The organism is Streptosporangium sp. NPDC020072 (genome assembly GCF_040631445.1).
Lineage (GTDB): Bacteria > Actinomycetota > Actinomycetes > Streptosporangiales > Streptosporangiaceae > Streptosporangium.
Genome location: NZ_JBEYAB010000001.1, coordinates 561,698 through 677,040, shown reverse-complemented (window position 1 = coordinate 677,040; position 115,343 = coordinate 561,698). Strand labels below are relative to the sequence as shown.

Here is a 115,343-nt window from a genome sequence, read left to right as displayed (position 1 = left end):
AACTGCCGGAGGGGCGGGAGGCGCTGGAGGAGGCGGTGCGCAGGGTCGGCTCGATCGCGATCGTGCACGAGACGCTGTCCCACACACCCGAGGAACAGGTCGACTTCGACGACATCGCCGACCGGGTGATCGCGATGACAGGGGAGGTCGCCGCACCCGAGGCACAGGTGGTGCCGCGCCGGATCGGGACGTTCGGGGTACTGCGCTCGGAGATCGCGACGCCGCTGGCGATGGTTCTCACCGAGCTGCTGCAGAACGCGGTCCAGCACGGTCTCGCCCAGCGTCCCGGGAAGCTTCAGGTGATCGTCGAGCGAGGTGCCGACCGGCTTGACGTGATCGTCTCCGATGACGGCAACGGCCTGCCGGAGAACTTCGACCTGGAGTCGTCGACCAGCCTCGGCCTGCAGATCGTACGGACGCTCGTCGTCGGCGAACTGTCGGGCAGGCTGGCGATCGAACCTCGTCAGGGAGGTGGCACCGAGGTCACGCTGAGCATTCCCCTCCCCGTGGCCTGAGACCGTGGCATGGGGTCACGGTTCGAGCCCGGGGGGAGGGGCGCGCGGGAGTCGTCGCCTGGTTTGCTAAGGTTCTGTCGGATCGCTGAGATTCAGGCGCTGACACGGGTGCGGACGCGTGCCGTGCGACGCTTGAGGGCGCGGCGTTCGTCCTCGCTCATGCCGCCCCAGACACCGGCGTCCTGACCGGACTCCAGCGCCCACTTCAGGCAGGCCTCGCTGACGTTACAGGTGCGGCAGACCTGCTTGGCCTCTTCGATCTGCATCAGGGCGGGGCCGGTGTTGCCGATCGGGAAGAAAAGCTCGGGGTCCACGTCACGGCAGGCGGCTCGGTGGCGCCAGTCCATGCGTCCACTCCTTCGGATGAGGAGCCCTTGCTTCGGCTCCGGCGGTGTACTTTGTGAAGACTTTCACTAACCAGCGCGAACGATCGCCCGAGCCTGGTTCGGTTCGGGGTTGCGTTCACTAGATCGCCGGTGGCCCAAGAGCGATGTCTCCGCTCAAAGGTCCTACGTTCCGACGTCAATGTTGAGATTGTCAGCCACGCTCAGTACATGCAAGAGGTTTGGGAGAAGGTTTTGCCTGATATGCATGTCGGATGCGTCACACGATGACCGGATGTAACTGGTCATACCACCACTTGTAACGCCTTCGGAATGGAGCGGAACGTTACCCGCTCAACCTCTCCCAGATAGTCACCATCAAGCTGAAAGGCCACGGGGCGCAGGGCGCTCACCGTGAACTCCCGTTCGTCATGGAGTTGTACCAGGTGGCGGCCGGTGGGGAGGGTCTCACGCACCCCGATGATCTGGGGCATCAGATGGCACATCGTGACGGGGTCGAGCCGCTGCAACCCCAGCAGGTCCAGGCCGGTCTCGAAACTCGCCCACGGCGTCGGGCAGACCGGACGGGAGCCCACGTAGGTCCAGGGTGAGGTGTTGGAGACGATCGCCATGAAGAGGTCGTCCGCGGGAGGCACCTCGGGCCCCTCGACGCTCATGGGCGCCTGCCGCCTGTCCGTCGACAGATAGTGGTGCAGAGCCGTGTTCACATAGCGGGCGGGCGTGGCCTTGCGCCCCGCGCCCCGCAGCCCCTCGACGGCCCTGATCACCTCGGCGTCGTACCCGAGCCCGCTGCAGAAGGTGAAGTATCTGCGCCGGCCGTTCCAGATGGCCTGGCCCAGTCCGACGGTCCTGCGTCTGTCGTCACGCAGGGCCTCAAGGATCGCGCCGACCGCCTCGACCGGGTCGTTGGGCAGCCCCAGCGCCCGCGCGAAGACGTTGGCGCTGCCGCCGGGGATCGTCAGCAGCGCGGGACGGTTCACCGCGCCCCCGCTCACACCGTCGTCCACGGCACCGTCATCGGACGAATCTTCCCGACGGGCCGTCTCGGCGTCGCCGCCCTCCACGGCTTCCCCGGTGATGTCGGCGATGCCAGGGGCGTCGAGCAGGCCGTTGACGGCCTCGTTGACGGTCCCGTCGCCGCCGAGCACGGCGACCACGTCGAAACCGGAGCCATGGGCCTCGCGGGACAGATGGGCCGCGTGCCCCCGGTACTGGGTCTCCTCGACGGTCAGATCCACCGTCGCGCCCAGCGCCCTGATCAGCACGTCCCGCGTCCGCTGGTTCGTCGTGGTGGCCTTGGGGTTCACCAGGAGCATCGCTCGCATAACGCCAGCGTATCCGCCGCGACCACGGCCACGGCGGCAGAGAAGGGCGAGATGTCCCGGCGATAGGCTTTGGCTGTGTCGAACCCCGTGTCGAACCAGCGCCCGCTCACTCTCACCGTCGCAGCCGTCGTCATGGCGCTCGAAGGCGTCGTCACCGTGCTGCTCGGCGGTTACGTCGGAGTCGAGACGGTCATCGGGCAGCCCTCTGACGTGGTGAGCTCGGCCTTCGTCGCCGGTTTCGGCATCCTGCTCGGGGCCGCGCTGATCTGGGTGGCCCTGGGCATGCTGAGGACCGAGCGATGGTCCAGGAGCCCCGGAGTGCTCGCCCAGATCTTCGCCGTCGTCGTGGGCGTCACGCTGATCCAGTCCGACCAGCGGACGATCGGCATCCCGCTGATCACCGTGGCAGTGATCGGACTGGTCGCGCTGCTGTCACCCCCGACGACCCAGGCGCTCTACGGAGAGCACCGGGACGGCGTCTAGTCCTCCGCCGTCAGCCCCTCGCGGAGCTGAGCCAGGGTCCTGGCCAGCAGCCGGGACACGTGCATCTGGGAGATGCCCAGCTCGGTGGCGATCTGCGACTGCGTCATGTTGCCGAAGAAACGCAGCAGAAGGATGCGCTTCTCGCGGGGCGGCAGCCGTTCGAGAAGGGGCTTGAGCGACTCGCGGTACTCGACGCCCTCAAGGGAGTCGTCCACGATGCCGAGGGAGTCGGCGACCGCGGGCGCGTCGTCGTCACCGGAGTCGGGCGCGTCGAGGGAGACCGTGGAGTAGGCGTTGGCCGACTCAAGCCCCTCAAGCACCTCCTCCTCGGTCATCTTCAGGAACGAGGCCAGCTCTCCGACGGTCGGGGCACGCCCCTCGCGCTGGGACAGCTCGCTGATCGCCTTGGTGAGCGAGAGCTTCAGCTCCTGCAGACGGCGCGGCACACGGACCGCCCAGCCCTTGTCACGGAAGTGACGTTTGATCTCGCCCACGATCGTCGGGGTGGCGTAGGTGGAGAACTCCACCCCACGGGCGAGGTCGAAGCGGTCGATCGACTTGATCAGACCGATGGTCGCGACCTGGGTGAGGTCGTCGAGCCACTCACCCCGGTTGCGGAACCGGCGGGCGAGGTACTCCACGAGAGGCAGGTGGAGCTCGACGAGCTCGTCACGGATGCGCTGGCGCCGTGAGTCGTCGGGGGTCAACTCCGCCAGTTCCGCGAAAAGCAGGCGCGCGCGCACCCGGTCGGGCACCGCGTGGTCGCTGGCGGCCATGGCACGAGTCCTTTCCGTCACGCCGGCCTCGCCGCGCCCCGGCGCTTACGTAGCACGATCGCCATACGGTCGGGGGAGTCGGTCACGGCATCCACGTCGTCGGCAAGCGCGGTGAGCACCATCCAGGCGAAGTCATCACGTTTCGGCGCGGCGCTGCCGACCGTGCTGACCTCGACGCTGACCTGCATCAGCTGCCCGGTCAGCTCGAACTCGGCCGTCAGGTCGGTGCCGGGAACGGCCTGGGTCAGCAGCATCGCGCACGCCTCGTCGACCGCGATCCGAAGGTCCTCGATCTCGTCAAGCGTGAAGTCCAGCCGCGCGGCCAGCCCGGCGGTCGCCGTACGCAGCACGGACAGATAGGCACTCGCGGCCGGCAGCCGGACGCTGACCACGTCACGGATTCCGCCCATGTCGACCGCGGGTGTCTCGGTGTGTTCGGTCACGTTCCTCCTCGCAGAGTCGCTGACTGCAACTTACAGCCCCACGGCGGTGGTTGGCCCGCTTGGACTCGCGATCCGGGTGATTTAGCACCTCAAGAACACTTTAAGACACCGAATGGGCTCTAAGAACAGGTCAGGCCCCGTGTGGTCGCACCCCACACGAGGCCTGGACGTGTCGATCACCGGGCTTTCTGGCTCAGGCGGCCTTGGTCGCCCAGAAGATCTTGGAGATCTCGTCGATCTTGGCCAGGAGCTCGTCCGCCTGGGCCACCTCGACGGTGCCCTTGCCGCCCGCGGCGCCCGCGAGCTTGGTGGCCTCCCAGAACAGCTGGTGCAGCTGGGGGTAGGCCTCCAGGTGCGGGGGCTTGAAGTAGTCGGTCCACAGCACCCACAGGTGGTGCTTGACCAGCTCGGCCCGCTGCTCCTTGATGATCAGTGCGCGAGTGCGGAAGACCGGGTCCTCGTTCGCGTTGTACTTCTCGATGATGGCTTTGACTGACTCGGCCTCGATGCGGGCCTGTGCCGGGTCGTACACGCCGCACGGCAGGTCGCAGTGCGCGGACGCGACGAGCCTGGGCCGCAGAAGTCGTGCAAGCATCGGAAAGTCCTTCCTTGATGCTGAGATCAACATGGTCCGTTACCGACCTTACTCGCCTTCAAATGCCGTATGGGATGGGGTTGAGATCCGTGAGAGTGCGTGTCGAGGGAGATTCCATGCTGCCCGTGCTGCGCCCCGGCGACTGGCTGTGGGTACGGCGTGGCGCTCCCGTCAGCGCCGGGGATCTGGTGGTGGCCAGGCTCCCCTCGGACCCGTCGCTGCTCATCGTCAAACGGGCCGCCTGGCGTGAGGGGGAGGACTGGTGGCTGGAGAGCGAGAACCAGCGCGCCTCGGGCCGCAGGGACAGCTGGGACTTCGGCGCGGTGCCCTCCTCGTCACTGGTCGGCCGGGTGGCGCTGCGCTACTGGCCGCCGCCCTTCCTGCGGGCCCGGTAGGCGGCGACGTTCGCCCTGCTGGCGCAACGCTCGGAGCAGTAACGCCTCGACCGGTTCGAGGAGGTGTCCAGGAAGGCCCGTCTGCAGGGGGCCGCCTGACAGAGGCCGAGCCTGCTCACCCCCAGGTCGGTCACCAGGGTGGCCAGGCCCATCACGGCCCCGGCGGCGTACTGGTCGGCCGCCCGGCCGCCCTCGGTGAGGTGCATGTGCCAGTGCTGGCCGTCGTGCCCGGAGATCTGCGGCTGTACGGGATGCCGGATCAGCAGGGAGTTGAGCCGGTCGACCACGTCGGCCTCGTCACCGGCCTGCGCCGACTCGAAGACGGCGGTCAGCTCCGCGCGCAGGTCCCGCAGGGCGTCGAGGTCGCCGCGGGTGAGGCGGCAGCCGGGCCGGTGACGCCCGCTCTCCTCCAGCAGCGCGCGCAGGCCGTCCAGACCGGCCAGCCGGTCCGGGTTGTTGATCAGTAGTACGGCCAGCTCGGCGTAGGAGGTCAGATCCATCGGACTGTTCCGTCGTGGTGGGTGATGACGACAGTCGTGGTGAGCGACGACGATCGGAGCCGCATCCTACAGGCGTGGCCGGACCGTCACCATGTAACGAAAGAGGCCCCTCGTCATGTAACGAAAGTGAGTGGCCCCTGTCCCCTGGTGGGAGGCCTCCCTATGGCAGAATCGAGCAACGGGTGACCCCCGTACCCCTCCGACGGCCCCACGAGCAGGCCCCGAGCGACTACCGAAGCCGGGCCAGGCCCGCGGCGGCCGTCTACGAAGGACCAATCCGTCTGAGTCTGACTGAACACAGGGGTCGCTGTGGCTGTCACGCCATCTTCCATCTCTCTAGAATCCCTCGATCTCGATCCGGCCTTCGCCCTGCACCGCGGGGGCAAGCTGGAGGTCCGCTCGACCGTCCCCGTCCGCGACGCCGGTGACCTGGCCCTGGCCTACACACCTGGAGTCGCGAAGGTCTGCAGCGCGATCGCCGACGAGCCCGACCTCGTCAACGACTACACCTGGGTCTCCAACGTGGTCGCCGTCGTCTCCGACGGCACCGCCGTGCTCGGCCTCGGAGACATCGGCCCCGCGGCCGCCATGCCGGTCATGGAGGGCAAGGCCCTGCTGTTCAAGCAGTTCGCCGGGGTCGACGCGGTGCCGATCTGCATCAGCTGCACCGGTGTCGACGAGATCGTCGAGACCGTCGCCCGCCTCGCCCCCTCCTTCGGAGGCGTCAACCTGGAGGACATCAGCGCCCCCAGGTGCTTCGAGGTCGAGGACCGGCTGCGCGAACTGCTGGACATCCCCGTCTTCCACGACGACCAGCACGGCACCGCGATCGTCGTGCTCGCGGCGCTGAAGAACGCCGCGCGGCTGACCGGGCGCTCGCTGGGAGACCTGCGGACCGTGGTCGCGGGAGCGGGCGCCTCGGGGATCGCCGTGAGCCGCATCCTCCTCAACGCCGGCATCGGGGACATCGCGGTGGCCGACTCCAAGGGCCTCATCCACGAGGGCCGCGAGGGGCTCAACCCGGTCAAGGAGGCCCTGGCGCGGGACACCAACAGGGCGGGCCTGCGCGGCTCGACCGAGTCCGCGCTGGCCGGGGCCGACGTGTTCGTCGGGCTCTCCGGATCGACCGTCTCCGAGGAGGCCGTCGCCTCGATGGCGAAGGACTCCATCGTCTTCGCGCTGTCCAACCCGACCCCCGAGGTCCACCCGGAGGTCGCCAGGAGGCACGCCCACGTGGTGGCGACCGGCCGCTCCGACTTCCCCAACCAGATCAACAACGTGCTCGCCTTCCCCGGCGTCTTCCGCGGGGCACTCGATGTCCGCGCCACGGCCATCACCGAGAACATGAAGGTGGCCGCCGCCGAGGCGCTGGCCTCCGTCGTCGGTGACGACCTGTCCGCCGACTACGTGATCCCGAGCCCGTTCGACGAGCGGGTCGCCCCCGCGGTCATCGCCGCCGTCTCCGAGCAGGCCCGTCTCGACGGAGTGGCCCGCAGGTAGCGCTTTCCGGTTTCAGGCCCGTTTCGTCCGGGTCAGTCCTTCCATGTCCGTCGGCCGGGGTCTGCACAGGTCACCCCCTTCCAGGTCCACCGGCGGAACACCCTCGTGGGGACGCCTCTCGCCCGATCGGCGAGGGGCGTTTTTTGGTTTGCGAATCCATGAGCGATGTTCACGGAATGTGCTATAAAAATGGCGTTCCGTTACCTGCTCAGGTGAGAGGCATGCGGGGCGGTTGCCGGTGGCCGTCACAGACGGCCGTGTCTCCCATGCTCAGACGGTTCTCACGGTGAGGAGAGCAATGGAACGCGAGCCGAACCGCGCACTTCAGCGGCTCATCATCGAGTCGGGCTTCACCCACAAGGGGCTGGCCCGCAGGCTCAACGACCTCGGGGTGACCCGCGGTCTGTCCGGCCTGAAGTACGACCACAGCTCCGTGCTGCGCTGGATCGGTGGCCAACGACCCAGAGGCCCCGTCCCCATGCTGCTCGCGGAGATCTTCTCCCTCCGGCTTGGCAGGGCGGTCGGCGTCGAAGATCTCGGCCTGCCCGCCGTCTCCACCCCCACAGATCTGGGGCAGGAGTTCACTCACACGTGGCAGGAAGGGATCGCGACCGTGACAGCACTGTGGCGCGGGGACGTAGAAAGACGCAGGTTCCTGCTCGACTCCACCTTCGCGATCGGCGCGGGTTCGACCGGGGCTCTGCGCTGGTTGACCCTGCCCGTCGAGGAGCACCCCACGGCCAACGGTCCCCGCCGGGTCGGCATGGCCGACATCGCCGCGATCAAGGAGGTCACCCGGTCGTTCGGCGAACTCGACAACAGGTTCGGCGGCGGCAGGGTCAGATCGGCGGTCGTGAAATATCTCGACACAGCCGTCGCCCCACTGCTCGGTGAGGGCTCCTACGCCGAGACGACCGGCAGGGCGCTGGCGTCGGCCGCGGCCGAGCTGACCAGGCTCGCCGGGTGGATGGCCTACGACCTGGAGCAGCACGGCCTGGCCCAGCGCTACCTGATCCAGGCGCTGCGGCTGGCCAGGGGGGCCGGTGACCACGGGCTGGGCGGAGAGATCCTCGCGGGAATGAGCCACCAGGCCCTGTACATCGGCCAGCCCGCCCACGCCCTCGACCTGGCCAGGGCCGCCCAGCTCTCGGCCCGCCGCGCCGGGGTCTACGCCCTGCTGGCCGAGGCCCACGTGGTCGAGGCCCACGCCCACGCACTCCTTGAGGACCGCCCGGCGTGTGGGGCCGCCCTGCACGAGGCGGAACTGGCCTTCGACAGGCGTGAGACAGGGGAGCGGCCCGACTGGATCGCCTACTTCGACGAGGCCTACCTGTCGGCCAAGTTCGCCCACTGCTTCCGCGACCTGGGCGACGGCGCGGCGGCCGTACGGCACGCGCGGCGGTCCCTGGACATGGACGGCCGCTATGTCAGGGGGCGGATGTTCAACCTGGCGCTGCTGGCGGCGGGACTGCTGCAGCGCGGGGAACTGGAACACGCCTGCGTCGCGGCGGCCGAGGCACTGGACCTCGCGACGGGGCTGCAGTCGGCACGGACCCGGTCCTACGTGGCCGACCTGCGCCGCAGGCTGGCCCCCTTCGCCGGGAACAGGACGGTCGCCGAACTGGACGTGCGGGCCGGAGATCTCGTCTCCGTCACGTGAGCCGAACCTGACAGGAACCCTGACAGGGTACGGCCGGCGAATTCATGCGGACTTTACAGCGGACATGACAAAGGGGCCCGGTTGCGCACACCGGGCCCCTCTGTGGTGGAGCTGGGTGAGTCAGGGGTTTGGACCCCCTGACTCGGAGACCGTCAGGTCCCTAACGGCTTACTTGTAGATCTCGCCGTTCGGGCCAACGATCTTGCCGGACCAGACAGCGGCGGCCTTCTTGTAGATGTCGGCGGTCTCGCCGTCGAAGTAGGCCGAGGTGATCAGGTCGTAGCGGCCGTTCTTGTCCTGGTCGCCGAACTGGCTGGTGACGCCGTTGACGTAGCCAAGACGCTTGTTGTTGTTGTACTTCAGGACCCAGGGGCCACCGTCGGCGCCGGGGGTGAGAGCACCCTTGACGCCGATGTGCTCCTCGATCTTCTGCGCGGCCGAGACGTACACCTTGCCGGTGGTCTTGCCGTACACCCACTTCGGCGTCACGCCGGTGAAGGGCTTGTCGCCGTCGGGGTGCGGGCCCTCGGGGTAGCCGAAGACGAAGACGGCCTGGCCGGTCTTCTGGTTCCACGCGAAGCCCTGGCCGCCGACGTTGTCACCGAGGCGACCGGCGTCCTTGGACAGCTCGATGAAGTAGCCGTAGTCCTTGATGAAGTACTTGGCGTCAGAGCCGGCGATGACCCACTGCTTCACGTAGTAGCGGGTGATCGTCCACTGGCCGGTCTTGGGGTCCTGAGCCTTCTTGCCGGGACCCGCGTACTTGTCGTACTCCTCCTTGGAGACGATAACGGTCTCCGTGAAGGCCTTGGCGCCCGGCTTGATGGTGGTGACGTCAGCAGCCCCGGCGTAGGTGCCCTCGCTGACCTCCCTGGGGAGGTAGGCGCCACGCTTGTCGTCCGGACCGGTGGTCTGCGGGTCAACCTTGTCGACGACCTCACCGGCGTTGCCGGTGGTGCCAATCCACTTCTCGTACTCTTCCTTGGTGACCTGCTTCTTCTCTTCCTTGGTCCACTTCGAACCAACGAAGGACTTGAACTCGTTCTCGGTGACGCGCTTGACGCCGCCGGAGAAGACGCCGTTGTAGACGGTGACGAACGCGTAGTCGCGGTCGTAGTCCTCGTAGACGTCGAAGTCGTAGTGCGTCCAGGCGGTCTTACCGACGTAGATGCCGTAGGGGGTCTTGCCCTGGTAGTAACCCGGGACGAACACCCAGTTCTTCAGCACGTCAGCGTCGCCGACACCGGCGGTGTCGTAGACGTTGTGAGCGGCGGTGACGACCAGGTTGCGGTACTTCGACTGGATCGAAGCGCCGGAGGCCCAGCGGTTCTTGCCCTGCTTGTCGGTCCAGAAGACCTTACCGATGTTCTTCGGCAGGTTGATGTTCTTGACCTTGGTGGGGACGACCTTCTCCTCGCCCGTCGGCAGCACGGCGCCCGGCTTGCCGTCGGGGGAGTAACCGCCACCGGACTTCCAGGAGGTGGGGGCGGCGTCGTGGTAGTACGCGGTCGCGCTCTTCAGGGCGGCGTTGTTCGACGCGCTCCAGTAGTCAACGACCGAGATCGCGTCGGCGTTGTTGGCGGCCAGCGGGTCGGTCGCCCAGTCCGGGGCGGCCTGGGCGGTGCCGGCCAGACCAGCGGCCAGCAGACCGGAGGCGAGAACGGCGCCACCGGCCGGGAGGAGGATGCGCTTCAAGGGAACTCCTTGGTCTGATGTGGAACGCATCTTGCGTCCCATGCGTCAGTAAAGGGATAGCCAGGAACATACAGTGTCGATCTTGAAGAGCGGAAGCCGGTTGGCGAGGCTGCGAAGCGCCCAAACCTCCCGATATCATTCTGTTACCTTTATGGGGCCATGTCGCTCCCGTGGCGCTTGTAGGTGATCTACGGTGTTTTTGCAGATCAACTTGAATTTGTTGCCGGTGTGACTGAAGTGGCGTGTTCGCCCTAATACTTTCCGTTACCGGACTGATGTGATGCAGATCACATCAGTCTGATGGCACCGAATCCGGGAAATTCACGTCTAACACTTCCGGTCGGCGGCCCGGGGAACGGCTCTCCGGCGGCATCTCGGGCTCGAGATGAGGCTGGAACCATGATCGTGAGCGTTCCCGCTGAGGTTTTCCGGGCATGACAAAGGGGCCCGGTGTGCGCACACCGGGCCCCTCTGTGGTGGAGCTGGGTGAGTCAGGGGTTTGGACCCCCTGACTCGGAGACCGTCAGGTCCCTAACGGCTTACTTGTAGAGCTCGCCGTTCGGGCCAACGATCCTGCCGGACCAAACGTTCGCGGCCTTCTTGTAGATGTCGGCGGTCTCGCCGTCGAAGTAGGCCGAGGTGATCAGGTCGTAGCGGCCGTTGCCGTCCTGGTCGCCGAACTGGCTGGTGACGCCGTTGACGTAGCCAAGACGCTTGTTGTTGTTGTACTTCAGGACCCAGGGGCCACCGTCGGCGCCGGGGGTGAGAGCACCCTTGACGCCGATGTGCTCCTCGATCTTCTGCGCGGCCGAGACGTACACCTTGCCGGAGGTCTTGCCGTACACCCACTTCGGCGTGATGCCGGTGAAGGGCTTGTCACCGTCGGGGTGCGGGCCCTCGGGGTAGCCGAAGATGAAGACGGCCTGGCCGGTCTTCTGGTTCCACGCGAAGCCCTGGCCGCCGACGTTGTCACCGAGGCGACCGGCGTCCTTGGACAGCTCGATGAAGAACTGGTTGTCCTTGATGATGTACTTGGCGTCAGAGCCGGCGATGACCCACTGCTTCACGTAGTAGCGGGTGATGACCCACTGCCCGTTGTCCTTCTTCTCGACGTAGCAGAGGCTGTGCTCCTGGGCGTACTTCTCAGCCTCCTCCTTCGACGCGACGATGGTCTCGGTGAAGGCCTGGGCGCCCGGCTTGACGACGGCGGGGCCGCCGATGCCAGCAGCCTGCAGGTAGGCGTTCCTGCTGACTTCCTTGGGCGCGTAGGTGCCGCGCTTGTCGTCCGGGCCGGTGATCTGCGGGTCGACCTTGGCGATGACCTCACCGGCGTTGCCGGTGGTGCCGACCCACTTCTCGTACTCTTCCTTGGTGACCGAGGCCTTCTTCTCCTCGACCCACTTCGGACCGGTGAAGGACTTGTACTCGTTCTCGGTGACGCGCTTGATGCCGCCGGAGAAGACGCCGTTGTAGACGGTGACGAACGCGTAGTCGCGGTCGTAGTCCTCGTAGACGTCGAAGTCGTAGTGCGTCCAGGCGGTCTTACCGACGTAGATGCCGTAGGGGGTCTTGCCCTGGTAGTAACCCGGGACGAACACCCAGTTCTTCAGCACCTCGGCGTCGCCGACACCGGCGGTGTCGTAGACGTTGTGAGCGGCGGTGACGACCAGGTTGCGGTACTTCGACTGGATCGAAGCGCCGGAGGCCCAGCGGTTGTTGCCCTGCTTGTCGGTCCAGAAGACCTTACCGATGTTCTTCGGCAGGTTGATGTTCTTGACCTTGGTGGGGACGACCTTCTCCTCGCCCGTCGGCAGCACGGCGCCCGGCTTGCCGTCGGGGGAGTAACCGCCACCGGACTTCCAGCCCTTGGCGGAAGCGTCGTGGTAGTAGGCGGTCGCCTTCTTCAGGGCCTCGTTGTCGGACGCGGTCCAGTAGTTGACGACAGAAGTCGCGGCAGCGTTGTTGGCGGCCAGCGGGTCGGTCGCCCAGTCCGGGGCGGCCTGGGCGGTGCCGGCCAGACCGGCGGCCAGCATGCCGGAGGCGAGAACGGCGCCACCGGCCGGGAGGAGGATGCGCTTCAAGGGAACTCCTTGGTCTGATGTGGGACGCATCTTGCGTCCCAAGCGTCAGTAAAGGGATAGCCAGAAACATACAGGGGCGATCTTCGTAAGCGGAAGCCGCTCCGCTAAGTAAAGTCGCCGGTCAACCCGTCAGGGATCGTTCCAAAGAGGGATGGTGGGGGTGGGGTGCCTGTTGCTGCTGTGAGGCATATGAACTGTTTTTGCAGATCAGTGAGATGGCGGTGTGGGTGGTGAAGATCCTTGGTGGACCGATCCCAAGTTGGGGCGCCCCGATCTCATGTGACGCAGATCACATTTTTCGATGGCACCAAATCGGCCTGAACTACGTCTAACGCGCCCATAGTCAATCCGTCGTGGAATCGTCACTCACTGAAATATGGACAAAAAGGACGCGAGGCCCGGCGGGTGCCGGGCCTCGCGTCGTGTGAGGAGAGAAAACCTCGGGTTCTAGCGGTAGAGCTCCCCGTTGGGGCCGACGATCTTGCCAGACCAGACGTTGGAGGCCTTCTTGTAGATGTCGGCGGTCTCACCGTCGAAGTACGGCGAGGTGATCAGGTCGTAACGGTTGTTCTTGTCCTGGTCGCCGAAGAGGCTGGTGACGCCGTTGACGTAGCCGAGACGCTTGGCGTTGCTGTACCTGACGAGCCAGGGGCCACCGTCGGCGCCGGGGGTGAGGGCGGCCTTGAGGCCCACGTGCTCCTCGACCTTCTCGGCGGGCGAGACGTAGACCTTGCCGGTGGTCTTGCCGTACACCCACTTCGGCGTCACGCCGGTGTAGGGCTTGTCGCCGTCGGGGTGCGGGGCCTGGGGGTAGCCGAAGACGTACACGCCCTGGCCGGTCCGCTGGTTCCAGGTGAAGCCCTGGCCGCCGACGTTGTCGCCGAGGCGGCCGGCGTCCCTGGACAGGCCGATGAAGAAGTTGCCGCCCTTGGTCCACTTGGGGCCGGTGAACTTGTCGTACTCGTTCCTGGTGACCTTCTTCTCGCCGTTGGCGAGGACGCCGTTGTAGACGGTGACGAACGCGTAGTCGCGGTCGTAGTCCTCGTAGACGTCGAAGTCGTAGTGCGTCCAGGCGACCTTGCCGACGTAGATGCCCCAGGGAGCCTTGCCCTGGTAGTAGCCCGGGACGAAGACCCACCTGTCGAGGACCTGGGGATCGCCGTTGCCCGCGGTGTCGTAGACGTTGTGGGCGGCGGTGACGACCAGGTTGCGGTACTTCGACTGCACCGAGGTGGCCGACGCCCACTTCGGACGCCCACTGGCGTCGACCCAGAACACCTTGCCGATGGTCCTGGGCAGGTTGATGTTCTTGGCGGTGGCGGGGGTGGCCCGCTCCTCACCGATGGGGAGGACGGAGCCGGGCTTACCGTCGGGAGAGTAGCCGCCGCCGGACTTCCAGGAAGGCGGAGTGCTGTCGTGGTAGTAAGCCGTGGCGTTCTTCAGGGCGGCGTTGTTCGACGCGGTCCAGTAGTCGACGACGGAGACCGCCGCGGCGTTGTTGACAGCCATCGGGTCGGTGGCCCAGTCCGGGGCGGCCTGGGCGGTACCGGCCAGGCCGGCGGCCAGCAGACCGGCGGAGGCGACGGTGCCGACGACGGGAAGGAGGATGCGCTTCAAGACTGCTCCTTGCGCTGCTTGAGTGCAGGCATCGGAATCAGGGGACGACAGAAACCTATGCAGACAGGTAAGAGCAAAGCTTGATATAAGACTGCCTTAAGTCCCTTTTAAGGTAGCCATAAGGTTCCTATAAGGTTCAGAAAGCGCGCTGGCGGTCGGCGTACTCGTAGACGACATAGGTCGACTGAATGAAGTACGGAGAGGAGATGCGGTCGTACTTCTTGTCGGTGTCGGTGTCCCAGGCGAAGCTGTTGACGCCGTTCAGATAGCCGACGCCCTGGTCAGGATCGTAGTAGATCAACCAGGGTCCGCCGCTCGCTCCACCGGTGAACGTGCAGCCCAGCGAGACGCCCATCTCGACCAGACGGGTCGGCGCCTTGGTCTGGTAGGTGCGCCCGTCGCACCACAGCATCCGTTGCCCGTCGTAAGGCCTGCTGCCGTCGATGTTGGGGGCGGCCGGATAGCCGAAGGCGAAGACGGACAGCCCGACACCGCGGTTGACCATCAGGCCCTGGCCGCCGACGTTGTCCTCCAGGCTGCCGACCGACTCCATCTGGTAGGTGTTGGCCGCCTTGCCGGGCTTCCACACGAACCCGTCGTGCACCGTCACGAAGGCGTAGTCGTAGTCGTAGTCACCCTGGGCGGTGAAGTTCTCGTGCAGGTTGAGCGAGTGGCCGACGTAGATGCCGTACGGCGTCTTGCCCTGGTCGTAGCCCGGGATGAAGATCCAGTAGTCGGCGTGCCTGTTCCGCTTGGGGTCGAAGGCGCAGTGTCCGGCCGTGGCGACCAGGTGGCGGTTCTTCGAGGCGACGGCCGAGGCGGAGCACCAGTACTCCTTGTCGCCGATCTTGAAGAAGACCTTGCCCACGGTGCGGGGGAGGTTGCTGCTCGATGACTGCTTCTTCGTCGGCACGGCGGGGCTGACGACCGGAGAGGAGGCCTTGGGGTTGCTGTAGGTGACGGCCTTCACCGCCGTGCCGCCGCTGGCCGTACCGGTGGGGGTCGGGGAGACCGGGGCGGAGGAGGCCTTGCTGCCGTCGCTGGGCTTGACCTCGGGGGTGGCGGGGTTGTTGTTCTGGGCCTGCTTGAGCTTGGCCGGGCTCCAGTACTCCGCGATCCGCTTCACATCCGCGTTGGTCTTGGTCAGCGTGATGGAGGTGATACTGCCCGCCGTCGCCTTCTCGGCCTGGGCGCTCACGGCGCCCGCGCTCCCGGTGAACGCGGACATGACGAGCACGCCGGAGGCCACGAGGGCGCTCAGGGGGGCCGTCAACCGCCTCACGCGGGGGGACATGGCGGGTGTTCCCTTCTGGGATCAAGGGGAAAAGTTGGTCGTAAGGGGTGATTTTTCCAGATCGATTTGGTTTTGGGCAGTTCGGTGGGGTGATCTACTTCGAGGTCTTAGACGTGAGGTTTTGTAGTCCTCCTTGAAAGAGTATGCATCTTCGGACATAAACCCCTTGTCAGACGGGGGGAAGACCCGCCATCGGCGGGTCTTCCCGTTCACGGTGTCTGTCCTCAGACGGGAAGCTTCCCGGTCCAGAGGTTGGCCGCGTACTTGTAGATGCCGTAGGTCTCACCGTTGAAGTACGGGGTGGTGACCCGGTCGTAACGGCCGTTCTTGTCACTGTCGAGCGTCAGGCTCACGACGCCGTTGAGGTAACCGGTCCGCTTGCTGCTCTTGTACTGCAGCAGGAACGGGCCGCCGCTGGCGCCGGGGGTGAAGGCGCACTTGATGGCCTGCTGCTCCTCGGCCTTGAACTGTGCCACGACCGGAGCCGCGCCGGTCGCGCCGTAACACCACTTCATGGTGTGACCGCTGTAGGGCTTGTCACCGTCGAGGTGGGCCGCGGCCGGGTAACCGAACGTGAAGATCTTCTTGCCGGTCCGCTGGTTCCAGCTGAAGCCCTGGCCACCGACGTTGTCGCCGAGGCGGCCCGCGTCGGCGAAGGTCTTGATGTAGAACTTCGTGATGTAGAACTCGGCGTCCTTGCCGGGGATGACCCAGCGCTTCACGTAGGAGTGCTCGATCTTCCACTGCCCCGTCTTGTCGTCGCGGAAGACGCGTCCCGGGTGGGTGGTGTTCGAAGCGGCCTCGTACTCCTTGGCCTCGGCCTCGGAGACGACCTCGATCGTCTGGTAAGCCTGGGCGCCGATCTTGATGGTGGAGGGGCCGCCGATCTTCGCGGCCTCCTTCCACGCCTCGTTGTCGACTTCCTCCGGGGCGTAGAGGCCGCGCTTGTCCTCGGGGCCGGTGATCTGCGCGGCGACGGCGTCCTTGGCGAATCCGACGCCGCCGTAGCGGCCGATCCACTCCTCGTAGGTCTCCTTGGACACCTTGGTGTCCTCGGTGTACTTGAGGCCGGTGTACTTGTCGAACTCCGCCTTCTTGACTTCCCTGGCGCCGGTCTGCTTGACGCCGTTGTAGACGTTGACGAACGCGTAGTCGTAGTCGTAGTCCTCGTAGACGTCGAAGTCGTAGTGGACGTTGACCTTGGAGCCGACGTAGATGCCCCAGGGAGCCTTGCCCTGGTAGTAGCCGGGGATGAACACGAAGTTGTTGTAAGGCTTGTTCGTGTCGGTGTCGTAGACACAGTGACCCGCGGTGGCGACCAGGTTGCGGTACTTCGACTGCACCGAGGTGCCGGAGCACCAACGCTCCTGGCCCTTGTCGTCGAGGAAGAAGACCTTGCCGACGGTGATGGGAAGGTTCAGGTTCTTGGACCTGCCCGCGCTCTTGCCGCTCTCACCGGTGGGGGCGACGTTTCCGGCCTTGCCGTCGGCGGAGGCGCGCGAGGCGCCGGTCTTGAGCTTGGCGGAGACGGTGCCCTCGGAGGTGTACGTCTTGGCCGACTTCAGCTTGGAGGGGGTCCAGTAGCCCGCGATGGCCTTCGCGTTGCCGGAGGCGGCCAGAGTGATCGTCTTGCGGTCCGGAGCGGCCTGAGCTGAGGACGCGAGAGTCGCACTGACCATGGAGGTGGCCACGACGGCACCGCCAAGGGGGAGGATCAGGTGCTTTGCTCGGAAGTTCAATCTAGCTCCTTCTTTGTCATGGGTCACTCGGGACGCAACCCACGCATGCGTAAAGAGACAAGTGCTGACCGTACTAGGCAAAGAACGGTTAAAAGACAACAAAACGGACATCACAGGGTACCGTTATGTTTTCGTTACCAAACGGATGGAACCGAATTCGCAAGATCGGCGTCTGATCTCTCCCGCTTTGAATGTGCCGGAAGTCGGCGTCTGTGCCTGGCTGTGAGCTGCGAAAACGAGAGAGTCGGTCGTTGCCGGGGCGGGACGGGTACGGGAGGCTGAGCCGCACCTGGCGTCACGCGACATTCGGGGGAATCCTTGCGACGTCTCATCGGCCTGGCAGCTGCCGGGTTCCTGGCCCTGCCCTTGTCCGGGTCCCTGTTCGGTACGGCCGCCGCCTCGCCGCCCCATGGGTCCGACCGGGCGGCGAACGCGCCGGTCGGGTCCGGCCCGCCGTACCCGGGAGAGGTGGTGCCGATCGTCCCCGGGCCGGTCAGGCCGGGCGGGGACCGGCCGCCGAACCGGGTCAGGACGTTCCTGCTCACCTTCGCCCGTGGCGAGAGTCCGACGCCGGTCCTCCGGCACGTTCTGCTCATGTGCGACCCGCCGAGGGGCACGCACTCCGATCCGGTGGCGGCGTGCGGTGCACTGGTCGCGGCCAAGGGGGACCCGGGTGCGCTCACGCCCCTGTCCGGCGTGGTCTGTACGACCCGGTACGACCCGGTCACGGTGACCGCCACCGGGACCTGGGATGGAAGGTTTGTCCGATTCGTTAAGACCTACGGCAACGACTGCTCGCTGTACGCCGCGACCGGTGCGGTCTTCTCCTTCGGAGAGCGCTCCAAGTCCTGAACGGGGTCCGGTCTCCACGGCCGGGTCCCGTACGGAAATTCCTGACTCGGAAAAGGCCGTTCCGCTGTCCTGAAAAGAAAAGGGGCGGCCTTACCCGGCGGTTGACGTGGAACGATTCAGCACGGCCGTGCGGTGGGTGGATCCGCAGGTGAGAGGCCTGTCCATCACATCATGGGAAACTCCGGCAACACCGGTTCCCCCTGCTTCTCCGGTGTCCGTGGGAACAATGGGCCGCCGGAATCACGGACCTCCCGGTGTCATGAAGCGGTGACACATCGGTTCCGATTCGTGATCGAGATGATCTAGGCGTGGGCGTCAAACGCCGCCGAAGATGGACGAAAGCCGTAATTTCGTGAAGGCAGTCTGAACGTGGCCGGGGATCCGAACGACGTCATCGAGTCCAAGGGGCCCGCGGGCCCCAGGCGCTGGGTCGGGATCGCGGTGCTGGCCGCGCTCGTGGTCGTCCCGGTCGTCAGCCTGCTGGCCAGCAGGGATCCCGGGCTTCCGCCCGTCCCCGACACGGGGGCCACCACCTCGGGCGCCGTCTCGGCACCGGTGGCCGCGTCGGCCCCCACCAACGTGCTCCACCCCAAGCCACGCCGCAAGGGCGGCAAGGAGATCCTGGACGTCGTCTTCCCCGACGGCACGAAGGCCGAGATCGGCTATCCCGCGGAGCTCGGCCTGGCCGAACTGGGTGTACGGCCCGCCCTCGGCGGCTGGCTCGACGGCTACTTCAGCCTGTACCGGGAGCTGACCGTTCCCCCGGGAGGGCGCGACGAGATCGCCCAGGGCGGCCCCATGATCCGTGAGCTGGCCGGCCAGAGCACCCTCTGGCAGCCGGCGAGCCCCACCGAGGGGCAGATCATGCTGTTCGACTTCACTCCCTGGTACGTCACCTTGCGCGACCAGAGGAACGGGATGACCTTCGAACAGCGGCAGCTCTGGGCCAAGAACCTGCGCGGTGAGGTGACGAAGGACGGCTACCTCGTGCTGAAGGCCTCCTCCCCCGTACGGCTGGGCAAGTCCGGGCAGATCTTCAGAGGCGGACTCGCCGGGCCGCGGCTGTGGTTCGGCGGATTCGGCGGGCCACTGGTCGTGGTCGCGCCCATGCCGGGCTGCGACACCGCCGGGATCGGCCCGATCGAAGCGGGGCAGGGCGTCTCGGAGAGCGTCTGTAAGAACGGGATATACGTCGCGGCCTCCGGGGAACGCGACATCGTGGAGCGGGTGATCGCCGGAGTCAGGGGCAAACCGGTTCGGTAGGGTGCGGCCATGTTCGCCGTAACCGCCACCCGGATCGACCCGGAGGACCCGCTCGCCGGGCTCACACTCGGGCAGCGCCCCGACCCCGAGACGCCGGACGGCTGGACCGTCGTCACGGTGCGGGCCGCCGCGCTCAACCACCACGACCTGTGGACGCTCAAAGGCGTGGGAATCCGTCAGGAGAGGCTGCCGATCGTCCTCGGCTGCGACGCCGCGGGTGTCGACGAGGACGGCAACGAGGTCATCGTGCACGCGGTGATCGGCGAGGGAGCCGACGAGACACTCGACCCAGGAAGGTCGCTGCTCTCCGAGGTCCACGACGGCACCTTCGCCGAGCGGGTGGCCGTACCCCGGCGGAACCTGGTGCCCAAACCCGCCGCGCTCAGCTTCGAGGAGGCCGCCTGCCTGCCGACCGCGTGGCTGACCGCCTACCGGATGCTGTTCGAGAAGGCGGGGCTGGAACCCGGTTCGACGGTGCTGGTCCAGGGGGCCGGCGGCGGTGTCGCGACCGCACTGATCGTCCTGGGCCGGGCGGGCGGCTACCGGGTCTGGGCCACCAGCCGGTCGGAGAAGAAGCGGCTGCACGCCCTGGCTCTCGGCGCCGACCAGGTCTTCGACAGCGGCGCCCGGCTGCCGGAGCGGGTGGACGCGGTGATGGAGACCGTCGGTCAGGCCACCTGGGCGCACTCGCTCAAGGCGCTGCGCCCGGGTGGCCGGATCGTCGTCTCGGGGGCCACCAGCGGAGCCGTACCGCCCGCCGACCTCAACCGGGTCTTCTTCCTGCAGCTTTCCGTGGTCGGTTCCACCATGGGCACCCGTGACCAGTTGGGCAGGCTGGCCCGCCTCCTGGAGCAGACCGGTGTCCGGCCGACGATCGACCGGGTGCTCCCGATGACCGAGGCCCGCGCGGGGTTCGCGGCCCTGCGGGACGGCGACGTCTTCGGAAAGATCGTCTTCACCCTGCCGGGCTGAAGCCCGCTCAGGCCGAATCCCGCCCGGCTGAGCCGTACCCGGTCGGGCCGCGCGGGTCAGCGCAGGGCGTCGCGGATACGACGGGCCGCGTCGTAGAGCGCGTCCTGCGCGGTGGCCAGTGTCTCCTCGGTCACCCGTCCCGCCGCCGTGTCCTGACGGACCTCCTGGACGAACTCGGCAAGCATCTGCCCGAGCTGGTCGTCGGCCTCGGCGGGGCCGTGGCCGGTGAAGCTCTCCGCCCAGTGCCGCTTCCACTCGTGTTTCCACTCGTGGGCCTGGCGCTTCCACTCATGCTTCTGCCGTCGCCACTCGGCCTTCTGCTCCCGCCAGGACTCGCGCTGCTCCTGCCTGACCTGCTGCTCCTCGTGCCTGACCCCCTGACGCACCTCGCGCGCCATCTGGGTCAGCTCGTCGCGCAGTGACCTGACCGTGTCGCGCACGTCCTCCTTGACCTCGCGGGCGATGTCACGGACCGACTCGGAGATCTCCTGCTCAAGGTCGGCGAGCTCGTCGCCCCTGGCCTTCAGTTCCTCCTGGCCCTGCTCGGTGAGGGTGAAGACCTTCTTGCCGTTCACCACCTCGTGGGTGACCAGACCCTCCTCCTCCAGACGGGCCAGGCGGGGGTAGATCGTGCCGGGGGAGGGCGAGTAGACGCCGAGGAAGCGGTCCTGGAGCAGCCTGATCACCTCGTAACCGTGGCGCGGGCTCTCCTGGAGCAGCTTGAGGAGGTAGAGACGCAGCCGCCCGTGGCCGAAGACCGGGCTCATGCCAGTGCTCCCTTCAGCAGGGTGACGTCCGCGGAGAGGGTGGTCGCGGCCAGCGAGGCCATGCCCCCGCCGATGCGGCCGCTCAGCGTCTTCGCACCCGGCTGGCTGGTGTGGCGCAGCTCGGCGAAGGCGGTGTTGATCCTGCCCGAGGTCGAACGGATGGTGACGTCGGTCTCGACCGTGGACGGAAGCCTGAGCACGATCTCGCCGGAGACGCTGTTCAGCGTCACATGACCGGTCGGCGGAAGCTCCAGGTCGGCGGTGATCCGGCCGGAGACGGTGGTCGCGCTCAACCGGCGGGGTGTGCCCTGGGCCACGGTCAGCTCACCCGAGACACTCTTGAAGGACAGGTCGCCGACCAGGCCACGGCTCTCCACGGTCCCGGAGACGGTGTCGGCGGTGATCTCGCCGCTCACCCCGTCGAGCACGATCTCGCCGTTCACGCTCTTGACCGAGGTCCGGTTCTCGAAACCGGCGACGACGGCCGAGGCGGAGACCACTCCCGCGCTGACCGGGCAGTCCTTCGGCACGGTCAGGGTCAGGGTGGCCTCCCTGCGCCCCGGCTGCAGCCAGCCGAGCACACCCTCCCACGTCAGATCCTTGTAGGTGACGACGAGCGTGCCGTCGTCGTCGTGGGTGACGATCAACGGCGGGGTGCCGATGTCGGTGACCTCAAGGGTGGGCGGCCCCTCGCTGGCCAGCACCGCCAGCCTCCCCGCCACTATCCGCACGTTGAGCTTGCGCACGGTGTCAAAGGTGAGCTGCTCGGGTTTCTCGATCGTCCACTGCCGCATGTTCGTGACCTCCTTATGGAGACACGATATGTCGCGTTATCGGCAATGGTCAAGATATATCGTGTTTTACTCCTCGTCCTCGTCGTCCAGCCGGGCCAGCCAGGTCGCCAGCCGCTCGACCGGGGTCTCGAACTCGGGGTTCAGGTCGACGAACTCGCGCAGCCGCTCGGCGAGCCAGGTCAGGCTGACCTCCTCCTCGCCGCGGCGCGTGACGAGCTCCTCGATGCCACGGTCGGTGAAGTACATCGTCGTCCTCTCTCAACAGGTCTCTCGGCAGGTCTCAAAGGGGAAAGTCCCCCACAGGATCGCCTGTGGGGGACTTCCTCGGTGTGCGTCGTGCCCGGTCTAGCCGAAGACCTCGTCCAGGATCTGCTGCAGCTCCGTCTCGTGCGCGGAGTGCGAGCCGGTCGCGGGGGAGGAGTTCGCCTTGCGGGAGATCCTCCTGAGCCTGCGGCCGCCGAACGCGTCGGGGTGCTCGACCATCTTCAGCGTCAGGAACGGCCACGGGCCCATGTTGGCGGGCTCGTCCTGCGCCCAGACCACCTCGACGTCGTCGCCGTAGCGGGCCAGCTCGGCCTGCAGCGGGTTCGCCGGGAACGGGTAGAGCCGCTCCAGACGGACGATCGCCACGTCGTTCCTGCCCTGCTTCTCCCTGGCCGCGGCCAGGTCGTAGTAGATCTTGCCGGAGCACAGGACGACCCTGCGGACCTGCGCCGGGTTGACCGTGGCGTCGCCGAGCACGGGCCTGAACGACCCCGAGGTGAACTCGCTGACCGCCGAGACCGCGGCCTTGTGCCGTAGCAGCGACTTGGGCGTGAACACCACCAGCGGACGGCGCCGGTTCGACATCGTCTGCCAGCGCAGCAGGTGGAAGTAGTTGGCCGGCAGCGTCGGCTGGGCCACCGTCATGTTGTCCTGGGCGCACATCTGCAGGAAGCGCTCGATGCGGGCCGAGGAGTGGTCGGGACCCTGACCCTCGTAGCCGTGCGGCAGCAGCAGGGTGACGCTGGAACGCTGACCCCACTTCTGCTCGCCCGCGGTGATGTACTCGTCGATGACGGACTGGGCGCCGTTGACGAAGTCACCGAACTGGGCCTCCCAGGCGACCAGGGCCTCGGGGCGCTCCACGCTGTAGCCGTACTCGAAGCCGAGCGCGGCGTACTCGCTGAGCAGCGAGTCGTAGATGTAGAGCTTCGTGGTGCCCTGGTTGAACGCCTTCAGCGGGGTGTGCTCGGCGCCGGTGACCCGGTCGACCAGCACGGCGTGCCGCTGGGTGAAGGTGCCACGCCGGGAGTCCTGGCCGACGAGACGGACCGGGTGGCCGTCGATCAGCAGCGAGCCGAAGGCCAGGGTCTCGCCCGTGCTCCAGTCGATGCGGTCCTCGGCGACCATCTGGCCCCGGCGCTGGAGCACCGGCAGCAGACGCGGGTGGACGGTGAAGCCCTCCGGCAGGTTGAGCTGCGTTTCGATGATCCGCTTGACCGTCTCCTCGGAGATGCCCGTCGGGGTGTCCTCGTGGGACCAGGGAATGGTCTCCATGGTGTCGGGACGGGCGAACTCACCGGTCGGCTGCTTGACCGCCTCGCGGGTCTCGGCGAAGGCGTTCTCCAGCTTGGCCTGGTAGTCGCGCAGCGCGCTCTCGGCCTCCTCGACCGTGATGTCGCCCCGGCCGATCAGCGCCTCGGTGTAGAGCTTGCGGGTCGAGCGCTTGGCGTCGATCAGGTCGTACATCAGCGGCTGGGTGAAGCCCGGGTTGTCGGACTCGTTGTGGCCGCGGCGGCGGTAGCAGATCAGGTCGATCACGACGTCCTTGCGGAACGTCTGGCGGTACTCGAAGGCCAGCTTGCCGACCCGGACCACGGCCTCGGGGTCGTCGCCGTTGACGTGGAAGATCGGCGCCTGGATCATCCGGGCCACGTCGGTCGCGTACACGCTGGAACGCGAGCTGGCCGGGCTCGTGGTGAAGCCGACCTGGTTGTTGACCACGATGTGCACGGTGCCGCCGGTGCGGTAGCCGCGCAGCTGCGACAGGTTCAGCGTCTCCGCGACCACGCCCTGACCCGCGAAGGCCGCGTCGCCGTGGACGAGCACGGGCAGGACGCTGAAGCCCTCCTCGCCGCGTTCGAGCAGGTCCTGCTTGGCGCGGACCACGCCCTCAAGGACCGGGTCGACCGTCTCCAGGTGGGAGGGGTTGGCCACGACGGAGGCCTTGAGCTTGGAGCCGTCGGGCGAGACGAAGTCACCGCTGGCGCCCAGGTGGTACTTCACGTCGCCGGAGCCGTGGGCGCTGCGCGGGTCGATGTTGCCCTCGAACTCGCCGAAGATCTGGCCGTAGGACTTGCCGACGATGTTGGCCAGCACGTTCAGCCGGCCGCGGTGGGCCATACCGATGACGGCCTCGTCGAGGTCCTCCTCGGCGGCGGCAGACAGCACCGAGTCGAGCAGCGGGATCAGGGACTCGCCGCCCTCCAGCGAGAAGCGCTTCTGGCCGACGAACTTCGTCTGCAGGAACGTCTCGAACGCCTCGGCGGTGTTGAGCCGCTCCAGGATGCGCAGCTGCTCGGTGCGGTCGGGCTTGGCGTGCGGACGCTCGACCCGCGCCTGGATCCAGGCGCGCTCCTCGGGGTTCTGCATGTGCATGTACTCCACGCCGATGGTGCGGCAGTAGGAGTCACGCAGCACGCCGAGGATCTCGCGCAGCTTCATCAGGGGACGGCCGCCGAAGCCGCCGGTGGCGAACTCGCGCTCCAGGTCCCACAGGGTCAGCCCGTGCGACTTGATGTCGAGGTCGGGGTGCTTGCGCTGCTTGTACTCAAGCGGGTCGGTGTCGGCCATCAGGTGACCGCGGACCCGGAAGGCGTGGATCAGCTCTATGACACGGGCCGACTTGGCGACGTCGTCGTCGTGGGTGGCCGAGATGTCCTGGACCCAGCGGATCGGCTCGTACGGAATCCGCAGGGCCTCGAAGATCTCGTCGTAGAAGCCGTCCTCGCCGAGGAGCAGCCGGTGGATCTGGCGCAGGAAGTCACCCGACTGGGCGCCCTGGATGATCCGGTGGTCGTAGGTGCTGGTGAGCGTCATGACCTTGCTCACCGCCAGGCGGGAGAGCGTCTCCGGGGAGGCGCCCTGGTACTCGGCGGGGTACTCCATCGCGCCGACACCGATGATCGTGCCCTGGCCGGGCATCAGGCGCGGCACCGAGTGGACGGTGCCGATCGTGCCCGGGTTGGTCAGCGAGATCGTGGTGCCCGCGAAGTCCTCCACGCCCAGCTTGCCGGACCTGGCCTTGCGCACGATGTCCTCGTAGGCGACCCAGAACTGGCGGAAGTCCATGGACTCGGACGCCTTGATCGAGGGCACCAGGAGCTGGCGGGTGCCGTCGCTCTTGGCGACGTCGATGGCCAGGCCCAGGTTGACGTGCTCGGGCTTGACCAGCACCGGCTTGCCGTCCACCTCCGTGTAGGAGTGGTTCATCTCCGGCAGGACCTTGAGGGCCTTGATGACCGCGTAACCGATCAGGTGCGTGAACGACACCTTGCCGCCGCGACCCCGCGACAGGTGGTTGTTGATCACGATGCGGTTGTCGATCAGCAGCTTCGCCGGTACGGCGCGCACGCTGGTCGCCGTCGGCACTTCGAGGCTGGCCTCCATGTTGGCGGCCGTACGGGCGGCCGCGCCACGGAGTCTGACTTCCTCGGTACCGGCGGGCAACGGGGTCTCCTGCTTGGATCGGGCAGCCGGCGCCGAGGTTGGCTTCGGCGCGGGGGGTGCCGGAGTGGCCGCCGGGGTCACCGGCGCCGCAGCGGAGGTCGGGGGAACGGGAGCGGCCTGGGCCGTCCCGGGGGGCGCGGCTCTGCCCGCCCCGGAGTCAGGGCTGTAATCAGCGAAGAAGTTCCACCAGGCACGGTCCACGGACTCGGGATCCTGGAGGTACTTCTGATATAGCTCGTCGACCAGCCATTCGTTTTGACCAAAGGCTGCCAGCGGGTTTGTCCGCGACGACTCAGACGACACGGCGGAAATCGCCCTCTTCCGCAGATCGGCGTTGATGATAGAGAACCTGTCCAAGGCTACTCGCCCGGACCCGGACCTGCGCCAGTCTGACCGCAGCTCTCCGCCTGATCCTCTCAGGACAGCTCAAAACGGTCATCCCCGGGGGGTCCATCTGGGTGGTACCGGTCTGGTCATTCATGCTCGACGAGCCTGGACTCGATCTTGACGCCCGGCGTCACGGCCTCAAGCAGGGCCTTCAGTTCCTCGCCCGCGGCGTGCAGTTCGTCGAGGGACATGGGGGCCAGGCGCTCCAGCAGGAACAGCGCGTCGGTCGTCTCCTCGGTGATCCGGGTCCGCACGCACTGCCGCCAGTTCCACCGCCTGCAGGTGACACCCAGGTCGTCGCGCCAGACCACCTCGCCGATCTCGGGGGTGTCGATCACGGTCTCGCCCTTGTCGATCACTTCGAACGGCTCGTCGCCCACGGCCCTGACCAGCCTGGCCGCCCCGGCGTAACGGCCGAGGTCCTCTCCGCCGATGGGGAGCCCGTGCCTGACGCTGACCGTGTTGTAGGCGTCGACCACCAGGTTGATCTCCGGCAGCGGCATGCGCCTGACCAACGCGTCGACGGACGGCCTGGTCCGCTGGGGTTTGGCGCCGAATGCCCGGTAGGCCTCCCGCCAGGCCTCGACCTTCGGGTCGTCCGCGGAGACGGCCTCCTGGGCCGCCGTCGCCAGCCAGGCCCTCGACCTGTCGTCGGTCGGGCCGTTGCGCAGGCCGTACACGGCCATGGCCAGGACGGCGAAGTCCGGCCGCAGCGCGCTGACGGCGGGGTCGACCCGGATGTCCTCAATCACGGACCTCAGTCTAGGTCGTCCCCTGTCACATACTTCTCACCTACGATTTCATGCAAAACAAGTAGGAAATATTGACTAAGCGTGGAGTCGTGCGTAGCTTCTCCGGTATGGGCCTCTATCTGACCCGGTGTGCACATGTCGACTTCTGTCGCGTGTTCAGTGCTCTGTGTCCGTGATCACGAACCGACCTCCGTCCCCCCTTCCTTCATCCCTCAGGAAACGTTCGTGATCAAGTTCAGAAACGTCCCGTTCCTTGTGCTGCTCGCTCTCGGCCTCGCGGGCTGTGGCGCGGAGGCCGCGGCCAAACCCGGTGCGCCGGAGACCCTGGAGCTGCGCTACCAGGGCAACGTCGGCGCCGTGACCTTCCCCGAGCTCGCCGAGGACCTCGGCTACCTCGCCCCTGTGAAGCTCAAGTGGATCGGCAACACGATCTCGGGGCCGCAGGACATCCAGGCCGCCGCGACCGGGCAGACCGACTTCGGCGGCGCGTTCAACGGCGCCATCATCAAACTGGCCACCGCCAAGGCTCCCATCAAGGCGGTCGTCGGCTACTACGGCAGTGACGCCGACAGCTACGTCGGCTACTTCGTCCCCGACGGCTCGCCGATCAAGGGTCCCCGCGACCTGATCGGCAAGAAGATCGGCGTCAACACCCTCGGGGCGCACCTGGAGGCCGTGCTCAAGGAGTACCTCAAGCGTGGCGGCCTGACCCCCGAGGAGATCAAGCAGGTCGAGCTGGTCGTCGTGCCTCCGATCAGCACCGAGCAGGCGCTGCGCCAGGGCCAGATCGACGTGGCCGCGCTGAACGGCGTCCTGCGCGACACGGCCCTGCAACGCGGCGGCATCCGCGCCCTGTTCAAGGACATCGACCTGTTCGGCCCCTTCACCGCGGGCAGCTACGTGCTCACCGACAGGTTCATCGCCCGCAACCCCAACACCACGAAGAAGTTCGTCGAGGCGGTCGCCAGGGCCGTCGAGTGGACCCAGACCCACTCCCGGCAGGAGTACGTCGCCAGGGCGGAGGCGATCATCGCCAAACGGCACCGCAACGAGGACACCGCCGCCATCAAGCTCTGGAAGAGCAGCGGGGTCGCGGGCAAGGGCGGCGTGATCGACCCCAGGGAGTTCCAGATCTGGATCGACTGGCTGCAGCGCGCCGGTGAGATCAAGCCCGGCCAGGTCAAGACCGAGGACCTCTTCACCAACGCCTACAACCCGTTCGGAGGCAAGGGATGAAGCTCCAGATCCAGGGCGTCGGCAAGGAGTTCGCCGTCCGCGGCGCCGACCGGCCCTTCACCGCCCTCGACGACGTCGACCTGGACGTGCGGGAGGGGGAGTTCCTCACCCTGGTCGGGCCGAGCGGCTGCGGCAAGTCCACCCTCCTCGACCTGCTCGCCGGACTGGCCGTGCCGAGCAGGGGTCGCATCCTCCTCGACGGGACCCCGGTCGAGGGGCCGGGTCTCGACCGGGGAGTCGTCTTCCAGCAGTACGCGCTCTTCCCCTGGCGCACGGCGCTGTCGAACGTCGAGTTCGGGCTTGAGGCCAAGGCCGTACCGAAGCGGGAGCGCGCCGAACGGGCCAGGGCGCACCTGGAGCTGGTCGGGCTGCGCGGGTTCGAGGAACGCTACCCGCACGAGCTCTCCGGGGGCATGCGCCAGCGGGTGGCCATCGCCAGGAGCCTCGCCTTCGACCCGGAGGTGCTGCTGATGGACGAGCCGTTCGCCGCGCTGGACGCCCAGACCCGCGAGTCGCTCCAGGAGGAGCTGCTACGGATCTGGCAGCGGACCGGCAAGACGGTGGTCTTCATCACCCACGGCATCGACGAGGCCGTCTACCTCGGCCAGCGGGTCGCGGTCATGACCCCCCGCCCCGGCCGGATCAAGCGGATCCTCGACATCGAGTTCGACAGCCGCGAGGGCGACCTGCGGGCCGACGCCCGCTTCGGCGCCTACCGCCACGAGGTGTGGACGCTGCTGCGCGAGGAGGCCGCCGAGGCCGCCAGGATCGAGACGAGGGCCGAGGAGGTGGTCCCCGTTGGCTAGCGTCTCGACCAGGACGGTCTCCACCGAGGTCACCACGCGGGGTCTCGCCAGGGAGGCGCTCCAGGAGGCGTCCCGTACGGCGGGCGCCGTCCCGGGAGCCGGTACCCGCCTGCTGCGCGGTACGGCGCGCGCCGCCGTCGCGGTGGGCAGGCGCACGGCCGCCATCGCCGTGCTGGCCGTGATCTGGGAGGTCCTGCCCCGCCTCGACGTGGTCGACCCCACCTTCCTGCCGCCGCTCTCGCAGGTCCTCACGGCGTGGTGGGACCTGCTCGTCTCGGGTGAGCTGCTCGACCACACCCAGGCCAGCCTGGTCAGGTCACTGGCGGGATGCGTCCTGGCCATCGTGGTGGCCATCCCGCTCGGCCTGCTGATCGGCTGGTACCGGCCGGTCGCCGAGTTCCTCAACCCGCTGCTCGAACTGTTCCGCAACACCGCGGCGCTGGCCGTGCTCCCGGTGTTCGTGCTGATCCTGGGGCTCGGCGAGACGTCCAAGATCTCGATCATCCTGTACGCCTGCGCCTGGCCGATCCTGCTCAACACGATCGCGGCGGTGCGCGGGGTCGATCCGCTGCTGGTCAAGTCGGCCAGGTCGATGGGACTCGGGCCGTTCCGGCTGTTCCAGAAGGTGATCCTCCCCGCGGCGGTACCGACGATCTTCACCGGCATCAGGCTGGCGGGGGCCTACTCGATCCTCGTGCTGATCGCCGCGGAGATGGTCGGCGCCAAGGCCGGCCTCGGCTACCTGATCAACTACGCGCAGTTCAACTTCCGGGTGCCGGAGATGTACGCGGGCATCCTCACCATCTCGGTGCTCGGACTGCTCATCAACCAGCTCCTCGTTCGTCTGGAGCGCCGTTTCTCGACGTGGAGGACCTCCTGATGACCGAACGCAGGCTCCATCTCAACGCGTTCCTGATGGGCGTCGGCCACCACGAGGCGGCCTGGCGGCACCCGGAAACCGACCCCGGCCTGATCGCCGACGTACGGCACTACCAGGAGCTGGCCAGGATCGCAGAACGGGGCAGGCTCGACTCGGTCTTCCTGGCCGACGGGCTGGCCCTGTGGGGAAACGTCCGGCACAACGCCCTCGGCGGCCTGGAACCGCTCACGCTGCTGGCCGCGCTGGCCGCGGTCACCGAGCACGTCGGCCTGATCGCGACCGTCTCGACCACCTACAACGAGCCGTTCCACGTGGCGCGCAAGTTCGCCTCGCTCGACCACATCAGCGGCGGCAGGGCGGGGTGGAACATCGTCACCTCCGCGACCGAGGCGGAGGCGCACAACTTCGGAATCGAACGCCCCTCCCACGGCGACCGCTACGCCCGCGCCACGGAGTTCCTTGAGGTCGTCACCAAACTCTGGGACAGCTGGGAGGACGGGGCGATCCTCAACGACCGCGCCGCGGGCCGCTACGCCGACACCGGCAGGATCCACGCCCTCGACCACGTCGGGACCCACTTCAGGGTCAGGGGCCCGCTGAACACCTCCCGTCCCCCGCAGGGCCATCCCCTGCTGGTGCAGGCGGGCTCCTCGGAGGACGGCAAGGAGTTCGCCGCCCGGTTCGCCGAGGCCGTGTTCACCGCCCAGCAGACCCTCGCCGAGGGGCAGGCGTTCTACACCGACCTCAAGTCCCGCCTCGCCCGGTACGGCAGGCGCCCCGGCGAGCTGCTGGTCCTGCCCGGCATCTCACCGATCATCGGCTCGACCCAGGAGGAGGCACTCCGGCTGGAACGGGAGCTCCAGGACCTGATCATCCCCGAGTACGGCGTGCAGCAGCTGTCCACCATGCTCGGCGCCGACCTGTCCGGCCACCCGCTGGACGAGCCGCTGCCCGAACTGCCCGAGCCGAGTGACGGTCAGCAGAGCAGGTTCAAACTCGTCACCGACCTCGCCAGGCGTGAGCGGCTGACCCTGCGTCAGCTGATCGGCAGGCTCGCGGGAGGCAGGGGACACCGGGTGGTCGCCGGTACCCCGGAACTGATCGCCGACCAGATCCAGGAGTGGTTCACCAGCGGCGCGGCGGACGGCTTCAACATCATGCCGCCTGTCCTGCCGAGCGGCCTGGCGGACTTCGTCGATCACGTCGTACCCGAGCTGCAGGCCCGTGGCCTGTTCAGAACCGAGTACGAAGGCCGCACCCTGCGCCAGAACTACGGGTTGGCGCGACCGGTGTCCAGTTTTGAGCAGTTCGAGCAGAAGGTGTCGGTGGCCTCATGAGCATCGTGACAGTGGTGGGCAACCCGCGGACCGGGTCGCGCACGTACGCAGTGGCCGTCCAGGCGGCGCGGGCCGTGGCCGGGCGGCTCGGCGACGAGTGGTCCGGGCGGGAAGCCGAGGAGGAGGTCGTCGACCTGTCGGTCCTGGCCCCCTGGCTGCTCTCCCCCCAGGCCTCACCCGAGGTGGAGGCGGCCCTCGACCTGGTACGGCGGGCCGACGTGCTGGTGGTCGCGAGCCCGACCTACAAGGGGACCTACACCGGCCTGCTCAAGGTCTTCCTGGACCGTCTTCCCGGGGGCGCGCTCGCCTCGGTCGTCGCGCTCCCGCTGCTGGTGCTGGGTGACGCCAGGCACGCCCTGGCCGTGGAGGTCCACCTGCGTCCTCTCCTGGTCGAGCTGGGCGCGAGCGTGCCGACCCCCGGGCTGGCGGTGGTCGAGTCGCAGATCCCCGCCCTGGACGAGGTCCTCGGTCCCTGGGCCGACAGGGTCGCCCCTCAGGTCAGGGCGGCGCTCACGGCGAAGGGCTCGGTGGACGCGGTGACCCGGGCGTGAACGCGGCAAGGAGGGAGTCCCCGATGAGATCGGGAAGAGAAGGCGTTATGAATAGGTTGCGAATCATAAGCGTGGTTTACGCCCTGGAGGAGGAGAAGTGACCGAGCGGAACGACGCAACCGGTTCCGAGATCCTCTCCGGCGTTTCCGGTGTGGAACGGCTCGCGGGGGAGGACTCGTGACCGAGACCCTCCCCGGCCGAGCCGTGAACGCCGACCGTTTCCGGCAGGCGCTGGCCGTACACGCGGCCGGCGTCGTGGTGATCACCGCGCAGGCGCGGGGGGTTCCCGTCGGCCTGACGGCCACGTCGTTCTCCTCGGTCAGCCTCACACCCCCGCTGGTCTCCTTCTACGTCGACCAGTCCTCGACCACCTGGCCCTCGCTCAGGCTCGCGGAGCACTTCGCGGTGAACGTCCTGGCCAGCGACCAGGCGGAACTGGCCTCAAGGTTCGCCCGCAAAGGCGTCGACCGCTTCGCCGCCCCGACCGAGTGGTGGCCGGGCCCCCAGGGGGTCCCGATCCTCGGGGGCGTCTCCGCCCAGCTGGTGTGCGTCCCCCACTCGACCGTCGACATCGGCGACCACGTCCTCGTCGTCGGCCTGGTCACCGAGACCAACCTCGTCTCCGACGACCGCCCCCTGCTCTACCACCGGGGCAGGTTCGGCCGCTTCACCCCGCACACCTGATCGTCCGGCGGGGACGCCCGAAGGACGTCCCCGCCGGTCAGGCCAGTCGTACGGTGCCCCGCCCGGTGGGAGGCGGCAGGTCGAGGAGGGTGCGGATGCCGGGCGGCGCCGCGCACAGGGCGGCCACCGAGTTGACCGCGTGGGCCGCGGCCCCGGCCAGGCCGTGGGAGATCGCGTCGAGGGAGACCGTCATCTGCGGCACACCCTCGATGTGGACGACGAAACCGGGGGCGGACCAGCGGTCGACCCTGTTGGCGTCCGCCTTGTAGACGCACTCGACGGTCATGAAGGGACGGCCTCTGACCAGCCCGCTGAACGTCCAGCGGGACGCGCAGACCGTGCCCTTCCTGACCAGGCCCGCGGCGATCTCGAACTCCTCCGACGCCAGGTCGAACTCGTCGCTCTCGTCGACCTCGTCGAGGGCCACGCCGAGGGTGCTCGCCACGAGCTGGACACTCTCGGCGAACAGGCCGCGCTGGTACGCACGGAACGGGCGCACCGCGGTCGCGTAGTCCTTGGCCGAGCGGGTGAAGCCGAACAGGTCGACCACGAGCCTGCGGGACGGATGCCCCTTGAAGTCGGAGCACTCACGGACGTAGACGTGGTCGATCCTGCCGGACAGGCCGCTCAGCGCGATAGGGAGCATGTCGCTCACGAAGCCCGGGTTGATGCCGGTGCCGTGCAGGGAGGAGCCGCCCGTCGCGCAGGCGGCCTCGATCCGCCCGACGACCGCCGGGCCGTAACACCACGGGTAGACGAACCCCGTCGTGGTCACGACGTTCTTGCCCGAGGCGAGCAGGGCGCAGAACGTCTCCACGTCGGGTGTCGGATCCCCGTCGAAGGCGGCCGAGGGCAACGGCATGTGCAGCACGCAGTCGGCGTCGAGAGCGAGGATGCGCTCGACGTCGTCGGTGCACAGGACGCCGGTCTCCGGCAGTCCGACGAGCGGACCGGCGTCGAGACCGACTTTGCCGGGGTCGTAGACGAACACTCCGGCGAGTTCGAATTCGGGACGGCGGATCAGATTGCGCAGGGAGTATCTGCCAACGGCGCCCGTGGCCCACTGGACCACGCGGAGGGGCGGCGGTGGGGGCATGGGGGCCTCCAGCCCGGGGTCTTTGGGCAGGGCCGTACTGGGAGGAGTTGCATTGATTACCCTCGCCCGGTAAGTGCAGAAACTTTAGCAGAAATTCACACGCTCGATCACTATCCGCGACGGTCTGACACCCTGTCGTTTTCCTCCGTGCTTCGGGAGGGCGCGGATGTGAACATCATGGCTCACCGGGCGCCCGGGAAGGCATCTCGGAAGGCAGAAGTATGTTCTGTGAAGGCGTATGTGATGTCCGGCAAAACATCCCTGTTGCGACATTTGCGACAAACGCCACGCTTGACAGCGGCCTTGACAAAAGGTCTGTCAGGCCGTTTTGGAACGGTCCGAAGTCATGGTCGGTGAACGCCGGAGTTATGGCGGAGAAGGCGAGGCCGGGCCGCCGCTCCGCCTGGCTACGGGATAGGCGGAACGACGGCCCGGCCGGTCCAAGGAGGCCGTCAGGAGATCAGGCGGTCCGTCAGGGGACGTTGAGCACGAACTCGTAGGAGGCGGCGCGCCCACCGGGCACGGACTGCACGGTCATGAGAAGACGCCGGTCGTAGATCGTGTCGGTCTGGTTGCGCGGCTCACCCGGGAAGTAGAGCTGCGTGGTCAGGATCGGCCTGTTGGGCGCCTGCAGCTTGACGTGGATGTGCCGGGTCCGCCCCGGGTAGAGGCCCGGGACGATCGTGGTCAGGGAGAAGGCGCCGTTGGCGTCGGTGAACTGGTGGCCGCGGAACCTGAAGCCGTAGTTGTCGTAGTTGCCGGCGTTGTCCGCCTGCCAGAAGTCCAGCAGCACATTCGCCAGCGGCTTGCACGAACGGCTGTAAACACGGCCGGTCACCGTCAGCTTGGTGCCGCCCGCTCCCGCCGGGACGATGTTGGCGGTCAGCGGGGAGTTGGGCTTGAAGTACGGCCCCTCCGTCTGTGCGATGGTGGTCGAGCCGCCGGGGGTGCAGGCCAGAGGCAGGTCCTGCCCCTGAAGTGCGGAGGCAGGGCCCGCGATCGCGCCCGCGACCACCGGGGCCGCGATCGCGCCCAGGCCCACCGCCGCGACGAACTGCTTGCGGCTCAGGCCGGACTCCATTTCCTCTTCTGGGGTGAGAGGAATCTCGGACATCGAGGTTCTCCTTCAGCGAGGTGGTGGCCGTGCTGGGGGTGCGCACGGCTCCAGATGTGTATATCCATTCATCTGACTTGCAAGGTTGACTCTAAGTGCCAGTCTGTTGTCAGGGCGTGCCGGGCATAACGCGATGTTGGATCTGAATGGGATTGCCGCCGAGTAGAAACCAGGGGTGAAGCTAGGGTCATCGCCTCATTAACGCCGAGGAGAGCGTCATGCCCACACTCGTCAGTACGGCCGGCCTGCCCCCGAGGGAGCAGGTCGAGTTCTGGCGTAATGTCGTGTCGGACGCCTTCGGCCCGCTACAGCTGCGGGCCGGGGACACCGGGGGGTTCGCCGGCCGCATCGCGAGCCGTACCCTCGGCCCCGTCCAGGTCAGCGACGTACGCGCCCCCGCGCACGTGGTCAGCCGTGCCGCCCGGCACATGACCACCAGGGGAGGCAGGGAGAACTACAAGTTCTGCCTGCTGCTGCGGGGCTCCGGAGTCATCGAGCAGGCGGGGCGCCGCGTCGTGGCGAGCGCCGGAGACCTGGTCTTCTACGACCTCAGCCGTCCGATGGAACTCGTCCTCGACGCCCACCACCTGCTCGCCCTCACGGTGCCGCGCTCGGCCATCCCGCTGCCCGCGGCCCACGTGGCCGACCTGGCGGGCACCCTGCTGGCCAGCAGGCAGGGACCGGGGAGACTGACCGTCTCCTTCCTGACCTCCCTGGCCGCCGAGGGAGACGCCGTCGACGGGCCACACGGCCAGTATCTCGGGGAGGCCATCGTCAACATGGTGACCTCCGCCCTGAGCGAGCGGCTCAGCGGCGAATCGCCGGTACCCGGCGCGGGCGCCGAGCTGCTGCAGTGCATCACCGACTGGATCGAGCGCAACCTGCACCGCCCGGACCTGTCGCCCGCCGTCATCGCGCACGCCCACCACGTCTCGGTGCGCCAGCTTCACCGGATCTTCCACGCGGCCGGCATGACCGTCGCCGCCCACGTGCGGACCCGCAGAATGGACCGCTGCCGCAGGGAACTGTCCACGGCCCACCTGCGCGCCGACCGGGTCAGCTCCATCGCGGCGCGCTGGGGCTTCTCCGACGCCGCCTCCTTCAGCCGGGCCTTCCGGCGGATCTACGGCTGCGCGCCCAGCGACTACCGCGCCGCCCTCGCCGACGAGGACGTCGAGGACGGTACGGCACAGCGACAGCCCGCCTGACCGGCGGCACGGCCACTCGGGAACCGGCGTCCCCGCCCACAAGGCGGGCGGCCGGTGGCCCGAGAACCCGCATCCACCCGGTGGGGGGCGGATGCGACGGCACGGCCTGCGTTCACTTGAGAGTGAACGCAGGCCGTGTCCTGCCTTTTTGCTCCGCCTGGCGGCGTCGCGGGGGCTTGGGCGCTTCGGGTCGGTGCTTTCCCTCGTCTCTCCGTCGCTGCGCTCCTGCGTTCCTCAGTCCAAGCACCGACGCGCCCAAGCCGAAACTCCTCACACTTGGCGCCGGTACGGCACAGGCCAAACCCTTCACGGGCAACGCCGGGGGGCCGGGGGGAGGCGGGGCTGAGAGTCAGTCCATGAGGATGATCTGGCGGAGGGGTTCGCCGGTTTTCAGGGCGGTTATCGCCTCGTTCAGGTCGGCCAGGGGGATTCGGGAGCTGATCAGGCCTTCCAGGTGGAGTTTGCCTGCCTTGTGGAGCTCGGCGAGGAAGGGGAAGTCCCTGCGGACGTCCGCGCCGCCGTACAGGGAGCTGAGGATGTTCTTGCCCTCGAACAACAGGTTGAAGGCGCTCAACGGGACGAGGTCGTCGGAGGCGCCCGCGCCGACCACGATGACGTCGCCGCCGCGGCGGGTCGCCTTCCAGGCGGTCATGATGGTCGCGGAGCCGCCCACGGCCTCGAAGCCGTAGTCGAAGCCCCGTCCACCGGTGATCGTGCGGACGGCGTCGGAGAGCCGGTCGGGGGTGACGGCGTGGGTGGCGCCGAGCTTGAGGGCCAGTTCGTGCTTGGACTCCAGGGGGTCGATCGCCAGGATCGTCGTGGCCCCGCAGACACGGGCGCCCTGCACCACGGACAGGCCGACGCCGCCGCAACCGACCACGGCCACGGTCGAGCCGGGCCTGACGCGGGCGGTGTTGAGCGCCGCGCCGACACCGGTCGTGACGCCGCAGCCGATCAGCGCCGCGATCTCGAAGGGCAGCTCAGGGTCTATCCTGACCGCGCCCTGCCAGGGGACGACGATCTCCTCCGCCCAGGTACCGCATCCGGCCATGCCGTACGCCGGGGTCCCGCCGTCGTAGCGGAAGCGGGCGTTGACGAAGGCGTCCTTCATGTACGTCATGCACAGGAAGGGCTGGCCCGCCAGGCAGTTCGAGCAGGTGTCGCAGGCCGGGGTCCAGTTGACGACCACGTGGTCGCCGGGGGAGACCAAGGTCACGCGCTCCCCGGTCTCGACGACCACGCCCGCGCCCTCGTGCCCCAGCACGACCGGCAGCGGCATGGGCAGCACTCCGCTGATCACCGAGAGGTCGGAGTGGCAGACGCCGGTCGCCCTGATCCTGACACGGACGTCGGCGGGCCCGACGGGGGCGAGGGCGAGGTCGTCCCGGATGTCGAGACGGTCGTCGCCGACGGCGTGCAGCAACGCACCACGCATGGGGAAGCCTTCCTAGTTGCCCTCGATGGAGAGGGCGGCCTTCGGGCAGGACCGTACGGCGTGCCGGACACGGTCCTGTGCCTCCGGCGGCGGTTCGGGCAGCAGCACGTGGAGCTGGTCGTCGTCGTCGAGTTCGAAGACCTCGGGGGCGAGTCCGGTGCAGACGGCGTTGGCCTCGCACACCATGTGGTCGACTTTGACCTTCATGTGAACCTCCTACGCGGGGGACAGGTCAGATGAGGGAACCCGCCCCTGGATCAGACCGTAGGGCACGGACGTCGCGTGTGGTCTGTCACGGGGGGTTCTTCGCGGCCCGCTCCGGGGCCTGACGGCGGGCGCGCTGGTTCACGGTGGAAAGTAGAACATGTTGCATAACGGTGGGCAAGGGCCGTGTGGAACGCCGATCGGTCCCCGGTAGCCTGCTGCGGTGAGCGACGTGACCATGCCCGAGGACCTGCTGGACGCCGCGCTCGGCGCCAAGGGGTTCATGCCGCACGCCGAGGGCCTCGCCCTCTTCGAGACGGCCGTCGAGTACGGCCCGCGCGGTCCGATCTGCGAGATCGGCACCTACTGCGGGAAGTCGGCCGTCTACCTCGGGGCGGGGGCAAGGCTGGCCGGTTCCGTGGTCGTCACCGTCGACCACCACCGGGGCTCGGAGGAGATCCAGCCAGGCTGGGAGCACCACGACCCCACGCTGATGGACCCGCGCTTCGGCAGGATGGACTCCCTGCCGACCTTCCGCCACACGATCGCCGCCGCGGGCCTCGAAGAGGAGGTCGTCGCCGTCGTCGGCCGCTCCGAGCGGGTGGCCGCGCTCTGGAGCACCCCGCTGGCGATGCTCTTCATCGACGGCGGCCACTCGCGGGAGCCGGTGACCGGTGACTACGAGGGGTGGGCCCCGCACGTCCTCCAGGGCGGGGCACTGGTCTTCCACGACATCTACCCCGACCCGGCCGAGGGCGGGCAGGAGCCCCACCGCGTCTATCTGCGCGCCCTGGCCTCCGGGGCGTTCAGGGAGGTCAGACGGGAGGGCTCGTTGCGGGTCCTGGAGCGTGTCGGCCCCGGCATCGGCTGACCCCGCCGCCCCAGCACGGCCAGACAGGCCCCCCGCAGCGCGCAGACCGCCAGCAGCGCCGCCATGGGCCCGGGGCCGGGCAGCGCCAGGTACAGCACGGCGGCGGACAGGCCGAACACGACCTGCTCACGTGGCCGGGACGGCGTCGTGCGCGCCTCGGGCAGCACGAAGCAGGTGTGCAGGACGAACGCCGCGTCCGTCACCGCCAGGAGGCCGTGACCCAAACCGTGACCCAAACCGGGACCCGCGACCAGCCCGGCCAGGGCCACGCCCCCGGCCCAGGCCAGCACCAGCGGCAACCGCCCGGAAGACCGTACGAACGTCATGCCGAGGGCCAGGAGCACCAGCGGCACGAACGACTGCAGGGCCTCCGGCACCCACGCGGTGAACTGGTACGGCGGCGCCATCTCGACTCCGGGGCGCAGCGCCGCGACGGTCACCCCCAGGGCGACCGGATTCACGAAGGGCGTCCCCGGCCGCCCGGCCCGCAGGACGTGCCTGCTCGCGACCCCCACCAGGGCGGCCAGCGCGATCCCGGCCAGGTGGGCCTGGCCGTACAGGAGCATCGCGCACAGCAGGCTCTCGGCGTAGGACGGCAGCAGGAAGGCGCGGTCGGTCAGGTAGCGGGGTCTGTCGCGGGATGTCCAGGCCCGCACGGTCTCCAGCGCCAGTTCGGCGGTCACGCCGGTGAGGACTCCGACGACCGGTGCCAGGTAGGCCTGCTCGAACCCGAGCAGGAGGTGCCCGGCGAGGGTGACGACGGTCACCGAGACCGCCAGCCGGCGCGAAACGGGCACCCTTGTAGGAGCTGTCATGGGTTCCTCAGTTCCGTCACGCCCTGGGGGGTCAGCAGGAGGTCGTGCCAGCCGGGGTCGAGGGAGACGGTGGCGGTGCGCGGGACGCCGCACTCGTCACGCCAGGACAGGGCGACGGGCAGGGCCGCCTCACCCGTGTCGGTCTCGCCGAGGCCGAGGAGCAACTCGGGGGCGGAGGCGGCGGGGTAGAGCTGCCCGGCGAGTGTGCCGCCGTCCGGCAGCCTCAGTCTGGCCTCCGCCCCGATCGCCGGGCGCGTCACGCCTGCCGCGCCGTGCGCCGCGCCGCATGGACCGGCGGGCAGGCGGGGACGCAGGCCGACGAAGGGGGCGGTGACACCGTGGTTGCGGTACAGCGTGGCCGGGGTCAGGGGACCGGAGACCGCGACGTCGAGACGGCCGTCGTCGTCCACGTCGCCGACCGCCAGGGCCGTCGCGTCGCCCCCGGGAGGCACCGGTCCGGCCACGTTCGTGTGACGGCCGTCCGCGCCCGGCGTGAAGAGGGCGACGCCCCCGGGCGCCGCGACCGCGTACATGATCTCGTCGTGGCCGTCGTTGTCGAGGTCGGCGGTCTCGACGTCCCACACCCGTCCGGTACGGCCGAGCCCCAGTTCCCCGGCCCGGTCCTCGTACGGCGCCTCGCCCTCGTGCAGGTGCTCCCGCAGTCCGGGCAGGACCGTGGAGACGAAGACGGGCCCGATCTCGTCGGGGCCCCGCCCGATGAGGATGTCCTGCGCGCCGTCGGCGTCGAGGTCGGTGAAGGCGACCGCCCCGCTGTCCGAGGAGTCCCGGCCCAGGACGGACGACCTCGGCGTGGTTAGGTCCCGGGTGCCTGACGCCACCCGGAAGGCGGCCCTGCCCGGTGCCGACTCGTTGACGAGCAGCGTGTCGGGTCCGAGGCCGTTGGCGAGGTACAGCTCCGGCAGCCCGTCGCCGTCCAGGTCCCGGGTGCCGAGCGCGAGCGTCCCGCCCGTCCGCCCGGCCTCGCCGAACGCCTGCGGCGCCTCGGTGAACGTGCCCGTCCCCGTCCCGAGGTACAGCCGCGCCCCGCCGTCGTGGACGTCCGGCGACGAGCCGCCCGAGGTCGTCCCGGCGGCGAGGACCAGGTCGAGGTGGCCGTCGCCGTCGAAGTCGCCGACGGTCGCGGCGGCCGTGTTCCACGGCCCGGGCCGTACGGCGGGCTCACGGTGGGCGAAGGCGGTGGCGGAGGGGCGGGTCCCGGGAAGGCGGACGAACAGGGAGGGGGAACGGTCCCGGTAGAGGACGACCAGGTCCTGCGCGCCGTCCTCGTCGAGGTCGGCGGGCAGGCATCCGACGGGCACCCCGCGCGGGCCGGGGGCGGTCAGCCTGAACGGCCGGTAGCCGCCGTGGGTGCCCGGCACGGGAGCCACGGTCACCCCGCCGTGACGGGGGTCGGCCAGGCAGACGTCGTCGGAGACGATCTCGCCGTCGAGGTCGAAGAGCGCCACTCCCGTCGCGGAACCACCGAGCCGGTCGGCGGCGAAGGAGAAGACCGGGGTGGTGGGGGAGGGGGCGGGGGGCTCCGCCGTACCGGTCAGCGCCCACCCGACGGCGACGGCCGCCAGCGCCACCAGGGCGGCCGGACGGACCGGGGGCACGGCATCGGCCGTGTCCCTGGACGTCGCGCCTGGCCGTACTTCGGTCACGAGCCGCGGTTGCGCCTCGCCCAGGCCTTCCTGACCCCGGCCCGCCATGCCTGGTAGTGGTCGCCGGTGTGCGCGTTGTGCCCGAGGGCGACGAGCGCGGTGTCCGTCCAGCCGCCCGCCTCCTCGACGCCGACCTCGCACAGGGCGAGGACGGCCTCGGCGGTGTGCTCGGGCACGGTCCTTGAGATCAGGTGGGCCGAGCAGGCGAAGGCGGCGCCCTGCACGAGGTGGGCGCGGAAGCCGTCCTCGGCCGCCGCGGCGCTGAGCCGTTCCAGCTCGCAGGCCCGCGCGCCGCCCGCGTAGGCGGCGGCGAGCCCGATCCCGCTCCACAGGTCGGCGCGGCGGCCGAGGGGGAACTCGGCCAACCGGAGGACGACGTCCTCGACGCCCGCGCACTCGTGGAACCAGAGCATCCGGCCGACCCCCTGGTCGAAGATCGCCCGCCTGGTCCGGTCGAGCAGGCCCGCCGTACGCTGACGCCCGACCGTCCGGTCGGCGGCGTAGAAGCCCTGGTGGAAGCCGAAGCCGTCGAAGGCCAGCCAGCGCAGCAGGGGGTGGACGGAGTGGATGCCCCACATCGGGCGCATCCGCAGCCGGGCGTATCCCCGGCCGGCACCCAGGTGGATCATGTGCGGGTAGCGCACGCCCTGGCCGCTGAGCAGGTTCCTGAGCCGCTTGCCGCCGGACGCGGTGAGCACGTCGAGGGACGCGCAGGCCATGCCCGCCCCCTCGTAGGCGAAGCCGCGCAGTTCCTCACGCAGGCCGTCGATCCGTTCGGGCTCGCCCGCGATCACCGCGTTGTGCCCGGCGACGCACGCCCGCCCGGCGTTCTCCAGGTGCTCCCTGGCCGGGCCGAGCCGGAAACGCCGCACCCCGAACCCGGTCCGATCGGGGTCCTGCCAGAACAACCCGGGCAGGCCACGCGGCCTGCCCGGTGCCGGATCGCCGGGTGGCAGGGCGGGCGACGGGGCACGGGGCGCAGGGCAGGGAGAGCGGACGGGGACGGTGCGCTCGCCCTTCTCCGGCTCCGGTGCCCCGGGACCGGGCACACCTGGATGGGGTGCGGCGACCGTCGTCACGCCGCCGTCGCCCCCCGCGATCTCTCCGTCGCCCCCCGCGATCTCTCCGTCGCCCTCCGTGTCGCTCACGTGCCCGAACGTAGTGAGCCGTCCCCGAGCCTTCAAGCACCGCCTCGGATTCGGGCGAAGAGATTCAGGCGAAGAGATTCGGGGGAGGGGATTCGGACGCGGGGTCGTCAGGCGGGTGAACCGGCGTGGCTGCAGCCGCAGTCCTGGGCCGGGCGGTCGGCGGCCCGGTCTTCCGTGGAGCCGGGCATGGCGCCGCGCACGTCCCTGAACAGCCCGGAGGCCGGGGTGAGGCCGTACAGGGCGTCGGCGGCGAGAACCACGGCGGCGGCGGTGTAGGCGGAACGCTCGTGCGGGAACCACTTCTGGTTGGCGAACTGCCAGCCGGTCCAGTAGGAACCGTCCTCGTGCCTGAGGTGCTGCATGTCGGTGAAGATCCGCAGCGCCTCGTCCCGGTCGCCGAGGGCGTCCAGGGTGAGCACCAGCTCGCACGACTCGGCGCCGGTCACCCACGGCTGGTCGGAGACGCAGCGCACGCCGAGGCCGGGTTCGACGAAGACGGCCCACTCGGCGGCGAGCCGCGCCCGCGCGGCGGGACCCCGCACCGCGCCGCCGAGGACCGGGTAGTACCAGTCCATCGAGAAGCGGCTCTTGTCGGCGAACGCCTCGGGGTGGTCGGACAGCACGTGGGCGAGCCGGTCGGCGGCCAGCTCCCAGTCGGGCTGCGGGTCGCCGAGACGTTCGCCGAGCAGCACGCCGCAGCGCAGCCCCTGGTGGATGGAGGCGCAGCCGGTCAGCAGGGCGTAGCCCGCGGGCTCGCCGTCGGCGGCGCGTTCCCAGACGACCTCGCCCCGGGCGGTCTGCAGCCCGACCACGAAGTCCAGCGCGGACCTGACGACGGGCCACATCTCGCGGGCGAAGCCGTCGTCCCCGGTGACCAGCAGCTCGTGCCAGACGCCGACCGCGACGTAGGCGGCGTGGTTGGACTCCCCGCCCCGCTCGACGGCCAGGCCGCCGACCAGCTTCATCGGCCACGAGCCGTCCGCGCGCTGGTTGCGCACCAGCCAGTCGTAACCCCTGCGCACGGGACCGCTCAGCCCGGCGACGCCCATGGCCATCAGGCACTCGACGTGGTTCCAGGCGTCCACGTGCCCCTCGGGCCAGGGGACGCCGCCGTCGGTCTCCTGCACGGCCGCGATGCTCAGGGCGGTCTCGACGACCAGTTCCCGCCTCATCGGCCGCTCCGGTCGTCTCGGGGCGCGGGGCCGTACCGGGTCACGCGGGCTTCCGCACGTAGAGCACCACGCTCTTGCCGATGAACGGGTTCAGCAGCGTCTCGGCGATCCGGGTGACGGCGGGGCGTTTCATGATGTCCCACACCAGCAGCTCGTGGTAGGCCTTGGCCAGCGGGTGGTCGTCGTTGCCGACACCGACCGCGCACTTGATCCACCAGTACGGCGCGTGCAGTCCGTGGGCGTGGTGGTGGGAGCCGATCTCCATGCCGACGGCCTTCAGCTTCGCGCTCAGCTCGGCGAGGGTGTAGATGCGCACGTGCCCGCCGGGGGCCGTGTGGTAGGCCTCGTCGAGCGCCCAGCAGATCCGTTCCGGCAGGAAACTCGGCACCGTGATCGCGGCGCGGCCGCCGGGCTTGAGCACCCGGAAGATCTCCCGCATGGCGCTCATGTCGTCGGGGATGTGTTCGAGCACCTCGGCGGCGATCACCCGGTCGAAGGTGGCGTCCTCGAAGGGCATCTTCAGCGCGTCGCCGGTCACGGTCTCACCGACCGCGCCCTCGGGCACCTCGCCCTCCTTCGCCATCGCGGCGAACATGCCCGCGACGCCTTCGAGCTCCTCGGCGTCCATGTCGAAGGCCACCACGTCCGCGCCCCTGCGCAGCACCTCGAAGGCGTGCCGTCCCGCCCCGCAGCCCAGGTCGAGGACACGCAGGCCGGGTCCGACGGGCAGCCGGTCGAAGTCGACGGTCAGCACTTGCCGCTCCTTGTGAAGTGGTCGGTCACCGGGCGTTGTGCGCGGCGATGGCCTCGCGGTAGGCGTCCACGGTGCGCTGGGCGACGACGCGCCAGGTGTAGCGCTCCATGACCCGGTCGTAGCCCCTGCGCCCGACCTCGGCCCGCTCCTCGGGGGAGTCGAGCAGGCGCCGCAGTACGGTGGCCAGCTCCTCGGGGTCTCCGGGGGCGACCTGGACGGCGGCGTCGCCGACGACCTCGGGCAGCGCCCCCGTCCGTGAGGCGACGAGCGGGGTGCCGCAGGCCATGTGCTCGACGGCGGGCAGGGAGAAGCCCTCGTAGAGGGAGGGCACGACCGAGACCTCCGAGGTGGCGATCAGTTCGCCCAGCTCGGTGTCGGAGATGCCGTGCACGAACCTCACCCGCTCCCGCAGGGAGAGTTCGGCGACCAGCTTCTCCGTCGGTCCGCCGGGGGTCGGTTTGCTCACCACGGTGAGGTTCACCTCGCGCTCGGTGGCGAGCTTGGCGACCGCCCGCAGCAGGGTGGCGACACCCTTCATGGGGGAGTCGGCGCTGGCGACCGCGACGATCGAGCCAGGCCGTTTGGGCATCTCGGGGCGCGGGTGGAAGTAGCGGGTGTCGACCCCGAGCGGGATGAGCCGCATGTTGGCCTGCGGCACGTTGAAGTCGCGGTGGATGTCGGCCAGTGAGGACTCGCTGACGGTCAGGATCGGGTTCAGCCTGGGGGCGACCCTGGCCTGCATCCTGACGAAGCCGTACCACCTTCTGAGCGTGAGGCGCTTGCGCAGCGGGGCCTCGCTCAGCTCGATCCTGCGGTCGACGCTGATCGGGTGATGGATGGTGCCGACCACGGGGAACAGCTTCTGGATGTCCAGCAGGCCGTAGCCGAGCGTCTGGTTGTCCTGCACCACGTCGAAGTCCCCGACGCGTTTGGCCAGCTCGCGGCGGGCCCGCAGGGTGAAGGTCAGCGGCTCGGGGAACCCGGCGGTCCACATGGTCCCGACTTCGAGAAGGTCGATCCAGTCGCGGTACTCGCCCAGCTTGGGGGTGCGGAAGGGGTCCTCGTCACGGTAGAGGTCCAGGCTGGGGACCTTGTTGAGAACGACCCCTTCGTCCAGTTCGGGGTACGGCTGGCCGGAGAAGACCTCGACGTGGTGCCCGAGGGCGACCAGTTCACGGCTGAGGTGACGCAGGTAAACGCCCTGCCCGCCACAGGTCGGCTTGCTCCGGTACGACAGCAGCGCGACCCGCAGGGAGTCCGCGTCAGGCACGGCAACCCCTTCCTCAGCCTGTCCGGAAGGGGACAGGTACCGTGAAAGATGACCTCAGTATTCGGATCTTACCATTCGGTATCTCTCTTCCACCTAATGTGGAAACGGTGCTAAAGCCACTTCTGTCGCGCGCCAACTGCGGCATCACGCCAACCGAACGACGTTCGGTGGAACGTGTTCTAGGGTACTGGGGCCCTGAGTCGTGCCCGGCGACGGGAGGGGCGATACATTCGCCGTCACACGGCACTCAGCCGAGCGGAAGTCCCACTTCACGAGCTTCACAAGCGAGGAGGACGCCTTGGCCAGGCGCGCGCTGATCACCGGTATCACCGGGCAGGACGGTTCCTATCTGGCCGAGTGCCTGCTCGATCGGGGTTACGAGGTCTGGGGACTCGTCAGGGGACAGGCCAACCCCCGTGTCTCCCGGGTGCGCAGGCTGCTGCGGGACGTCCGCCTCGTCCGGGGCGACCTCCTCGACCAGGGTTCGCTGATCTCCGCCGTTGAGAAGGTCCAGCCCGACGAGGTCTACAACCTGGGTGCCATCTCGTTCGTGCCGATGTCGTGGGAACAGGCCGAGCTGACCGGCGAGGTCACCGGGATGGGCGTGCTGCGCATGCTTGAGGCCATCAGGGTCTGCTCGGGTGTCTCCTCCTCACGCACCCCCGCGGAATCCGGCCAGATCAGGTTCTACCAGGCGTCGTCCTCGGAGATGTTCGGCCAGGTCAGGGAGACTCCGCAGACCGAGATCACCCCCTTCCACCCCCGCTCGCCGTACGGCGTCGCCAAGGCCTACGGCCACTTCCTCACCCAGAACTACCGTGAGTCGTACGGGATGTTCGCGGTCTCGGGGATCCTGTTCAACCACGAGTCCCCGCGTCGGGGCGCCGAGTTCGTGACCCGCAAGGTCTCCCTCGGGGTCGCCCGCATCAAGCTCGGGCTCGCCGACCGGCTCCGCCTGGGCAACCTGGAGGCCCGCCGCGACTGGGGATACGCGGGCGACTACGTGCGGGCGATGCACCTGATGCTGCAGGCGGGCCCGCCGGAGGACTACGTGATCGGCACCGGCCGTACGCACACGGTTCGTGAGCTGGTCGAGGCGGCCTTCGCCGCCGCCGGGCTCGACTGGGAGCGGTACGTGGTCACCGACCGTTCCCTGCACCGCCCGGCCGAGGTCGACCTCCTGTGCGCCGACCCGAAGAAGGCCCGTGAACAGCTCGGCTGGGAGCCCTCGGTCTCGTTCGAGGAACTGGTCACGATGATGGTCGAGTCCGACCTGAAACTGCTGTCCGAGGGCGGCGACCCCGAGCAGGACTCCTCATGGCCCTGAGCGAGGAGGCCGGGCGGCGGGCCGTCCTGTTGGTCACGGGCATCCAGGCGGCGGGCAAGTCAACGGTGGCGCAGCGGCTGGCCGAGCGGCTGCCCCGCTCGGCGCACGTGCGCGGCGACGTGTTCCGCCGCATGGTGGTCGGCGGCAGGGCCGAGATGACTCCCGAACCCTCCGCCGAGGCGCTGGCGCAACTGCGTCTGCGGCACCGGCTGACCGCGGCCACCTGCGACGAGTACTTCGCGGCCGGGTTCACCGTGGTGGCCCAGGACGTCGTGCTGGGCGAGCATCTCGTGGAGATGACCCGGCTTGTCCGCGCCCGCCCCCTGCTGGTGGTCGTGCTCGCCCCGAGGGCCGAGGTCGTCGAGGCGCGTGAGGCCGCGCGGGCCAAGGACGCCTACGTCCACTGGAAGGCCGGTCCGCTCGACGCCGTTCTGCGCGAGCGGACCCCGCGTCTCGGCCTCTGGCTCGACACCTCGGAACAGACCCCCGAGGAGACCGTCGAGGAGATCCTCGCCCGTGCGTGGACCGAGGCCCGCGTCGGCGGCTGAGCTGACCGCCTTCGACGGGCCCCGGTCGCCGGGGCCGGGTCAGCCGTTCTCGTGGCGGCGCTGGCACTGCATGCAGAAGCGCGCCAGCGGACGGGCCTTGAGCCGCTCGAACGGGATGCCGGAGCCGCAGCCGTCGCAGCGGCCGTAGGTCAGCTCGGCGATCTCGCCCAGCGTGGCGCGCAGGACGGAGGCGCTGCGCTCGGCGGAGACGATGTCGGCCAGCAGGGCCGACTTCTCCGAGACCTCGACCGAGTCGTCGCCGACCGCGGCCTCCAGCTCGGAGAGCTGCCTGGTCCACCGCAGGAGCTGGCCTTCGAGCTCCTCACGGATGCTGTCGAGCTGGACGCTGCTGAGGTGGACGTCGGAGATCATGGTGTTCTGGTCCTTTCTGAGGGTCGGGAAGCTCGCCAGGGCCGGCCCCGAGGGGCGGGCGCGCGGGGTGTCGCAGTCGTCGCAGTGCCGGGTGTGCGGCACCTGCCGCAGCCGTCGCAGCGCGATGAAGGCCCCGCAGTGCTCGCAGGTGCCGTAGACCCCGAAGTCGAGCCGCTCGATCGCGGCCTCGATCTCCACGACGGTCCGCGCCGCACGGGCGGCACGCCTGGCGGACAGGGAGACGGGCTCCCCCGGGTCCTCCGGGGACGCCGGCTCGCTCCCGGGTTCGGTCTCGTTCTCGGTCATGGCGTCCCGCGCGGCGCCGAGCCGTTCGTGCAGGAGCGCGCGCAGTTCCTCCAGATGCGTCGTGTGACGCTGGTAGTCCTCAAGCAGCCTGCTTGTCGACCTGATGTCGCCCATGGGACATCGACTCCTTGGATGACTCACGGCGGTCGTGGCCGGTCACGGCTGGACACGGTCTCCGCCGGGAAAGCCGGAACTCGAAAGGCAGGGCGGCGCGAAAGCACCGCACGACTGTGGGACCCCGGCCGGTCACCGCTCGACGCGGTCCCCGTCGGGGCAGGAAAGAAGAGAAAAGGGGCAGCGGGGCCCCCTCAGGCCGTCGTCGTTGACGCGATCATGGACGTGGACTGCCCGGGGACGGGCCTTCCACGCGTCGTCTCGCCTACGGAGAGCCGGTGGCCTTCAAGAGGGCGCCGTCAGGCGGCCGGCGGGCTGCGCGAGGTGACGGCGCGCTGGACGTCGTGTCTGGGCGCGGCGGCGGGGCCGGTCGGGCGCCAGGTGGAGGGCGGCGGCCCGGGGGTCGCGACCGTGGCGCCGACGGCGAGGAGGGAGCGGAGCTGTCCCGGCGTCGGCAGGTGCTCGGTCCCACCGGCGAGCAGTCTCGGCGCGGTGGAGTGACCGGCGGTGTCGGTGCCGGGGACCCAGAAGCCGGTGCCCGCGTCCGCAGGCCTCCAGCCGCCGGACCACGGGGAGGGGGAGACGGCGGCCAGCAGAAGAACGAGAAGCAGACCCACCGCCGTGACCGCGGTGGGCCTGGGTGTGCCCCACCGCGGTTCCCTCATCACCTCGACCATAGTCGACGTTCCGCGAAAGGGCACTTTAGATATGGGGTGGAATGTCCTATCTCACCGCCGGGTCAGGCGAAGACGTCCTGCTGGTACCGGCCCTGGGCCTCCAGCTCGCGCAGCCACGCCTCGCCGTCGCCTCCGGTCCTGTCGTGGTGGATCTCCGCCAGGGCACGCCGTACGGCGGGAGCCATGCGGAGGCCGTCCCCGCAGACGTAGACGTGGGCACCCTGTTCGAGCAGCTCCCACACCCGGTCCGCCTCGGCGGCGACCGCGTCCTGGACGTACTTGAAGGGGTGTCCGTCGAGCGCGGAGAAGGCCGTGTGCACCCGGGCGATCCCGGCCTCCTGCCAGCCGAGCAGTTCGGCGCGGTAGAGCCAGTCGTGCTCGGGGTGACGGCAGCCGTAGAAGACCTCGGCGGGTCCGGACGCCCCGGTCAGGGCCCGCTCCTCAAGGAAGCCGCGCAGCGGGGCGAAACCGGTGCCGGGGCCGACGAGGATCACCGGCGTCGCCGGGTCGTCCGGCAGCCGGAACGGCGGGCTGGGAACCCGTACGTATCCGTAGAAGACGTCGCCGGGCTCCAGGCCCGCCAGGTAGGCCGAGCACATGCCCCGGTAGGAACCGCCGCCCGACCAGGAGGGCCCCTCGACCAGGCCGACGGTGATCCTGATCCGCCGGGGGTCGGCCAGCGGCGAGGAGGAGACGGAGTAGTAGCGCGGCCTGATCGGCCCGGCCATCTCCAGGAAGGCCGGCAGCGGCAGGGTGATCGCCGGGAGGCGTTCGAGCAGCGTGAGCACCGAGACCCGCTTGGCGAGGATCTCGTCGGCGTAGGAGGCCTCAAGCTCGGCGAGCTGGCCCCTGGTCCAGGGGCACCGGGTGTGCTCGGCCAGGGTCGCCAGGTCGGAGCGGGTGGCCACCTCCTGGAGCTCGGCGAACTCGGTCAGCAGCAGCCCCGCGGTCACCGGGGTGTCGACGGGCAGGTGGGTCGTCCCCCTGGCGCGCAGCCGTACGACCTGGTCGCGGGGGACGTGGAGCTGACGCAGCGCCCACTCGACGAGTTCGGGGGCGTTCTTGGCGAAGACGGCGATGTGGTCGCCCGCCGTGTAGGACGTCCCCTCGGGCAGTTCGGCCACGATCGAGCGCACCCCGGGCCTGGGCAGCTCGCGGGAGAAGTCCCACAGGCCGGTGGGGTCGCCGGTCAGCTCCTCGGCCGAGACCACGGTCAGCGGGACCGCCTGCGGGGAGACGACCGCGGGCCGCACGTCGGCCTCGGTGAGGACGTCCATCTCGTAGCGGGGACCGGCCTTGGCCGCCGACGTGCCGTACTCGGCAGCCAGCGCCGCCCAGAGCCCTGAGGTCCACGCCGAGACGTCGCCGTCGAAGTCGCCGTCGGCGTCCGCCTCACCCCGTTCGACGAGCGGTACGGCTCCCGCCGCGGTGAGCTTGTCGAAGACGCGCCTGGGGAAGGCCTGGTAGGTGGGCCACTGGGTGTTGCCGCAGCCGAGCAGCGCGAAGCGCACCCCGTCCATGGCGGGCAGCCCCTCCAGGGCGTCGAACCGCTGGGCGTTGTCGGGGGCCTTGCCGTTGTAGGTCGAGGTGATCACCACGAGCAGCCCCTCGGAGGGCGGTTCGAGCTCGTCCAGGGTGGTCAGCGTGGTCGCGAAGCCGGAGCGCCCCGCGACCTCGGCCAGCCGTTCCGCGACGTCGGCGGCGGTGCCGAGGTTGGAACCGTACGCCACGGTGAGGCCGACTCCCGTGACGGCCACCTCCACCGGCTGTTCCCGGACGGTCTCCGCCGCCTCCACCGTCTCCGCGGTGCCCCGCTCGTGGGCCCTGCGCTCCCTGACCCGGATGGTGAAGTCCTCGGGCTTGAGGGTGAGCATCTGCTTGATCTTCATCCGGTAGGCGTCCGGGTCGGAGATCGCGAAGCGCTGCAGCACCATGGCCAGGGCCAGCCTGGCCTCGGTCAGCGCGAACTGGCGGCCGATGCAGGCCCGCTCGCCGTTGCCGAAGGGCTTGTAGGCGGCCGGGTGGTGGCCCTTCCTGTTCTCGGGGAGCCAGCGGTCGATGTCGAACTCCTCGGGACGCTCCCACACCCCGGGGTGCTTGTGCAGCTGACCGAGCAGGACGACGGCGACATGGTCCTTGGTGATCGGATAGCCGCCGAGCTCGGTGTCCTCGAAGGGCTTGACGGCGAACGCCGGGATCGGGGACCACAGGCGCAGCGTCTCCTCCAGGACGCGCGGGATCACGTCGAGCTTCATGATCGTGTCGTAGGTCGGGACGGTGTCGCCGGGCAGCAGTCTGTCGACCTCGGCGTAGGCCCTGGCCAGCACGTGCGGGTTGCGCAGCAGGTTGTACAGCGCGAACGACAGCAGGCCGCTGGTGGTCTCGTGCCCGGCGATGAGGAAGGTCAGGACCTGGTTGCGGATGTTCTCGTCGGAGAGCCGCTCGCCGCTCCGCGGGTCGGCGGCCTTGAGCATCAGGCCGAGCAGGTCCTTGGTGTCGCCCCTGCCGGTGCTCCTGCGCTGCCTGATGACGTCGTCGACCAGGTCCTGCATGACCTGGATGTCGGACCGGTAGGCCGTGTCCTGCCGCTTCTTGAGCTTGGTGACCAGGGGGAGCTGCCGGTTGCGGAGCATCGCCTCGGTCAGCGAGCGGCCCATCGCCTGCAGGAACGGGTGCAGCTCCGGCGACTGGAAGGAGTTGAACCGGTAGTCGAACCCGGTGAGGGAGATCGTGTCCAGGGCCAGCCTGGTCATGTCGTCGGGCACGTTGACCTCGTCGGAGATCGCCCACTTGCCGACCAGGTTCTGCGCGATCTCCAGCATCTGCGGGAAGTAGGCCTTCATCGAGCGCTGGCTGAAGGCGGGCATCAGGATGCGGTGCGCGTGGCCCCAGACCGGCTCGTCGTGGCGGGCGGTGAACAGCCCGTCGCCGCCGAAGTCGCGGACGATGGACAGCGGCGGGTCGATGCCCTTGTAGAAGCGTGTCTCGTCGCACAGCTCGGCGACCATGTCGGGGTCGTAGACGAACAGGACCTTGCGGCCGAGCAGTTCGAGCTGGAAGAGGCCTTCCTCGGCGTATTCGGCGGCGAGTTTCCTGAAGTGCTCGTCGGGCGAGTGCGAGGGGATCTGGAGCGTGTTGCCGAGCAGAGGGAGCCCCTGGGGGGAGGGGATGGAACGGGTCACCGACATGGAACTCCTCCTTTACCGGGCGGCCTCCCGGAACCGCCAGCCATACACTGTATGTCTCAAGCTACCATACGGTGTATGGCAGTGAGTGCGCGAAGGGGACAACCCCTGACAACCCAGGAGATATACGCGGCCGTTCTGCGGCTGGTCGACGAAGGCGGGGTCGAGGGCCTGTCCATGCGGAAGCTGGCGGCCGAACTCGACGTCAACCCCATGTCGCTCTACCACCACGTGGAGAACAAGGACGCGCTGCTGCGCGGAGCCTGTACGGCCGTCGCCCTCGGGCTGCGCCTGCCCCCCGACGACGGAACCCCGTGGCGGGAGCAGCTGCGCGCGCTGGCCCACGCCTACCGCTCCATCGCGCTCTCGCACCCGGCCCTGTGGTCCTACGTCAACGCCCACCCCGACCTCGTCGAGCACGAGGGCGGCATGTGGGAGGTCTTCAACCGGGTCCTGGCCGCCGCCGGGGTCCCCGCCGGGGAGCTGGTGCGCGTCCGCACGGTGCTCTACACCTTCGTCTCCGGCCTGCTGACCGCGGAGACCAGTGGCCTGCTCGCCGGGCTGGACCCGGAAGGGAACGCCGAGACCACCTTCGACGCCGCGATCGACCTCATCCTGGACGCGCTGGAGTCCCGCGCCACCTGAGACTTGTCGCAGTCGCCCGCTAGTGTCCTGGAGAAGGGGTGCCGCACACGATTCCCGGGAGCGCACGGTGACCGTGCTCGCCACAGCGCGCGCGACGGAGCTCGAAGCCTCCGTCGAGCAGCTGGTCTACGTCCGCGACGACGAGTACACCGTCGCGCGGATGAGCGCGGACGACCAGGAGGGCGCCCCGGCGGCCTTCGTCGCCTCGGGGCGCGCCCTGGCCGGCGTGCAGCCGGGCGAGACGCTCAGGCTGACCGGTGAGTGGGACGAGCACCCCCGTCACGGCAGCCGCCTGCTGGTCAGGCGGTGTGAGCGGGTCGTCCCCTCGACCGTGCGCGCGATCAGGCTCTATCTCGGCTCCGGCCTGGTCCGCGGCATCGGGCCCCGCCTGGCCCACGCCATCGTCAGCCACTTCGGCGAGCGGACGCTCACGGTCATCGACACCGAGCCGGAACGCCTCACCGAGGTCGTCAACATCGGCGCGACCCGGCAGGCGCAGATCGTCCAGGCGTGGGCCGAGCAGAAGGCGGTCGCCGAGCTGATGGTCGTCCTGCAGGGCTTCGGGATCAGCCCGCTGCTCGCGGCCAAGATCTACCAGGTCTACGGAAACGACGCCCGCGAGATCCTCACCCGTGATCCGTACCGGCTGATCGGCCAGGTCAGAGGCATCGCCTTCCACACCGCCGACCGGATCGCGCTGCGCTCGGGGGTGCCGGAGAACAGCCCGCGCCGCCTCCAGGCCGCGGTGCTCGACCGCCTGGAGACGGCCGCGGCCCGCGACGGGCACTGCTACCTGCCGCTGACCGTCCTGCTCCCCTCGGCCGCCGCCCTCGTCGAGCAGGAGGAGGAGTCCGTACGGCGGGCCGTCGACGAGCTGGCCGCCGAGCGTGCGGTCGTCGTCGAGGAGTCACCCGCGGGGCCCGGCCTCGTGGTCTACGCCAAGGAGCAGCACGGCCGCGAGGTCGCCTTCGCCACGCACCTGACCAGGCTGCTGCGGGCCGCCTCGACGCTTCCGTTGCGGCCCTTCCCCGACGACGAGAGCCTGCACGAGGACCAGCGGGCCGCGGTGAACCTCGCGCTGACCAGCACCGTCTCGGTCATCACCGGAGGTCCCGGCTGCGGCAAGAGCCACACGGTGCGGGTGATCGCGGCGACCGTGCGGGCGATGGGCGGCGGGGTGACCCTGACCGCGCCGACCGGCAAGGCGGCCAAGCGCCTGTCCGAGCTGACCGGCCTGCCCGCGATGACCGTGCACCGGATGCTCGCCCAGCGGGCGGACCCCGAGGAGGGGACGCTCTTCCAGCGGCTGCCGACGGAGGCCGACCTCATCGTGGTCGACGAGGCGTCGATGCTCGACCTGCAGCTGGCCACCCGCCTGGTGGCGGCCATCCCCTCGGGCGGCCACCTGCTGCTGGTCGGTGACGGGGACCAGCTGCCCAGCATCGGGCCGGGCAACGTGCTGGCCGATCTGCTCGGGGTCGAGGAGATCCCACGCGTCCGGCTGACCCACGTCTTCCGGCAGGCCCAGGACAGCGGCATCGTCAGGGCGGCCCACCGGATCAGGTCGGGCCGGCTGCCCGACCTGCCCGGCGGGGGCGGCTTCTGGTTCGAGGAGCTGGACGACCCTGAGCTGGTCGCCGACCGGGTGGTCCACCTGGCCACCGAGGCCATCCCCCGCAAGCAGGGCGTCGGCGGCGACCAGGTCCAGGTGCTGTGCCCGATGCGCAAGGGCGCGACCGGTACGGCCGAGCTGGGCCGGAGCCTTCAGGAGCGGCTCAACCCCGCACGCGAGGGTACGGCCGAGCACTGGTCGGGCCCGTCGGTCTTCCGGGTCGGCGACCGGGTCATGCCGATCCGCAACAACTACGACAAGGGCGTCTTCAACGGGGAGACCGCGACCGTCACGGCGGTGCTCCCGCAGGACCGGGTGCTGGAGCTGCGCACCGGCGACGGGGAGACCGTCCGCTACACCTTCGACGAGCTCGACGAGCTGACCCACTCCTACGCGATCAGCGTGCACCGCTCCCAGGGCAGCGAGTACCCCTTCGTGGTCGCGCCCGTCGTGGCCGAGGCCGGGGGAGTGATGCTGCGCAGGGGCCTGCTCTACACCCTGGTCACCCGGGCGAAGGCGTGGGTGGTGCTGGTCGGTCAGCGCGAGGCGCTCGAACTGGCCGTGCGCCGTCTCGGCCTGCGCCGCAACACCGGCCTGACCCTGCGGCTCACGCTGGGCCTGCGCGCCTGAAGGCCCGCGGCGGACCGGTGGGCGGCCGCCGCAGGCGCGGGAGCGGGTCAGGAGAGGGTGACCGGCAGCTCCTTGATGCCGTTGATGAAGTTGGAGCGCAGCCGCCGGGCGGGACCCGCCTGGGCCAGGCCGGGGAAACGCTCGGCGAGGACCTCGAAGAGCACCCGGAGCTCCATCCTGGCCAGATGGTTGCCGAGGCAGAAGTGGGCACCACCCCCGCCGAAACCGATCTGCGGGTTGGGGGAACGGCCGATGTCGAAGACGTCGGGATCGGCGAAGACCTCCTCGTCCCGGTTCGCGGAGCCGTAGAACACCACGACCTTGTCGTTCTCCTTGATCTCCTGGTCGCCGATCACCGTGTCGGCGGTGGCCGTACGGCGGAAGAGGTTGACGGGGGAGACCCAGCGGACGATCTCGTCGGCGGCCGGGGCGGCGAGCGCGCGGTCGGCCACCAGCCGCCGCCACTGCTCGGGGTGCTCGAAGAGGGCCAGCATCCCGCCGGAGGCCGCGTTGCGGGTGGTCTCGTTGCCGGCGACGACCAGCAGCAGCACGAAGAGGTCGAACTCGTTCTCGTCGAGGGTCTCCCCGGTGACATCCGGCAGGAGCAGCTTGGTCGCGATGTCCTCGCGGGGCCGTTCGCGCCGTTCCGCCGCCAGCGCGTTGGCGTAGGCGTACACCTCGGCCGCCGCCGCCTGACCGGCGGAGGGGCCGGAGGAGTACTCGGGGTCGTCGGCCCCGATCATCTGGTTGGACCAGTTGAAGATCTTGTCACGGTCCTCGACGGGGGCGCCGAGCAGCTCGCAGATCACGTAGAGCGGCAGCGGGGCCGCGATGTCACGCACGAAGTCCACCGCCGGGAGCCCGGTGACCTCGTCGAGAAGCTGGTGACAGATGTCGCGGATGTGCTGCTCAAGGGCGTTGATCATGCGCGGGGTGAAGCCCCGGTTGACCAGGGAACGCCGCCGGGTGTGCTCGGGCGGGTCCTGGTTGAGCATCATGAGCCGCTGGAGCTCGCGCTGCTCCTCGGGCATCTCGTCGAAGAGCGCGAGTCTCCTGCTCGACGAGAACAGGTCGGAGCGCCGCGACACGTGCACCACGTCGGCGTGCCTGGTCACCGCCCAGAACGGCGGCCAGTCCCGCTTGGGCTCGCCCTCGTGCAGGTAGACGGGGGCGTTGGCGCGCAGCCAGCGGAACTGGTCGTGGGGTGCGCCGTCGCGCGCGTAGACGTCCTTGTCCACAAGATTGATGTCCATTTGAGTCCCTCCTAGGGCGAACCGTATGCGCATCTTCCCTGCGGCGCGCGTGCCTTCCGGTCTGCGAGAACCGGTGCCCCCGCACCGGCCTGAGGGACCCGGGTCAGCCGATCGGGCCCGCCCAGCGGTCGGCGACGCCGTCCCGCTTGATGATGAAGCCGCGTTTCAGCGGCAGGAGGGTCATCGTCGTCTCGATCGCCCTGATCCCGGTCAGTCCGCCGATCTCCCTGAGGATCTCGTAGAGCTCGGAGCGGCCGGGGACGGCCACGTGGGCCACGAGCTGGTGGTCGCCCGCCACCGCCAGGACGTATCTCACCTTCGGCAGTCTGGCCAGGGCGTGGCCGACCGTCTCGACCTCCCGCTCCGCGACCCGCAGCCAGAGCGCGGCCTCGATCGGCAGGCCCAGGTAGGCGGGCTCGATCTCCGCGCGGATGCGCAGGATGCCCCTGCGGAGCAGGGAGTCCAGCCTGCGGCGGGCGGTCGACTCGCTGATCCCGGTGGCCGCCGCGATCTCCGCGTGGGTGGCCCGGCCGTCCGCGGCGACCGCGGCGATGATCCGCTCGTCCTCGGCGGAGGGGGTGTCACCGGCGCGCTGGAAGCGCTCGGGCAGCGGCGTCCACTGTTCGAGGAGTCCCTCGATCTCCTGCGGGGTGAGCACGTCCACGTGCCACTCCTGGGGGGTCTTGAAGTAACGCAGCGCCGGGTAGGTGGTGCTCTCGACCACCCCGTCGATCGAGGGGATGTCCCGGAAGATCAGATCGACCAGGGCGTCGTCGGCCACGCACAGCTCCGCGGTGCAGTCGGCGGAGCCGGAGACCAGCGAGACGAACCGGGTCTGGGGCAGCTCGGCCAGCGCGGCGCCGACGTCGATCACCGAACCGGGCCGGCAGCGCAGCCGCAGGATCGCCGAGCCGATCCGGCGGTCGTCGACCACTCCGACGACGGACAGGACGCCCGCCTCCGTCAGCCGGGTGGCCCGTCTGGCCACGTTGCGGGTCGACTCGTCCAGCACTCTTCCGATGCGGTCCCAGGTGGCGCGTCCGTTCACCTGAAGGGCGGCCACCACCCGTAAGTCGGCTCCATCGAGTGGCTGCATGGGGGGCATCCTCGTCGTCGGGGAATCGTTCCGCCCCAAGAGTACGGCTTTGTGATCTTTTATGATGCGATATCCGCTCAGGCGAGCACGCTACGAAGCCACTCCTCGACTCCGGCGACATGGACCGTGGCCCAGGCGCGTGCGACCTCGGGCTGCCGGGCGGCGATGGCCTCGTAGATCGCGGTGTGCTGCTCACGCGTCCTGGTCAGGGCGTTCTCCCTGGTCAGGGCCCGCCAGAGCCTGGCCCGTGTGGTCGGTCCCGAGAGGCTCTCGATGAGGGAGCACAGCACCGAGTTCCCCGAACCCGCCGCGATGCGCCGGTGGAACTCCAGGTCGTTGGCGGTCAGCTGCTCGACGCTCGGGTTCTCGGGCAGCCGGGTGAGGATCTCGTGCAGCTCGGCTATCTCGGCCTCGGTCATCCGGGTGGCGGCCATCGCGGTCGCCTCGGGCTCCAGGATCCGGCGGACCTGGAAGAACTCAAGCGCCGTGTCGTCCTGGTGGAAGTCGACCACGAACGCCATCGCGTCCAGCAGCAGGCGAGGCTCCAGGCTGGTCACGTAGGTGCCGTCGCCCTGCCGTACGTCCAGCACGTTGATCAGCGCCAGGGCGCGGACGGCCTCGCGCAGGGAGTTGCGCGACAGGCCGAGCCGTTCGGCCAGGTCGGCCTCCTTCGGCAGCCTGCCGCCAGGGGGGATCTCGCCCTCCAGGATCATCTGCTTGATCCTGTCGATAGCGGTGTCGGTGACCGCCACGCTTCGTCCTCCCTGGTCACGCTCAGACATCGGATGTCTATGAGTGTACGGTGAAGCGCACCATATCTTCCTTGGGGTCCCCCTCGGCGGTACGGCGGACCCGGCCCCGCACCTCAAGGGCGCGCAGGTGGGCGGCGGCCTCGGCGGCGGCCATGCCGCGCAGCATGGAGGGCAGGTCGTCCCAGGAGCGCTTCCAGGTCATCCGTGAGGCGATCTCCCAGATGGTGAGCGGCTCGCCCGCCTCGGCCAGCAGGGCCACCAGGGAGGTGAGTTTCTCCTCGTGATGCGCGCCGATCGCCCGCGCCCGCTCCGCCGTGTCCTGAAATATCCACTCATGGGCGGGCAGGGCTTCGAGCGGTCCCAGCTCCGCCACCTTCTCCAGCGAGGCCAGGAAGTCCCCGAGCGGGTCCATGTCGGTCCGGTCGTAGGGGTAGACGCCGATGTGCGGGGTGATGCCCGGCAGCACGTGGTCCCCGGTGAAGAGCCGGTCGGCGTCCTCCAGGTGCAGGCAGACGTGACCCGGGGTGTGACCGGGGGTCCAGACGGTGCGGAGCCTGCGCCCGGGAATGTCGATCATGTCGCCGTCGCGCAGCGTCCTGTCCGGTGCGGCGGGGGGCTCAGGACGGTAGGCGGTGGTCACCGCCTCGATCTCGGCCGCGCCGGCTCCCGCCCGGCGCAGCATCCCGGCCCGCTCGGTGCGCTGGGCGTCCTCCTCGGCCTCGCGCATGGTCCCGACCAGCTCGGCGTCGGCCTCGTGCATGGCGATCCAGGCCCCGGACTCCTGCCGCACCTGGCCGGCGAGTCCGGCGTGGTCGGCGTGGAAGTGGGTGACGACGACCCCCCTGACCTCGCGGATGTCCATGCCGGTGGCGGCCAGTCCGTCCCGCAGGGCCAGCCAGGCGTCGGGGTGGTTCCAGCCCGCGTCGACCAGCACCGGCCCGGCGGGGGACTCGATCGCGTAGATCAACGTGTATCCGAGGGGGTTGCCGGGGATCGGCACGGGCACGCTCCACACCCCGCCACCGATGTCGGTCGGACGCTGTTCGCTGTAGGGCCTGCGGAGGGATTTCAACGGCGGCGCTCCCTGTCTGTCGGCGTCGTCCCGGCGGTTCCACGGTCCAGGGGGTTCCCGGCGCGTCGCTCTAGAACGTTAGTCTGTTCGCCTCGCCGACAGTAACGCGTGCCGGCCTTCAGGGTGAAGGCGGGGCGGGGAAATCGGCGAGCAGCCGGGTGGCGGTGATCTCCAGATGACGCTGGACCTGGTCGTAGGTCCGCTGCCCCCTGAGCATCGCCAGCAGTTCGTGCACCCAGACACTCGTCAGCGAACCCGCGAGGACGCGCTGCTCCTCGGCCACCGTCCGCGCGTCGGGCTCGTGCCCGGAGACACGCAGCAGCAGGCCGGTCACCCGCTCGGCGAACGGGGTGTCGATCTCCGCCATGATCAGCGAACGGACGAGGGCGTCGGCCAGCTCGGGCTCGCGCATCAGGCCCCGGGTCGCGCGCATCAGCACGTCCACGGCACGGCCCGAGGGGGTGGTCGTGGCCGGGGGCCTGCGCTCGACGCTGCCCTCGATCAGGTCGATCTCGTCACTGACGACCGCGACGACCAGGTCCATCTTCGAGGGGAAGTAGCGGTAGAGCGTGCCGAGGGCGACCCCCGCGCGCTCGGCGACGGTGCGCATCTGCATGGCCTCGACGCCGCCGAGGGAGGCCAGGGCCGCGGCGGCCTGGACGATGCGCCTGCGGCGCTGGTGCTGGCTTCTCGCGCGGACACCGCTCGGGTGCGGTTCGCTCTGCATGCCGGATGCCCCCTCGATCGTGGCCGGTCCGGCGCCGCCGGTGGCCGGGGCTCCGCCGGGGCGCGGGGCGACCGGGAGACCCACGGCCGCACGCGGGGTACGCATGAGAACACGTTATCTGACCTTCGCCCGCTCCGGTGGGTTATCTGCCAGTTACAGGGGATCTCTGTCTCCACATGTCACGCGTGTTATGGAGCCCTGTCGTCATCATGGGGCAGGTATGGGGCGGGGTGAAAAATGTAATTGGTTCTACTCCACTGCGCGGAAGTCCTCGGGTACTGGATTTTCGCCCTGGGGAGGGAAAAACCAGCCCGACACATGCGAGCCGTACCCTCCGGAAGGCAGGGGGAAAGGCGGGACCGCCTTCTTCTGGAAGGGTGTGCCGGGGGCGGGACGCGTCGGGTGCGGTCCTTCCCCCACCGACCGGGCCGCCGGGCCGTACGGCGTGGCACGTCGCGGGAGCGCGGTTGTCACGGCGAGGACCCGCGGCCTCGCCGTGCGCCGTGACCCCCGGCGCCGGGAGGACGGTGGTGGTAACTGCCGGAAGGTGTGTGGGCGGTGGCGGCGTCGTGGGCCGCCCACCTGGAGAAGTGGGTATCGGTATGCCGTCGTGTGTGACGTACCGCCAGCAGGATGACGAGTCGGCTCGCAGGTGCGGGCCTCCCGGGAAGGAGGCGGCGTTCGTCGAGGTCGGAACCCTTCTGCCCACCGCCACGATCACGCTGACCTCGACCGCGGGCCTCGCCCCGCCGCACCGTGACCGCCCTGAGGGCGGCCTCCTCGACATCCTGACCACGATGGGCCTCGTCGAGCGGTACGTCACCGACTGGGCGGGGCCGGAGGCGCTGGTCCGCGGGATCAACGTCAAGCTCGGCCTTCCCGCCCACGCCGGGGAGACGCTGGCCCTCACCGGGACCGTCATGTCCCGTGAGGGCGAGAGGCTCACGGTGCGGGTCCTGGGACAGATCGGCCTCGGAACACACGTCTCGGGCACCGTCCGTCTCGCCTTCCCCGACCACTGAGGGTGCCGGGCCGGGCGTCAGGGCGTCAGCGGGGTGGGCATCGCGAAGAAGACGAGCATCGCGATCGCCACGCAGACCACGCAGATGACGAAGCCGAACAGCTCCCACGCCCAGTCGTGGCGCTGCCCGCCCCGCCTGGCCTGCCCGCGCCTGCGGCGTGCCCTCCCGCCCAGCCGCGACAGGCGTGTGGCGGGGGCCTTCTCCGAGACGCCGGCGGTCTCGGGTTCGGCGGGGATCTCCCGAGGGGAGTCCGGTACGCCGGAAAGGTCTTCGGGAAGGCCCTCGGGGAGGGGCGCGGGGGCCGGGGCGTCGTCGCCGGGCTGCTCCGCGTGCGCGCCGCGGTGCGCGCCCGTTCTCCTGGCGGTCCGGCCCGGCCTCCTCGCGTGCCTGGCACGGTCCCCGGAGTCCGTGAAGTCCCCGGAGTCCACAGAGGCCTCCACAGAGGTCTCCACGGTGCCCAGCTCGTCGGTCCGCAGCGGCCAGCCGGCCGGGGCGGGCCGTACGGCCTCCGGCTCGGGGAGGACCGGGGCGGCGGCGTCCAGTTCCTCGGCCCGTAGCGGCCAGCCGGGCAGCGGCGTCACGACCCCGGAGGCCTCGAAGGCGGCGAAGTCCTCGGGGGCCGTCTCCCTGGGAGCGGCGGCGACCAGTTTGTCGGAGTGCTGCCTGGGCCTCGGCTCGGGGGTGAACGGCTGGAACAGGTCCTCGGCGGCGCCCTCATGGCGGGTTGCGGGCGTGTCGTCGAGCACGTCCCCCGGGATCGGGGCCGGCAGCGGCTTCGCCCCGCGCGGCTTGGGCCGCTGGAGCCTGCGCCGGGGAGTGCGCGGGACGATCTCGTCGAGCGCGCTCAGCACCGAGTCCTTGAGCTTGGGCATCGGCTCGGTCGTCGCCTCGTGCGCGGAGACGACGTCGGGGTCCGGCGGGGAGAAGGGGTCGGGGAAGTTGTCCCGCGCGGGCGCGGCGGGGAAGAAGTCCGCGGGGGAGAAGGGCGGCGGCAGCTCCGGCGTGGCGAAGACGCTGGTGCTGGTCAGGGCGTCGGTGTCGGCCAGCGGCAGCGGCCAGGCGGGCGGCGTCGGCCACAGGGGCCTGAGCGAGACCGGCAGCGCCGGGGTCCGCGTGGGGGAGGCCGGAGGGAGCGCCGGCGCGCCGGGGAGCCCCAGAACGGCCGCGCGCAGTCCGGCGGGCGGGACGGCCCACGGGGCGCGGACGAGCACGTCCCTGATCGGGGCCACACCGAGCGCGCCGAAGGCGTCGGCCAGGTGGGCCGGGACCCTGGCAGAGACCAGGGCGAGCTGGAGGGACTGGGCGAAGCGGCGGCAGGCGCTCACGGTCAGCTCGTCGGCCGTGTCGGCGGCCACGTCGAGCACCCAGGACAGCTCGGCGGTGTCCATCTCGCACACGCCGGACAGGTACAGCACCTCGCGCTGGTGCGGGCGCAGGTCGTGCAGCACCCGGTCGACGAAGAGGGAGACCGGGTCGGCGCCGGGCAGCGGGGCGGCGTGGACGACGTCCCGCTGGTGGATCTCGCGGCGGGCGAGCGCGTACAGCGCGGCGCGCGGCGGCCGTGCGTCGGAGACGGCGCCCGAGGAAGCATGAATGGAGGCGCCAGAGGAGGCGCCAGAGGAGGCGACGGTGGCGAAGACGGCCGCCAGCGCCGTGCCCGCGGCCCCCGGATCGCCCAGCTGGTCGTGGCAGTAGGCGAACAGCCCGGCGGCGTGTGTGTCATAGAGCTCGGTAATCAGTTCGCCGCGCGAGCGCTGACCGAGGATCGGTTGGTTCACGAGACCGGTTCCTCTGGGGTCGTGGTGAGAAGCGAGGGCGAAAAGCCCGTGGTACGTGTGACTGGAGGGGTCGATGTCCACGATATGGGTAATCGTGGTGAGACGCCGAGATTCTGGGCACTATTGAGTGCTCTTTTGCTCGATATCTCACGATCCCGGATGACTTGGCCGGGGGGACGGGGTCGAATGTCGGAGGGCCACCGTAGGCTGTCGGTCGGACAGATCATGGGGCGGTTGTGGCAGGGGGGCCGCGGCCCTGCCGAGAAGCATGGGGTTGCGCATGATCACATTTGACGGGGTCACCAAACGCTACGCCGACGGGACCGTGGCCGTCGACCGTCTCAGCCTTGAGGCGCCGACGGGCGAGATCACGGTCTTCGTGGGCCCCTCAGGATGCGGCAAGACCACCTCACTCCGCATGATCAACAGGATGATCGACCCGTCGGAGGGCCGTGTCCTCCTCGACGGCGTCGACGTCACGACCATCGACCCACCGGCCCTGCGCCGGGGCATCGGCTACGTCATCCAGCAGGCGGGCCTCTTCCCGCACCGCAAGATCGTCGACAACGTCGCGACGGTGCCCCACCTGCTCGGCTGGAACAGGAAGAAGGCCCGCGACCGCGCGATGGAGCTGCTCGAACGGGTCGGGCTCGACCTCGGGCTCGCCGAGCGCTACCCCTTCCAGCTCTCCGGCGGGCAGCAGCAGCGTGTCGGCGTCGCCCGCGCGCTGGCGGCCGACCCGCCGGTGCTGCTGATGGACGAGCCGTTCAGCGCGGTCGATCCCGTCGTGCGCACCAGCCTGCAGGAGGAACTGCTGCGGCTGCAGGCCGAGCTGAACAAGACCATCGTCTTCGTCACCCACGACATCGACGAGGCCGTCAAACTCGGCGACCGGGTGGCCGTGCTGCGCGTCGGCGGCCACCTCGCCCAGCTCGACGACCCCGCGACCCTCCTGTCCAGGCCCGCCGACGACTTCGTCCGCGAGTTCCTCGGCCGCGACCGGGGCATCAGGCGCCTGTCGTTCGTCCCCGGCCAGGAGGTACGGCTGCGCACCGACCTCACCGCGCCCGTCTCCGCCGAGGTCGCCGGTCTGCGCGCCGCGGTCGATCCCTGGCTGGCGGTGCTCGACGAGGACGGCAGGCCGCTCGGCTGGGTCAGGGTCGCCGACCTGCCCGCCTCGGGCACGCTCGCCGACGTGCGGCCCGCGCCGTACGGGACGTTCGTCAGGGGGCGCGACTCGCTGCGCGCGGCGCTCGACGCGACACTGCTGTCCCCGTCGGGGTGCGCGATCGCGGTCGACGACGCCGGGCGGGCCGAGGGCGTGGTCACCCGCGAGGCGCTGAACGAGGCGCTCGACCGGGTCGCCGGGGGCGCCCATGCGTGAGGAGCCGCTGGTCCGCTGGGACTGGATCGGGCGTAACTGGCCCTCCATCCAGTCCCTGCTCGAAGATCACGTCGTCATGTCGCTGGTGCCGATCGTCGTCGGGCTGCTCGTCGCGCTCCCGCTCGGGCTGGCCTGCGTCCGCTGGCGCGGGATCTACCAGCCGACCATGAGCGTCATGAACGTGACCTACTCGCTTCCCTCGCTGGCCGTCTTCGTCATGCTCATCCCGGTCACGGGCCTGGCCACCAGGGCGACGGTCATCGTCCCGCTCGCCTTCTACTCGCTGGCGGTGCTCATCCCGGCGGTGGTCGACGGGCTCGGCTCGGTTCCCGACCACGTGCGCCAGTCCGCGGTCGCCATGGGCTTCACCCCGCTGCGCAGGCTGTTGCTGGTCGAGCTGCCGATCGCGGTCCCGGTGGTGCTGGCCGGGCTGCGCGTGGCCGCGGTCTCCAGCATCAGCCTGGTCAGCGTGGGGGCGCTGGTGGGCAGGGGCGGTCTCGGCTACCTGTTCATCGACGGCTGGCAGCGGCAGTTCTACACCCCGATCATCGTGGGCGTGGTGCTGGTCGTGCTGCTGGCCGCGATCGCCGACGCGCTGCTCGTGCTGGCCCAGCGGCTGCTCACCCCGTGGTCACGGGCGAGGGGGACGACATGAACTGGCTGGTCGACTTCTTCGGAGACCCGGCCAACTGGTCGGGCCCCGACGGCATCCCGGTACGGCTGGCCGAGCACCTGCAGTTCTCCGCGGTCGCGTTGCTGCTGGCCATGCTGGTGGCGCTGCCACTGGGGCTGTGGATCGGGCACACCGGCAGGGGGGCGCTGCTGGTCGTGCTGAGCGCCAACGCCGCCCGCGCCCTGCCCACGCTCGGCCTGCTGGTGCTGGTCGTGCTGCTGGCAGGCCTGGGCACCGACCTGCCGGTGCTGATCCCGCTGGTCGCGCTGGCCGTGCCGCCCATCCTCGTCAACACCTACGAGGGCGTCAGGGGTGTCGACCCCGACCTGAGGGACGCCGCGTACGGCATGGGCCTGCGCGGCGGCCAGGTCCTGGGGCGGGTGCTGGTGCCGGTCGCGCTGCCGCTGATCCTGCTGGGCCTGCGGCTCGCGGCGATCCAGGTGGTGGCGACCGCGACCGTGGCCGCCTTCGTCGGACTGGGAGGCCTGGGGCGCTACGTCGTCGACGGGTTCGCCACCAACGACTACCCCCGCACCCTCGCCGGGGCGGTGCTCGTCGCGCTGCTCGCCCTGCTCGTCCAACTCGTCTTCGTCCTGGTCCAGAGACTGGTGGTCTCACCGGGGGTGAGGCGGCGTAACGCCGTACGGTAATGTCACCTTTACCTCCCGCCTTAGAAGGGAAAAGCACGATGAAGCGCCTTTTCAGCACCGTGGTGGTCACCCTCGCCGCGGCGCTCACACTCAGCGCGTGCGGTGGCGGTGATCCGCTCACCAACACCTCCCCGACCCCGGCAGACTCCGGGGCCGCGCCGGCGACCGGGGGTGGCGGGGGCAAGGTCGTCGTCGGCTCGGCGAACTTCCCGGAGAACGTCCTGCTCGCCGAGATCTACTCCCAGGCCCTTGAGGCCAAGGGCGTCCAGGTCGAGAAGAAGCTCAACATCGGCAGCCGTGAGGTCCTCTACGGGCAGGTCAAGAGCGGTGGCCTGACCATCCTGCCGGAGTACGTCGGCTCGCTGCTCGCCTTCGTCGACAAGTCGGCGACCGCCAAGAGCAAGGAGGACATCCTCGCCGCGCTCAAGGAGAAGCTCCCCGCCGAGCTTGAGGTCCTCGAACCCGCCGCGGCCGAGGACAACAACTCGCTGACCGTGACCAGGGAGCTCTCCCAGAAGGTCGGCCTGGTCACGATCGAGGACCTGGCCAAGGTCGCCAAGAACTACACCGTCGGCGGCCCGCCGGAGTTCCAGGCCCGCCAGGAGAAGAACTTCAAGGACGTCTACGGCCTGGAGTTCAAGGAGTGGAAGAAGACCGGTGACGCGACCGCCGACGCCATCAAGGACGGCACCATCGAGGTCGGCAACGTCTTCACCACCGACCCCAAGGTGATCATCAACGGCCTGGTCTCGCTGCAGGACACCAAGCACGCCTTCGGCGCCGACAACGTCGCGCCCCTGGTCAACAAGGCCGGGGTGAACGAGACCGTCACCGGCACGCTGAACGCGGTCTCCGCCAAGCTCGACACCGCCGGGCTGCTCACGCTGATGAAGCGCGTCTCGATCGACAAGGCCGACGCCGCCACGGTGGCCAAGGACTGGCTGACCCAGAACGGTCTCGCCTGACCCCCGCCGGTCCTCCAGCACGGCCCGTGCCGCCCCGCGGCGCGGGCCGTGCGCCGTTTTCGCCATGATTGACCAATGAACGAGTTCGTCGAGGCCATGGGACAGGTGCCGACCGCCGTGACGGTCGTCACGGTGAAGGACGAGCGCGACGACGTGGGGGCGACCGTCGGCACCTTCACCTCGGTCTCGCTCGATCCGCAGCTGGTCATGGTGAGCATGGACAGCGGCGGCTACCTCAACGAACTGCTGCTGCGCCGCGACCGCTGGGCCGCCAGTGTGCTGTCCGGCGGGCAGAAGGCGATCGCCAGCCGGTTCGCCACCGCGGGCCGTCCCGGCGCCCGGCTCCTGCTGGCCGGAACGCCGCACCACCGGGGCGAGCTGAGTGAGGCACTCGTCGTGGACGGCGGCGTGACCGCCCTGGAGGCCGAGACGATCAAGGTCGTCCCCGCCGGGGACCACACGCTCTTCGTCGCCAGGGTGCTGGCCGTCGACTACGTCACCCCCGGCCTGACCCCTCTCGTACGGCTACGCGCCCGCTACCGCCCGGCCGGCGGCTGAGCCCGCCGTACCGGGGGCGCGTTCAGGGGGCCGTCATGTCGCGCAGGCCCGCCTCCATGACCTTGACCAGCTGGGTGAGCCCCTCGATGATCTGGGCTCGCTGCTGGGCGGTCATGCCGCTGAGGAGGCGCACCTCGACGGCGAGCTGCTGCGGGAACAGCGTGTTCACGACCTCGCTGCCCTCGTCGGTGAGGTGGACCAGGGCGGCCCTGCGGTCGGCGGGGTTGGCGGTGCGGCTGATGTAGCCACGCCGTTCCAGCTTGGCCAGGGTCTTGCTCAGCGCGGCGGGGGAGCGGCTCATCTGCCTGGCGAGCTGCCTGGCGATCGTCGGCTGTTCGGCGTACCGCAGCCGGAGCAGCACGTCCAGCTCGGGGGAGGTCACCGAGGCGCCGGCGAAGAGCGGCTCGATGGCCAGGTCGAGCAGCGCCTGAACCCGTTTCAGCGGGCCGACGACCTCCATCGAGGAGGTGTCGAGGCCTGGATACATCTGCCGCAACCGCTCGTACACCTGCTGGGCGGGGGCTTGCATGAGCCCTCCAATTCGTTAACCTATAAACTACTTATATCCGTTAACTAGTTAACTACCTGTTGCCGATGCCGCCCATCGTAGCGGCGTCACGTTCGCCCGGTGGCGAGAAAGCAGTTCGTGCCATGCCCAAGGACCCCCCTCTCGCCGCCCCCACAGTGACAGACACAGTGACAGACGCAGCGACCGGTGAACGGCCGCCGGAACACGTCGGACGGCTGCTTGTCGTGCTCGCCGCCCTCGGCGCCGTCGCCCCGCTGGCCACGGACATGTACGTCCCCGGCTTCCCCGGGCTGGTCCGGTCTCTCGGCACGACCGAGTCGTCGGTCCAGCTGTCCATGACGGCCTTCCTCATCGGCCTGGCCGTCGGGCAGATCCTGCTCGGCCCGGTCAGCGACGCCGTCGGCCGCCGTAAGGTCCTGCTCGGCGGTGCGACGCTGTTCACGGTGTTCTCGCTGGTCTGCGCGCTGGCCCCGAACGTCGACGTGCTCAACGTCGCCCGCCTGCTCGAAGGCGTCGCGGGGGCGGCGGGCATGGTCGTCGGCCGCGCCGTCCTCACCGACCGCTTCCACGGTACTCCCGAGGCCCCGCGTCACTTCGCGACCCTGTCGGTGATCGTGTCCTTCGCCCCGATCGCCGCCCCGGTGCTCGGCGGAGCCATCCTCGGCGTCGCCTCCTGGCGGGTCGTCTTCGCGGCGCTCGCGGGCTTCGGCGTCCTGCTGGTGCTGGGCGTCCTGGCCTGGGCGCCGGAGAGCCTGCCCGCCTCCCGCAGGCACTCGGGCGGGGTCGGCACCACCTTCAGGGCCATCGCCGGGCTGTTCGGCAGGCGCGCCCTCATGGGGTACGTCCTCACCTCCTCCTTCTGCGGCGCGGCCCTGTTCACCTACATCGCGGGCTCGGCGTTCGTGTTCCAGGACGTCTACGGCGTCTCACCCACCCAGTACAGCCTCATCTTCGCCGTCAACGCCCTCGGCATGCTGGTCGGCGGGATCGTCTTCGGGCGGGTCGCCTCCCGGGTCAGGATCAACGCCCTGCTGACCGTGGGCCTGGGCACCGCCCTGGCGGCGACGGCCGTACTGCTCGTGGTGCTCCTCACCACGGGCGGCGGGCTCGTCGTCACCTGGGTCTGCTTCTTCCTGGTCATCGTCGGCTTCGGCCTCGTCCTGCCCGCGAGCACGACCATCGTCCAGGCCCTCGGTCACGACGCCCCGGGAGCCACCTCCGGCCTCCTCGGCGGCACCCAGTTCGTGCTGGGCGCCGCCGCCTCCCCGCTGGCGGGCCTGTTCGGGACGGACAGCCCGACGCCGACGGCCGCGGTCATGCTGGTCGCCCTCGCGCTGGCCGCCCTGGCCCTGGCGTTCGCCCGTCCGTGGCAGGGCCACGGAGAGCCGGTACGGCTCAGCGGATCGTCCACGACCCGGGAAGCATGAGCGGCCCGTAGGACGGCAGGCCGAGCTCGGCGGCCAGGTGGGCCAGCGGCCCCCACGACTCAAGGCGCAGCCGCGTCATGGCGGCGGCCTTGTCCTCGCTGGAGTCCGCCGGGCGCAGGCGCTCGATCGGGTTGAGCCTGGGGTAGGCGCGCACCGGGGCGTCCTCGGCCAGACCGCCCTTGCGCCGGGCCAGGGCGAGGGCGTCCTCAAGGCCGCCGAGCACGTCGACGAGCCCGCCCTCGTGGGCGTCGGCGCCCGTCCAGACCCGGCCCCTGGCCAGCTCGTGGACGCGCTCCCGTGACAGGCCGCGCCCCTCGGCCACCTTGTTGACGAAGTCGTCGTAGACCCGGTCGAGCCAGACGTTGATCCGCTCCCACTGGGCCTCGGAGAAGGCGTGCGTCGAGGAGAACATCCCGGCGTTGGCGCCCTCCCCGACCGACTCGGTGGAGACGCCGATCTTGTCCAGCAGACCGCCGATGACGGCCTTGCCGCCGAACACGCCGATGGAGCCGGTGAGCGTGCCCGGCTGGGCCACGATCGCGTCGGCGGACATCGAGACCATGTAGCCGCCGGAGGCCGCGACGTCGCCCATCGAGACGACCACGGGTTTGCCCGCCCTGCGGGTGAGCACGACCTCACGCCAGATGGCGTCGGAGGCCACGTAGGACCCGCCGGGGCTGTCCACCCGGAAGACGACGGCCTTGACGTGCTCGTCGCGCCGGGCGGCGCGCAGCGCGGCGCAGACGGTGTCGGACCCCATCGCCTCGCCGCCGCCCAGGGGGCTGCGCCCGCTGCGGCCCAGCCGGATCGGGCCGCTGCCGTGCACCAGGGCGACCGTCTGGCCGCCCGGCTGCGGGAGCTTGCCCGCGATCGGCCCCTTGGCGTAACGGCCGACGTAGAGCAGCAGGGACTCCTCGCCCGCGGCCCTGCGCACCTCGTCGTAGACCTCGTCGCGGTAGGCGAGCCGGTCGACGAGCCCGGCCTCGACCGCCTCGGCGCCGATGAACGGCCCCCGGTCGATCAGCTCCCTGACCTTGGCGGGTTCGAGGCCGCGGCCCTCGGAGACACCCGCGACGACCTGCTCGACGACCGACTCGGTGATGCGGCCCAGCGACTCACGGTGGGCGTCGGTCATGTGGTCCTGGGTGAAGGTGTTGGCGGCCGTCTTGTACTCGTGCCGCTGGCCGATCTGGTACTCGACGCCGAGCTTGCCGAGCGCGCCCCGCAGGAAGCGCTGTTCGAGGGAGACGCCGGTCAGCCCGACGTCGCCGGAGGGCTGCAGGTAGACCTTCTCGAAGGCGGTGGCCAGGTAGTAGGGGACGGTGCCCGCGCCGAACTCCCCGAAGGTCTCGGAGAAGGCCACCGTCAGCTTGCCCGCCTCCCTGAGCCGGGTCACCGACCGACGTAGCTCCTGAACCGTCGCCAGGCCGAGGGGCCGGGTGCCGACCTTGACGATCAGCGCCCTGACCCTGGGGTCCTTCGCCGCGCGCCGCAGACCGGAGAGCACGTCGGCCAGCCGCGTCTTGCGCATGGACAGGATCGCGCCCAGAGGGTCGGCGGGAGGCCCCTCGAAGAGCCCCTCGGTGAGGTCGAGCTCAAGGACAAGCGGAGCGGTCCGCCGCTGCCTGAACCGGTCGACGGTGTCGATGATCACCTTGGTCGCATCCATGCTTGACACCCTAAGCGACGTCTCCGCGACAGGGTCCTGTGGCGGCGAACCTCTCCGAACCGGCGCCGGGGGCGTCAGGTACGGCGGGCGTTGACGTGCCTGCCCAGCAGTGAGGCCGACGCCGAGGGGAACGACCCCCGCAGCCGCCTGGCCTCCGCCGTGGTGAGGGCGTCCCCGACCGACGTGGTCTCGTTCACCCTGGCGGTGAGGTTGACGGAGCCGCTGGCCCAGTTCAGCCAGGCCGCCAGCAGTTCGCTCTCGAACACCGTCCGCTTCGTCCGCTTGGCGGGCTTGAGCACCCGGCGGGCGGCGGCCGGGGTCGAGGCCCCGCCCAACTCGGGGAAGACCCTGCTGGCCTTGCCCACCATGCCGAGATAGCACCGGAGCGTCGCGTCCGTCAGCGTGCCCTTGCCCGTGCCGAACTCGGCGGCCCACTTCGCCGCGCTCAGCGTCTTCTTCGATGTCCCGCGCACGCACATCGTGGGCCTGACAGGCGCCGCGACGGCGGGCGGATCGACCGGGTCGGCGGTCACGGTCACGGTGACGGTCACCGTCGGCAGTGGGATCGGGACGGGTGCCTGGGTCGGCCCGACGGGCGGGGTGCCGGGTTCGGGGCTCGGGTCGTCGCCGGGCTCCTCGGGAACGTCGGGGTCTCCCGGGTCTCCCGGGTCTCCGGGGCCGGGGTCACCCGGGTCGCCGGGGTTCTGGGTCACCCCGGGGGAGGGGGCGGCGCCGGTGAGCGCGCCGTACAGGTCGAGGCGGGGGACGGCGACCCCGTCGTAGACGATCGGGCGGCCCGCGGCGGTGAGCCTGCCGGTGAGCGCGCCCGCCGAGGCGTCCGCGCCCGTCTCCGCGGCCCGCTGCGCCAGTACGGCCAGCGCCCCGGTGACGTGCGGGGTGGACATCGAGGTCCCGCTGTAGATCTCGGTCCTGCCGCCGGGGACCGAGGAGTCGACGTCGACGCCGGGGGCGAACAGGTCGAGGACGGAGCCGTGGTTCGACCAGTCGGGGACGCGGTCGGCGTCGTCGGTGGCGCCCACGGTCACCGCGCCGGACAGGCAGCCGGGCACCCCGGCGCCGGGGGAGCCCTCGTTCCCGGCCGCGGCCACGGTCGCGACGCCCTTCGCGAGCAGCGCGCCGAGGCGTCCCCTCATCTCCTGGACCTCGGGCTCGCCGTCGCAGGAGGCGCCGTAGAGACCGCCGCCGAGGCTCATGTTGACCGCGACGAGGCCGGGGACGGTGTCCTTCAGCCGCGTGAGGTATTCGAGGGCGAGCAGGAGCGAGGACTCGTAGGCCGTGACGCAGGGCTCACCGGCCCCGCAGTCGTCGACACGGCTGAAGACCTGGAGCGCCACGATGTCCGCCCCCGGAGCGACGGCGTGGGCGATGCCCGCGACGTGGGTGCCGTGCTCGCACAGGTTGACCTGGCCGTCCAGGCAGGCGGGTGTGGCGGCGTCGGCGGCGCGCTCGGAGGTGTCGGACTCCTGCCCGTTCGGGCACAGGGAGCGCACGCCCTCGTCGACGACCGAGAAGCAGGCCTGCCGTACGACCTTGCTCCCCAGGGCGGGGTGGGCGGCGTCGATCCCGGTGTCGACGATCGCGATCGTCGTGCCGCGTCCGTCGGCTCCCTCAGCGTGGGCGCGGTCGGCCCCGACGAGCGTCAGGCCGGAGGCGAGCGAGCTGGGGGAGTAGGTGCGGTCCCTGCGGATGGAGACCACCCGGGGGTCCTTGGCCAGCTCGGCCAGCGACTCACCGGTGCCCTGCACGACGATGAAGGAGGTGTCCTGGGGCTGGAGCACGACGTCGGTCTCCGGCAGCAGCCGTGCCTCGCCCGCGACCTGTTCGGCCTGCGCGGGGACGGCGAGCTCGACGATGGCGCGGGCGCCGTCCTCGTCGGAGACGAGCCCGGCCTCAAGCTTCTCCGGCTCCGGTGTCGTCTGGACCGTTTCCGCCGGTGACTCCTCGGCGAGGGCCGGTACCGCGGGGGTCCCACAGAAAACGACGCAGAAAACGGCGCCGAGCACGATCACCTGGGCCACGAGGGCTCGAAGTCGCACACGTCCTCCGGGGGGTAAGGACAGCTCCGGCTGCTGATCATGCGATACGGAGTTTAAATACTGCTTTGTCGCCAGTGAATAGCACGTACCGGATTTGAAGGATCTTCTCAGCCCGAGTTCATCTCGGGGCCGGACATGGCTCGGCCCCCCGCGGCGTGTCGCGCACGGAGGGCCGAGTGTCCGAAATATTACTTGAGGCCGTTGGAGAGCGCGGTGATCAGCTCACCGTTGGGGGTGTCTCCGCTGGTCTCCCAGAAGAACGCGCCACCGAGGCCCTGGCTCTTGGCCCAGGCCATCTTGCTGGTGATGGTGGCGGGGGTGTCGTAGCTCCACCACTGGCCGTTGCAGAAGGCGTAGGCCGTACCGGCGATGGTGCCGTTGGAGGGGCACTTGGTCTTGATGACCTTGTAGTCCTCGATGCCGGCCTCGTAGGTGCCGGGAGCGGCACCGGTGGCGGTGCCACCCGGGGTCGACTGGGTCACGCCGGTCCAGCCACGGCCGTAGAAGCCGATGCCGATGAGCAGCTTGCTGGCGGGGATGCCCTTGCCCTTCAGCTTCTGGATGGCGGCGTCGGTGTTGAAGCCCTCCTTCGGAATGCCCTGGTAGGAGGTCAGGGGCGAGTGCGGAGCCGTCGGGCCCTTGGCGTCCCAGGCACCGAAGAAGTCGTAGGTCATCGGCATGAACCAGTCGAGGTACTGGGTCGCACCGGCGTAGTCGGCGAGGTCGATCTTGCCGCCGTCGGCGCCGTCAGCGGTGATCGCCGCGGTGACCAGGGCGCTGGAGCCGAACTTGGCGCGCAGCGCGGAGACGACCTTCTTGAAGGCGTCGGGGCCGCTGGTGTCGCAGGTCAGGCCACAGGCGTTCGGGTACTCCCAGTCGACGTCGATGCCGTCGAAGACGTCAGCCCAACGCGGGTCCTTGACGACGTTGTAGCAGGAGTCGGCGAAGGCCTGCGGGTTGGCGGCGGCCTGGGTGAAGCCACCGGACCAGGTCCAGCCACCGAAGGAGTAGATGATCTTGAGGTTCGGGTAAGCCTTCTTCAGCTTGCGGAGCTGGTTGAAGTTGCCGCGCAGCGGCTGGTCCCAGGTGTCCCCGACGCCGTCGACGCTCAGGTCGGCGCCGTAGGACTTGTCGTAGTCGGCGTAGGCGTCGCCGATCGCGCAGCGGCCACCGGCGGTGTTGCCGAAGGCGTAGAGCAGGTGGGTCAGCTTCGGCGCGGTGCCGCTGGTGACCAGGTTCTTGACGTGGTAGTTACGGCCGTAGACGCCCCACTCGGTGAAGTAGCCGACGACCTTCTTGTTCCCGGCGGGGCCGGTGGGCGTGATGGTCGGGGTCACGGTGGGGGTGACCGTGGGCGTCACGGTCGGGGTCACGGTCGGCGTGACCGTGGGCGTCACGGTCGGCGTCACGGTGGGGGTGACGGTCGGCGTCACCGTGGGCGTCGGGGTGGCGTCCCCGCCCTCACAAGGCGCACCGTTCAACTTACAGTTCGTCACACCGGAGACTCCGCCGGGGGATCCGGTGAAGCCGAAACTCACCGTGGCACCCGCGGCCAGCGCACCGTTCCACGACTTGTTCGCGAAGGTGTAGTGGCTGCCGCTCTTGGTCATGTCGGCGTCCCACGCGGACGCGATCGACTTGCCGGCGGGGAGGTCGAACTCGACCTTCCAGCTGGTCAGGGCGGTCGAGCCCGCCTTCACCGTCACGTTGCCCTGGAAGCCGGTGCCCCAGTCGGAGGTGGTGGTGTAGACGGCGGTGGCGGAGGTGGCGGCCGTGGCGCTGCCCATCCCGATCCCCACCGGGACTATCAGCGCTGTGGCTGCGATCAAGGAGCCGATGGTCATTCGTCGCAAGGGTCGCTCCAGGTCAAAGAGTTCCTAGCCCCCGAATTCATAGGAAAGTTTCCTATTAGTTTCCAGAGCGTAGGTTCTCCTTCGTGGGCGGTCAATGGCTCGCTGACCGATATAAGGCGGATTTAAGGTTCACAGAAGCCTTGGCGAACCCGGCCTGAACGGAAAAGGGCCGGTCACACGCTGCGTGACCGGCCAGGCCCGACCGAAAAAATCTTCCTGTGACGTTGACCCGGCGGTTGTCCCGTCGGTCAAGGAACCCTCAGCGGCGGGCGGTCCTCCCGGTGCCCTTCCTCCCGGAGGTCTTCTTCACGGCCTCCCCGGCCGCCTCCGCGACGGGGCTCTCCGCGGCGGGACTCTCCGACGGCGCGTCGTGCCGGAGCCAGACGGCGCCCAGCGGCGGCACGCGCAGCCGCGCCGAGTACGGCAGCCCGTGCCGCTCCTCCTCGACCGCCTCGACCGCGCCCATGTTGCCCACCCCGCTGCCCGCGTAGTCGTAGGCGTCGGTGTTGAGCGCCTCCTCCCAGGTGCCGGGAAGGGGCAACCCCAGCCGGTAGTCCTCGTGCGGCGCGCCGGAGAGGTTGACCACGCAGGCCAGCACCGAGCCGTCGGAGGCCAGACGCAGGAAGGAGAGAACGTTCCCCTGGGCGTCGTCGGCGTCGATCCAGCGGAAACCGTCCGGGGTGTCGTCCCGGGTCCACAGCGCGGGCGTCTCCCGGTAGATCCGGTTGAGGTCGCGCACCAGCCGCTGCACCCCCTTGTGGCCGTCGAAGTCGAGCACCCACCAGTCGAGACCTCGGACCTCCGACCATTCGGACCCCTGCCCGAACTCACCGCCCATGAACAGCAGCTGCTTTCCTGGATGGGCCCACATGAAGGCGAAGAGCGCGCGCAGGTTCGCGAACCGCTGCCACTCGTCGCCGGGCATCTTGCCGAGCAACGACCCCTTGCCGTGCACCACCTCGTCGTGCGACAGCGGCAGCACGAAGTTCTCCGAGAAGGCGTACATCAGGGAGAAGGTCATCTGGTGGTGGTGGTACTGCCGGAAGACCGGCTCGTGCGCCAGATAGGCCAGGGTGTCGTGCATCCAGCCCATGTTCCACTTGAACCCGAAGCCGAGACCGCCCAGGTGCACGGGCCGGGAGACCCCGGGCCACGCGGTCGACTCCTCGGCCACGGTGACGATGCCCGGCTGGTCCCGGTAGACCAGCGAGTTCATCTCCTGCAGGAAGGCCACCGCGTCGAGGTTCTCCCGCCCGCCGTACTCGTTGGGCCGCCACTCGCCCTCGCGCCGCGAGTAGTCCAGGTAGAGCATCGAGGCGACCGCGTCCACCCGCAGCCCGTCCACGTGGAACTCGCGCAGCCAGTACAGCGCGTTGGCGACCAGGAAGTTGCGCACCTCCCTGCGGCCGAAGTCGAAGACGTAGGTGCCCCAGTCGGGGTGCTCGCCCCTGGTCGGGTCGGCGTGCTCGTAGAGCGCGGTGCCGTCGAACCTGGCCAGCGCCCAGTCGTCCATCGGGAAGTGTGCGGGCACCCAGTCGACCAGCACCCCGACGCCCGCCGCGTGCAGGCTGTCCACCAGGTACCGGAAGTCGTCCGGGCCGCCGAAGCGGGACGTGGGCGCGTAGTAGGAGGTCACCTGGTAACCCCACGAGCCGCCGAACGGATGCTCGGCGACCGGCAGGAACTCCACGTGTGTGAACCCCATGTCCACCACGTACTCGACCAGTTCGACGGCCAGGTCCCGGTAGGACAGGCCAGGCCGCCACGAGCCGAGGTGCACCTCGTAGACGCTCATCGGCTCCTTCAGCGCGTCCGCCGCCGCGCGCCCGCGCAGCCACTCCTCGTCGTGCCACTCGTAGGAGGAGCGCTCGACGACCGAGGCCGTGGCGGGCGGGACCTCGGTGCGCCTGGCCATCGGGTCGGCCTTGGCCCGCCACACGCTGTCGGCGCCGAGCACGTTGAACTTGTAGCGCTCGCCCTCGCCGAGGCCGGGGACGAACACCTCCCAGACCCCGGACCTGCCCAGCGAGCGCATCGGGTGGGCGGTGCCGTCCCAGTGGTTGAAGTCGCCGATCACCTGGACGCCCCGCGCGTTCGGCGCCCAGACGGCGAAGGCCGTACCCTCGACGTCCTCGTGCCGCATGACCCGTGCGCCGAGCACCTCCCACAGCCGCTCGTGGCGCCCCTCGCCGATCAGGTGCAGGTCCACCTCGCCCAGCGTCGGCCAGTGCCGGTAGGGATCGGCCATCTCGTACGGCTCCGCGCCCGGATAGGTGACCAGGAACCGGTAGTCGGGGATCTTGTCAAGACCGGGAATCGTCACCGCGAAGACACCGTGGGCCAGGTGCTCCATGTCATGGGTGTGATCGTCCACGACGACCTGGACCTTCTCCGCCAGCGGCCGCAGCGTCCTGACGGTCACGCCACCGGCCCCCGGGTGCGCGCCGAGGATCGAGTGCGGATCGTGGTGCGCTCCGCCCGCGAGCCGCTCCAGGTCCAAGTCCGCGTTCATGGATCACTCCCGTAGATCGGTATCCCCTAACCCTGCCCTACTCGGGCGTTACGACCCATGCCCTTGTCCGCTATCACCATGCGTGTCGCGAAAATGTGCGGATATGCGATGAGGAAAATCCTGTATGTCGCCATCACGTGGTGCGGAATACTGGCCGTCGGTTCCGTTGATCACCTGGAGGGCGGCGATGCGCGGTGACACGGCCGGGGCACCCGTTCCCGCACGCCCTCATCACTGGCCGCTGCCCGCGGAGACGGCCTTCCCTCCGCCGCCCCGCCCGCTGCGGCCGGTCAGAGGGCTCGCGACGGCCGTACTGACCCTGCTCGGCCTCGACACCCTCGTGGGGGCCGCCTGGGCGGTGGCGGCCGACCCCCTGGCCACCGTCGTCGAGGTCGTGGGTGAGGGCGCCCTCCCGCTGCTGTCGAACTCCGCGTTCCTGGTCGCCCTGACGGCCTCCAGAGCCTTGGTCAGGGCAGGTCTGGTCGTCGTCTTCCTGGTCTGGCTGGTACGGGCGCGCCTGAACGCCGAGTCCCTCACCCGGGTCCCGCACCGCTGGTTCAAGATCTTCATCGTGCTCGGCTGGGCGCTGCCGGTCGTCGGGTGGTGGATCCCCAAACAGATCGTGGACGACGTCTGGGCCGCCTCCCGTCCCGGCGGCGTGCGGGGGGAGAGCATCGGCAGGCAGCCGCACTCCTGGCTGGTGTGGGCCTGGTGGATCGCGTGGCTGCTGGCCTTCTGGGTGGTCCCGCTGTCGTCCGTCGCGCTGCTGAGCCTCGCCGGGCGCCCGCCCGAGGAGGTGGGCGCGCTCGTCGGGTTCGGCCTCGACCCGTTCACCTGGATCCCCACACTGCTGGCCGCCGCCCTGCTGGCCATCGTCGTGGTACGGATCACCCGCTTCCAGGAGGCACGGGTCGCGGCCGGAGGCTGACGGGCTCAGTGACCGCCGGTCCCACGGGCCGGCGGGGCGGGGCTCTGACAGGACCCCCGGATGAAGGCCTCGCCGTCGGCGAACTCCGCCCCCGGCTCCGGGTTTCCTGGGCCCGTCGCGTACGGCCTCGCGGGTTCCCCCGAGGTCGCCAGGCGGCGGGTCAGCCACTGCGCGAACCGCCCGTGGGCGGTGACCACCGCCGCGAAGGCCACCGCCAGCGCCGCGAGCACCGGCAGTTGCTCCTCTTCGGCCAGCAGGATGGACTTGGCGTCGGCGAACCCGGTCCTGGCCGAGGTCCAGCCGGTGACCAGCACGGTCACCCACCTGCCGCCGCGCCTGATGCCCGGACGCGCGGTCGCGGTGATCGCGGCCGGTACGGCGAGCACGACGAAGACGACAGTGATCATCACCGTCGCCACCAGGGTGAAGGAGGTGTCCACGCCCACGGCGACCGCGACCCCGCGCATCAGCAGCCGGGCCGCGAGGCCCCCCAGAACTCCCGCGGCCAGCGCCCCCACCGCCGCCGCTAACACCACACGACCTCGAACTACATCCCCATATCGCATTTAAATGGATTTAGAGGGATTTTCCCGGCAGGGCAATCCCGAAAACGAATCCGGAACCTCCTTGTGACCCACCTGTTTGGAACGGTTCACAATCCCCGGCGCCGAAGACGTGTCAACCGCCCGGCGTGCCGATCGCAGCCGGTGGGCGGGCCGTCGAGGCGGCGAACATATGGCTGCGATCCATGAGAAATTGACACGATCGAGTAACCATGGACAATCAACACCGTTTTGCTCATCGGTAAAGATCAACTGTGGAAGCCGGGGAGAGAGATGGCGCGAAGGAAGACGCCCCTGGAAGGCGACGGGCCGACCATGCGTTTCGCCGTCAGGCTGAGGGAGGCCCGCGAGAGGTCGGGACTCACGCTGCGCCGGTTGGCGGAGATCTCGGGGTACTCGCACAGCACTCTGTCCATCGCGGAGAGCGGCAGACGGCTGCCGACATGGGAGGTGGCCGCCGCGTTCGTCCAGGCGTGCGGCTCCCAGGACCTCGAACGGTGGCGCGGCTGGTGGGACGCCGCCTTCGAACACGAGGCGGCCCAGCCGGCTCCCGTCCCGGACGCCACGGCGAGCGCCGGGCCGGAACCCGTCACCGGCTTTCCGCCGTCGCCCGCATCGGACCCGGCCGGGACGGACGACCCGCTCGGCCCCGCGTCGTCGGCTTCCGCCGTACCCGACGCCCCCGTGGCCCCGGCCTCCCAACGACCGGGCCGGGGCGGGCCGCGCTGGTGGCACCTGCTGGTGGCGAGCGTGGCCTCCTCACTTCTGACGGCCACGGGCTTCCTGCTCTTCCCGGTGCTCTTTCCCGGCCACTCCCCGGTACGCGGTCCGGCGACGGTCGTCCAGCCTCCGGCGAACCAGTCCGGGCCGACCTTCCCCCCGGGCCCCGACCCCACCCCGGTGGCGGCGTGCGGCGGTGCCACGCCGGGCTATGGGTGTCACAAGAAGGATCCCGACGCCTCGGGGTGCTGGAAGACCGCGCAACTGGCCGCGGCCTCCACCTTCTCCTACAAGGGCAAGGCGGTGGGCAAGTTGGAGAACTGGTACTCGGCGGAGTGCGGCACCAACTGGGCGGCACTGCGGATGCCCAAGGGTTGGCGGGGCCGGGTCGAGATCGTCACGAAGACGACGCGAGACTGCTACCCCCTGGACTGCGTGAGCTTCTACGACAAGACCCCGCCCCTCTGGTCGAACATGTTGTTCGGCATGAACCGGTCCACCACCGCCCTCGGCTACGTGCGGTTTCCAAACGGGGAGACGAAGGAGTTCGAGGCGGCCACCCCGGGACCCTGACCCGGAGGCGTCGGCCGTACGGCCCGCGCCTGTTCGGTGTGGTTCCCGGTGGAAGCCCGTGTTCTCCTCCGGCGTGTTTACACGCCGTTGAGCTGCGACGACACACCGGTTGTTCGTTGCTGTTCATGGATGTCCACCCCGCTGTCCGACCTCTTCCCGCGCCGTCGGCCCGGACGGTACGACAGGGCCAGGCCGGTGCGACCGACCTCCCGGCTTACCACTGCTCGCCTGCTCAGGCGGCACCGTGGCGGCACCGTGAGGCTGTTCCACAGCACCGGCGTCCCTGCAAAAGGATCCCGGTCAGCCGGTGAACGGAACCGGCGGCCGGATCAGGATCGGCATCGGAAGGACTTTCACATGCGTTTCCGACTACTGCGCGTCGCGGTGCCCACCGCCGTCGTGGCGCTCACCCTCGCCACCACCAGCGGGGTCGCCCACGCGGCGACGTCCCACCAGGTCGTCTACCACGCCGACGGCAACTGGGCGGGGGAGGTGTGGTTCAACGCCGGCACGCACAACATGGCCAAGGGCCGCAACTCCTTCACGGTGAAGGACACCTTCTGCGGCGACGGATGGAAAGTGGGAGTGCACTACGAGATCCCCGCGCTCAACATCTACCGCACGTTCATGCTCAACGGTGACTGCTCCGGGGAGAGCAGCTTCTCCGTCGTTTCCTACGACGTGGCGCCCTCCGCGATCCACTGGTGGGGCCTGAAGACGAGCACAACCGAGAACCTGACCACGTACGAGTCGCAGGTGAACGACTACGTCGACTGACGACCACGCCAGGGCCGTGACGGTGCGGGCGGCCGTCGCGGCCGGAGAAGGAGCGGGTGACCCCGGAGTGCCCGAGGTGGCCTGACCCAATCGGTGACGGGGGACACGGCCGTGGAGGGACCACCTCCACGGCCGTTCCGCTCATCCGGCCGGGGGCCGGGGACGGGCGGCCAGACGCCAGCGGGCTCAGCCGGTCTTGCCCGGAGGGTCGGGCAGGGGCGTGACGCCGGAGGCGTCGGTGAGGGCGTCCACGATGCTCAGCCCCCTGCCGTGTACGGCCTCGACCCCCAGGTCCAGGTGGCGGGGCCGGTCGGGGCCGTGACGTCCGGACCGGCCGAGACGGCTCCCGGGAGGCTTGCCGGGACGCCGGCGCGGTGCGGTGCGGTCTGTTCGGCGGCGCGCATCAGGCGGCACAGTTCGTCCGCCGAACCGGCGCACACGACCAGGAACTCCAGAGTCGGCCAGACGGCGGCGGCGTAGAAGCACCGGGTGGCCACGCCGTACCAGACGGCCCGGGCGGGCTCGATCTGGTCCGGCTGCTCGGCGCCGGCCCGGTTGGCGGGGTCCCACCTGCGGACCCGGGGCTGGGAGAAGGGCTCACCACGCCGGTGCCGCCCACCGAGCCGCACCCACGTCTCCCCCCAGATCACGCCCCCTCCCTCGGGCACGGCACGCTCGCGCGCCTCCGGGGAAGGCCGTCTCCCCGGGGGAGACGACTCCGGGAAGCGGAGCGTTTCCGAGGGCGACGGTCCTGGGAATCGGAGTGCTCGTGGGAGAGGCGGTCCTGGGGAACGGGGCGTTCTCGGGGGAGAGCGTGGTCGCGTCCTCGGAGAATGTCGAGGACCGGAAAGCCGTCTCCTCATTTCCCTTTACGCGGAAGTGACATCCCCCTGCCCGGCGAACACCCGTCCGCTCCGTCCCGGCAATGCGTTTTTCGACCTACGACGTGCATTTTTCACCCCTTTGATCCGGACATATCCCGAGGTTTCTATGGTGGTGGTGTGAGGGGGTGTACTACATGCATGACAAGGTCTCTCATAGGAGCTTCTTCGCGTCCCCGCCCGCTTCGCAGAGTGCCCCTGACCGGCTACGTTGAGCACGAAAAGCCCAACCACATCGTGGCCACAGTTTGTACTGCGCTGTGCTGAAACTGTGCTGGTGTGCTGACGCTGTAACAATCCCCCTGGCGGACGGAGGAGAAATGTCCGTGATATCCAAGGCCGATCCTTCGGCCAAGCCTCTGGTCATCCGGGGCGAGCCCGGCGTCACCGAGGAGCAGGTGGACAAGGCCGTCGCCGCCCGACTGCGGACCTGAGCGACGAGCTGAAGACCGCGGCTTGACGCAGGGCCACCAAGAGCGGCTCCGGCCAGGGGAACTGTCTTGAGGTGGCTCCGTTGTCGGGTGGCCGGGTGGGGATCCGTGACACCGAGGTGCCCGATCAGGCACCGTTCGTGGTGAGTGTGAGTGTGTGGGACGCCGTCGTCGACGGCGCCAAGAAGGGTGAGTTCGACTTCTGACGGTGAGCCTGAGTGAGGCCGCCACCATCCGTGTGACCTCTGAGAAGTCAGCCCGCGGGCAGCGCGGACCCGCTCCGGCCGATCATGTCGAGCAGGAGCTTCGCGGCCCGCTCCGCCCCGTCGGTACGGACCGTCCCGGCCACGGCGGCCACGCGGGCACCGGTCTGGGGGGCCAGGGCGATCCTGAGCGCGGCCGACAGCGAATCGGCGGTCGGCGTCGGACCGTCGTGTTCCGCGCCGATGCCCAGTTCGGTCACCCGGCTCGCCCAGTACGGCTGGTCCGCGACCTGGGGCACGATCACCTGCGGCGCTCCGGCACGGGCCGCCGTCGTCGTGGTGCCCGCGCCGCCGTGGTGCACGACGGCGGCCACCCGGCTGAACAGCGCCTGCTGGTTGACCTCGCCGACGACGAAGCAGTCGTCCCGGTCGTCGATCGCGGTCAGGTCGGCCCAGCCGCTCCCGAGCAGGACACGGCGACCCCGCGTCCGAACCGCCTCGATGACGGCCCGCGAGATCTCCTGGGCGCTCGCGCCCCGCATCGGCATACTGCCGAAGCCCACGTACACCGGCTTGTCCCCGGCGGCCAGGAACGCCTCCAGGCCGGCAGGAAGCGGGCGCTCGTCCGGCCTGATCCACGCGCCGGTCTGCGTCACGTCGAGCTCCGGCGTCTCCTGCCAGGGACCCAGGACCGGGTCGGTCGCCAGGAACGGGCGGCCGGTGAAGACATGGTCGCGGATGCCGTCCACCGGGGGCAGGCCGACCGACGCCCGATGGTTGTTGATCGTCTCGCCGAACAACGCGTCCTTGTGCTCGGCGTTGAGGGCCCACAGTTCCCGGTTGCCGGTCACCCCCTCGGGGACCACCTGGCCCGGCCAGGGACGAGGCGCGTGATGCGGCGACGGCAGGTAGGAGGGGGAGAGGGAGGCGAACACATAGGGCACGCCCAGCTTCTCGGCCGCCGCCCGCGCACCGGCCACGGCGGGGAAGGAACCGGTGGCAACCACCGCGGCGCGGTCGCCGGCCGCCTCGACGACCGTTTCGTAGGCCATGGCGGTCAGCTCGGCGGCGATACCGGACAGGCCCGCCTTCGCCTTGTCGGGGATCGCCCCCGTCGCCAGCGCGCGGATCGGCCAGCCGAGAGGACTCAGCGGCACGCCGACATCGTCCAGCAACTCCGCGAAGTCCGGCGGCGCGCACACCCGCACCTCGGCGCCGAGCGCCCGTAGCCGCACCGCCAGCCCCGTCATCGGCTCGACGTCCCCGCGCGACCCGTAGGTCACCAACACAACGCGCATTCCACGGCCCCCGATGTCCGTACGTTCCGGTGTCGAAGGAGGATTGTGCGGCACAACCGGGGCCTTGTGGCAAGTCCCCCCATGCGCTATAGCTTGGTAGTGGCAGGAGGTGTATATCCCTCTTGCCCTTTTAGTCGTTTCGCCGTCCGGCAGGTGACCTCCCCGCCTCGGGAGACGACTTCGACATCCGCGGCCCGGCAGCCCATGGACGACCTGGAACCGTCCACGTCAAGGCGGTGCTCGCACCGGAGGGGACATCGCGCCACCGGGAGACCAGCTCTCAACCACCGGTCCTTTCCGGCTTACCTGGTCTGTCCCCTGGACAAGGTCACTCGCCGACGGCGCCGTCGAGGCGTTCGCGGAGCAGGTCGGCGTGGCCGTTGTGGCGGGCGTACTCCTCGATCATGTGGACGAGGATCCAGCGGTGCGAGACGTCCTGGCCGTGACGCTGCTGCCTGCCGACGGCGTCGAGCGGCACCCGGGCCGAGATCTCGCGCGCCACCTCGATCTCGGCCCGCCAGATGGCGAAGGCCTCCTCCACGGAGGCGGTGTCCACGTCGTTGAAGTCGGAGTCGGGGTCCTCAGCCTTGCTGTAGAGAAGCGGGACGTCCTCGCCGTCCAGCACCCGGCGGAACCAGACGCGTTCCACATGGGCCATGTGACGAACCAGGCCGAGCAACGACAGGGACGACGGCGGCACGGAACGCTCACGGAGTCGCTCCTCGGGCAGACCGGCGCACTTGACGGCCAGAGTCTCGCGGTGCCAGTCGAGCCAGCTGTCCAGCATGGCGCGTTCGTCGGCGATGAAAGCGGGGGAAACGCGGTCGTCGGTCATGACTCGTGGTCCTCTTTATCTTGATCGGCCCTGATCACCGTCGCCCAGCCTCTCACGGAGGTCCGACAACCTCTCAACACCTTTTCGTACGGCGGGGCCCGCCGTACGAAAAGGGCCCCGCCGTACGGCAGGGTCAGCGGAGGCGGGTGACCGGCAGGGGAGGGATGGCCTTCAGACAGGAGCGGTCACCGGTCGAGCCGGTGCGGATGAAGGCCGTCGCCAGTCTGGCCGCGCAACCGGTCTCCTCCCAGGTCGGGACATGTCCCGAGGAGGGAACCTCCACGAAGGTGCTCACCGGGAACTGCTCCGCGGCCAGGCGCCCCTGGGAGACGGGGGTGTTGGTGTCGAGTTCACCGGAGAGCACGAGCACCGGGACGCGGGGCGCGGTGCCGTGGCCCGCGGGCCGGTCGGTACGGGGCCATTTGAGGCACAGGTCGGCGCCGTCCATCACGGCCTCGGTCCAGCCACGCGCGCTGAACGGCCCGAACCGTCCCTCGGCCCGTCGCAGCGCCCCGGCGAAGACGGCGGTACGGTCCGCGACGGTGGCCCGCCGGTCCCACACGGTCGGATAGTCGTTGCAGACGATCGACAGGGCCTGGGCCCTGGTGGCCCGCTTCTCCGGCGGCTGGGAGGCGAGTCCCTCGGCGAGCTGCCCGGCCAGGGCGACGAGCGGGGCCGTGTCACCGGAGACCGCCCGCGAGACCATGGCCGGCAGCTCGGACCAGACTCGCGGGGTGCCGTTGCTGCTCGCCACGTAGAAGTGGATCAGGGCGAGCATGTGCTCGTCGAGCAGCAGGGTACGGCGACGCCCTGAGACCTCGATCTCGAAGGGAACGGGGCGTTCCCGCAGGCGGGCGGCCAGCCGTTCGAGGTTGGCGACCGCCTTCTCACCCTGGCAGGCGCCGTCGCTGCGCGCGCACAGCCGCAGCAGGGCCCGTTCGACCGCCCGCGCGTTCGGACGGCCCAGCGGGTCGAAGCGCAGGGGATAGGCCCCGGACAGGACGACGCTGCGGGTGTGCTCCGGGTGCCGGAAGGCGTAGACGGTGCTCAGATAGGTGCCGTAGGACACGCCGTACAGATCGACCCTGTCGACGCCGAGGTGTGAGCGGACGGCGTCCAGGTCGTCGGCCAGTTCCGCCGAGGTGTAGGCCCGTGCCCGCTCTCCGAGCCGTCGTCCGCACGCCTCGACCTCGTCGATCTGCCGCTCTCGGGGGAGCAGGTCGTAGTCCGCGGGGACACCGCAGTCGACCGGCTCCGATCCGCCGGTGCCGCGCGGGTCGACCAGGAGCAGGTCGTGGTCGTCGCGCAGGGCGGTCATGTCCTCGGCGAAGCGTTCCGCGTAGGCGATCGCCGGTTCGCCGGGACCGCCGCTGACCACCATGACCGTTCCCGCCGGGGGACGGCCGACGTCGGTGCGCGGCAGCAGCGCGTAGGCGATCCGGTTCGTGCCCGCTGAGGGGTCGGCGCGGACCAGCGGCACCGTGATCTCTCCGCAGCGGGCCGCCGTTCCCTTCACGACCGGGCAGGGGACGTCGGAGACCGCCACGGCCGTGGGGCGTGATCCGCCCGCCAGGGCCGGCAGCACGGGTGTCACGGCGGCCAGGGCGGCGCCGATCATGAGGGCGATGGGGATATGTCGTTTCGCCACGGGCCTCTCCTGTTTCTGGACGGTGGAAGAGCCCGTCGATCCTCACGGCGACGCCGTACCCGGCGACATCCCACCAGCGCCTCTCTTCTCGTGGTGCTGGCTGTACTCGGGATGACGGCGCCCGCGAGTGCCGGAAGCGGCTTTTCGGAGGCCGATATCTCGGGCGTGCCGTTCTTGGTGTCTTCGGCGTCCGGTGTCTGCCGGAAACGGCGCCCAAAGGGGGTGACGTCGGAATACGAGGCCATGATCGTTTGTGGGAAAAAGGCTTTCTGCGGAGACAATCCCCAGGTCAGGGGTGTCCATGGCCTCTCGGCTGGGTTGGGTGATTGCCGGTTATTGGTCTGCTTTCATCCTGTTTAGGGCTAGCCGTTTGTTTTTTGGGTGATGTTCGGCGGCGAAGGCGAACTTTCCATTGTTCCGGGAGGCCGTCTCGCATATGCTCCGTGCAAGTCACACGTACGGCCAAGCCGACTGGGAGGCAGGCATGGCTCGTTCCTGGGAGGCTGACCCGTCCGCGTTGTTCCAACGGCGCCTGGGGAAGTCGGCCAAGGAGCTTGACCGTTCCGACGGTCGAGACGAGTGCCCCGACATCTGGCAGCTGGACAACGGTGACATCGCGGTGATCGGCAGAGATCTCACCGCCGTCTACGAGCCGCGTCTGCCGGAAGGCGTCTCCCTCGCTCCGGACGAGCGACTGGTCGTCATCCCCGGCATCATGCTCAGCGTCGCGAAACCGGACATCGCCGATGTCTGACCTCCGCGCTCCCCATCTCATCCCCGCCCAGGGCGAAAGGCTCGTCAGAGAGGCCTACCGGCGCGACTTCCGGCAGCGGGAGGCGGTCCTCCGCAACCGTGACTCCTGGAAGCTCGAACGGCGCCAGCACTTCGAGGAGCAGGCCGTTCCCAGCTACGACGCCTTCCGCCGGGGTGACTGGGACGAGTCGATGCGGCTGCTCGAAGAGCGCACGGACAGCCTGCTCGCCATGACGCGTGAGGACGAGCTCCGCAACTCCTTCTTCCACCGGGTGCGGGTCGTCGAGGCGCCGCTCACGCCGTACATGCGTTGGGAGCTGCGCTCGCTGCGGATGCGCGCGGAGTGCGGCGAGCGGATCCGGGTGGTCGGCGCCGAGGCGGTCGCGGCCTTCGAACGCGGCGGCCCGCTTCCTGAGGTGGTCGTCCTCGGCGGCCGAACTCTCTACCGTGTCCTCTACACCGAGGGCGGTGTCCCCGACGGTGCGTTCCGCTACACCACTCCCCACCTCGTCAGGGGTTGGGAGGACTACATCAGAGGCCTCTACGAGACGGGCGAGGACGTCAGGTCCTATGTCGACCGGGAGCTCACCTCCCTCTCCTCGTCCACGGTCGGGTCGAAAACGGAGTAGCCGTCAAAAAGCACAGAGAAGATGAAGAACACCCCGGCGGTTCGTACTCCGAACTGTCGGGGTCCTCACGTGACGTCGTGCAGGCCAGGAACGTCAGCGGGGGAGTGCACTTCCACGACCACGGCGGCAGGAACAGGGGCGCCTCCCCGGCTCCGGTGCCGCGCCAGCTTCCCGCGGATGTGCGAGGGTTCGTCAACCGCGTCGAGGAGTTCGAACGGCTGAACGCGGTCCTGACCGGTGAGGACGGCGACCCCAGGGTCATCTCGGTGTGCGTGATCGCCGGGACGGCCGGTGTCGGCAAGACCTCGCTCGCGTTGCGCTGGGCCCACCAGATCCAGGAGCGCTTCCCCGACGGGCAGCTCTACGTCAACCTGCGCGGCTACGACCCCGGAGAGCCGGTAACCGCCTACGACGCGCTGCACCGGTTCCTGGTCGCCCTCGGCGTCCGCGCCCACTCGGTGCCGCAGGACCTCGACGCCGCCGCCGCGCTCTACCGCTCACTGCTGGCCGGCCGCAGGATGCTGATCGTCCTCGACAACGCGGCCATGGTGAGCCAGGTCCGCCCCCTGCTGCCCGGCAGCGCGGGCTGCCTGGTCGTCGTCACCAGCCGCAGCCGTCTGTCGATCCTCGCCGTACGCGACGGGGCGCACCGCCTGACGCTGGGCACGCTCCCCGAGCCGGAGGCGGTCGCCCTGCTGCGGGCCGTCACCGCCGGATACCGTCCTGAGGACGACGAGAGCAAGCTCACCGAGCTGGCCAGACTGTGCGCCCGGCTGCCGCTGGCCCTGCGGATCGCCGCGGAACGAGCCGTCAGCTACCCCCACATGCGGCTGGACGACCTGATCGCCGACCTGCGTGACGAGTCCGCCCTGTGGGACGCGCTGAGCACCGGGGACGACGAGGAGGCCGGGGCCGTACGGACGGTGTTCGCGTGGTCCTACCGCGCGCTGCCCGACCAGGTCGCCCGGCTCTTCCGGTTGCTCGGTCTGCACCCGGGCCCCGAGTTCGGGCTGCACGCCGCCGCCGCGCTCGGCGGGCTGACCCCGAGCAGGACACGGCAGCTGCTGGACTCCCTGGTCGGCGCCCACCTGCTCGAACAGACGACGCCGGGCCGCTACCAGTTCCACGACCTGCTGCGCGCCTACGCCGCCGACCAGGCGCAGCGGGACGGCTCCTACGACGACCGGCAGGCCGCGCTCCGCCGCGTCCTGGAGTGGTACCTGCACACCGCCGACGCCGCCCAGAACTGGATCGGCCCCGCCGAGAACCGGATACGGCTCACACCTCCCATGGAGGGTGTGCGACCGCTGACCTTCGCCGACTACGACACGGCCGTCGACTGGTCGGAACGCGAGCACGCCAACCTCCTGCAGGTCGCCAGGACCGCTATCTCCGCCGGATACGACGAGCTGACCTGGCAGCTGGCGGTCGTGCTGGCCAACAGCCAGCCGCCCTCGGCGCCGGTCGCCGACTGGCTGGAGGTCGGCAGGCTCGGCCTGGCCGCGACGGAACGGCTCGGTGACCTGCCCGCCCGGGCACGGCTGCTCACCGAGTTCGGCATCGGCTACGTCCGGATCAACCGCCTGGACGACAGCCTGGAGAGCCACCGCCAGGCGCTGGCGATCTGGACCGAGGTGGACGACCGGCTCGGCCAGGCCCACTCGCTCAACCTCATCGGGCTGGTCAACCTCCGCAGGAGGCGGTTGGACGAGGCGGCGCAGCACTTCGAGCGGGCCGTCGCCGCCTTCAGGGAGCAGGGTTCGGCGCACTGGGAGGCCACCACCCTGGCCAACCTCGCCAGCACCCACTACCACGCCGGACGGCTCGCCGAGGCGGAGCAGGCCGTACGGCGCGCACTGGAGATGCACCGCTTCCTTGAGAGCAAACGCGGCGAGGGCAACGCGCTGCGCCTGTTCAGTGACGTCCTGCGTGAACGGGGCGAGGTCGAACAGGCGCTGGCCACGGCGAACGAGGCGGTCGAGATCGCCCTCGTGCTCAGGAACAACCGGCTTGAGGGCTTCTGGCTCATCGCCCTGGGCAACGCCCAGCGGGCGGCCGGGCAGTTCGTCGACGCGCTGGCCTCCTTCCAGCGCTCGGCCACGCTCCACCGGCGCCTCGGAGACCGCAGCCGGGAGGCACTGGCCTGGTACGGCACCGGCGAGACCTTCTACGCGCTCGACCGGCACGGGGAGGCGGCCGACTTCCACCGTCAGGCCGCCTCGATCCACCACATGCTCGGCGACACCTGGCACGAGGCCCTGGACCTCGACGCCCTCGGCGCGTCCCTGGTGGAGGAGGACCCCGAGGCGGCCAGACGGCACTGGACGAAGGCGCTCGGCCTGCTCGCCGACTACGACGACCCCCGCGCGGCCGGGATCCGTCACCGGATCGAGCGACGGATCACCTCGGACGACTGAACGGCTCCCGCCGTGTCCCGGCGGGAGCCGCCTCAAGCGTCAAGGTCGAAGGCCGGGGTCAGGCGCAGGTGAGGCCGGACTTGGGCTTGGGGCCGCACGGACCCCGGTTGCCGCCGCCGTCCGTCACCGAGCCGGGCCTGGCCCAGATGAGGAAGCCGCCGTTGGCCAGGCCGCCGTTGCGCGCCACGGTGAGGGCGGCCTGCGTGACGGTGCCGGTGAACAGGTGCAGGCCACCGCGGACGGTGTTGCCGCCCAGGTCGGTGAGCTTGCGGGGGGTCATGCCGTTGGCGAAGAAGATGTTGTCGGCCACCGGGTCGGGGTTGACCCCGGCGAGGTTCTGGTTGACCAGCAGGCCGACCGTCTTGTTGCTGTGGAAGACGTTGTTCTTCACGGTCGTGAGGGCGAAGCCGCCGGTGCTCAGCAGTCCGACGGAGTTGTTCATGAAGACGTTGCCGTCGAAGGTGGTCCGCTGCCCGCCCTTGACCTCAAGGGCGGTGTCGGCGTTCCTGAAGAGGTTGTCCTGGAAGACGTCCTCACCCGCGTCGGCGGCGACGGTCACCGGGAAGTTGTCGAAGACCGTCCCGTTGTAGACGCCGCCGGACCTGGCGGTCGTCAGCCTCCCCTCGCTCAGCGTGCTCGACGCCACCGTGACCTCGGGGGAGTCCTGGACGCTGACCTCCCCGTGCACGACGCACTGCTCGACCGTCGCCGTGGACTTCAGCACCGTCAGGCCCGTCAGGAGGCACAGGGCCGGGTTGCTGCCCGCCACGGTCAGGGTCGCGTCCTGCACCCGGGTCGCCCCCGCGGTGACCTGCACGTCGGAGAGCGTCGCCTCCACGGTGCCGCCGGTGGTGCCCGGCTGCACGGTCACCGCCTCCCCGCCCGTTCCCACGATCTTGCCGTTCTTCACGGTCACGCCCGAGGCCCGCAGGGTGAGGCCGGTCGCGGTGAGGACGTGCCCGCCCAGGTCGAGGGTCACGCCGTCGGTCGCGATGGTCAGCCCGCCGCCGGCGCACACCAGGTCGGCGGTCAGGGCGGCGTCCGCGGTCAGTGTGTCGCCGCAGTTCACCGCGGCCGCGCTCGCCTGCGCCGGTACGGCCCCGACTCCGGCGACCAGCAGGGCGCACGCCAGCAGCGTCCCCGATCCGGATAAGATTCCCTTTGTTTTCCTTCCGTGATCCATGTTCGATTCTCCAGACTCCCGATGAGTTTTCCCGTGTTTTTCCCGAGCCGATGAGAAGGTTTTTTCGGCCGGAAGGATCACCGACAAGATTGCCCCTCCCGCGGCGATCACGGAAGTCAGTGAATTGGTCCGTCAGGGTTTGTGGATTCAATCCGTTCCGGGAGTGGCGCGCGTGGCGTGTGTTATGTCACGAGGACTATGGGGCAGCCGAAACACCTGGTGCGTCGCGGGGCCGTACGGGTGGTGAGGGTGTGACCGGATTCATGCCCTGAGGTGGGCGGTGTATGCCCGTCCACTGGTTCGCGACGGCGACAAGGGCCTGTCCTGGTAATTTCCGCGAACCCGTCAGGCGATTGTGAAAAGCTATGGGAAAGCCTTATGTCCGCTCTTTCCTAAGCTCTTTCCGGCTTACGGCACCCTTTTCCTCGCCTCCTTCCGGAGGCGGAAGCGGTCGTACGGCACCGCCGTACCCCGAAGGCGCGTGGGAAATGTCGGTCGGGGATGGCAGGGTTGGGGTGACGCCATACCGGTGGGTGGGAGCCCTGAGCGTGGAGGCACGACGATGACAACCTCTCCGTTGCGAGCCGGGTTCGACCGGGTGCGCCAGGCGATGGCCGCGCGTGTCGAGAAAGGCGAGTTGCCCGGCATGGTGCTTCTCGTCGCCCAGGGGGACGAGACGCTCGTCGAGCCGATCGGGGCGACGGCCCTGGGCGGTGACGAGCCGATGCGGCGCGACACGATCTTCCGCGTCGGGTCGATGACGAAGGCGGTCCTGGCCGCGGCGACCATGACCCTGGTCGAGGACGGCACGCTGAGACTGGAGGAACCGGTCGACCGGCTGCTTCCCGAGCTGGCCGGGCGCAGGGTGCTCAGGCGCCTCGACGGCCCGCTCGACGACACCGTCCCCGCCGGACGCCCGATCACGGTGGAGGACCTGCTGACCTTCCGGATGGGATACGGCCTGGTCTTCGGGGTCACGCCGGACTCGCCGTACCCCACGATCGACCTGCCCTATCCCGTCATCGAGGCGGCCCGGGAGCTCGAACTCGTCACCGGCCCGCCCGACCCCCGCACGCCGCACGATCCCGACGAGTGGATGCGCCGCTTCGGCACGCTGCCGCTGATGTGCCAGCCGGGGGAGCGCTGGCAGTACAACACCGCCTCCCTCGTGCTGGGTGTGCTGGTCGCCCGCGCCACGGGCATGTCGCTCGACGACCTGTTCAGGACGCGTCTGTTCGAGCCGCTGGACATGGCCGAGACCGGCTTCCACCTGCCCGCCGAACACCTCGGCAGGCTGCCGGTCCACTACATGACCGGCCCGACCGGCGAGCTGACGCCGCAGACGCACACCGCCGACGAAGCCTGGACCAGGCCGCCCGCCTTCCCCTCGGGAGCGGCCGGTCTGGTCTCCACCGTGGACGACTACCTGGCCTTCGCCCGCATGCTGCTGGCCGGGGGCGTCCACCGGGGGCGCCGGGTGCTGTCCGAGCGGTCCGTCGGGCTGATCACGACCGACCACCTGACGGCCGGGCAGCGGGCGGCGGGCGACATCGTGCTCGCCGGTCACGGCTGGGGGTACGGCGTGGCCGTCGTCACCGAGCCGGACGAGATCTCCTTGGTCCCCGGCCGTTACGGCTGGGATGGCGGTTACGGCACCTCGTGGTTCAACCACCCCGCCCGCGACCTCGTGGTCATGGCCATGACCCAGACCTCCGACTTCCTGTTCAACGGCTCCCTGGCCGACCTGGGCCGGCTGGAGTGAGAAACCCTCAGCGGTCCGTTTCGAAGGCGGCCATGGGGATGGGCAGCCAGGTGGGGCGGTTACGGGCCTCGTAGACGACCTCGTAGACGGCCTTGCTCAGTTCGAGGGCGCGCAGCAGGACGGTGTCCTGGGGGTGCAGCCTGCCGCCGCCCGCCGCGTAGCCGTCGAGGAAGGACGCGCGGTTCAGCGCGGCCCACTCGGCCGCCCTGGGGCGCAGTGCCTCGGCGTCCGGATTGTCGGCGAGCAGGTGGCGGGCCGCGTACTCGAAGGAGCGCAGCATCCCGGCCACGTCGCGCAGCGGGGATGACAGCGCGCGGCGTTCGGCCAGCGGCTGACCGGGCTCGCCCTCGAAGTCGAGGACGACCCAGTCGGTCGTCGTGCGCATCACCTGGCCGAGGTGGTAGTCGCCGTGGACGCGCTGGACGGGCATCTCGGAGACCACGTCGGCCATCCGCTGGTAGGCGTCCTCGACCACCCGCGCGTGCGCGGCCAGCGCGGGCACCTCGGTGATCGCCTGGGCCAGGCGGCGGCGCTGGTCCTCGACCAGTTGCTTGACGTCCTGGGACTCCAGCACTCCGGTGGGGAAGGCGACGGCCAGCTCACGGTGGACCTCGGCGGTCGCCACGCCCAGCCGGTAGGCCTCGGAGCTGAAGTCGCCCCCCGCGTCCTCCGCCGAGGGGTCGAGTGAGGCGTACAGGTCACGGACACTGGCCAGGGCCAGCGACCAGCCGTCGTTCGCGGTCGCGAGGAACTCCTGGGTCATCGCCAGCGTGGTCGTCTCCCCGTCGAGGTCGGTCTCGATCCACCCGTACGGCCGTGCGATGTGCCCGGCGCCGTGGCGGGCCAGGGCGGTGACGATCTCAAGCTCGGGGTTGACCCCGGGGATGAGGCGGCGGAACAGCTTGCAGATGTAGGTCTCGCCGTACACCAGGGAGGTGTTGGACTGCTCGGCGCTCAGCACCAGACTGCGCAGGGAGGTGTCGATCGAGGCGCCCTCCAGATGGCGGAAGCGCAGGGGGCCCAGGTCGCGGCCCTCGGCCATCCCGGTGAGCAGGGGCCCGGTGAGGTCGGGGTTGTAGACGGCGTCGTAGTAGTCGCCGCCGATCCTGGCGTGGCTGTAGCGGCCTGAGGCGTCGCCGTCCGTGCCGAGCAGGAGCTGGTAGCGGTCGTGGTCCCCGGCCTGGCGCACCGAGATGATCAGATGGCGCAGACCGGGGCTCAGCTCGACGTCGGAGTCGACGCCGAGTTCGTCGATCGGGCGCCCCTTACCGGCGAACCATCGCTGATGGGTGATCCAGCCGGAAAGGAGCTCCGTCAACACGGTCTCACGCCTCCTGGGATGTGGGCGGCAGGGTGAACCAGTAGAACCCATGCCCAGGAAGCGTCAAAAGATACGGAAGTTCGCCAATCGGTGGGAACGGAACTCCACCCATCGTCTCCACCGGCACCGATCCCTCGAAACGGCGCAGGTCGAGCTCGACCGGCTGCGGGAACCGCGACAGGTTGTTCACACACAGGATCCGGTCGTCGCCCAGCTCACGCACGTAGGCCAGGACGCTCGGGTTGGAGGAGTTCAGCTCGGTGTAGGCGCCCAGGCCGAAGACCGGGTGGCGCTTGCGGATGTCGATCATGCGCTTGGTCCAGTGCAGGAGGGAGCCGGAGCTCTTCTGCTGGGCCTCGACGTTGATCGCCTGGTAGCCGTAGATGGGGTCCATGATGATCGGCAGGTACAGCCTGCCGGGGTCGCAGCTGGAGAAGCCGGCGTTGCGGTCGGGACTCCACTGCATCGGGGTGCGCACCCCGTCGCGGTCGCCGAGCCAGATGTTGTCGCCCATGCCGATCTCGTCGCCGTAGTAGAGCACCGGCGAGCCGGGCAGCGACAGCAGCAACGCGGTGAACAGCTCGATCTGGTTGCGGTCGTTGTCCAGCAGCGGCGCCAGGCGGCGCCGGATGCCGACGTTGGCCCGCATCCGGGGGTCCTTGGCGTACTCGGCGTACATGTAGTCACGCTCGTCGTCGGTGACCATCTCCAGCGTCAGCTCGTCGTGGTTGCGCAGGAAGATGCCCCACTGGCAGTTCTCCGGGATCTTCGGCGTCTGGGCCAGGATCTCCGAGATGGGGTAGCGCGACTCGCGCCGCACGGCCATGAAGATGCGCGGCATGAGCGGGAAGTGGAAGGCCATGTGGCACTCGTCGCCACCGGTCGCGGGGTCGCCGAAGTACTCGACCACGTCCGCGGGCCACTGGTTGGCCTCGGCCAGCAGCACCCGGTCCGGGTAGAGCCGGTCGACCTCGGCCCTGATCCGCTTGAGGTAGGAGTGGGTCCTGGGCAGGTTCTCGCAGTTGGTGCCGTCCTGCTCGAACAGGTACGGCACCGCGTCGAGCCGGAAGCCGTCGATACCGAGGTCGAGCCAGAACCGCAGCACTTCGAGCATCGCGTCCTGCACGTCCGGGTTCTCGTAGTTGAGGTCCGGCTGGTGGGAGAAGAAGCGGTGCCAGTAGTACTGCTGCCGGACCGGGTCGTAGGTCCAGTTCGAGGTCTCGGTGTCGACGAAGATGATCCGGGCGTCCTTGTAGAGTTCGTCGTCGTCGTTCCAGACGTAGAAGTCGCCGAAGGGGCCCTGCGGGTCGTGCCGGGACGCCTGGAACCAGGGGTGGGCGTCACTGGTGTGGTTCATCACCAGGTCGGCGACGACCCGCATGCCGCGCTTGTGGGCCTCGTCCACGAGCTTCACGAAGTCTCCCAGGTCCCCGAACTCGGGCAGGATCTTCATGAAGTCCGCGATGTCGTAGCCGCCGTCGCGCAGCGGGGACTCGTACAGGGGCAGCAGCCACAGGCAGTCGACGCCGAGCCACTGGAGATAGTCCAGCCGTTCGATCAGCCCTCGGATGTCTCCGGTGCCGTCTCCGTTGGAGTCGGCGAATCCCCGGATGAGCACCTCGTAGAAGACGGCGCGCTTGAACCAGTACGGGTCACGCGGCTTCTCCTCGTCGAAGGTGTTCGGAATTGGCTCAGGTACCTGACTCACCAGTGGACTCCCCGCTGTTTGCCGGTATGCGTACCCGGCCGGCTCACCGCTGGTTCGCCGTGGCACGCAGAGTGAAGATGTGTGCTGAGTGGATATAAGGGTCGAGGCGCACGTAGTTGGACTGCCGCCAGTTGTACGACTCGCCGGAGAGTTCGTCGTCGACGACGAACTCGGCGTTCCAGCCGAGACCCAGGGCGGGCATGTCCAGCGAAACCGTCGCCTCGTGGGTGCGGTGCGGATCGAGGTTGACGACAGTCAGGACCACGTCGCCCATGCCGTGCCGTCGTGTGGCCGTATCGTGGGCGCCGGGCAGCCGCTTGGAGAAGCAGACCACGTCCGGATTGTCGACGCTATGGAACCGTAGGTTACGCAATTCCTGGAGCGCCGGGTGTGCTCTGCGCACCAGATTAAGTTGCGTGATCAGTGGAGCCAGGCTACGGCCCTCTCGCTCGGCACTGGCCCAATCGCGAGGTCTGTACTGATATTTCTCACTATCTAGGTATTCTTCACTACCAGGGCGAACCGGGACATTTTCCGCAAGTTCATAACCCGAGTACACGCCCCACGTTGGCATGGCCATCGCAGCGATGATGGCTCTAATGCGGAATGCCGCGACTCCCCCGTGTTGCAGGTATTCATGGAGAATGTCCGGAGTATTGACGAACAGGTTGGGCCGCATGAAGCTCGACGACCCGTGCGAGAGTTCGGTGAGATACTCCTCAAGCTCCTGCCGGGAGTTGCGCCAGGTGAAGTACGTGTAGGACTGGTGGAAGCCCACCTTGCCCAGGGCGTGCATCATCGGCGGCCTGGTGAAGGCCTCGGCGAGGAACAGCACGTCCGGGTCGGTCGAGCCGATGTCGGCGATCAGCCGCTCCCAGAACGCGACCGGCTTGGTGTGCGGGTTGTCCACCCGGAAGATCCGTACGCCGTGGTCCATCCACAGCCGGACCACCCGCTTGACCTCGGCGTAGAGGCCCTCGGGGTCCTTGTCGAAGTTCAGCGGATAGATGTCCTGGTACTTCTTCGGCGGGTTCTCCGCGTACGCGATCGAGCCGTCGGCGCGGACGTTGAACCACTCCGGGTGCTCCCTGACCCACGGATGGTCGGGGGCGCACTGCAGGGCCAGGTCGAGCGCGATCTCCATGCCCAGCTCACGGGCCTTGGCCACGAAGGCGTCGAAGTCCTCGAAGGTGCCCAGGTCGGGATGGATGGCGTCGTGGCCGCCCTCCTCGGAGCCGATCGCCCACGGCGAGCCCGGGTCGTACGGCTCCGGCGTCAGGGTGTTGTTGCGGCCCTTGCGGAAGCTGTGCCCGATGGGGTGGATCGGGGGCAGGTAGACGACGTCGAAGCCCATCTTCGCGACGGCGGGCAGCCGGTTCGCAGCGGTCTTGAAATTTCCGGACTTAGGGGCTGCGTCCGGTTCGACGATCGCCCCTTCCGAACGCGGGAAGAACTCATACCACGAGCCGTAGAGCGCCCTGCGGCGATCGACCCTGACGAGCCGCCGCTGGGAGCGGGTCACCAGCTCACGCAGCGGATGCGCCCGCAGCAGCTCCGCCGTCTCCGGCAACTGGGCGACCGCGAAACGGGCCCTGGGGTCGAGCGCCGTGTCACGCAGCTTGGCCGCGACCGCCTGCAACGCGGCCCGGTGCCCGCACACGTGGGCCGACGCGGTCTTCTTCCCGGTCTTGCCCGACTTCTTCTTCGGCTCCTGGCCCGCCGGCGCGCAGTCCGCGGGCCGTACGGCCTTGGCGGCGCGGTCGAAGAGCCGGGCGCCCTCCTCGCACATCAGCTCGGCGTCCAGGTCACGGGGGATCTTGATGCCCGCGTCGTGCAGCCAGGTCGCCATCGGGTCGCCCCACGCCTCGACGCGGAAACTCCACTCACCCTCCGCGGGCAGCGTCACCTCGACGCCCCAGCGGTCGGTGCCCGGCGCGAGCTCGCGCATCGGCAGCAACGGTCCACGCGCGCCGTCGGGGCTCGTCAGCACGACGCCCGCGGCGACCGCGTCGTGGCCCTCACGGAACACGACGGCGGTGATCTCGAAGGTCTCACCCGCGGCCGCCTTGGCGGGGTAGTTCCCGCACTCGACCGTGGGCTGGATGTCCTGGATGGGAATTCGTCCGATCATCGCGTCTCAAGGTAGCGACGGCACACCCGGTGCCGCCGAAAAAGTCGGCAAGAATAGATCTTCGATTCTCTAAAAGCCCCTGGTCACCGGCTTTGATGCAGGACAATACCCTGCCGTTGCATCGACGGTCGGCCCCCCGGGGGTGGGGCGTCGCGACCCACAGATGCGTGCCCCAATAGTCCATCTTCATGCGCCTAGGTGGAAGAGTGCGGGACCTCTTACTGTTCGGCGAGTTGTTCCCAGGGTGTGGTCTCCCGGTCGATCGACTGCCCTTGGATGTGTTTGGAGCGGATTGATAGTGGTGAGGGGGAGACGCGTGAGTGTCCGGGTCGCCGTCATGGCGCTGAGTAACTAGGGTCTGGCAGCGTGAGAGCAATCCGTAGGTTCACTGTCCGCACCGTCCTTCCCCCGGAGCTGGCCCCCCTCGGCGAGCTTGTCCACAATCTGCGCTGGTCGTGGCACCCCGAAACACTCGATCTGTTCGCCGAGGTCGATCCGGCGACCTGGGAACGCGTCGGTCACGACCCGGTCGCGCTGCTCGGCGCCGTCGAGGCGAGCCGCCTGCGTGAGCTGGCCGCCGACCGCCGCTTCCTCCGGCGGGTCGCCGACGCCGCCGACGACCTCCACGAGTACATGACCGCGCCCCGGTGGTACCAGACCCTCGCCGAGGCACCGCGGGCCATCGCCTACTTCTCCCCCGAGTACGGCATCGCCGCCGCGCTGCCGCAGTACTCGGGCGGTCTGGGCATCCTCGCGGGCGACCACCTCAAGGCGGCCAGCGACCTCGGGGTGCCGATCCTGGCCGTCGGCCTGCTGTACCGCCACGGCTACTTCACCCAGTCGCTCTCCCCCGAGGGGTGGCAGCTGGAGCACTACCCCTCGCTCGACCCGGGCGGCCTGCCGCTGACCCTGCTCAAGGAGCGGGACGGCACCCCGGTCCGGATCACGGTCAGCCTGCCGGAACAGCGTCCTCTGCACGCCCAGGTGTGGGTGGCCCAGGTCGGCCGGGTCCCGCTGCTGCTGCTCGACTCCGACGTCGCGGAGAACGACAACGCCGCCCGCGACGTCACCGACCGCCTGTACGGCGGCGGCACCGACCACCGCCTGCTCCAGGAACTGCTGCTGGGCATCGGCGGCGTGCGCGCGATCCGGGCCTACTGCCGGGTCGGCGACCACCCCGAGCCCGAGGTCTTCCACACCAACGAGGGGCACGCGGGCTTCCTCGGCCTTGAGCGCATCCGCGAGCTGACCGAGGCCAGGCTCTCCTTCGACGAGGCCCTGGAGGCCGTCAGGGCGGGCACGGTCTTCACCACCCACACCCCGGTCCCCGCCGGGATCGACCGCTTCCCGGCCGAGATGATCGCCCGCCAGTTCGGCGGCGACAACGCCTGGCCAACGGTCCCCGTCGAGCGCATCCTCGAACTCGGTGCCGAGGACGAACCGGGCAAGTTCAACATGGCCGCGATGGGCATGCGCCTGGCCCAGCGGGTCAACGGCGTGTCCGAGCTGCACGGCGAGGTCAGCCGGGAGATGTTCCGCGGCCTGTGGCCCGGCTTCGACGCCGACGACATCCCGATCGGGTCCATCACCAACGGTGTGCACGCGCCCACCTGGGTCGGCCGCGAGATCATGGAACTCGCGGGCAGGGAACTGCCCACCCTGGTCGAGCGCGCCCAGGGCTGGGAGGGTGTCAACAAGATCTCCGACGTGGACGTCTGGGGGATCAGGAACAGGCTCAGGGCCCGCCTGGTCAACGCGGCCAGGGAACGGCTGCGCAGGTCCTGGCTGGCCAGGGGCGCCTCCCGGGCCGAACTCGGCTGGATCGAGGACGCCCTCGACCCCAACGTGCTGACCATCGGCTTCGCGCGCAGGGTGCCCTCGTACAAGCGGCTCACCCTGATGCTGAACGACCAGGAACGCCTGCGCGAACTGCTGCTCAACCCGGAGAAGCCGGTCCAGATCGTGATCGCGGGCAAGGCCCATCCGGCGGACGAGGGCGGCAAGAAACTCATCCAGCAGATCGTGCGCTTCGCCGACAGCGAGGACGTACGGCACCGCATCGTCTTCCTGCCCGACTACGACATGGCCCTGGGCCAGCTCCTCGTGCAGGGCTGTGACGTGTGGATGAACAACCCGCTGCGTCCTCTTGAGGCCTGCGGGACCTCCGGGATGAAGGCCGCGCTGAACGGCGGGCTCAACCTGTCCATCCGCGACGGCTGGTGGGACGAGTGGTTCGACGGCACGAACGGCTGGGCCGTGCCCACCGCGGACGGGGTCGCCGACCCCGACCGCCGCGACGAGCTTGAGGCGCACGCGCTCTACGACCTGATCGACCACGAGGTGGCCGACCGGTTCTACGACAGGGCCTCCGACGGCCTGCCGCTGCGCTGGCTGGAGATGGTCAGGCACACCCTGACCTCGCTCGGGCCCAAGGTCCTGGCGGGCCGGATGCTCCGCGACTACGTGATCGGCCTGTACGCCCCGGCGGCCGGGTCGGCCCGCGCCCTGTCCGCGGACGGCTACGAGCCCGCCAGGCACTTCGCCGCCTGGAAGCTCCGGGTCCACCAGGCCTGGCCGGGGGTCCGGGTCGAGCACGTCGAGGCGACCAACCTGGGGGACACCCCCGAGGTAGGCGCCTCCCTGGAACTGCGGGCGGCCATCGCCCTCGGTGAGCTGCAGCCGTCCGACATCCGGGTCCAGGCCGCCTACGGGCTGGTCGGCCAGCACGACGAGATGGTCGGCCCGTCCTACGCCGACCTGACCCTGGAGACGGAGGCCGACGACGGCAAGGCCGTCTACAGCGGCACGATCCCGCTCGACCGCACCGGCTCCTTCGGATACACCGTCCGGGTCGTGCCGGACCACCCGCTGGTGGCCACGCCCGCCGAACTCGGCCTGATCGCCGTCCCCGAGGAACCGGTCGGCATGACCAACGGCACCCTGCGCTGACCCCGGCGTAACGCCGTCCCCGGCTGTCCCCGACCGGCCTCGTCCGGCCGGGGATCGCCGAAGTCCGGAAATCCGTCTTTCCCTCCGCAACGCCGCAGCCTGCTGCTTTACTGGCATTACCGGTGTTCGTGGCCCACCGGGCCGCCGCCCGCTCCGGCGGGCGCGGCCGGGCGGGCCCGCGCACCGCTGTGGTTCAGGTCGACTCCGGCCAAGATCTCTCACTGTCGAGACCCTCTCGGAGCACGGGGCCTGCGCAGGGCGCGCCGGCCGTCGGAACACCTCGGCGATGAGCGATCGGTCGTCCCCGCCTTGCTCGCGGGCTCGGTCAGGCCGGTGTTCTCGGTGGTTCTGTACCGCATGCGTTCGACCGGCGGGAGTCAGGCGCGCGGCCAGGTCACGGTGGTACGGGCACGGGCCGGTGAGGAGCCCGTGCCCATCGGCCACAGGGCGGGCGAGGGGACGCTCATCAGGTGTCTCCATGGTGTCTCCGCGTCCGGCCTCCGGCGGAGGGGCGAACGATGACGGAACGGGACGTCGCACGACAGGAAGACACACGGGCACCTGACAGGGCGGACGGGTTCGGGGGGTTCCACCGCCTGACGTTCGCGGGTGTGCCCACCGGAGGCCTCCTCCCGCGCGGGGCGTGGGAGCGGCTGAGGAAGAAGGGGACCTGCCTCGACCGGGTCCGCCATGCCATCGGGACGGCGGCCGACCGGGGAAGGGGGCTGCCGTGATCGCGGTGCGCGCGTTGCTGGCGCTCGGACTGCTCGCGGGCCCCTGCCTGCTGGGCCTGGTCCTCGTCCTGCTCGACGCGGGCGTCCTCGTCCTGTTCGTGTGGGACGCGCCCGCGCTGGGCAGGCCGTCGCGGGCGGGGACGGTGACGGCGGCGCTCACCGCGATCCCGGCGCTGTGGATCCTGCGCCGCCTGTTCGTCACCGGGGCCGGGGTGCGGCCCGCCCCCGATGGCGTCCCGGTCACCCCCGGCCAGGCGCCCGAGCTGTGGGCCGTGGTCACGGAACTGGCCGGGCGGCTCGGCACCCGCCCGCCCGCGACCCTGCGGCTGACCGCGGAGGTGGACGCCGAGCTGACGGAGGAGACGAGGCTGCTCGGCCTCGTCGGGGGCAGACGGCACCTGCGCCTCGGACTGCCGCTGCTGGCCGGGCTGACGGCCGACGAACTGCGCGCGGCGCTCTGCCACGAACTGGGTCACCACGCCCCCACCGGGCTCGGCGCGGTCGTCTACCGAGGGCACCTGGCGCTGCGTGCCGTCCTCGACCGGCTCGAACGCCCCCGCACCCCGGACCCCGCCGCGCGCGGCGTCCCGGTCTCCTGGATCCGGTGGCCGCTTTCCGGCTACGCGAGGCTGTACCTCTGGGTCTCCTCCGCCGTCAACCGGCGGCAGGAACTCCAGGCGGACGCGGCCGCGGCGAGGGCCGTCGAGGCCACGGGAGCCGCAGGAGGCACGGGAGCCACAGGAGGCACAGGGGGCACGGTCGCGGCGGAGGCGCTGTGGCGGACCCTGGTGGTGTTGCCGGTGGCGTGGGGCGAGTTCCGTGACCGGTATCTCGACCCCATGTACGTCAGGGGCTACCTGCCCGACGACCCGCCGGCGGTGTTCGCCGCCATGCTCGCCTCGTCCGGCTACCGGGCCGCGATCGAGGGGATGGAACACGCGACGCCGTCCCGGCGGACCTCGCGTCACGACCCCCATCCCAGCGTGGAACGGCGCATGCGGGCCCTGGGCGGGCGCCGGGAACCCGCGGGCCGGGGCCGTACAACCGCCCTGGAGGCCGGGTTCGAGGTGAGGCCGGGGGCCGTACGGCACTGCCTGTTCCCCGGGGAGCGGGAGAGGCGGGCCGTACTGCCCTGGCAGGAGTGGGTCGGGCTGACCATGGAGACCCTGGCGACGGAGCCGGTGCGGGGCCTGGTCCGGGCCGCCCGCAGGGTCGGCGGCACCGCGCGGCCCGCGCTGGAGACCGTCCTCGACCTGCTGGCCGACGGCCGGGCGGGACGGCTGGCCGCCTGCCTCGGCCCTCAGGAGGAGCGGAGCGGGAAGGAGACGGCCGGGAGCCTGGCCCGGCTGGAGACCGCGCTGTTCGCGCTGGTCGGCCAGGCCCTGGTGGTGCGGGGGCGGGCCAACTGGGAGACGACATGGACCGGGCCGAGCCGCCTGGCCTGGAGCGAACGGGGCCGGGCGGTCGCGGCGGGCGTCACCGTCGGGGAGATCCACTCCCTGGTGGCGGCGGCCGTCCTCGGCGGCGCCCCCGAGGTGAGGCGGCTGCGGCTGCGGCTTGCCGCGCTCGGGGTCGACCCCGGGACCTGGCTCGGCCACGACGCCGAGGGGACACCCCAGGCGGAGGAGCCCGTCGCGACGGCGGGCGCCCCGGTGGCCGTGGGCGTGGAGAGGGCGCGCAGGAGCCGCAGGAGGTTCACGCTCCGTCTGGCGGGCGCCGCGCTGATCGGCATCCTGTTCCTGGTGACCGCCGTGTCGTCGGTTTCGGACACCCCGGAGGAGCCGGAGGACTCCGAACCCGCGGGGGTGTTCGTCACGCCGTGGCGGGAGATCACCCCCGCTCAGCCGTCGCTGTCCCCCCACGTCCCGCCGGAGACGCCGCGCCCGAGCCCCGGCCCCGGCATGGTCCGGCGCCTGCACGAACTCCTGGAGCAGGAGTTCGCCAGGCGTCACGAAGACGGCACCAAACGGTAGTCCATCTCCCGGCGACACGCCTGTGAACAGGCAAGACACGCCATGGAAGCGTTCTTTCCCCCGGGGAGGAGGGAATGGGGCAGGAAACGAGGACGTGGACCCCGGAGAGTGCATTGAACGCCTGGACGTTCGAAGGACAGCCCGGAGCACTGGGCGACACCACGGTGACCCTTGTCGAGGGGGGCTCCTTCTGCGTGTGCTCGCGGAGCGGGGACATCATCCAGGGAGGGCCGCAGGGGGTCTACCACGCCGACACCCGGCTGCTGTCCCGCTGGGAGCTGCGGGTGGACGAGTCGCCCGTCGAGCCGCTCAGGGTGCTGGCGGGCGAGCCGTACCACGCGACGTTCGTGGGCAGGGCGGCGCCGCGTCCCGGACGGGTCGAGAGCAGTCTGCTGGTGATCAGGGACCGCTACGTCGGCGGCGGCCTGCGGGAGGACCTGATCCTGCGCAACCTGTCCGACGAACCCGCCGGGTGCGTGCTCGACGTGCACGTCTCCTCCGACGTGGCCGACCTGTTCGAGGTGAAGGCGGGCCGGATCAGGCACGTGACGGACGTGGAGATGACGGCGGACAGGTCGGGGCTGCTGATCTTCTCGGCCACCAGGTCGCGCGGGACGCGGGTGGTCACCGACCCTCCGCCGTTCGCCGTGCCCGGCGTGCTCATCTTCAGGGTCGTCGTGCCCGCGCGCGGCGAGTGGAAGGCGACGTTCCAGGTCAACCCGATCCTGGAGGGGGAGGAGTCACCGGCCTGGTTCTCCACCCACCACCCGCTCGAACACGCCGAGCCCGCCAGGCGCCGCGCCGACTGGGAGCGGCTCAGCCCCTCCTTCACCACGAGCAACCGCGCCCTGGCCCACGTGATCCACCGTTCGCGGGAGGACCTGGGGGCGCTGCGGCTCTTCGAACCGGACCGGCCGGAGGAGCCGCCGACGATCGCGGCGGGCGCGCCCTGGTTCATGACGCTGTTCGGCCGCGACTCGCTGCTGACCTCGTGGATGGCGTTGCCGCTCGACCAGTCGCTCGCGCTGGGCACCCTGCGCCGCCTGGCCAGGCTCCAGGGCAAGGTGGACGACCCGCTCACCGAGGAGGAACCGGGCAAGATCCTGCACGAGCTGCGGTTCGGCGTGCAGACCGGCGCCTCGCCGCACGGCGGTCACGCCTACTACGGCTCGGTCGACTCCACCCCGCTCTTCGTGATGCTCCTGGGCGAACTGCGCAGGTGGGGGGTGCACCAGCAGGCCGTCGAGGAGCTCATGCCGTACGCGGACGACGCCCTCGACTGGATCGTCAGGTGCGCCGACCCGTTCCTCTCCTACCAGCGCAAGACCGACCACGGCCTGGTCAACCAGGGCTGGAAGGACTCCTTCGACGGCGTCAACTTCGCCGACGGCACCCTGGCCCGCGCCCCCATCGCCCTGGCCGAGGTGCAGGGCTACGTCTACGCCGCCTACATCGCCCGCGCCCACTTCGCCCACGAGGTGGGTGACATCGAGCTGGAGAAGGAGTGGAACGCCCGCGCGACCCGGATCAGGGACGCCTTCAACGAGCGTTTCTGGCTGGCCGACCGGGGCTACTACGCCATCGGGCTCGACCACGCGGGACGGCCCATCGACAGCCTCGCCTCCAACATGGGGCACTGCCTGTGGACGGGCATCATCGACGAGGACCGGGCCGCCTCTGTGGCCGAGCACCTGCTCTCCCCGGAGATGTTCACCGGGTACGGCGTGCGCACCCTGGCCTCCAACATGGGCGCCTACAACCCGATGAGCTACCACAACGGCTCCGTGTGGCCGCACGACAACGCCCTGATCGCGGCCGGTCTGATGCGCTACGGCTTCGCCGAGGAGGCCAAGCGGATCACCTTCGGCCTTCTCGACGCGGCCGAGGTCTTCGGCTGGCGGCTGCCCGAGCTGTTCTGCGGCTTCGGCCGCTCCGAATTCTCCTGGCCGGTGCCGTACCCCACCTCCTGCTCGCCGCAGGCGTGGGCGGCGGCGGCCCCCATCCACCTGGTGCGCACCCTGATGCGCCTGGACCCGTGGATCCCCCGGGGCCGGGTGTGGGTCGACCCGGTCGGGCTGGGCAAGCTGCGGATCACCGGGCTCCCCCTGGACGACTCCCGTGTCACCGTCGACGTCGACGGCTCGGAGGTGTCCGTCACCGGCCTCTCCGAAGGCGTCACCCTGATCAACGAGCCGCGCCGCCCGACGGCGGCCGCCCTGCGCTACGCCCCCTGAGGTTCCACTCAAGTCGGATTCCGGCGGGCCGGACGGCCGTAGGTGAGGTTGAGAATGATCGCCACAACCGCTGTTTCCCGACGACGCGACGCGATGCGCGTCGTCATGGTCGCGCCCCCCTGGTACGACGTCCCGCCCCTGGGCTACGGGGGCATCGAGGCGATGCTCGCCGAGCTGGTCTCCGGGCTGTCCCGCAGGGGGCACGACGTCACCCTGATCGGGGCGGGCAGGGCGCGGACGGGGGCCAGGTTCCTGCCCACCTACGACCCGGCGCCCTCGGAGCGGATCGGCGAGCCGATGCCCGAGGTGCTGCACGCGGCCAAGGCGTACGCGCTGGCCCTGGACATCGACGCCGACATCGTCCACGACCACTCGCTGGCCGGGCCGCTGAGCGCGGCGGCCAGGGCGGTGCCGACGCTGGTCACCTGCCACGGGGAGATCGAGGGCGAGCTGGGCGAGTACTACCGGGTGCTCGGCCCGGCCGTGTCGATGGTCGCGATCTCCGAGGCGCAACGGCGGCTGGCCCCCGACCTCAACTGGGCCGGGGTGGTCCACAACGCCGTCGAGACGGCCTCCTTCCCCTTCCGGGAGCGCAAGGAGGACTGGGTGCTGTGGCTGGGCAGGCTCAACGCGGACAAGGGGGCGCACATCGCCATCGACGTGGCCAGGGAGGCGGGCCGCAGGATCGTGCTGGCGGGCAAGCTCACCGAGCCCGCGGAACACGACTACTTCGAGCGGGAGATCAAGCCGAGACTCGGCCCCGACGCCGAGTACGTCGGGCAGGCCGACGCCGCCCGCAAGCGGGAACTGCTGGCCGCGGCCCGCTGCCTGCTCTTCCCCATCCTGTGGGAGGAGCCGTTCGGCATGGTCATGATCGAGTCCATGGCCTGCGGCACCCCCGTCGTCGCCCTGAAACGGGGGGCGGTTCCCGAGGTGGTCGCCGACGGCGTCACCGGATTCGTCAGGGAGGAGGCCGAGGAACTCGCCGAGGCCGTCGAGGCGGCCGGCGGGCTGGACCCGCACGCCTGCCGGGCCCACGTCGCGGGCAACTTCGACGTCGAGGTCATGACCGCCGGGTACGAGCGGATCTACCGGCAGGTCATCGCCGCCCCGGGGGAACCCGCCGGAGGAACCAGGGATCTGGCGCTGCCCGTCACCTGAAGCGTCGAAGAGCGTCCTGGTAGATCGTGTTTTGCCGGTATCGTGCCGGGTTATGGTGCGCTTAAGGAAGCGCGCGCTGCTGCCCGCATGGCTGCGGCGCGCGGTGCTCGGCTGGTTCGACGCGCGGTACATCTCCAGGGCCGACCACCGGCAGGACATCAAGGACGCGCTCTGGGAGGTCCAGACGCTGGGCCGGGAGGTCACCGCGCTGCGGGCCGAGGTCGACAGGCTCAGGGCACAGGTGGCCAAGGCCACCCCGGAACAGGCGCAGGTGCGGCGCTGGGACGACGCGCACCGGCTGGCGCAGGAGACCGCGGCCGCCATGGAGCACGTCCTGCAGAACGAGGTCCTGCTCTGGCAGGCCGCCGACCAGGCGCTGGGCCGCCGTGGGGCGGGTGCTCCATGAGGGTGACCTGGACCACCGAGGGCGACGTCATGCGCCTGGCCTTCCGGCTGGACGCCGAGGACGAGATCACGGGCCTCTGCGCCGACGGCCAGCCGTTGAGGATGGCCACGAACTCCTGCCGGGTCGAGCTGCCGCGCACTCCCGGCGAGGTCCATCCCGACCTGCGGGCGCTGGCGGCCTGGACGATCGTCGCGCCGTGGACGCGCCGTACGGTCACCTTCGACGAGCCGATCTCACCGGTTCTGGCCGAGGCCCTCGCCGACGGCTGGGGGGTCGAGGCGGGGCCGGTCGGCGGGACGCCGCGCTCGGGGAGCAGGCTCGCGGTCTCCTACAGCGGAGGCGCGGACTCGGTCGCCGTGGCCGCGATGCTGCCCGAGGCGCCGTTCGTGCACTTCCAGCGGGTCTCCCACCCGCGCGTGCCCAACCGCTGGACCCACTACCGCTCCGACGTCCTGGCCCGCCTCGCCGAGAAGACGGGCAGGGAGCTGACCGTGGTCCGCTCCGACCTGGAGTTCACCCTCGCCGAGCCCCGCCCCGGTTATCCCGAGCACCACGCGGTGGCCGCCGGGGCGCTGCTGCTGGCCGACGAACTCGACCTGGGCGGTCTCGCCTTCGGTTACGAGCTGGGGTCGCGCTGGCTCGGGGGGGACCGCTACCTGCTCAGATACACCCCCGACAACCCGATGTGGGCGCCGCACGGCGCCTGGGGCAGGGCGTTCGCCGCCGCCGGGGTGCACATTGTGCTCCCGGTCGGCGGGGTGAGCGAGGCGGTCACCATGCGCCTGGCCCTGAACTCCTCCCTGCGCGAGCAGGTCCGCTGGTGCCTTCGGGGCGTCGAGGGACCCTGCGGGACCTGCGGGAAGTGCCTCTACAAGGAGCTCATCCAGGCCGCCGTGGAACGCCGCCCGCTGCGCACCGCGGTCGGCCCCAAGCGCCCCGTCGCCCGCAAGTGGCAGGAGCCCCCGCCGTACGGCGGGCAGGAGATGATCGAGTACGGCTGCGCCAGGGTCCCCGGCGTCGAGGGCACCGTCTTCGGCAGGGCCGCCGGGTTCCTCGGCGCGACCGAGGCCTCGACCGCCTGGCTCGACCGCTGCTACCCCCCGGCCGTCGAGGAGATCCCCGAGCCGTGGCGCAAACAGGTCCACGACTTCATGGCGGCCGAGGTGGGCTTCATGAGTGAGGACGAGGCACGCCGCGTCGAGAGCTGGGGGACGACCCGGGGGACGGCTCAGGGAACACGATGAGCGATCGGGAGGCCCAGGGGCCCCGGGGGACGCTGACCCGCAGGGCGCTGCTGGTCGGCGTCGGGGCCGCGGGCGGGGCGGGCGCCATGTTCGCGGCCATGGGCGCGCTGGGCCTGGCCCCCGGCTCCCACGAGACCCGGCCCGAGGACTACGTCCCGCCCCGGGCCTCCGACTTCTCCCTCAGCGGCAGGGGCGCGGCGAAGGTGGTCGTCCTCGGTGCCGGGGTCGCCGGGCTGACCTGCGCCTACGAGCTGGGCAAGGCGGGCTACGACTGCACCCTCCTCGACGCCGCGGACCGGGTCGGCGGGCGGAACCTCACGTTGCGCCGGGGCGACCGGCTGACCGAGAACGGCGGGCAGGCCCAGACGGCGGACTTCCAGGAGGGGACCTACTTCAACGCCGGGCCGGGCCGTATCGCGCCGTGGATGGTCACCATGGACTACTGCCGCGAGCTGGGCGTGCCCATCGAGACGTTCGTCAACAACAACGCCTCCGCCTACGTCTACACCCACGGCATGAAGGCCCCCGTCAGGGCCAGGACCGCCCGCGCCGACATGTACGGCTACGTCGCCGAACTGCTGGCGAAGGCGAGCCACGCGGGCGCGCTCAACCGCAGGCTGACCAGGGACGACAGGGAACGGCTCGGCGAGTTCCTGCGCCGCTTCGGCGACCTGGGCCCCGACCTGTCCTACCGGGGCTCGACCCGCAGGGGCTTCACCGTCTACCCCGGGGTCGACGACGGGGTCCCGCTCGGCGCCCCGGGCTCACTGGCCGAGGTCTTCGCCGCGGGCATGGGCAGGGCGATCACCATGGACTTCGGCTACGACCAGGCCGTGCCCATGTTCCAGCCGGTCGGCGGTATGGACGCGATCGTGACCGCGCTCACCCGCGCGGTCGGCCGGGACCGGATCATGACGGGCGCCCGTGTCACCGGCCTGAAGGACCTGCCCGACGGCGTCGAGGTGACCCACACCGGAGGCGTGATCCGTGCCGACTACTGCGTCGCGACGCTGCCGCCGCACCTGATGGCCCGCCTCCCGCACAATCTGGGCGCCCAGGTCACCGCCGCGCTGCGCACCCCGGTCCCGGTCGCCGCCGGGAAGATCGGCCTTGAGTACGGCAGGCGCTGGTGGGAGATCGACGAACGCATCTACGGCGGCGTCACCGAGACGGACCTGGACATCACTCACATCTGGTACCCCTCGCACGGTTACCACTCCACGTCCGGTCTGATCGTCGGCTACTACAACACCGAGGAGAACGCCGAGCTGTACGGCAGGCTCCCCCACGCCGGGCGCCGGGCCCGCGCGCTCACCCAGGGCAAGAAGATCCACGGCGAGAGGTACCGCGCGGACCTGCGCTCCAGCGTCTCCATCGCCTGGCACAGGCAACCGCACATCGAGGGCGGCTGGGTTCGCTGGCCCTCCTACGAGGGGGCCTTCGCCCTGCTACGGCGCCCCGCCGGGCGGGTCTACTTCGCCGGAGACTGGCTCACCCACCTGGTGGCCTGGCAGGCGGGGGCGATGGAGTCGGCCAGGCGTGCGGTGACCGAACTGCACACCCGGGTCGTACGGGCCCCGGCCTGATTCGCCGTACAGTCTCAGGAACGACGCGGTGAGCGGTTGGGAGAAGGCTGTGAGGATCGGAACACTTGACTGGGTGCCCGCCGGGGAGCGGCCCGACCTGCTCGCCGAGCCGGTCGCGCGGGCCGTGACCGGGCAGGACGTCGAGGTCGCGGAGATCGACCCGGACCTCGCCGACACGGCGGCCTTCTGCGAGCGTTACGGCGTCGGCATGGGTGAGTCGGCCAACTGCGTGATCGTGGCCGCCAAGCGCGCGGGCGAGGTCCGCTACGCCGCGTGCATGGTGCTCGCCACCACCAGGGCCGACGTCAACGGCGTGGTCAGGCGGCACCTGGACGCCAGGAAGATCTCCTTCGCCCCGCAGGACGACGCCGTCGGCCTGACCGGAATGGAGTACGGCGGCATCACCCCGCTCGGCCTGCCCGAGGACTGGCCGGTGCTGGTGGACGAGGCGGTCGCGGCCCATCCGGGGGTGGTGATCGGCAGCGGTGTGCGCAGGTCGAAGCTGGCGGTCTCCGGCGCCCTGCTGGCCGGTCTGAAGACCGCCCAGGTGATCGGCCTGGCGAACTGACGCCGAAAAGAGATTGAGTGTTACCCCGGTTTGGGAAACCGTGGAGATCTGGCACACGTTATCCCATCAGAGAATATGGCCTGATGGTTCATCTCATGGGCGGGGTTTAAGCCGGTATGGTTTTTCATGCCATGAATCAGGACGACCGACTGGGCCCGTACCGACTGCTCCGGCGGCTCGGTGAAGGCGGCATGGGCGTTGTCCACCTCGCGGCCGACCCCCACGGGCGGCAGGTCGCGGTGAAGGTCCTGCGCTCGGAGGTCGCGGGCGACGACGTGGCCCGCCGCAGGCTCTCCCGCGAGGTCGAGACCATGCGGCGGGTGCGCAGCGAGCACATCGCCGAGGTCCTCGACGCCGACGTGACAGGACACCGCCCCTACATCGTGACCCGCTACGTGCCGGGTCAGCCGTTGGACGACCACGTCAAGCAGGAAGGTCCGATGGACCTGCCCGCGCTGCTCAAGGTCGCCTACGGGGTGGCCTCCGCGCTGGCGTCCGTGCACTCCGTCGGGGTGATCCACCGCGACCTCAAGCCCGGCAACGTGCTCATCCTGAACGGCAGGCCGGTCCTCATCGACTTCGGCATCGCGCAGGCCGTGGACGCGACCCGGCTGACCCAGACCGGCATGTTCATCGGCACGCCCGGCTACCTCGCGCCCGAGATCATCGAGGGGCACGAGGCGGGACCCGAGGTGGACGTGCACGCCTGGGCGGGCACGATGGTCTTCGCGGCCACCGGCCAGCCGCCCTTCGGCAAGGGCACGCTGGAGATGATCTTCTACAACATCACCGCGGGCCGGGCGAACGTGGACGCGGTCCCCGAGGCGCTGCGGCCCGTGCTGCGCGCCGCCCTCCAGCGCGACCCCGCCAGGCGTCCCAGGGCGGCGGAGCTCGCCGCCCAGATCGAACGGCTGATGTCGGCCTCCGGACGTCCCAGTCCGCCGGACGAGGTGCCCACGGTCACCGGCTTCGAGGGCCGCACGACGGACCTCGGGCAGCCGACCGGGCCGTACGTGCCGACGGGACTCGGCGCCACTCCCGGCGCTCCGGGCGTGGCCCCCGGCCAGGCGACGGGTCAGGCGACGGGGCCCTACGTGCCCACCGGCCCGGGTTTCCGGTCCGGTCCCGTCGCGGACCCCGGGCAGCCGACCGGCCCCTACGTGCCCACGGGCCTGGGTTCCCGCCCCGGTGACGTCGCGGCGCCCGGCCGTACGGGGGAGCGAACCGACCCCGGTGACGTGCCGACCCCGGTCGCCTCGCGTCCCGGCACGTCCATGCCGTGGCCGCCCACCCCGGTCTCGACGCCGCCCGACTACGTCTCGCTGCTCGGCGAGCAGCAGCAGGGGCCCGACCCGTGGCCGACCCGCAGGGTGACGCCGGAGGAGTTGCGTCAGGCGGCCGCCCAGCCGGTCTCGCAGCCGATGCCACAGCAGGCCTTCCAGGAGCAGCCGGGGACGAGGGGCCTGCCGGCGAGGCCCGGTGGCGACGGCGACATCCCGACCCAGCGGGTCCGGCCCCACGAGCTCGAACAACTGCGCAACCAGGCGCAGCGGCAGTACCCCCAGGGGCAGGCGGCCTTCGAGCGGGCTCCCCAGCAGGGCGGGCACCCCGCGCATCCGGGCGCCGCGGGCCCGCAGCCCTACCAGGCGACACGGGTGCAGTCCTACCCGCCCGCCGAGGAACGCCAGGAGTGGCGTCCCACCGCCTCCTCCGCTCCGCGGGGCTCCGCGGTTTACGGCGTCGCGAGCGCGCTGCTGATGGTCGCCGTGACGGCCGTCGCCGTCCTGGCGCCCGTCCTGACCGCCATCGTCGCCATCCCGCTGGTGATCCTGCTGCGCGCCGCCGACATCGCCCAGCCCGAGTTCAACGGCCGCAGGCAGGCTTCCGAGGGGGCCGCCGACGTCCTGCGGGTGCTCGGCAGGCCCGCCGCCCTGGCGAAGTCCGCGGGCATCACCCTCGCGCTCGTGCCGTACGGCCTCATCCTCGGCCTGCCGGTGACGTTGCTGCTGTCGGTGCTGGTCAGGAGCCTGCCGCAGACCGCCGCGCTCAGCTGGGGTGCGGCTGTGGCGCTGTGGACGATCTGCGCAGGTCCTGGAGTCGAGGGCCCCAGGAGGCAGATGCGACGTACGCTGGCATCACTGCTGCCTTCGCGCGGCGCGGCCACGGCCGTGGCCGCGGTGCTGGGAGCGGTCGCCGCACTGGCGCTCCTGTTCGCGATCGGCACCTTCAGGGGAGGGACGTCGCGGGTGCAATGGGCGCCGGTCGACGTCGGAACGGTGGTGGGGGAACTGCGCAATCTACGGGACAGGGCGACACGATGACGACGGGAGAGACGCAGGCACCGGAGCGGCTCGGGCCGTACCGGCTGCTCAGGCAGATCGGCGAGGGCGGCATGGGGGTCGTCCACCTGGGGCTCGACGAGGACGGCCGCGAGGTGGCGGTCAAGGTCCTGCACCCGCACGTCGCGGCCGACCTCAAGGCCCGCGACCGGCTCACCCGCGAGGTCGAGACCATGCGGCGGGTGCGCAGCGCGCAGGTGGCCGAGGTGCTCGACGCCGAGCTGACCGGCGCGCAGCCGTACATCGTGACCCGCTTCGCGCCGGGCCGCACGCTTGAGGAGATCGTCCTCGCGGAGGGGCCGCTGGCCCCGCACGAGGTCATCAAGCTCGCCCGCGGCCTGTGCGCGGCGCTGGTGGCGATCCACGCGGCCGACGTCGTGCACCGTGACCTCAAGCCGTCGAACGTGATGATGGTCGACGGAGAGCCGCTGGTCATCGACTTCGGCATCGCGCACCTGGTCAACGCGACCCGGCTGACCCAGACCGGCATGTTCGTCGGCACGCCCGGCTATCTCGCCCCGGAGATCATCAGGGACTCCGAGATCACCCAGGCCGCCGACGTGCACGCGCTGGCCTCGACGGTCTTCTTCGGCGCGACCGGCAAGCCGCCGTTCGGCACCGGGAGCTTCGAGGTCGTCTGCTTCAACATCATGGAGGGCCGGGCCAACGTCGACCAGGCCCCGGTCTGGCTGCGCGGCTGGCTCAGGCAGGCCCTGGCGGTCGACCCCAAGGCCAGGCCGAGCGCGCACGCGCTGCTGCGGATGGCACGCGACCTCGACCCGACGGTCACCGCCTTCCACGAGGCCGCGCCGCCGCAGGCCAACGACGGCGGCACCAGGGTGTTCAGCGCGGACGGCACCCGGGTGCTGGACGGTCAGCCACCGGTCGTGCCGTCCCCCACCGCGCCGTCTTCCACGTCTTCCGCTTCGTCTTCCACGTCGCCTTCCGCGTCGCGGCCTCCGGTCCCGCCTCCGGCGAACGGCACCAGGGCGCTGCCGCAGGACGGGACCTACTCCGACCTGCTGCCCCCGGTCGAGTACGCCAAGCCGGAGCGGCGCGAGCGCAGGCCGCGTGAGGAGCCGCCCGAGCACCAGGCCGGGCGTTCCACGGCCGGGTCGCCGCCGCCGTACGTCCCGGCCACACCGCCGCCGCCCTACGTGCCGGCTCCGCTCTCCGTGCAGCGCAGGGTCGCGCCGCCGCCCCCCTACCCCGACCAGCGGGTCGCCGGATACCCGGCGCCGCAGCCGGTGGGGCAGGGCGCGCCGTTCGCCCCGCCCCAGCACGAGCCCAGGCCGTACGTCCCGCCGCCCGCGCCGCAGCCCCTGCCCGGGGAGCAGCGTCCCCGCTACCGCACCGGGCATCCGCTGGCCGCGGCGCTGCTGCTGGCGATCCTGGTCGGCCTGGCCTGCGTGCTGCCCGTGGTGGTGAGCGCCTTCGCGCTGGTCGCCGTGCTCTGCCTGCGGGTCGGGGAGTACCTCTTCGGAGACCTGGCCCAGCGTCGCTCCGTGCGCGGCAACAGCGCCGCCGACCCGCTGCTCGCGCTGGTCGGCACCCCGTGGGCGTTGATCAAGGCGTTCCTCGCGACGCTGGTCACGGCTCCGCTGGCCGCGATGTTCGGCATGTGCGTCTGGGGCGCGCTGACGTTCATCGGGCACATGAAGACCGACCCGGCGGCGGCCTACGCGGCCGGGGCGTTCGTGGCGGGGCTGTTCGTGCTGCCCGGCGGGGGCAAGCCGCGCAGAGCGGTCTCCCGCGCGCTGACCGGGGTGATCCGCAGCCCGGGGGCGGCGATGGTGACCACGATCATCCTGGGCACGCTCGCGTTCTTCGTGGTGATGGGCGCGCTGACGCTGATCCCGTCCTTCGTCCCGTGGGACCAGCCGTCGAGCGTCGTCAAGCAGGTGACGCGGGCCTGGCAGGTCAAGGTGGAGAACGGGCAGATGGGAGCGATCGACCTCGTCCGAGGCCTGTTCAACGACCTGATGGACAGCCTCGGCCTCGGGTTCGTCTCCTTCTAGACGGAGGGTCCAAGCCGCCGGGATCCTGAACGACAAGGGCGTGGGTGTCCTCCGGACCCCACGCCCTTCGGCTTTGCCCCGGTCGTTGCCAGGGCACCGTTTCACCCTCCTGCCCGGCGCCGGTCCGTCAGGTTTCTGCGGCGTGTGCGATTTCACAGCCGGAAGAAGAACAAAAGGCGGGCCGATAATCGTCGGCGGTGTAACCATGACGGCGGCGGGGGAGATGAGATAGAAGGACTGGGAGGGCGCGTGAACGTTGCCGATCTGGCAAATCAGGTGACACCTTATGTGGTGGCGGCGATAGGCGCCTACGGAGGCGCGGTGCTGGCCAAGACGCAGGATCTGGCCGCTGACGAGTCGGTGAATCTCGGGCGCAGGCTGCTGCGGCGTTTCGTCAAGCGTGAGGAAAGCCGCGATCGCATCGAGTCCGCCGTTCAGGATCTCGCGGACGAGCCGGAGGACGAGGACGCCCTGGCCGCACTCCGTGGTCAGTTGAAGAGGGCTCTCGCCGCCGATCCCGAACTGGCCGGGGATGTGGCGAGATTGCTGCGGGCCGCCTCCGCCTCCGCTCCGGTGGTGAACAGCGGTGGCCAGGTCGTCGCTGGAAGCTCGATCTCCGGGGACAACGTTCAGATCGGATCGGCACGGGACGTCAACCTCCATCGACGCTGATTCGCCGGGGGGTCAAGTGGACATGGCTTCCTGAAGATGTACTTCGTAATCGGGAAGTGGCGCGTTCGTGAATCATGGGTGTGGCTTGCCCTGCTGTTCCTGCCCTACCTGGTGATTCCTTCTTCGCTTCCTCCGGTGCCTTTCCGCGTTCCCGTGGAAAATGGAGGCGCGGCCGTTCCCGGCGGTATTCGCTCGCTGCTGTGGAAGGTGAAGATCCCGGAGGACCTGTCCAACACCGTCTTCGTCGGTGACGTGCTGGTCGTGACACACGGAGATCAGATCGAGGGCAGAGAAACCGACACAGGGCGTCTCCTGTGGTCCTTCGGCGTGTCGGACTCCAACGGCTACAGCCCGCCGGAGGAGCGCATCGGGGTGACCGGTGACTACGTCGTCGCGGCGATTCCGCGCGACGGGAAGGACAAGACGGACGAAGAGGCCCCCAGGGGCGACGGCCTTCTGACGTTCAACGGACGCACTGGAGCGCTCCTCTGGACGCTCGGGTCCGGATTCCACGGCTCCGACACGCCCATGCCCCCTCTGGTGACCTATCTCGGTGTCGGTGAGGGGAACGTACTGATCCACCTCCCCGCCATCGGTGTG

General features: G+C 70.0%; 95 protein-coding genes and 1 pseudogene (2 of these 96 running past the window's edge). 47 read left to right on the top strand and 49 right to left on the bottom strand.

Annotated elements, in window-relative coordinates; translation table 11 throughout:
* On the top strand, positions 1-515 hold the 3' end of the coding sequence (locus tag ABZ470_RS03150; RefSeq protein WP_352015103.1) for a PAS domain-containing sensor histidine kinase. The gene continues 949 nt to the left of window position 1, outside the view; only the last 515 of its 1,464 coding nucleotides appear in the window; its start codon lies beyond the left edge, outside the window; the stop codon is at positions 513-515.
* Between the two features lie 92 nt (positions 516-607).
* On the opposite strand, the gene ABZ470_RS03145 is transcribed toward ABZ470_RS03150, so the two are convergent.
* Together ABZ470_RS03145 and ABZ470_RS03140 are read right to left on the bottom strand one after the other, a co-directional pair.
* On the bottom strand, positions 608-862 hold the full coding sequence (locus ABZ470_RS03145; protein ID WP_352015104.1) for a WhiB family transcriptional regulator: 255 nt from the start codon (positions 860-862) through the stop codon (positions 608-610).
* A 281-nt stretch (positions 863-1,143) separates the two neighbouring features.
* Positions 1,144-2,184 (bottom strand): diacylglycerol kinase family protein, encoded by a 1,041-nt coding sequence (locus ABZ470_RS03140; RefSeq protein ID WP_352015105.1) that lies wholly within the window; start codon positions 2,182-2,184, stop codon positions 1,144-1,146.
* 75 nt (positions 2,185-2,259) lie between these two features.
* Here ABZ470_RS03140 and ABZ470_RS03135 point away from each other — a divergent pair, with 75 nt between their 5' ends.
* On the top strand, positions 2,260-2,667 hold the full coding sequence (locus ABZ470_RS03135) for a hypothetical protein (RefSeq protein ID WP_362909619.1): 408 nt from the start codon (positions 2,260-2,262) through the stop codon (positions 2,665-2,667).
* Here ABZ470_RS03135 and ABZ470_RS03130 read toward each other — a convergent pair.
* The 3 genes from ABZ470_RS03130 to sodN form a co-directional block, all read right to left on the bottom strand.
* Entirely contained in the window at positions 2,664-3,443 is a 780-nt protein-coding gene (locus tag ABZ470_RS03130; RefSeq protein WP_352015107.1) for an RNA polymerase sigma factor SigF, read from the bottom strand. The genes ABZ470_RS03135 and ABZ470_RS03130 overlap by 4 nt on opposite strands.
* A 17-nt stretch (positions 3,444-3,460) precedes the next feature.
* A complete protein-coding gene (locus ABZ470_RS03125) occupies positions 3,461-3,853 on the bottom strand; it encodes an anti-sigma factor (protein WP_352015207.1) in 393 nt (130 codons plus the stop codon).
* 226 nt (positions 3,854-4,079) lie between these two features.
* Positions 4,080-4,481 carry a superoxide dismutase, Ni gene (sodN, locus tag ABZ470_RS03120; protein WP_352015108.1) on the bottom strand — a complete coding sequence of 134 codons (402 nt, stop codon included), beginning with the start codon at positions 4,479-4,481 and terminating at the stop codon, positions 4,080-4,082.
* 62 nt (positions 4,482-4,543) lie between these two features.
* Between sodN and ABZ470_RS03115 the strand changes: the two genes are divergently transcribed.
* Positions 4,544-4,876: a S24 family peptidase gene (locus ABZ470_RS03115; RefSeq protein ID WP_362909617.1), complete on the top strand. Its 333-nt coding sequence runs from the start codon at positions 4,544-4,546 to the stop codon at positions 4,874-4,876.
* Here ABZ470_RS03115 and ABZ470_RS03110 read toward each other — a convergent pair.
* Entirely contained in the window at positions 4,843-5,376 is a 534-nt protein-coding gene (locus ABZ470_RS03110) for a CGNR zinc finger domain-containing protein (RefSeq protein WP_362909615.1), read from the bottom strand. The genes ABZ470_RS03115 and ABZ470_RS03110 overlap by 34 nt on opposite strands.
* Positions 5,377-5,685: 309 nt before the next feature.
* Between ABZ470_RS03110 and ABZ470_RS03105 the strand changes: the two genes are divergently transcribed.
* Both ABZ470_RS03105 and ABZ470_RS03100 read left to right on the top strand, forming a co-directional pair.
* The gene (locus ABZ470_RS03105; protein ID WP_362909613.1) at positions 5,686-6,876 is read left to right on the top strand and encodes an NADP-dependent malic enzyme; all 1,191 of its coding nucleotides are present in this window, start codon (positions 5,686-5,688) and stop codon (positions 6,874-6,876) included.
* A 298-nt stretch (positions 6,877-7,174) separates the two neighbouring features.
* Positions 7,175-8,536, top strand: a complete 1,362-nt coding sequence (locus ABZ470_RS03100) for a hypothetical protein (RefSeq protein ID WP_352015112.1) — start codon at positions 7,175-7,177, stop codon at positions 8,534-8,536.
* A 168-nt stretch (positions 8,537-8,704) separates the two neighbouring features.
* On the opposite strand, the gene ABZ470_RS03095 is transcribed toward ABZ470_RS03100, so the two are convergent.
* The 5 genes from ABZ470_RS03095 to ABZ470_RS03075 all read right to left on the bottom strand — a co-directional run bounded on the left by ABZ470_RS03095 (position 8,705) and on the right by ABZ470_RS03075 (position 16,962).
* Complete coding sequence (locus ABZ470_RS03095) at positions 8,705-10,231, bottom strand: hypothetical protein (protein ID WP_362909611.1); 1,527 nt, start codon at positions 10,229-10,231, stop codon at positions 8,705-8,707.
* Between the two features lie 539 nt (positions 10,232-10,770).
* Complete coding sequence (locus ABZ470_RS03090) at positions 10,771-12,312, bottom strand: hypothetical protein (RefSeq protein ID WP_352015114.1); 1,542 nt, start codon at positions 12,310-12,312, stop codon at positions 10,771-10,773.
* 447 nt (positions 12,313-12,759) lie between these two features.
* Complete coding sequence (locus ABZ470_RS03085; protein ID WP_352015115.1) at positions 12,760-13,929, bottom strand: hypothetical protein; 1,170 nt, start codon at positions 13,927-13,929, stop codon at positions 12,760-12,762.
* 136 nt (positions 13,930-14,065) lie between these two features.
* Positions 14,066-15,223 (bottom strand): serine protease, encoded by a 1,158-nt coding sequence (locus tag ABZ470_RS03080; protein ID WP_362909608.1) that lies wholly within the window; start codon positions 15,221-15,223, stop codon positions 14,066-14,068.
* A gap of 224 nt (positions 15,224-15,447) precedes the next feature.
* The gene (locus tag ABZ470_RS03075; RefSeq protein WP_352015117.1) at positions 15,448-16,962 is read right to left on the bottom strand and encodes a hypothetical protein; all 1,515 of its coding nucleotides are present in this window, start codon (positions 16,960-16,962) and stop codon (positions 15,448-15,450) included.
* Positions 16,963-17,280: 318 nt separating this feature from the next.
* On the opposite strand from ABZ470_RS03075, the gene ABZ470_RS03070 reads away from it, so the two are divergent.
* The 3 genes from ABZ470_RS03070 (at position 17,281) to ABZ470_RS03060 (ending at position 20,049) form a co-directional block, all read left to right on the top strand.
* The gene (locus ABZ470_RS03070) at positions 17,281-17,814 is read left to right on the top strand and encodes an SSI family serine proteinase inhibitor (RefSeq protein WP_362909606.1); all 534 of its coding nucleotides are present in this window, start codon (positions 17,281-17,283) and stop codon (positions 17,812-17,814) included.
* Positions 17,815-18,183: 369 nt separating this feature from the next.
* Complete coding sequence (locus ABZ470_RS03065) at positions 18,184-19,077, top strand: hypothetical protein (RefSeq protein WP_362909604.1); 894 nt, start codon at positions 18,184-18,186, stop codon at positions 19,075-19,077.
* Positions 19,078-19,086: 9 nt separating this feature from the next.
* Positions 19,087-20,049, top strand: a complete 963-nt coding sequence (locus tag ABZ470_RS03060; RefSeq protein WP_362909602.1) for a zinc-binding dehydrogenase — start codon at positions 19,087-19,089, stop codon at positions 20,047-20,049.
* Positions 20,050-20,105: 56 nt separating this feature from the next.
* Here ABZ470_RS03060 and ABZ470_RS03055 read toward each other — a convergent pair whose 3' ends face one another.
* The 5 genes from ABZ470_RS03055 to ABZ470_RS03035 form a co-directional block, all read right to left on the bottom strand.
* Positions 20,106-20,816 (bottom strand): helix-turn-helix transcriptional regulator, encoded by a 711-nt coding sequence (locus ABZ470_RS03055; RefSeq protein WP_362909600.1) that lies wholly within the window; start codon positions 20,814-20,816, stop codon positions 20,106-20,108.
* Entirely contained in the window at positions 20,813-21,610 is a 798-nt protein-coding gene (locus ABZ470_RS03050) for a DUF4097 family beta strand repeat-containing protein (protein ID WP_352015123.1), read from the bottom strand. Before ABZ470_RS03050 ends, ABZ470_RS03055 begins: the two co-directional genes overlap by 4 nt.
* Before the next feature lie 66 nt (positions 21,611-21,676).
* Positions 21,677-21,856: a DUF6104 family protein gene (locus ABZ470_RS03045; RefSeq protein ID WP_352015124.1), complete on the bottom strand. Its 180-nt coding sequence runs from the start codon at positions 21,854-21,856 to the stop codon at positions 21,677-21,679.
* A gap of 99 nt (positions 21,857-21,955) precedes the next feature.
* Positions 21,956-25,624: a multifunctional oxoglutarate decarboxylase/oxoglutarate dehydrogenase thiamine pyrophosphate-binding subunit/dihydrolipoyllysine-residue succinyltransferase subunit gene (locus tag ABZ470_RS03040; protein WP_362909597.1), complete on the bottom strand. Its 3,669-nt coding sequence runs from the start codon at positions 25,622-25,624 to the stop codon at positions 21,956-21,958.
* 170 nt (positions 25,625-25,794) lie between these two features.
* The gene (locus ABZ470_RS03035; RefSeq protein WP_352015126.1) at positions 25,795-26,460 is read right to left on the bottom strand and encodes a phenylalanine--tRNA ligase beta subunit-related protein; all 666 of its coding nucleotides are present in this window, start codon (positions 26,458-26,460) and stop codon (positions 25,795-25,797) included.
* A 225-nt stretch (positions 26,461-26,685) separates the two neighbouring features.
* Here ABZ470_RS03035 and ABZ470_RS03030 point away from each other — a divergent pair, with 225 nt between their 5' ends.
* The 6 genes from ABZ470_RS03030 to ABZ470_RS03005 all read left to right on the top strand — a co-directional run bounded on the left by ABZ470_RS03030 (position 26,686) and on the right by ABZ470_RS03005 (position 31,954).
* Positions 26,686-27,696, top strand: a complete 1,011-nt coding sequence (locus tag ABZ470_RS03030) for an ABC transporter substrate-binding protein (RefSeq protein ID WP_362909595.1) — start codon at positions 26,686-26,688, stop codon at positions 27,694-27,696.
* A complete protein-coding gene (locus tag ABZ470_RS03025; RefSeq protein ID WP_362909593.1) occupies positions 27,693-28,502 on the top strand; it encodes an ABC transporter ATP-binding protein in 810 nt (269 codons plus the stop codon). The genes ABZ470_RS03030 and ABZ470_RS03025 overlap by 4 nt, the downstream gene beginning before the upstream one ends.
* Entirely contained in the window at positions 28,495-29,382 is an 888-nt protein-coding gene (locus ABZ470_RS03020; RefSeq protein ID WP_362909591.1) for an ABC transporter permease, read from the top strand. The genes ABZ470_RS03025 and ABZ470_RS03020 overlap by 8 nt, the downstream gene beginning before the upstream one ends.
* Positions 29,382-30,719 carry an LLM class flavin-dependent oxidoreductase gene (locus ABZ470_RS03015; RefSeq protein ID WP_352015130.1) on the top strand — a complete coding sequence of 446 codons (1,338 nt, stop codon included), beginning with the start codon at positions 29,382-29,384 and terminating at the stop codon, positions 30,717-30,719. Before ABZ470_RS03020 ends, ABZ470_RS03015 begins: the two co-directional genes overlap by 1 nt.
* On the top strand, positions 30,716-31,270 hold the full coding sequence (locus ABZ470_RS03010; RefSeq protein WP_362909589.1) for an NAD(P)H-dependent oxidoreductase: 555 nt from the start codon (positions 30,716-30,718) through the stop codon (positions 31,268-31,270). Before ABZ470_RS03015 ends, ABZ470_RS03010 begins: the two co-directional genes overlap by 4 nt.
* 177 nt (positions 31,271-31,447) lie before the next feature.
* Positions 31,448-31,954: a flavin reductase family protein gene (locus ABZ470_RS03005; RefSeq protein WP_362909587.1), complete on the top strand. Its 507-nt coding sequence runs from the start codon at positions 31,448-31,450 to the stop codon at positions 31,952-31,954.
* 37 nt (positions 31,955-31,991) lie between these two features.
* Here the strand turns inward: ABZ470_RS03005 and ABZ470_RS03000 are convergent, their stop codons facing one another.
* Both ABZ470_RS03000 and ABZ470_RS02995 read right to left on the bottom strand, forming a co-directional pair.
* On the bottom strand, positions 31,992-33,050 hold the full coding sequence (locus ABZ470_RS03000) for a dihydrodipicolinate reductase (RefSeq protein WP_352015133.1): 1,059 nt from the start codon (positions 33,048-33,050) through the stop codon (positions 31,992-31,994).
* Between the two features lie 472 nt (positions 33,051-33,522).
* Positions 33,523-34,164, bottom strand: a complete 642-nt coding sequence (locus tag ABZ470_RS02995; RefSeq protein WP_352015134.1) for a dioxygenase — start codon at positions 34,162-34,164, stop codon at positions 33,523-33,525.
* A 218-nt stretch (positions 34,165-34,382) separates the two neighbouring features.
* Between ABZ470_RS02995 and ABZ470_RS02990 the strand changes: the two genes are divergently transcribed.
* On the top strand, positions 34,383-35,372 hold the full coding sequence (locus tag ABZ470_RS02990) for a helix-turn-helix domain-containing protein (RefSeq protein ID WP_352015135.1): 990 nt from the start codon (positions 34,383-34,385) through the stop codon (positions 35,370-35,372).
* A 349-nt stretch (positions 35,373-35,721) separates the two neighbouring features.
* Here the strand turns inward: ABZ470_RS02990 and ABZ470_RS02985 are convergent, their stop codons facing one another.
* Together ABZ470_RS02985 and ABZ470_RS02980 are read right to left on the bottom strand one after the other, a co-directional pair.
* Entirely contained in the window at positions 35,722-36,807 is a 1,086-nt protein-coding gene (locus ABZ470_RS02985) for a zinc-binding dehydrogenase (RefSeq protein ID WP_362909585.1), read from the bottom strand.
* Positions 36,808-36,819: 12 nt separating this feature from the next.
* Entirely contained in the window at positions 36,820-37,014 is a 195-nt protein-coding gene (locus tag ABZ470_RS02980) for a ferredoxin (protein WP_352015137.1), read from the bottom strand.
* Positions 37,015-37,249: 235 nt separating this feature from the next.
* Between ABZ470_RS02980 and ABZ470_RS02975 the strand changes: the two genes are divergently transcribed.
* Positions 37,250-37,882, top strand: a complete 633-nt coding sequence (locus ABZ470_RS02975) for a class I SAM-dependent methyltransferase (RefSeq protein ID WP_352015208.1) — start codon at positions 37,250-37,252, stop codon at positions 37,880-37,882.
* On the opposite strand, the gene ABZ470_RS02970 is transcribed toward ABZ470_RS02975, so the two are convergent.
* The 6 genes from ABZ470_RS02970 to ABZ470_RS02945 form a co-directional block, all read right to left on the bottom strand.
* Positions 37,789-38,679 carry a hypothetical protein gene (locus ABZ470_RS02970; protein WP_362909582.1) on the bottom strand — a complete coding sequence of 297 codons (891 nt, stop codon included), beginning with the start codon at positions 38,677-38,679 and terminating at the stop codon, positions 37,789-37,791. The genes ABZ470_RS02975 and ABZ470_RS02970 overlap by 94 nt on opposite strands.
* Before the next feature lie 14 nt (positions 38,680-38,693).
* Positions 38,694-40,313, bottom strand: coding sequence for a VCBS repeat-containing protein (locus ABZ470_RS02965; protein ID WP_362909580.1), 1,620 nt, complete (start codon positions 40,311-40,313; stop codon positions 38,694-38,696).
* A gap of 44 nt (positions 40,314-40,357) precedes the next feature.
* Entirely contained in the window at positions 40,358-41,509 is a 1,152-nt protein-coding gene (locus tag ABZ470_RS02960) for a DUF1702 family protein (RefSeq protein WP_362909578.1), read from the bottom strand.
* 107 nt (positions 41,510-41,616) lie between these two features.
* Complete coding sequence (locus tag ABZ470_RS02955) at positions 41,617-42,681, bottom strand: prenyltransferase (RefSeq protein WP_362909576.1); 1,065 nt, start codon at positions 42,679-42,681, stop codon at positions 41,617-41,619.
* Between the two features lie 40 nt (positions 42,682-42,721).
* Positions 42,722-43,435: a methyltransferase domain-containing protein gene (locus ABZ470_RS02950; protein ID WP_352015142.1), complete on the bottom strand. Its 714-nt coding sequence runs from the start codon at positions 43,433-43,435 to the stop codon at positions 42,722-42,724.
* Positions 43,436-43,460: 25 nt separating this feature from the next.
* Complete coding sequence (locus tag ABZ470_RS02945; protein ID WP_362909574.1) at positions 43,461-44,705, bottom strand: glycosyltransferase family 4 protein; 1,245 nt, start codon at positions 44,703-44,705, stop codon at positions 43,461-43,463.
* Between the two features lie 298 nt (positions 44,706-45,003).
* Between ABZ470_RS02945 and ABZ470_RS02940 the strand changes: the two genes are divergently transcribed.
* Positions 45,004-46,032 (top strand): GDP-mannose 4,6-dehydratase, encoded by a 1,029-nt coding sequence (locus ABZ470_RS02940; protein ID WP_352015144.1) that lies wholly within the window; start codon positions 45,004-45,006, stop codon positions 46,030-46,032.
* Positions 46,023-46,580 carry an AAA family ATPase gene (locus ABZ470_RS02935; protein WP_362780480.1) on the top strand — a complete coding sequence of 186 codons (558 nt, stop codon included), beginning with the start codon at positions 46,023-46,025 and terminating at the stop codon, positions 46,578-46,580. Before ABZ470_RS02940 ends, ABZ470_RS02935 begins: the two co-directional genes overlap by 10 nt.
* A 39-nt stretch (positions 46,581-46,619) precedes the next feature.
* Here ABZ470_RS02935 and ABZ470_RS02930 read toward each other — a convergent pair whose 3' ends face one another.
* The 3 genes from ABZ470_RS02930 to ABZ470_RS02920 form a co-directional block, all read right to left on the bottom strand.
* Positions 46,620-47,372: a TraR/DksA C4-type zinc finger protein gene (locus tag ABZ470_RS02930; protein WP_362909572.1), complete on the bottom strand. Its 753-nt coding sequence runs from the start codon at positions 47,370-47,372 to the stop codon at positions 46,620-46,622.
* A gap of 299 nt (positions 47,373-47,671) precedes the next feature.
* Complete coding sequence (locus tag ABZ470_RS02925; protein ID WP_362909570.1) at positions 47,672-48,037, bottom strand: hypothetical protein; 366 nt, start codon at positions 48,035-48,037, stop codon at positions 47,672-47,674.
* Between the two features lie 74 nt (positions 48,038-48,111).
* Positions 48,112-51,237 (bottom strand): cytochrome P450, encoded by a 3,126-nt coding sequence (locus ABZ470_RS02920; RefSeq protein WP_362909568.1) that lies wholly within the window; start codon positions 51,235-51,237, stop codon positions 48,112-48,114.
* A 75-nt stretch (positions 51,238-51,312) separates the two neighbouring features.
* Here ABZ470_RS02920 and ABZ470_RS02915 point away from each other — a divergent pair, with 75 nt between their 5' ends.
* Both ABZ470_RS02915 and ABZ470_RS02910 read left to right on the top strand, forming a co-directional pair.
* A complete protein-coding gene (locus tag ABZ470_RS02915; protein WP_362909566.1) occupies positions 51,313-51,879 on the top strand; it encodes a TetR/AcrR family transcriptional regulator in 567 nt (188 codons plus the stop codon).
* 67 nt (positions 51,880-51,946) lie between these two features.
* A complete protein-coding gene (locus ABZ470_RS02910; RefSeq protein ID WP_362909564.1) occupies positions 51,947-54,121 on the top strand; it encodes an ATP-dependent RecD-like DNA helicase in 2,175 nt (724 codons plus the stop codon).
* 47 nt (positions 54,122-54,168) lie between these two features.
* Here the strand turns inward: ABZ470_RS02910 and ABZ470_RS02905 are convergent, their stop codons facing one another.
* The 5 genes from ABZ470_RS02905 to ABZ470_RS02885 all read right to left on the bottom strand — a co-directional run bounded on the left by ABZ470_RS02905 (position 54,169) and on the right by ABZ470_RS02885 (position 59,021).
* Positions 54,169-55,374 carry a cytochrome P450 gene (locus tag ABZ470_RS02905; protein ID WP_362909562.1) on the bottom strand — a complete coding sequence of 402 codons (1,206 nt, stop codon included), beginning with the start codon at positions 55,372-55,374 and terminating at the stop codon, positions 54,169-54,171.
* 103 nt (positions 55,375-55,477) lie between these two features.
* Entirely contained in the window at positions 55,478-56,470 is a 993-nt protein-coding gene (locus ABZ470_RS02900; RefSeq protein ID WP_352015152.1) for an Lrp/AsnC family transcriptional regulator, read from the bottom strand.
* 77 nt (positions 56,471-56,547) lie between these two features.
* Positions 56,548-57,222 carry a FadR/GntR family transcriptional regulator gene (locus ABZ470_RS02895; RefSeq protein ID WP_352015153.1) on the bottom strand — a complete coding sequence of 225 codons (675 nt, stop codon included), beginning with the start codon at positions 57,220-57,222 and terminating at the stop codon, positions 56,548-56,550.
* Between the two features lie 37 nt (positions 57,223-57,259).
* Positions 57,260-58,294 carry an MBL fold metallo-hydrolase gene (locus tag ABZ470_RS02890; protein ID WP_362909560.1) on the bottom strand — a complete coding sequence of 345 codons (1,035 nt, stop codon included), beginning with the start codon at positions 58,292-58,294 and terminating at the stop codon, positions 57,260-57,262.
* A gap of 118 nt (positions 58,295-58,412) precedes the next feature.
* Positions 58,413-59,021: a TetR family transcriptional regulator gene (locus tag ABZ470_RS02885; RefSeq protein WP_362909648.1), complete on the bottom strand. Its 609-nt coding sequence runs from the start codon at positions 59,019-59,021 to the stop codon at positions 58,413-58,415.
* Positions 59,022-59,635: 614 nt separating this feature from the next.
* Here ABZ470_RS02885 and ABZ470_RS02880 point away from each other — a divergent pair.
* A complete protein-coding gene (locus ABZ470_RS02880) occupies positions 59,636-60,043 on the top strand; it encodes an acyl dehydratase (RefSeq protein WP_352015155.1) in 408 nt (135 codons plus the stop codon).
* A gap of 17 nt (positions 60,044-60,060) precedes the next feature.
* On the opposite strand, the gene ABZ470_RS02875 is transcribed toward ABZ470_RS02880, so the two are convergent.
* Positions 60,061-61,821 carry a hypothetical protein gene (locus tag ABZ470_RS02875; protein WP_362909558.1) on the bottom strand — a complete coding sequence of 587 codons (1,761 nt, stop codon included), beginning with the start codon at positions 61,819-61,821 and terminating at the stop codon, positions 60,061-60,063.
* Positions 61,822-62,101: 280 nt separating this feature from the next.
* Between ABZ470_RS02875 and ABZ470_RS02870 the strand changes: the two genes are divergently transcribed.
* The 5 genes from ABZ470_RS02870 (at position 62,102) to ABZ470_RS02850 (ending at position 66,051) form a co-directional block, all read left to right on the top strand.
* Positions 62,102-63,205 (top strand): ABC transporter ATP-binding protein, encoded by a 1,104-nt coding sequence (locus tag ABZ470_RS02870; RefSeq protein WP_362909556.1) that lies wholly within the window; start codon positions 62,102-62,104, stop codon positions 63,203-63,205.
* A complete protein-coding gene (locus ABZ470_RS02865; protein ID WP_352015158.1) occupies positions 63,198-63,860 on the top strand; it encodes an ABC transporter permease in 663 nt (220 codons plus the stop codon). The genes ABZ470_RS02870 and ABZ470_RS02865 overlap by 8 nt, the downstream gene beginning before the upstream one ends.
* Positions 63,857-64,528: an ABC transporter permease subunit gene (locus ABZ470_RS02860; RefSeq protein WP_362909554.1), complete on the top strand. Its 672-nt coding sequence runs from the start codon at positions 63,857-63,859 to the stop codon at positions 64,526-64,528. The genes ABZ470_RS02865 and ABZ470_RS02860 overlap by 4 nt, the downstream gene beginning before the upstream one ends.
* 38 nt (positions 64,529-64,566) lie before the next feature.
* On the top strand, positions 64,567-65,493 hold the full coding sequence (locus ABZ470_RS02855; RefSeq protein WP_362909552.1) for an ABC transporter substrate-binding protein: 927 nt from the start codon (positions 64,567-64,569) through the stop codon (positions 65,491-65,493).
* A gap of 75 nt (positions 65,494-65,568) precedes the next feature.
* Positions 65,569-66,051, top strand: coding sequence for a flavin reductase family protein (locus ABZ470_RS02850; protein WP_352015161.1), 483 nt, complete (start codon positions 65,569-65,571; stop codon positions 66,049-66,051).
* Positions 66,052-66,073: 22 nt separating this feature from the next.
* Here the strand turns inward: ABZ470_RS02850 and ABZ470_RS02845 are convergent, their stop codons facing one another.
* Positions 66,074-66,580, bottom strand: a complete 507-nt coding sequence (locus ABZ470_RS02845) for a MarR family transcriptional regulator (RefSeq protein WP_352015162.1) — start codon at positions 66,578-66,580, stop codon at positions 66,074-66,076.
* Positions 66,581-66,747: 167 nt separating this feature from the next.
* On the opposite strand from ABZ470_RS02845, the gene ABZ470_RS02840 reads away from it, so the two are divergent.
* On the top strand, positions 66,748-68,007 hold the full coding sequence (locus ABZ470_RS02840; RefSeq protein WP_352015163.1) for a multidrug effflux MFS transporter: 1,260 nt from the start codon (positions 66,748-66,750) through the stop codon (positions 68,005-68,007).
* Here the strand turns inward: ABZ470_RS02840 and sppA are convergent.
* The 4 genes from sppA to glgB all read right to left on the bottom strand — a co-directional run bounded on the left by sppA (position 67,976) and on the right by glgB (position 76,098).
* Positions 67,976-69,676 carry a signal peptide peptidase SppA gene (sppA, locus tag ABZ470_RS02835; RefSeq protein ID WP_362909550.1) on the bottom strand — a complete coding sequence of 567 codons (1,701 nt, stop codon included), beginning with the start codon at positions 69,674-69,676 and terminating at the stop codon, positions 67,976-67,978. The two genes, ABZ470_RS02840 and sppA, sit on opposite strands and share 32 nt — an antisense overlap.
* Before the next feature lie 74 nt (positions 69,677-69,750).
* A complete protein-coding gene (locus ABZ470_RS02830; RefSeq protein ID WP_362909548.1) occupies positions 69,751-71,733 on the bottom strand; it encodes a S8 family serine peptidase in 1,983 nt (660 codons plus the stop codon).
* 188 nt (positions 71,734-71,921) lie between these two features.
* Positions 71,922-73,562 carry a glycosyl hydrolase family 18 protein gene (locus ABZ470_RS02825; RefSeq protein ID WP_362909546.1) on the bottom strand — a complete coding sequence of 547 codons (1,641 nt, stop codon included), beginning with the start codon at positions 73,560-73,562 and terminating at the stop codon, positions 71,922-71,924.
* 283 nt (positions 73,563-73,845) lie between these two features.
* On the bottom strand, positions 73,846-76,098 hold the full coding sequence (gene glgB, locus ABZ470_RS02820; RefSeq protein WP_362909544.1) for a 1,4-alpha-glucan branching protein GlgB: 2,253 nt from the start codon (positions 76,096-76,098) through the stop codon (positions 73,846-73,848).
* A gap of 187 nt (positions 76,099-76,285) precedes the next feature.
* Between glgB and ABZ470_RS02815 the strand changes: the two genes are divergently transcribed.
* Positions 76,286-77,026, top strand: a complete 741-nt coding sequence (locus ABZ470_RS02815) for a DUF4328 domain-containing protein (protein ID WP_352015168.1) — start codon at positions 76,286-76,288, stop codon at positions 77,024-77,026.
* A gap of 5 nt (positions 77,027-77,031) precedes the next feature.
* Here ABZ470_RS02815 and ABZ470_RS02810 read toward each other — a convergent pair whose 3' ends face one another.
* Positions 77,032-77,559, bottom strand: a complete 528-nt coding sequence (locus tag ABZ470_RS02810) for a hypothetical protein (protein WP_362909542.1) — start codon at positions 77,557-77,559, stop codon at positions 77,032-77,034.
* Positions 77,560-77,862: 303 nt separating this feature from the next.
* On the opposite strand from ABZ470_RS02810, the gene ABZ470_RS02805 reads away from it, so the two are divergent.
* Together ABZ470_RS02805 and ABZ470_RS02800 are read left to right on the top strand one after the other, a co-directional pair.
* Complete coding sequence (locus tag ABZ470_RS02805; protein WP_362909540.1) at positions 77,863-78,882, top strand: helix-turn-helix domain-containing protein; 1,020 nt, start codon at positions 77,863-77,865, stop codon at positions 78,880-78,882.
* A 357-nt stretch (positions 78,883-79,239) separates the two neighbouring features.
* A complete protein-coding gene (locus ABZ470_RS02800; RefSeq protein WP_352015171.1) occupies positions 79,240-79,659 on the top strand; it encodes a hypothetical protein in 420 nt (139 codons plus the stop codon).
* A gap of 257 nt (positions 79,660-79,916) precedes the next feature.
* Here ABZ470_RS02800 and ABZ470_RS02795 read toward each other — a convergent pair whose 3' ends face one another.
* A complete protein-coding gene (locus ABZ470_RS02795) occupies positions 79,917-80,309 on the bottom strand; it encodes a hypothetical protein (protein WP_362909538.1) in 393 nt (130 codons plus the stop codon).
* Between the two features lie 703 nt (positions 80,310-81,012).
* Here ABZ470_RS02795 and ABZ470_RS02790 point away from each other — a divergent pair.
* A pseudogene (locus ABZ470_RS02790) lies at positions 81,013-81,177 on the top strand (DUF397 domain-containing protein); the annotation flags it as partial.
* A 47-nt stretch (positions 81,178-81,224) separates the two neighbouring features.
* Here the strand turns inward: ABZ470_RS02790 and ABZ470_RS02785 are convergent.
* From ABZ470_RS02785 to ABZ470_RS02775, 3 genes are all read right to left on the bottom strand, one after another.
* A complete protein-coding gene (locus tag ABZ470_RS02785; RefSeq protein ID WP_362909536.1) occupies positions 81,225-82,472 on the bottom strand; it encodes a glycosyltransferase in 1,248 nt (415 codons plus the stop codon).
* Between the two features lie 328 nt (positions 82,473-82,800).
* On the bottom strand, positions 82,801-83,307 hold the full coding sequence (locus tag ABZ470_RS02780) for a DinB family protein (RefSeq protein ID WP_352015177.1): 507 nt from the start codon (positions 83,305-83,307) through the stop codon (positions 82,801-82,803).
* A gap of 133 nt (positions 83,308-83,440) precedes the next feature.
* Positions 83,441-84,955 carry an alpha/beta hydrolase gene (locus ABZ470_RS02775; protein WP_362909534.1) on the bottom strand — a complete coding sequence of 505 codons (1,515 nt, stop codon included), beginning with the start codon at positions 84,953-84,955 and terminating at the stop codon, positions 83,441-83,443.
* 484 nt (positions 84,956-85,439) lie between these two features.
* On the opposite strand from ABZ470_RS02775, the gene ABZ470_RS02770 reads away from it, so the two are divergent.
* The 3 genes from ABZ470_RS02770 to ABZ470_RS02760 all read left to right on the top strand — a co-directional run bounded on the left by ABZ470_RS02770 (position 85,440) and on the right by ABZ470_RS02760 (position 88,754).
* Positions 85,440-85,709 carry a hypothetical protein gene (locus ABZ470_RS02770; RefSeq protein ID WP_352015179.1) on the top strand — a complete coding sequence of 90 codons (270 nt, stop codon included), beginning with the start codon at positions 85,440-85,442 and terminating at the stop codon, positions 85,707-85,709.
* Positions 85,702-86,337: a DUF6879 family protein gene (locus ABZ470_RS02765; protein ID WP_362909532.1), complete on the top strand. Its 636-nt coding sequence runs from the start codon at positions 85,702-85,704 to the stop codon at positions 86,335-86,337. Before ABZ470_RS02770 ends, ABZ470_RS02765 begins: the two co-directional genes overlap by 8 nt.
* A 77-nt stretch (positions 86,338-86,414) precedes the next feature.
* Positions 86,415-88,754, top strand: coding sequence for a tetratricopeptide repeat protein (locus ABZ470_RS02760; RefSeq protein WP_362909530.1), 2,340 nt, complete (start codon positions 86,415-86,417; stop codon positions 88,752-88,754).
* A 58-nt stretch (positions 88,755-88,812) separates the two neighbouring features.
* Here ABZ470_RS02760 and ABZ470_RS02755 read toward each other — a convergent pair whose 3' ends face one another.
* Positions 88,813-89,937: a right-handed parallel beta-helix repeat-containing protein gene (locus ABZ470_RS02755; RefSeq protein ID WP_362909528.1), complete on the bottom strand. Its 1,125-nt coding sequence runs from the start codon at positions 89,935-89,937 to the stop codon at positions 88,813-88,815.
* A 562-nt stretch (positions 89,938-90,499) separates the two neighbouring features.
* Between ABZ470_RS02755 and ABZ470_RS02750 the strand changes: the two genes are divergently transcribed.
* Positions 90,500-91,699, top strand: coding sequence for a serine hydrolase domain-containing protein (locus ABZ470_RS02750; protein ID WP_362909526.1), 1,200 nt, complete (start codon positions 90,500-90,502; stop codon positions 91,697-91,699).
* A 7-nt stretch (positions 91,700-91,706) separates the two neighbouring features.
* On the opposite strand, the gene ABZ470_RS02745 is transcribed toward ABZ470_RS02750, so the two are convergent.
* The 3 genes from ABZ470_RS02745 to ABZ470_RS02735 are packed head-to-tail and all read right to left on the bottom strand — an operon-like array spanning position 91,707 to position 96,859.
* Positions 91,707-93,020: a phosphotransferase gene (locus tag ABZ470_RS02745; RefSeq protein ID WP_352015184.1), complete on the bottom strand. Its 1,314-nt coding sequence runs from the start codon at positions 93,018-93,020 to the stop codon at positions 91,707-91,709.
* A 4-nt stretch (positions 93,021-93,024) separates the two neighbouring features.
* The gene (gene treS / locus ABZ470_RS02740) at positions 93,025-94,728 is read right to left on the bottom strand and encodes a maltose alpha-D-glucosyltransferase (protein ID WP_352015185.1); all 1,704 of its coding nucleotides are present in this window, start codon (positions 94,726-94,728) and stop codon (positions 93,025-93,027) included.
* A gap of 43 nt (positions 94,729-94,771) precedes the next feature.
* Complete coding sequence (locus ABZ470_RS02735) at positions 94,772-96,859, bottom strand: alpha-1,4-glucan--maltose-1-phosphate maltosyltransferase (protein WP_362909524.1); 2,088 nt, start codon at positions 96,857-96,859, stop codon at positions 94,772-94,774.
* Positions 96,860-97,225: 366 nt separating this feature from the next.
* Here ABZ470_RS02735 and glgP point away from each other — a divergent pair, with 366 nt between their 5' ends.
* The 12 genes from glgP to ABZ470_RS02675 all read left to right on the top strand — a co-directional run.
* The gene (gene glgP, locus ABZ470_RS02730; RefSeq protein ID WP_352015187.1) at positions 97,226-99,808 is read left to right on the top strand and encodes an alpha-glucan family phosphorylase; all 2,583 of its coding nucleotides are present in this window, start codon (positions 97,226-97,228) and stop codon (positions 99,806-99,808) included.
* 730 nt (positions 99,809-100,538) lie between these two features.
* Entirely contained in the window at positions 100,539-102,515 is a 1,977-nt protein-coding gene (locus ABZ470_RS02725; RefSeq protein WP_362909521.1) for a M48 family metallopeptidase, read from the top strand.
* Positions 102,516-102,628: 113 nt separating this feature from the next.
* The gene (locus ABZ470_RS02720) at positions 102,629-104,749 is read left to right on the top strand and encodes a glycogen debranching N-terminal domain-containing protein (RefSeq protein ID WP_352015189.1); all 2,121 of its coding nucleotides are present in this window, start codon (positions 102,629-102,631) and stop codon (positions 104,747-104,749) included.
* A gap of 54 nt (positions 104,750-104,803) precedes the next feature.
* Complete coding sequence (locus tag ABZ470_RS02715; RefSeq protein WP_362909519.1) at positions 104,804-105,910, top strand: glycosyltransferase family 4 protein; 1,107 nt, start codon at positions 104,804-104,806, stop codon at positions 105,908-105,910.
* Between the two features lie 52 nt (positions 105,911-105,962).
* Complete coding sequence (locus ABZ470_RS02710; protein ID WP_352015191.1) at positions 105,963-106,316, top strand: hypothetical protein; 354 nt, start codon at positions 105,963-105,965, stop codon at positions 106,314-106,316.
* Entirely contained in the window at positions 106,313-107,560 is a 1,248-nt protein-coding gene (locus ABZ470_RS02705; RefSeq protein WP_362909517.1) for a DUF6395 domain-containing protein, read from the top strand. The genes ABZ470_RS02710 and ABZ470_RS02705 overlap by 4 nt, the downstream gene beginning before the upstream one ends.
* Positions 107,557-109,146, top strand: coding sequence for an FAD-dependent oxidoreductase (locus ABZ470_RS02700; protein WP_362909515.1), 1,590 nt, complete (start codon positions 107,557-107,559; stop codon positions 109,144-109,146). The genes ABZ470_RS02705 and ABZ470_RS02700 overlap by 4 nt, the downstream gene beginning before the upstream one ends.
* 49 nt (positions 109,147-109,195) lie before the next feature.
* Positions 109,196-109,714 (top strand): YbaK/EbsC family protein, encoded by a 519-nt coding sequence (locus ABZ470_RS02695; RefSeq protein WP_352015194.1) that lies wholly within the window; start codon positions 109,196-109,198, stop codon positions 109,712-109,714.
* A gap of 116 nt (positions 109,715-109,830) precedes the next feature.
* A complete protein-coding gene (locus tag ABZ470_RS02690; protein ID WP_362909513.1) occupies positions 109,831-112,035 on the top strand; it encodes a protein kinase in 2,205 nt (734 codons plus the stop codon).
* The gene (locus tag ABZ470_RS02685; protein ID WP_362909511.1) at positions 112,032-114,071 is read left to right on the top strand and encodes a serine/threonine-protein kinase; all 2,040 of its coding nucleotides are present in this window, start codon (positions 112,032-112,034) and stop codon (positions 114,069-114,071) included. The genes ABZ470_RS02690 and ABZ470_RS02685 overlap by 4 nt, the downstream gene beginning before the upstream one ends.
* Before the next feature lie 249 nt (positions 114,072-114,320).
* Positions 114,321-114,743: a hypothetical protein gene (locus tag ABZ470_RS02680; protein ID WP_362909509.1), complete on the top strand. Its 423-nt coding sequence runs from the start codon at positions 114,321-114,323 to the stop codon at positions 114,741-114,743.
* Positions 114,744-114,896: 153 nt separating this feature from the next.
* Positions 114,897-115,343, top strand: the beginning of a protein-coding gene (locus tag ABZ470_RS02675) for a PQQ-binding-like beta-propeller repeat protein (RefSeq protein ID WP_362909507.1). It continues 1,122 nt past the right edge of the window; the window shows 447 of its 1,569 coding nt (coding positions 1-447); the start codon lies at positions 114,897-114,899; the stop codon falls past the right edge of the window.

Excerpts from the sequence above, each read along its gene's own strand:
- ABZ470_RS02780 (WP_352015177.1), bottom strand. The coding sequence starts at position 83,307 with ATGACCGACGACCGCGTTTCCCCCGCTTTCATCGCCGACGAACGCGCC.
- ABZ470_RS02765 (WP_362909532.1), top strand. The coding sequence starts at position 85,702 with ATGTCTGACCTCCGCGCTCCCCATCTCATCCCCGCCCAGGGCGAAAGG.
- ABZ470_RS03055 (WP_362909600.1), bottom strand. The coding sequence starts at position 20,816 with ATGAGCCCGGTCTTCGGCCACGGGCGGCTGCGTCTCTACCTCCTCAAG.
- ABZ470_RS03130 (WP_352015107.1), bottom strand. The coding sequence starts at position 3,443 with ATGGCCGCCAGCGACCACGCGGTGCCCGACCGGGTGCGCGCGCGCCTG.
- ABZ470_RS03015 (WP_352015130.1), top strand. The coding sequence starts at position 29,382 with ATGACCGAACGCAGGCTCCATCTCAACGCGTTCCTGATGGGCGTCGGC.
- ABZ470_RS02710 (WP_352015191.1), top strand. The coding sequence starts at position 105,963 with ATGGTGCGCTTAAGGAAGCGCGCGCTGCTGCCCGCATGGCTGCGGCGC.
- ABZ470_RS03110 (WP_362909615.1), bottom strand. The coding sequence starts at position 5,376 with ATGGATCTGACCTCCTACGCCGAGCTGGCCGTACTACTGATCAACAAC.
- ABZ470_RS02690 (WP_362909513.1), top strand. The coding sequence starts at position 109,831 with ATGGTTTTTCATGCCATGAATCAGGACGACCGACTGGGCCCGTACCGA.
- ABZ470_RS02980 (WP_352015137.1), bottom strand. The coding sequence starts at position 37,014 with ATGAAGGTCAAAGTCGACCACATGGTGTGCGAGGCCAACGCCGTCTGC.
- ABZ470_RS03140 (WP_352015105.1), bottom strand. The coding sequence starts at position 2,184 with ATGCGAGCGATGCTCCTGGTGAACCCCAAGGCCACCACGACGAACCAG.
- ABZ470_RS02855 (WP_362909552.1), top strand. The coding sequence starts at position 64,567 with ATGAAGCGCCTTTTCAGCACCGTGGTGGTCACCCTCGCCGCGGCGCTC.
- glgB (WP_362909544.1), bottom strand. The coding sequence starts at position 76,098 with ATGAACGCGGACTTGGACCTGGAGCGGCTCGCGGGCGGAGCGCACCAC.
- ABZ470_RS03125 (WP_352015207.1), bottom strand. The coding sequence starts at position 3,853 with ATGGGCGGAATCCGTGACGTGGTCAGCGTCCGGCTGCCGGCCGCGAGT.
- ABZ470_RS02770 (WP_352015179.1), top strand. The coding sequence starts at position 85,440 with ATGGCTCGTTCCTGGGAGGCTGACCCGTCCGCGTTGTTCCAACGGCGC.
- ABZ470_RS02930 (WP_362909572.1), bottom strand. The coding sequence starts at position 47,372 with ATGGGCGACATCAGGTCGACAAGCAGGCTGCTTGAGGACTACCAGCGT.
- ABZ470_RS03010 (WP_362909589.1), top strand. The coding sequence starts at position 30,716 with ATGAGCATCGTGACAGTGGTGGGCAACCCGCGGACCGGGTCGCGCACG.
- ABZ470_RS03115 (WP_362909617.1), top strand. The coding sequence starts at position 4,544 with ATGCCGTATGGGATGGGGTTGAGATCCGTGAGAGTGCGTGTCGAGGGA.
- ABZ470_RS02920 (WP_362909568.1), bottom strand. The coding sequence starts at position 51,237 with ATGTCGGTGACCCGTTCCATCCCCTCCCCCCAGGGGCTCCCTCTGCTC.
- ABZ470_RS02715 (WP_362909519.1), top strand. The coding sequence starts at position 104,804 with ATGATCGCCACAACCGCTGTTTCCCGACGACGCGACGCGATGCGCGTC.
- ABZ470_RS02925 (WP_362909570.1), bottom strand. The coding sequence starts at position 48,037 with ATGAGGGAACCGCGGTGGGGCACACCCAGGCCCACCGCGGTCACGGCG.
- ABZ470_RS02975 (WP_352015208.1), top strand. The coding sequence starts at position 37,250 with ATGCCCGAGGACCTGCTGGACGCCGCGCTCGGCGCCAAGGGGTTCATG.
- ABZ470_RS03080 (WP_362909608.1), bottom strand. The coding sequence starts at position 15,223 with ATGTCCCCCCGCGTGAGGCGGTTGACGGCCCCCCTGAGCGCCCTCGTG.
- ABZ470_RS02860 (WP_362909554.1), top strand. The coding sequence starts at position 63,857 with ATGAACTGGCTGGTCGACTTCTTCGGAGACCCGGCCAACTGGTCGGGC.
- ABZ470_RS02985 (WP_362909585.1), bottom strand. The coding sequence starts at position 36,807 with ATGCGTGGTGCGTTGCTGCACGCCGTCGGCGACGACCGTCTCGACATC.
- ABZ470_RS02785 (WP_362909536.1), bottom strand. The coding sequence starts at position 82,472 with ATGCGCGTTGTGTTGGTGACCTACGGGTCGCGCGGGGACGTCGAGCCG.
- ABZ470_RS02805 (WP_362909540.1), top strand. The coding sequence starts at position 77,863 with ATGGCGCGAAGGAAGACGCCCCTGGAAGGCGACGGGCCGACCATGCGT.
- ABZ470_RS02750 (WP_362909526.1), top strand. The coding sequence starts at position 90,500 with ATGACAACCTCTCCGTTGCGAGCCGGGTTCGACCGGGTGCGCCAGGCG.
- ABZ470_RS02850 (WP_352015161.1), top strand. The coding sequence starts at position 65,569 with ATGAACGAGTTCGTCGAGGCCATGGGACAGGTGCCGACCGCCGTGACG.
- ABZ470_RS02935 (WP_362780480.1), top strand. The coding sequence starts at position 46,023 with ATGGCCCTGAGCGAGGAGGCCGGGCGGCGGGCCGTCCTGTTGGTCACG.
- ABZ470_RS02955 (WP_362909576.1), bottom strand. The coding sequence starts at position 42,681 with ATGAGGCGGGAACTGGTCGTCGAGACCGCCCTGAGCATCGCGGCCGTG.
- ABZ470_RS02870 (WP_362909556.1), top strand. The coding sequence starts at position 62,102 with ATGATCACATTTGACGGGGTCACCAAACGCTACGCCGACGGGACCGTG.
- sppA (WP_362909550.1), bottom strand. The coding sequence starts at position 69,676 with ATGGATGCGACCAAGGTGATCATCGACACCGTCGACCGGTTCAGGCAG.
- ABZ470_RS02900 (WP_352015152.1), bottom strand. The coding sequence starts at position 56,470 with ATGCAGCCACTCGATGGAGCCGACTTACGGGTGGTGGCCGCCCTTCAG.
- ABZ470_RS02755 (WP_362909528.1), bottom strand. The coding sequence starts at position 89,937 with ATGGATCACGGAAGGAAAACAAAGGGAATCTTATCCGGATCGGGGACG.
- ABZ470_RS02845 (WP_352015162.1), bottom strand. The coding sequence starts at position 66,580 with ATGCAAGCCCCCGCCCAGCAGGTGTACGAGCGGTTGCGGCAGATGTAT.
- ABZ470_RS02905 (WP_362909562.1), bottom strand. The coding sequence starts at position 55,374 with ATGGACATCAATCTTGTGGACAAGGACGTCTACGCGCGCGACGGCGCA.
- ABZ470_RS03050 (WP_352015123.1), bottom strand. The coding sequence starts at position 21,610 with ATGCGGCAGTGGACGATCGAGAAACCCGAGCAGCTCACCTTTGACACC.
- ABZ470_RS03025 (WP_362909593.1), top strand. The coding sequence starts at position 27,693 with ATGAAGCTCCAGATCCAGGGCGTCGGCAAGGAGTTCGCCGTCCGCGGC.
- ABZ470_RS03145 (WP_352015104.1), bottom strand. The coding sequence starts at position 862 with ATGGACTGGCGCCACCGAGCCGCCTGCCGTGACGTGGACCCCGAGCTT.
- ABZ470_RS02685 (WP_362909511.1), top strand. The coding sequence starts at position 112,032 with ATGACGACGGGAGAGACGCAGGCACCGGAGCGGCTCGGGCCGTACCGG.
- ABZ470_RS03060 (WP_362909602.1), top strand. The coding sequence starts at position 19,087 with ATGTTCGCCGTAACCGCCACCCGGATCGACCCGGAGGACCCGCTCGCC.
- ABZ470_RS02885 (WP_362909648.1), bottom strand. The coding sequence starts at position 59,021 with ATGCAGAGCGAACCGCACCCGAGCGGTGTCCGCGCGAGAAGCCAGCAC.
- ABZ470_RS02700 (WP_362909515.1), top strand. The coding sequence starts at position 107,557 with ATGAGCGATCGGGAGGCCCAGGGGCCCCGGGGGACGCTGACCCGCAGG.
- ABZ470_RS03045 (WP_352015124.1), bottom strand. The coding sequence starts at position 21,856 with ATGTACTTCACCGACCGTGGCATCGAGGAGCTCGTCACGCGCCGCGGC.
- ABZ470_RS02705 (WP_362909517.1), top strand. The coding sequence starts at position 106,313 with ATGAGGGTGACCTGGACCACCGAGGGCGACGTCATGCGCCTGGCCTTC.
- ABZ470_RS02865 (WP_352015158.1), top strand. The coding sequence starts at position 63,198 with ATGCGTGAGGAGCCGCTGGTCCGCTGGGACTGGATCGGGCGTAACTGG.
- ABZ470_RS02815 (WP_352015168.1), top strand. The coding sequence starts at position 76,286 with ATGCGCGGTGACACGGCCGGGGCACCCGTTCCCGCACGCCCTCATCAC.
- ABZ470_RS02800 (WP_352015171.1), top strand. The coding sequence starts at position 79,240 with ATGCGTTTCCGACTACTGCGCGTCGCGGTGCCCACCGCCGTCGTGGCG.
- ABZ470_RS02995 (WP_352015134.1), bottom strand. The coding sequence starts at position 34,164 with ATGTCCGAGATTCCTCTCACCCCAGAAGAGGAAATGGAGTCCGGCCTG.
- ABZ470_RS02735 (WP_362909524.1), bottom strand. The coding sequence starts at position 96,859 with ATGATCGGACGAATTCCCATCCAGGACATCCAGCCCACGGTCGAGTGC.
- ABZ470_RS03000 (WP_352015133.1), bottom strand. The coding sequence starts at position 33,050 with ATGCCCCCACCGCCGCCCCTCCGCGTGGTCCAGTGGGCCACGGGCGCC.
- ABZ470_RS03100 (WP_352015112.1), top strand. The coding sequence starts at position 7,175 with ATGGAACGCGAGCCGAACCGCGCACTTCAGCGGCTCATCATCGAGTCG.
- sodN (WP_352015108.1), bottom strand. The coding sequence starts at position 4,481 with ATGCTTGCACGACTTCTGCGGCCCAGGCTCGTCGCGTCCGCGCACTGC.
- ABZ470_RS02990 (WP_352015135.1), top strand. The coding sequence starts at position 34,383 with ATGCCCACACTCGTCAGTACGGCCGGCCTGCCCCCGAGGGAGCAGGTC.
- ABZ470_RS02915 (WP_362909566.1), top strand. The coding sequence starts at position 51,313 with ATGGCAGTGAGTGCGCGAAGGGGACAACCCCTGACAACCCAGGAGATA.